Genomic DNA, 81,217 nt, shown 5'->3' with positions numbered 1-81,217 from the left:
ATGATTAGGACTTTCACCTAATAATTCGAGTAAATAGTTAGATATATTCTACAAATATATCCCCACATTTCATGAGACTACTCAGTTATAGTGGAACGTTTCGCACCTTTCTTCAGTCCTTCGGGGCCTAATGCATAATTGCCTACTTTTTGTTCTTGAGCGGTCGTTTCTTGTGCAAATGCATGAATAGTGTTACCGGTAGTAGCAGTTATAACAGTTGCTAATGTAGCTAAAGTTAGTACTTTGAATGGAATTTTTTTCATGACTATTCTCCTTCTTTCGCTAAATGCTTATAATCTTTATGAATTCCCCAAAAACGCAATATTAAAATTTATATACTTGTTCTTCAAGGTAACTAATTACATTTTTTAATTGTCTTAATGTATCTTTTTGAGACTGCTCGTTAGTTGTATCAACATTAGTAGATAATTTTGTAATGCTATTTTTTATTAGATTTAAATCTTCTTTATAGCGCTTTAGTAGATCAAGTTCTACATCTACTTGATTTGCAAACGTATGCAAATCATTTTGTGTAAGAAGAAGCATTGATTTTTGTAAATCAGCTATTGATAATTTCGTTGTTAAATCATATATTTTTTGATTTTGTTTCTCTAAATCATCTAAATATGCTCGCTGTTCTGCTGTTAATTTATTTACTTCAGCAAAAACGCCAAATGTTTTCTTAATCTTTTCGGTATCAATGACCTTCATCAGGTCATACTCTTGTGTTTTTGCTGCGGCTGCGGCTGCTATTTCACCTTGTTTGCTTTTCTCAATTGCTTCACGAGCTGCTTTTTTTGCTGCTTCAATCTCTAGAGCAGTTTTACCTTGTTCTGTCGCTTCTTGCGCCGCTTTTTTCTCCGCTTCTAAAATAGAGTTGTTAATTTCTTTTCCTTTGTTATACGCTGCCACCCCTGCTTGAGCAGCCGGTTCAATAATTTCTTTTGAAAGACTATAAACTTCTTTGAATATAGCAAATCCCTGTTCATTTAAAGCCCCTGGTATTAATGCAATTTGCTGTAAATCATTTTGAATTGCTTTTTTGGTATTTAATATTTCATTTTTTAACTGATCTATTTTTCCTGTTCCATCTGTACTTAGTATGCCTTGCGCAGTTGCCACATTAGTATCAAAATCTTTTAATTTTTTATCAAGCTGTAATTTAAGATCTGTTAATTCATTGATTTGTCGTTGCGCATTTTCTTGATTCGTCATAGCCATTTCTTGAAGTACTTCAAGTCTATCCGAAAACCCTTCTCTATCTTCTTTATTGTCTACAAACGATTTTAATGTCGGGTAATAACTATTAAATTTTGTTACAAATCCTTTACTTTTTGAATTTAATAGAATTAACTGTGGATAGAGTTCCGATGACCATTCCTTCATATCTTGTTTGATTAGGAATTGATTGGTATTTAAAGCTGGGACTTCCTCTAGCTGTACATTAGGACTCATTAAAGATTGATCAATATACGTTTGGACTAATTTAGAATGCGCACCTAATTTTCGTAATGATGAAGAAATATCCATGTTTTCTTGTTGAGTTTCTGCTTGAACGATTGGTGTTGCGAGAGTATTGATAGGAATAGTTGCTCCAGTTACAATGGATGTTATTAAAAATCCTGTCATTATTTTAGTTTTCATTCCGTACACTCCTTTACCATTGTTTTTATAACTTAATTCATATAACTTGTACGACCGCTCTCTTTGTAAACTGGATAAGAAGGAGAAATCTTTCAGATACGTTAATATCGTTGTTTTTTACTTCTAATAGGATATAAGGATTTTATTTATCTCTCATTTCGATACTCTATTTTTTAAAATATAAATAACAAAAATTTATTAACTATATTTGAATCAGGCACCTTATGAGTAGTAAATTATTAATTCTTTCCTAAAGTTGCGGTTTAACTTACAGAATCGTGAGGATCAATAAACCAATGCTTACAGTTAATCCTGTCATAACATTGTTTAATTTCAATTTGATAATATCCCTCTTAGTTTTGTCAGCAAACTCCTTACTAGACAACAAAAGATGAAATTATACTGTACATTGCTTATACTTTTATTGCGGAATAACTTCACTTTTGTTATGCAGAAACTTAGAACACGTTTATTACCAATTTGATTCTTGACCTCTTATAAATAAATTGACTATTTAGAAAATTATCAAAGACATAATGTTACTTATAACTTCACTATAATTCCTATTAGCGTAACCTTCTCCTTTCTGTCTGGTCATACCAGTTATGTTGTTCATTAAAACATTAAATTTTTAATGCGTAAATAGAAAAATTTTGTCGATTAAGCTCGATAATTCACTGTTAAATAAAAATATGTCCCGAAAAAAATTATATAAATATAGTTATTCGTAAATTTCATTTCTGTAATTGGAATGATTACAAATTAATGTGTATACGGTTAAAAATAACTATTTTAGCTCAACCAAGAAATTTTATTTTAGAAAAAATACTTATAGAATAATATAATAGGTCTTTTTATACTTTTTTACCTTTATTTAGTTATGCATAATTGCATAACATGTAGATATATTTAGTAATATATGTTATATTATTGATTTTTTTACATAACATTCTAATATCATTATTAACAAATATCTAGTATGAAGATATTAGTCTATAAACTTGTCATCGTTATAAACATAGGTTTTAAATTACAAAAAAGCTGCAAAGCTTCCATGGAACACTTTGCAGCCTTCTGTCTTTTTATTTCCTTTAGCAAAATAACGGTTAATGTATTTTTTCAAATTAACAATATGGTACAAAGATTTCCATTGAGCTTTTGCTCACATATGTGTTTATAAAGTCTTCAAGAGCTATTTGTTTGAGCTGACGTCAGACTAGTTTATCTGATTTAGAACTATACCGATAAAGTGCAACTTTAATCAGTGGGGGTTTTGTTCATCCCCACTGATTATTAGCCCACACCAATCGGGCTTTTACGGGCAGCCCGCCCCCCCCACCTAACTTCTTTGCTTTCGCTGAATTTTTAGATGGAGGTCTTACTGCCCGGCAAATAGCGGGATAAATTCAGCACATGATTGTTATTAAAAAAATAGATATACTTTGTTTCTCCATTATTTTTCTAACTCCTAAAAATTGAAACTGTTCCGCTAACAAGATAATATCTGGTTAATCTCATACGTCTATTTGAATACAAGTTCTTTTTCTAGACAAATCACAAACTCTTTCTAGCGTAATAAGTTCAGTATTTTCATCTTTTGGGATACTTACACCCATGTTTAAGTCTTTACATTGGAGACAGTAGATAACAAACTTATATTATTGTATATTTTTCACGGTACTGCCTAGGAGTCATGCTAGTGATTTTTTTGAAAACTCTTATAAAATAACTTTGGTCATTAAAGTTAAGCCAAGCACAGATATCTGATAACGAATAAGTAGTGAGTGTTAATAATTTCTTTGCTTCTTCCACTCGTTCCCTTTGAATATATTCACTTAAAGTAATTCCCATTTCTTTTTTAAATAGTTTAGACAGATAAGTAGGCGTAATTTCTAAATGATTAGCAAGTTCATTCAGAGATATTCCATCGTAAACATTTTTATTAATATGTTTTATACATGTAGTAACCGCGTAAGAATACTTTTTTGCATTGTATTCTTTCACACGATCTGCAAAGGTACGTAAAGCGTCCCCTGATAATCGCTTTACAGATTCTACATTATCTAATTGTTCTAGGGTTTGTATATATAAAATACTATGGGCAAAAGCAATATCTGGTGGCAGATTTCCTTCTATTGCATATCGAGTGGCTAAGGTAATCGCAATAATTCCAAGGTTTTTTTGATTCCTGAGCGGATCCTCTACTAGCATAAGTTCAACATCTTCTTGCGAAACCGCATACATATACTGTATTAACTTTTTTTTATTTCCTTCTTTGATAGTCGAAAAGAAATCATTTACTAATGCCATATTGTGCGTTTTAGGTTTGTTTTGTCGACGTTTTAAAATATATAAATCAGGTTTCACATTTTTATTAGGAGTTTCCTCTAGTACTTTATTTTTTTCCAAGACAATATCTACATCTAACTTTTCATTGAAAATCATGTAATGTAATAAAATTCCCATATCAATTAATGTAGTTTTTTTAATCTCCGATAAACACTGATAATAGGCAAGTCTTTCTTGAATGTTATCATTTGATTTAAATTCTTTCTGAAATTTTATGATCATATCATCTGAATCTTTTGAATGTATAGTAGGACCGATTATAATAGTCCCTTTAATATCATCATGATTTTCTATATGAATTAGAACAAAATTTTCAAGATAGTTGTTGCTTCGAAAAAGTGGCAAGTTACAGGGATCGTTTTCTTGATAAATATCACTAAGATGTTCTTCTTTTGAAGAATAAAAAGGACTACAAACATTATCAGATGTAGAATGATATAAAATTTTTCTGTCTGCAGATAAAATATGTACAGGGGCATTAAATGCTTTATGTGCAAGATCACACAAGTGTTGTATATCGATAGAAGTATTCATTACATTCTCCTTTATAGATCCATAAAATATATTTTGTTATATATAATTCACGACAAATAATACTATAAAATATCAAATTAGTACAATTCACAACAAAATATTACTATATCTTTTTTATAAAAATCATATATTATTTAATTGTAGTTAGCATCTAAATATCAGAGTAGATACGTAAAGGAAATACACTAAGTTCTTTTCTTAATTCTACAAAATATAATTATTGAACTTGAGAAAACAGTGAAGTACTTCAAAATACAGTGGTAGTCAATGCGAGGACCAAGCTGGAAAAAGATTTAAAATAAAGCGAAAGTAACAGGAGATACTGTACCACCGCAAGAAACAACAGTCAAAGTTCCAATTCAATCATTTATACAAATTGAATTCAAAAAATAAATACTGCTAATTTAAATGTGAAACTGAAAAACTATTTTGCTCCAAATTTTAGAAAAAGATAATAAAGAAGTTGTGAAATTGGAAACAGATGAAAGCGATACGGCTATTTTTGAAGCACTATGCTTTGAAAAGTACAAGGTGGAGGAAATTCAAGTACTCAATTAAATATTTAATTGAGAGAAAGGTCTTTTCATCAACTAAAAATAAAAAACGAATGGAATATTCAAAAACATGACACTATATTACTGGTCGTAACAATAGTTTTACTTTCCACAAAAGAGGAAAAATATATAGACTTTACAAATACTAAGAATAGCAAACTAGATAGTTTTATTACCGCATCACATAAAGTGAAACTTTAATCAGTGGGGGTTTTGTTCATCCCCCACTGATTATTAGCTCTCACCAATCGGGCTTTTACGGGCAGCCCGCCCACCTAACTTCTTTGGCTTCGGCTGAATTTTGAGGTGGAGGTCTTACTGCCCGGCAAATAGCGGGATAAACTTATTATTAATTTCCAAATACAATAGTTGTTAATCAACAAAAAAACTTCAATAATTAAGGTGCACAGTAAATTGACCTCAAAACAGTAATTACTACAATATCAGTTTTTACTTATTCTATAAAAAAGAAATATCACTTAATGATTATTATTTTATATCGATTTAGACATAGAACATTTTATTATATCGGCTTAAGTAATTATGGAATTAAAATTGCGAATAACACCAAAACCCTTTTAAGGGCTCATATATCTTCCACATCTAATTTAACACCTTTCGATACCTATTCCATTAACATGACTAAAAAAGTTTATTACAAAGGAATCTGAGGAGTTTTTTCGATTTCAAATTTTATTTTTTTGTAAATTAAAGGAAAAATAATCCGTATATATACGGATTATTTTCTTAGTGTAATCTGTATTGACCTGTTAACTGTTTTTCAACCATTCGAACTAAGCGTTTTGTAATCTCTCCATCGATCCGAACCATTTGTAGATGATGATGTATCAAGTCACAGTGTTACTCCTAGTTCAAAAGCAATTTCATACTTCATTTGCTCAATAGTACTTGTAGTAGTAGAAATAAGAATTTCATTTGTATTACTTTCGTATCTTTAAATATTGATAATTGCACTTCCAATATATTTATAAATAACATGTGCCTACTTATGCTATTTATGCATAAGTAACCTAATTTCTTCTAGTATTTTTATGGGAACCCTTTCCCTCCCCTTTTTCTTTAGCTTCATCAATTTCTAACAACATAGATTTTTTATTTGTCTGCTTAATGTATTGAGTATACAACTCTGGGAATTCTTTTTGTACTTCTTTGTTTAATACTGGTTTATATTTAATCATGTAAGTAACTTGTAACAATGAGCGTTTTAACAAACTATCTTCAATGAGATACGCTACTTTATTAAATAAATGTACATATAATTGAAAATCTCTTTTTCCTTACAAATTCCTTACATTCGAAATTGTTTCTATATTGATAGGATTGAAGTAGCGTCTGTGCCCGAAAACGCAAAAAAATAGATTACCTGCACACGAAAAAGTATAGTGCACAGGTAATCTATTTGTTTTTAAGATTAACAAAAACCTAATTTATTTTTTGAATTCTTCCATCAATAACAGACTGAATTGGTTCTTTTGATTTTTTTATATAATCTACTAATGCTTCAAAATCAGTTGGTCCTGTTTCAGCATCTTTACCGTTTTTAAAAGATACAAATCCATCTCCACCTGAAGCTAAAAATGCGTTAGCAACGACGCTGTAAGTTTTAGAAGGAATGATTTCTTCTCCATTTGTTAAGCGAATACTTGTTACTTTTTCTCCATTGGGCTTGTTCGCATCCCAAGTGTATTGGATCCCTGAAATTTGAAGCATTCTTGTTATGTCTTTTTGCCATTGTTGATTTAAAATATCACGAATGTCTTGACCTGTTAAATTTACTTTTATTAATTGATTTCCGAATGGTTGAATACCATATATCTCTCCCCATGTAATATCACCAGCATCTAAGTCATTACGAATACCACCAGGATTCATAAGTGCAATTTGGGATTGCATTGTTGTACGCTGGGCATCAGCAACTAAATTTCCAAGAGTAGATTCACCAGCCGTATTGAGTTTGCGATCTAGTGGCGCAATAGACTTACCTACAACTTCATTAACAAGAGGTGCGATTTTTGCTTGATATTTCTCCATCTTCTTCTTTATTTTTTTATCAGGCTCTATGCCTTCATGATAAGTTGTAACAATTTCTGCTTTTTTCTCAACAATATCTTGTGTTTTACGATCAATCTTTACATCAACATCAGCAAAAGCCATACCATATGAATTTGCTTGTACGACAAGTTTATTATTAACAGTTCCATTTACATAAGTGTGGCTATGGCCACCAAAAATAACATCGACTTCTGGATCAGTCTCATTTGCTAATCGGACGATATCACCATTTGTTACGCCGTTCCCATCTGTTATACCTCCGTTATGTGCAAGAACAACGATAGATTTAACGCCTAGTTTTTTTAATTGCTTTACGGATTTGTTAATAGCTTCAACTTCATCTGTAATTTCTACATTCTTTAGCATAGTAGGCATAACAAGGTTAGGAACATCCGTTGTTACGACTCCGATAAATCCAACAGGAACTCCTTGTACCTTTTTTATAGTGAATGGTGGTAAAAATAAACGACCGGTGGATTTATTATAGAAATTTGCAGCAACATATGGGAATTTTGCTCCTTTAAAATTCCCTGTTTTCTCATGGTATCCACCATAAATAAGGCGGTTCATTTCTTCAACACCTTCATCAAATTCATGATTCCCTATCGTTCCAACATCGAATTTCAAATCATTTAGAAATTCAATCGTAGGTTCGTCTTGTAATAATGCTGAAACAGGAGTACTTGCTCCAACAACATCTCCAGCATGTACCTTTAATGTATTCGGATTTTGTTTTTCACGATCACGTAAATAAGCCCCTAAGTACTCAATTCCCCCTGCATCTTTATTGTTAATTTTTTTTACAGTGTCTAGTTGCCCATGAAAATCGTTAATACCGAGCATTTGTACATCTATGTAGCGGTTTGATTCTGTACTTGCTTGGGCTGAAGGCATAGCAAATACACTAGTAAAAGTAACTGTACTTAATGCTAAAGCAACTGGAATGATTTTTTTCAACATAAAATTTCTCTCCCCTAATTAAAATCTGACATAATACGATGTTATTTTAATATATTAAGAGAATTATTTCCACAAAAATTCTACCAATTATAAAAATTAATAAGATTTCATTGTTTTCTGACAAGATATTTCTTCCTCAAAAAATGTATATTTCTTTGTTTTGAGAATTATTCAAAATATTATCTTGATAGTAATATAACAATACTTCTAAGAAATCTAAAAAACTCTAATCAATATATTTTAGCTGTTAAGAAGAGTATTCAATCCAAAATTAATGGAGATTTATCAACCTAACATCTCAATATCACCATTTAAAAAGATGCTCCTGGATTTATCCAAGAGCATCTTTTATAAAGCTTTATTTTTTACTTGTTTATAATTTATCAATTAACAATTATATAGTTGTAATCAGTCATTTAAAAATAATAGGAGTGCTTCATTAAATTCTTTGGCATGCGTTGCATTTAGCCCATGTGGACCACCCTTTATTAACGTTACTTTAGAATTAGGAATTGCTTCATGTGTTAATTTCCCACTATATTCAAATGGTACAGTTGCATCAGAATCACCGTGAATAATAAGAGTAGGTATATTAAACTTCTCCAAGTCTTTTCTAAAATCTGTCTTACTAAAGGCGGTAATACAATCAAGTGTTCCTTTAGGTGATGCACTGGCTGCAATATCCCAATTATATAAACGGAATGGCTCACTAACTAAATCTGTTCGATTACCAGCTGCGAAAAATCCCTTAGTAAATTCATCAAGAAATGCAAGGCGGTCATTAATCACACCACTTTTGAACGCTTCAATTGTTGCATCATCTAATGCCCCTTCAGGATGATCCTCTGATTTGTATAAATATGGAGGTACTGCTCCAGCAAAAACAGCCTTTTCAATACGATCTGTTCCATACGTACTAATATACCGGGCTACTTCGCCTCCACCCATAGAAAAACCAACAAGTGTGACATTTTGAAGCTCTAAATGTTCTAATAATTGATGTAAATCAGAAGTAAAGGTATCATATTCATACCCTTCCCACGGCTGAGATGATTTTCCAAAACCTCGACGATCATATGTTATAACTCTGTATCCAGCCTCAACAAGAGCGGGAACTTGATATTCCCAAGATTGACCACTTAACGGCCAACCATGAATGAGTACAACTGGTTTTCCTATGCCATGATCCTCATAATATATCTCAATTGGTGCTTGATTTTCGGTTCCTACAGTAATTTTTGCCATTTTCCTACCTCCTTTAATATATATCCTTTTCTTCAATAATCCGGATGAATCTCATAACCTATTTATGCACATTTATATTGTGAACGCTAAGTATGAAACTCTATTGTTCCGATGAATTCATTTTCTGTTTATGGAACGCTTCCCCATCTCATACTTTTTTCATCACGAAGTATTTGCTGAACATTTCTCCTATTCAATTGTATTAACAAAAGTAGGTGACTATCAATATCGTTCTATCTATAGAATGTATAGGTAAAACCAATTCATTTTATAGTGAAAATAACTATAGTTACCACCTATACAAACTATAGATAATTTAGAATTGATTAACGAATCAGTTTTCAAATACTATAAATTTGTATAGCGCTTCATGTTCCGTGAATGCTGCTATAACTCATAGTAACTGTCAGTTTAGTTACAAACTAATCGTAACAAACGAAGAAATTCAGGATAATACTCCACTGTTCAAAATTTCTTCGATTACTTAATTTTTAGGAGGAATACATAATGACTGATCTCTATTCTCGTATTAACAAAGATGATGCTGTTGTGCTTTTAGTAGATCATCAAACTGGTCTTATGTCCGGACTAGTACGTGACTATGGTGTTGATGAATTCAAGAACAATGTTTTAGCTCTTGCTCATACTGCTAAGTTTTTTGATTTACCAGTTATTTTAACAACAAGTTTCGAAAACGGGCCTAATGGACCTTTAATGCAAGAATTGGTTGATCTCTTTCCTCATGCACCAAAAATAGCTCGACCTGGACAAATTAACGCATGGGATAATGATGATTTTGTAAAAGCAATCGAAGAAACTGGAAAAAAACAACTTATCATCGCAGGCGTAGTTACGGACGTTTGTGTTGCTTTCCCGGCACTTTCCGCTATAAAAGCTGGATATGAAGTATTTGCTGTTACGGATGCTTCAGGAACTTTCAGTAAACAAGTTGCAGATGCTGCCAATACTCGTATGGCACATAGTGGTGTGCAACTTATGAACTGGTTTAGCGTAGCTTGCGAATTACAACGCGATTGGCGCAACGATGTCGAAGGTTTTGGCAATTTGCTTGCTAGCAATCTTCCAGGCTATCAAAATATAATTGGAAGCTATAGGGGAGCTCAGCGAGATCTTAGTAAACAAAATGCATAAAGTGAAACTTTAATCAGTAGGGGTTTTGTTCATCCCCCACTGATTATTAGTTGAACCAATCGGGCTTTTACAGGCAGTTGATCCCCCACCTAACTTCTTTGCTTCCGCTGAATTTTGAGGTGGGGGTCTTACTGCCCGTTAATGCGGGATAAATGTATCTCAAGGAAATAGCTTTAAATCACCTTTTTTAAAGTAGATAGTATGAATTTAGTGCTGATTAAATCAGCACTAAATTTTAATTAAAAAGTATAGCAGATCTCCAATTGACAGAATATACATCACTTTCAATAAACAATTAAAAAAGGAGCGTTTTATTATGAGTAATTTAGAATTGTTAAATCCGGAGAACAGTGCATTAATTTTGATTGATTTTCAACCTCAAATGACTTTTGGAGTTGCAAGTATTGATAGACAAACATTGATTAATAACGTTATGCTACTTGCTAAATCAGCAAAAACTTTTAACGTACCTACTATTCTTACTACAGTTGAGACACGCAGCTTTTCTGGTTATTTTTGGCCACAAATTCTTGATATATTCCCAAACCATGAAATTATAGAACGCAGTTCAATGAACTCTTGGGAAGATCCAAAATTTGTTGAAGCAGTTAAAGCAACAGGTAGAAAGAAATTAATATTTGCAGCACTTTGGACTGAAGTTTGCCTTGCATTCCCTGTGCTTGAAGCAATGAAAGCTGGCTATGAAGTGTATGCAGTTGATGATGCTTCAGGTGGTACTAGTCTGACAGCACATAACGCTGCTATGCGTCGTGTAGAACAAGCTGGTGCAATTCCAGTGACAGCAATTCAAGTTTTACTTGAATACCAACGTGACTGGGCACACAAAGACACTTATGATGCTGTAATGGAAATTGTAAAGGAGCACACTGGCGCTTATGGTCAAGGAGTAGAATACGCATATACTATGGTGCACGGCGCGCTTCCAAGCAGGAAAATATGAAACAAGAAGGAGTAGCTGTCGAAGAGACTTATACAGGGAACACGATGGATGCTGCTGATCCAGTAACAACGATTGTTACATGGGAAATTCAACAAGGTAAAGAAAAACAGTTTGAAACATGGAGACATGAAATCGAAGCTGCCACTACTAAATTCCCAGGGCATTTAGGTGTAAATCTAATAGTCCCAAATAACGAATCGAGAGAGTATACTGTTATTTTTCGCTTTGATACGTATGAGCATCTACGTGCTTGGCAAGAATCAGACATTCGCCGGGATTTGTTAAAAACGGCAGAACAATTTCAAGTTACTAATCCGAGTTACAAAACTGAAAGTAGTTTGGCTTATTGGTTTGTTACTCCGAAAACGCCAGTTCCACCGCCAAAATGGAAAATGTCTATCGTTATCCTTTTGGGTGTATGGCCTCTTAGCATGTTAGTTCCTAAAGTGATAGGACCTATTATAAAACATATGAATCCTATTATGTCGGCCTTTTTTGTTTCAGTATGTATAGTGTCCTTGCTATCATGGGTAGTCATGCCGATTTTCGGTAAATTATTTCATCCATGGTTACAAAATAATAGAAAGTAGACGAGGTGTGAACATGAATTTACCGGATATGATCTTATATAACGGAAAAATTACTACCCTTGACCCTTCTCAGCCTGAGGTATCTGCTATCGCCATAACTGATGGTTTAGTCACTGCAGTAGGTGGAGATGAGCTTCTTAATAGTGCCACGGAAAAAACAAAAAAAATAGACCTTAAAAGAAAGAGAGCTATTCCAGGCCTGAATGACTCTCATATACACGTTATTCGTGGTGGTCTGCATTATAATATGGAATTACGTTGGGAAGGCGTGCCATCACTTTTTATTGCTCTAGAAATGCTCAAAGAACAGGCAAGGCGTACACCTGCTCCTCAGTGGGTAAGGGTAGTTGGAGGTTGGTCTGAATTTCAATTTAAAGAGAGACGGTTGCCAACTTTGGAAGAAATTAATGCCGTTTCTGAAGACACTCCTGTCTTTGTGCTACATCTTTACGATAGAGCACTTGTAAATCGTGCTGGGCTGCATGCACTGGGATATACAAAAGATACACCAGACCCTCCAGGCTGCTTAATTGAGCGGGACAAACGAGGTAATCCAACGGGCCTTTTAATTGCGAATCCTAACGCTTCTATTCTTTATTCAAGTTTGGGTAAAGCACCAGCACTTAATTTTGACGACCAGATTAATTCAACTCGCCATTTTATGCGCGAATTAAATAGATTAGGTATTACAAGTGCTATTGACGCAGGTGGTGGATTCCAAAATTATCCTGATGATTACAAAGTTGTTGAACATTTAGCCGAGAAGGAACAATTAACTTTGCGTATTGCTTATAATCTATTTACGCAAAATCCAAATCATGAATATGAAGACTTTGCTTCATGGGCAAAAATTGTTTCTCCAGGTCAAGGAACTGATAAGTATAAAATGAATGGTGCCGGAGAGATGTTAGTATTCTCAGCAGCCGATTTTGAAAAATTTCAAATGCCACGGCCTGAACTAGCTACGATGATGGAAGCTGACTTAAAGAAAGTAATTTCTCTATTGGTGGAAAACCGTTGGCCCTTCCGTTTACATGCAACTTATGATGAGTCAATCACACGTTTCTTAAATGTATTCGAGGAAGTTAACAGTGAAATTCCTTTTAATGGTCTACGATGGTGGTTTGATCATGCAGAAACAATCTCAGATCGTAGCATGGAACGTGTTAAGGCTTTAAATGGAGGTATTGCCATCCAAGACCGCATGGCTTTTCAAGGTGAATACTTTGTTGATTTATACGGAAAGGAAGCTGCAAAGCGTACTCCTCCGATTTATCGTATGTTAGACCTTGGTATACCTGTTGGCGCCGGTAGTGATGCAACTAGAGTTTCCAGCTATAACCCTTGGGTCGCTCTTTATTGGATGGTTGCCGGAAAAACCATTGGTGGACTTTCGATATACGATGAAAAAAATAAACTGGATAGAAAAGTAGCCCTGGAATTATATTCAAAAGGAAGTGCGTGGTTCTCTGGTGATGAAGGTAAAAAAGGAACCCTTGCAGTAGGTCAGTTTGCTGATCTTGCTGTATTGTCTGCTGACTACTTTACTGTGCCAGAAGAAGAAATCAAGAACCTTGAATCATTACTCACAATTATGGGCGGACAGGTTGTGTATGGAAATGATGAATTTAAAAATTTATCACCTGAATTGCCGCCAGCATCACCTGACTGGTCACCGACGGGCGTTTATGGTTATGGCGGTGCTAACCTAGCCAACACTATACTTTCTCACGATGCCCATGATAACAAGTTACATAGTTGCAGTAACCCTCTCCATCAACACACTCATACCGTAATAGGAAAAGATGGAACTAAATGGGGTATTGGTTGTACTTGCTTTGCTTTCTAAATCAAAACCACCGGTATAATGCCGGTGGTTTTCTTTATGCAATAAGGATATGTAAAAAGAAATAGCAGTATCTCCCTAATGGAATCTATTACTATGTGATAAAACCGAAGAGTTAATTAATTAACTTGACTTATTTTTAACAGCCTTCTCCCCTTGCAAAGTCTGCCCTTTTTTCCTTAAGTAAAAGTCAATGATATTCCCATTTGAATCGATCACACCACACATATAAAGTCAATGCCCTTTGACTGTAATTTAGCTCTTACCCCAAGGATTATGTATCATTTTTAATTCTCACACTATAATCATTATTATTTCTATTATACTAATACTTTTTCAGGATCATGTAACTTCTGCATAAAGATACGTGCTGCAAAACTTAAAAATTTATCATCAAAGTGAATAAGATTAATATCTTGCCTTGGTGTTGGATCAATAATACGAACTATGCTCAAAGTATCATTATTAACAAAGTCAACTAGTGAAAGAGGTATTATAGCAACCCCATGTCCATTGCATACAAGGCTCAATAGAGAAATGGAAGATTTTGTTTCTATATTTACTTCAGATAAAGATAGCCCTAAACTCTCACAATATATTTTAATAGTTTCACGACAACTACATGAAACCATTATTCTACTGAGCCCTACTAATTCTCTAAAAGAAACAAATGATGTTTCATTCAAAGGATGGTTTTTGGGAATGACAAGGACAAGCTCTTCGCTATACAAAAGGGTACTTGTTAATGTGTCTGGAATTTGAGCACTACGCGTGATGCCTATATCAATATTTTTATCAACGATTTGATTTACAGCAACTTCGGATTCTATAATTTTTACAACGATGTTGGGATAATGTTGTTGAAACTTCATAATATAAGGTGTTAAATAAGTGAGATCCTCTAATAAACCTCCTATAGTAATTACACCTCTTTTTACACCCTTTAATTCAAAAATTTCATTATAAACGTCATCAAATTGTTGCATGATAAATTTTCCTTTATCAAATAGCAGCTTACCCGCTTCTGTCATTTTGATACCTCTTCCAACTCGATGAAACAAAGGTGTATCAAGTTCACCTTCTAACACACGGATTTGTTGACTTAAAGTCGGCTGTGAAATACCTAGAACTTCCGCAGCTTTAGTAAAACTATTATTATTACAAACTTGAATAAAGTACTCTAAATGACGTAATTCCATTCTTGATACCCACTCCCACTCTCCGCTTTATGAAAGATTTATAATGAAAAGGACAATATGTATACGTTATGCATAACAACTATCTTTCCTACTATATCAATTGCAATTACATAATTTCTTTATTTTGTACTACAATACATTTACTACTATTTATTAATTTTCCCTCCTATTTATTTAATTTATATTTAATTAGGATATTACTAAACAGAAATAACATCTAAAAACTTACACTTTCTGTGCGTAATATCCTAACTTTTTCAACTGTTTACTTATCATTTTTTCTCAATATAGTCCAAACTACCAAATATTTGCCGAATCCCCTCTTTATGCTGCGGAAAAATTAGTGTCACCAATTCAATACTTTCTGAAATAATTGATGCATACGTGACACGGCGGTCTTTAGGACATGGTTTCACCTCTTCTTTTCCAACCTATCCACTACATACGTGATACAAAAACTTGCAAGTAATATTTTGTCCCCAATTTTTTTATAGGCTGATCAGCTTTACTGTATAGTAGCTCAAGCACTGCAAATTCAGTTGCATTAAGTCCATAAATTTTTAGATCCTTTTCAATAAGTTTAGTGATTGGCTGTAATTCCCTTGATAATATAACAATTAACTTTAAAGATAAGCTCTCATCGTTAATCACGCTCACAATTACCAATCCTTTACAAATTACCTTGAATTCGAGATTTATTATATTATCGTCAAAATATTATGTCAATCATTCATTTTAGCTTTATCAAGCCACTTATAATTTATTTCTCAACATAAGACATATGGAATCGTTAGAAAATAACTGTTAATATATAGATATCTCAATTACGTTATTTTTTAGAGGGCTTGTTGTCTAGCGCAAGCTCTCTTTTTTCATAGTCTAAATGGAATTCGGACACATTTTATATGGTGAGTTTTGCCCTCTTTTAGCGATAGAGACAAAAAATCTGGTTGTGATGTAAAAACTTCAAAATAACCGCAAATAATCTATAAAAATCAGACATATTAATGAATACGCATTCAAGCGAATCCGGTCTGTTTAAATTTGATTATAGAACTATTTCTCTGTGGCAAAATAAAGCAGCGCTATGGTCAGAAAAGCGATTCCGATCCACAATGCTACACTCCATCCTCCGAAAAAGGATCCAACAGCAACACCCAAAAAGAAAATAGACATGAATAATCCATTTAAGCGACTACGAACTTCTGGTTGCAAAGAGAAAATCAAACGTTGACTTAAAACTGGAAGAGGAATATCGCACTCGATGTTTCCAGCCCCGTCGACTGCAAGCAAAGCAACTTCTAGAGAAGGGAATTCAAAGAGGAGAATTGAAAGAAAACCTTGATATTGAATTATCCATCGATCTCATTTACGGACCAACTTATCACCGGTTGCTAGTAACCGGTGATAAGTTGGATGATTCCTATGTACATCACTTGGTAACAAGCGCATTCGATGGAATACGATTAACATGAATAACATTCGAAAAAAGAATTAAATGCGCCTTCCTCATATACGAATAAAATTTCGCTTAACTTAATAAATAAAATATCTAATTATTTAAGCAGATGTATATGAATCGGTCCCCCACATACATCTGCTTAAGAGTTGAGAATTACCCTAAATGAATGAACATGCAAAAAAATTTATTCTGAGGATTTTACGATATTTTATTTAATCGAAATGTGACATAACTCCTAATATTAGTTTTATTAAGACGCAAGCTCCCTCTCTTCTATTTTTTAATTGAATATTTTAGGTTTATAATGATTTATTTTTAGAGATAATTACCTAATTTATTAACTTATTTTAGAGTAAAAATTAGGAGAAGCCTATCGTGACAGACTCCTCCTAAAAAACAACCGTTATATACATATGGAAAATAAATTTATTTTATTAATAATGAATATTCACCAGTGTTATCATCAAATTTATACACATACAAATAATATTTCCCTGGTTTCGCTACGAATTTTCCCTTTATAGCATTTCCTTCATCTTCACCACAAACTACGTAATTTTGCATGTCTGATTCATGATAAAGTACCCATGTCATCCCAATGTTTTGTTCATTTACCACAGAAATATCTACTTCTTTTGGAACTGTAACATCAAACGTATAAACATCTGTTTGATCAGGAGCAATCAGATTTCCTTTTACAAGCTTATTAAATGGGAGTACCTTTTCCTCTTCAAGGGATCCACCTGTTTGCGGATCTTGTTTTACAGTAACTTTTGTTTGTTCTTTACTTTCTTTTCCTCTACTATCTTTCACAGTTAGTTCCACAGTATATGTTCCTTTTTCCCCATATACATGGGTAGGGTTGGCTTCAGTACTTGTTGTACCATCTCCAAAGTTCCATAGATAAGAAATAATTTTTCCATTTTCACTTTCTGTACCATCACTATGGAATTGAATTCCTTCATTTACTATCCCGCTATATGGTCCATTCATATTTACTATAGTCGTTGTTTTTTCTTTTTCCTCTGTTGCAACACCATGGAAAACAATATCATATTCAAATTGATTGGCTGCATTCACACGATAGTTAACAAAATAGGCTGTAACTGTTTTATAGCCGCTCCATCCTGTTTGAGACAACTGCTCCAAGGTTTGATTGACTTGTTTACTCATTGTTTTCCAGTCTTCAGACTCACCTTTTGATGTACTACCTATGTACTTGCCTTCTACAGTAAATGTGTTAAAAAATTGAGACTCATGTTTTGTGATTTTTGCATCTTTTATATTAGTTACATCGACAATTTCTTTCTTCACTTCAGCTAACGGCTTAGGTGCATGTTGTATTAAGTAATCATTTGTTACTTGTGGTACATTGTATTTATCTTGATTATCAATCAACTGCTGCATATACGTTTGATATTCTGTATTCAGCTGTGCATCTTTACTTAATGCTTCACGATACGCGTCATAATTTTTCACATCGTTTGCACGGATTAAATCCTGAATCTTATCAAAGGTTTCAAAGTGGTGATTATATAGATAAGACTGTAGTGCAAAGGAATAATTATAAAAATCCCATGATCCATATTTTGCGAACAAAGTTTGCTTTGCAGTATAACGGCTTGCCGGATCAGATGATAAGCCACTTATAATACTTTTACGTGGAACAACATTATTTGTACGTGTAGATCCTGCAAAGAATTCTGCATTCCCTTCTTGGAACCAAGTTAAGCGTTCATTTTGATATAGTTCTCCACTCCCAAATAAACCAGGAACCTCGTATCTTCCTTGTAAATAATGAGTGAATTCGTGACGGAATAACTCTTCTAGACTATAAATACTCTGTTTTGGTGTACGCTCATATGTAAAGAAAGTACCCTTCTCTTCAATATAAATACCGCCGTTGTTCGTTTCATATCCATATAATTGTCTATTTAATTGATAATCATCTGGATTATTATAAATTACAATTGTCAGCACATCATCTGCGTTACCTGGTTCTAGTGCTTTATCATTTCCAATTACACGGTGATATTGTGCCTTTACTTCTTTGGCTGCCCAATATAACCTTTTAATTTTCTCTTCTGTTACTTTATCGCCTGTCTTAAAAACAATAGATCCATCATCAAATGTATATGTTTTAGGTAAGTATTGTAACTTCCCTTCTTCACGTATTTTCTGTAAATCTACTGTATTTCCATCATAATCTTTTCCACCGTAGTTTGTTTTGATTTGCTCTACCGCTATAAAATAAGGTCCACTTAGGCGAGGATACATATTCATCGCTTGTGTAATAACTTCCAATCCTTTGTTTGGATTGCTATGAAATTTCCCTAAACGTCCTGCATAATAAATCCCATTATTAATTAGCCAACTATTCTCAGTTGTTAAATTCCGTATGAGAGCAATTCTACTAACCTCATTTATAAAGTTATCTATCTTTCCATACCACATTGTTGCATTAGGCTTTTTATTCGTTTCCTGCAAATAAGATTGTATATCATAATCAATACCTTTTACGATTTCATATACAGCTTGTTCTTTCATATAATCATTAGCATACATAGAAAGGTTATCATTAAACTGTTTTAAAATATTTGCCGCATACTGTACTGTTTCAGCATCACTAGAAGCATTACTAATTAATTTTCCATACGCAACTACTACTCTATCTTGCTCAGCTGTACCTAATGTAAAGTTTGGATTTTTTGCAATAGCTTTTAATGCTGGTAAACATTTGTCATGGAAGCTTCTCTCATTTAAGTAACCTACTTCATTATTAAAATATCCCACATAAAAAGCAGAACGTAATATCTCAACAAAAGTTTCAATTCCCATTGAGTCCTCTTTCGTAAAAGATTTCCCTCGTCGTCCTAATTCATTAATGATAACGTTCATACGTTCTCTATTTTGATAAAAAGCTTTCGTATCTTGATTGAATTGAAATAAGTCTGTAATTTGATTCCATGAAACTCTTGATAGCGTATCAATGAATTGACTATCAGGCATTTTATTCAGTTCTGCCAGAGTATAGCTTTGCTTTAATTGCCTGTCATTATGTTTCATCACCGAAGTTGGCCTTTGTGAAAAATCACCTACTTTTAAACGCTCTTCAAAAGTTAAAGTTCCATCCGCTTTTGTAGCATGTGCAATTTCATCTTTTAAAGTTTCTGTCCCAATCGGTTTCATCTGTAACGTATTATAGGGTGCTTTTTCTTCTGCGGATACCTGTGTTTGAATACTTCCAAATGATAATGCCATCGTACTAATACCGATCATCATTTGAGTAAATTTTAAATTCTTGTTCATAACATTTCCTCCATTTATATATTCCACCCAAAAATATAACATTTTATTTTAATAAATTATCATAAAATGTATTATTACATATTGTTTAATATGTATTTCTGTATAAATTAATATTAAACAAAGCATTATTTAATCTCTTTCTTTTTCCATACATACTCATAAATTGAGTAAACTTTTTGTTTGGAATTTACAGGTTCGTTGCACGAAACCAGACTCTCTGGCAAGATTTCTTAAGATGTTCGGGGATAAATAACATTGAATTTCTTGAGCAAATAGTTGTAGTTCATCAGATACAAAAATAGACATAAAAAACGCTATCCTTTCCTATGATTCTAGAGAAAGAATAGCGTTTTTTTACTCGTTCAGTACTTAGTAGGTATAACTTTTTATATTTCAAATGACTTTTCTCTCTAAAATTATTTTTCATACAAATTTTCAGATTCTAAAAAATCTATAAATTTCTTATAATGTGTCACTGTTCTTTCTAAAGCAATCATTAAAACAAATATAAAATAAATTGCTTGAATTCCATTCATATAATTAAAGAGTGATTCAAATATATATACAATACTTGCAATCATAGAACAAAACCATAAATAAAATTTCATTTTCAGTTTTTTAATTTTTTGCTTAGTTGTCTTACAAGGCTGGCCATGAACTCTTATAAACAAATAAATTGCTGTATGCAAAATAATAATTGAAAATTGGAAACTTCGATTGTCCTCCGAACTAAATTCAGAGAAACCTATTTCTAATGAATGTAATACTATCCAAATAGAAAACAAAGATAGCACGAAGACATATAAAAAACCAAATAATAATTCAAAAATAAATAACCAAGGTTTATTTAATATTGAGTAAAATGGATTTAGATATTTTATGGTTAATAAAAATTTCTTCACTAAATCAGTAATAATAATTGATGTATTAGTTATATTCATATAGAAAAGTAATGTTATTGGAACCAATAACATTATAGCAATGCCCCAAATGGTAATCTTAATACCGGATAAAAAGAAAACAGCTCCAAAAATTACAACTGAAAAAATAAAAGTTGATATTGGAACAAACATTAAAAATATAAGAGTTCTTATTAAGATTAACTCCCCTAAAAAATCTTTTATTATGAAAACATGTATTTTTTCCTCCTTGTAATTCTTCACAGTTTCAACTATTTCTTTCTCGGATAAAAGAAAATACTTCAATCTATTAAACATAAAAAAACTCCTTTATATTAATTTAAAAAAGATTGCCCTCTGTATGCTACAGAGGGCAATCTTTCTTGATGATTAAAATATATACCCAACTGTTAGCAAATATATTAAAAGACATTGTCATTAATTCACTTTAAATTTCACTTCTGGGTATTTGGAGTCCAATTTTTCAAGCGCAGAGCTATCGTCTACCTGTTTCACATATCGATCAAAAAAAGCGAGACTGAATTCGTTTATAATACGGTGAACGTATCTTGGATCTTCATCTAAGCTTCGTAACAAAGGAGAGAACAAATGAAAATCAGTGAAACTCGTATGATTGGTATGGGGAATAACCATTGACATGCCACCACCTGCAAGTGCATGGTCACTACGAACTTTTCCCTCTAAAAAATCTTTCGTGGAATCATCACTAGTCTCTGCATTCATAATCAAAAACGGTTTTCCAACTCTAGATTTCGGAACATTTTCCCCATATAATGTACCATCCATATTGATGGCTGCTTTGACACGGGAGTCTTCCACTAACACTTGCGCAGCTGTAGCTCCACCATAAGAATGTCCAAACATTCCAATTCGGGATGTATCCATTCTTCCTGTAAAGCGATTATCTTTATCGCTTTGGTTAAGCTTCTCTATTTGATTAAGTACAAAAACAACATCTTCCTTCCATAATTTGATATGGCGATCTCGTTCGGCAAAATCAGTTAAATTGATCGACTGTACAAAAGCGGTTCTGCCATCTGGAAAGACGGTAGCTGCAGCATCATAGGTATGATCAATTCCTACGACGATGTAACCTTGGCTGGCCAACTCCTCCACCTCAAACGTGTTTTGATTGCGAAAACCGCTTAAACCATGGGAAAAGAGTAGAACCGGATAACGTTCCTCTGAATCTGACAATTGAGCTTCCATGAATGCATTCGACTTCATCAAGCCTAGATGATGAAACGCGAATGCTGGAATAGACAATGATTTTTCCAACCCCTTGGCAATCTCATCCGAGTTATGGATATAAGGTGCGCGATTCATCTCTCCTTTTTCTTTTGCAGGATACCAAACCTGAACCATCAGCTCGCGCCGGCCGTTCAAATCTTTCATATAAGGTTCTTCTCGATTATAATCAATCCAATGATAAAGTGTAGTACCAACCTTGAAGGGACCGCTCGTTTTTTCAAATAAAACTACCGGCATGAGGGAAGGAAGCATGACCGCAATAGTCAAATAAATGACCAGTAGCGCTGTCTTGACTGTGAATGCCCCACAACTTTTAACGTTCTTTTTTGATTCAGCAAATAGATAGCAGCTTGTTAAAATAAATGGGGACAAATAAGCAGGAATCATCTGCCAGCGATACCCTTCTACGATAAGCTGCACAACAACCACACAAAAGGCAACTGTTAGAATGAAGACAGACCATTGTTTTATTTTCTCACTAAAAAACAATATCCAGCCTAGAATACTAAAATTCACAATGATTATAACAGTCTCAAAAAAATCCATTTACATTCCTCCTATACCCGTATTTTATCTTCAAGGACATCCCAGCCAAATTGAAAAAACAATTTAAAATTACAAACTTTTCGTTTCCATCTCTGATTACCTTAATTCGTACCTTAAGTACCAAAAAATTATTTTCGGTACTCATTTTATATTATACCGAAATCTTCCAGACTGTAAAGTATAATTACCCTTAAGTAAAATCGACATAAAGTGAAACTTTAATCAGTGGGGTTTTCTTCATCCCCCACTGATTATCAGCCCTCACCAATCGGACTTTTATGGGCAGTTGATCTCCCACCTAAATTCTTTGCTTTCACTGAATTTTGAGGTAGGAATCTTACTGCCCATTAAAGCGGGATAAAAATAAAAAATGAGCGGGGCTACGTTAACCTGTATGGTTATTGTGACCCTACTCATTTTTTATGTAGAAGTACTATTTAATCCTTACTTGTGATTCCATGCAATATGATATCGGCCATCATTGCAAGTGACTCTTGTAGAGTAATTTGGTTAGAGGCTATACTCCCCTGTTCAAAAATTGATTTCATTAACGTTTTGAGTGTTTGGATTAGCACTGGAATGTCCATTGAACGTAAAACACCGCTATTGATGCCCTCCTCAACTAGCCCAGTAATTACCTCCCATTCTTCATTTATGCCTTGTTCTATTTTTGCCCACTGCTCTGGATGGTAACGTCGCAGTTCAATCAGTAAACGTACGAAGCTGTGCTGAAAATCCTTAGGCACAATTAAAAGAATCCCTTTTAATTTTTCCGGTATGGTCAAATTCGAATTATCGATAATTTCCCGAAAACGTATTTGGGCTTCTTCATTTATTTGCTCAACTACATAACCAATAAGCTCGTCCTTAGATGGAAAATGCTCGTAAAGCGTACTTTTGCTTACACCTAGATCACGAGCTAAATCACTCATTGTGAATTTTATTCCCCTTACATGAAAAAGCGCAATAGCAGTTTTGGCAATCCGATCTTTCATCATTTATTCACCTCATACCAAAATAGTAAAGTTATTATCTCTCCAGTACTATAATAGTACTTCGAGTACAAGAATAGTTTAACTTTTTATTTCTTGAAGGTCAAACGTGATGAAGATGATGACATTTCACTTCATAGCCTTTAAATGAAAATATTATGTTTTTTATGGAAACCAAGTTTATTTTTATCATTGTGGGGACATCAAAACTTTAACTTGATAGGGATATGGCACTACCCCAATTAATAAATATTATTAACTATATGTCTATCATATTTTTTATAAACAGGATCAATTAGATTTAAAAAAAGACTTCTTTTTCTTTACTCGTAATAAATCACCTGTCCACCCTTTGAATCGCATATACATATACATACCCCCTGTTGTGAAAATAATAAATAAGAGAGCCATTAAATAGCTATATTTCCATTCAAGTTCAGGCATGTATTTAAAATTCATACCCCATAATGCTCCTAAGGCTGTCAAAGGCGTACTTACAGCAGTTAATACAGTAAGAGCTTTCATAATTTCATTCCCACGATGAGAAGAAACAACTTCTTGTAAATGAATCATCGTGTCTAATTCTTCTTGGTACTCTTTAACGAGTTGTAATCCACGCTCTAATTTTACGTGCGTTTGTTTATAACAAAGGGTGTTTGTTAGTTTTTCTAACCAAGCTTCCTCCAAGCCTTGTAACACTTCTTGTATTAAGCGAAACACATGTGTGTTCATAAATAATTCATGACGAATATGATAAATCCTTTCTAAAACTGCTATGTTATTATGATGATAAAAATCCCATAACACATTTCTGAAATTGTTTTCAAAATAGTCAACCTTTCGTAAATAGTGAGATATAAATATCGATAAGATGGCACATAGTCCTTCAGCGGAACTATTACAATTTTTTATACCTATAGGGAAATTATGTATTAATTCTTGAAAATCTTCTTCCTCTTTTTCTTGGACCGTTATCAGTATCCCATGAGCTACGAAATAATGAAGAAATTTTTGAATTTTGGCGTCCTTTTTATCTTGATCATATAAAAACGAACCATATACACAAGTTTGACTTGGTGATAACGTATAAACATATAATCCATTTTCACAAGGAGAACTTATTTTCTTTACAAATTGAGGGAAATAAGATGTTACATCACGGGGGATTATAGAAGAAATTTCTTCAAGCTCACTAGTTTTCACATGATACCAACTCCATTTCGTCATTTTTATGCATTCCATATTATTCTTCCTTTCTAAATAGTTTTATGTTTGATTGAATCATATCCGTAATATGAAATTTGTATGTAGGTATCCATATCTTGGAGGAAAAGTTTTTAAATCATCTAAATTACAAAATAAATGCATAGGAGGTCTTATTCTTTAAAAAGGAAGACCCCCTATATATTAGTTATTTTTATTCTCAATTTTAAACATTTCCTCTATACAAGCACTTTTTATCTTTTCTTATTTATATTTGGAAAAGAAGCCACACAATTTGGCACGTCTATTCAACGAACTCCATTTCGGTCGTCATTATAATTTGGATTTATATGCAGATTGATTGGTGATGTCCTCAAATACTTGACTTCCAATAATATAGTATCCATGAAGCGCGGCCTCTTTTGAAGCGTCTACCATACGGAAAGAAACAATTTCACCTTGCATTTTTTCAATTTGTTTTTTGTGGAGATCTACTACTCCTCCTGTCCAAATAATAGTATCATACTGGTCTAACTTAAATTGTTCTTGTAATACACGCATGATGTCTTGGAAATGTGTATCCAACTCTTTTTGAATTAAAATATCCACCTGACTTGTCTCATAATTTTCTTCTTTATCTCCATATCCTTTTTCTAATATTTTTGGCATGTCATTAATATGCAATTGATTACTTTCACCCGCATGATTCTGCAGGATATTCTTAATATTTTTCAAAGGCTTGCTACATCCTAGTTCCGTCTCATAATGATTTAAAATGACATTCTGTTTCATATCTGTCATTTCTAATGTACGAAATCCACCATCAATAATTAAGATGCGATCTTGTTCCTGAATGATTCCCTCTTTTAAGAAATAGGCATGTAAAGCGATCGGTTGCTGAAGAATCAAAGCATTTTCAACCGTAATATTAATAAATTTCCCATCAATTTGTACGGAAGTTTCTTTTTTTAGTGCACGTTGTAATTGCTCATGCTGACTACCAAAACAAGTGACTGGAAGCCCGGTAACAACTAAAGGTAACACGACATTTTCTTTATAATCCTTTGCAATGCAACCAAATATTTGTTGTTTAAACTCTTCGCTTTCATAATAATTTTCTATTTCTTCGTCAAATGGAGGAAGAAATGAAGCGTCAGATTGATGTGCTTCATTTCCCATGTAGTATGCAAAGTCTAAGTCTATAAAACTTACCTTTGTTAAATCTTCACTTTCAGCATGATTAGGTACAGGAGCTAGTGTGGCAGCTTCACTCTTAATCGTCACCTCAGAATCTACATCCTGTCGATATGCCCGCTTAGTAAAACCAATTCCTACATCAATTGCATACAGAGATTTCATACTTTTTTCCTCACTTTCTCTTTTTAGAATTAAATCTAAGCACTCTCTTCTTTCCCTTCTTTCACATATTTCTTTTCATTTTCCGTTTTTTCTCCGTCTAGGTTCTTACTATTTTGTTTTATTTCATTATCCTTTTCATCTTTTTTCTTTTTGTTATTTTCGTTTTCTGTTAAATCTTTAATAGTAGAAATGACAACCGGTGTGGCTGTAAGCAGTTGTGGTAATGTTTGTTTTGCAACATTAGCTGCAGTTACAGAGAATTGTTTACTTGTCTCGGTTACCTTCTCTAATGTTTCCTTTATGTTTCCTTCTTGTAGTTTGTCTTTTACGCTTTTTCCTTTTGTTTGTATAGCTTTCCGATTTTCTTTTTTTAACAGAGATACCATGACTCCGGTCGTAATCCCAATCACAGCATATTTAAATATTGTATGTTTCATTTTTCTCACCCTTCTCTACTTTTATTTTCTTCCATGCTACAACCTAAAATAATTAACTTATCTATTTATCAGATATTGCAATCTATTAGAGAGAATGATAGTTTTGCGGCTGCCTATCACTCGCCGTTAGTGTTTCATCTGTTACTAGAAGTAAAATTCTCCCTTGATCTAGTTTTTCTTCATATAAGTTAGCTTCCTCCTTCGACAACCCCATTTCCTCCATTTGATTTCGGAGCTCGTCCCCTTTTTTGGAGAAAAAGTTGATAATACTTGTGCCCAATCCTTGTTCTTTTACTCCAATCGTATTTGTGTTTGTATCATCCGCAATCTTTTTTGTTATATGTTTTTCATGTGTTAAGACGTAAATGTCATCTTGGTGAATCCCTTGCAATTCTAGCTCTTTTACTTTCATAACTACTTCCTGTTCATTTTGATATTCATAAACCACCGGTTTTCTTTCATTCTTATGCATCGTATTTTTCCTCCCTTAGATTTTTTATTTTCTTATTTAGTTGTTATGTAATATGTAATACACCTATTTTAAAGATGTTAAACCTAAATTTTCAAAAAACTTCACATAATAGGTTATTAATGTTTTTGAATATCAAGGAAATGTCACGAGCACTTTGCTTTGATAACAGTGTTACAAATAACGCTTTATTTGGAAGGCAAGCCTATTGTTTTATAGAAAATTTCGATTTAAAAAAGTTACAAAAGGAGTACAAGATATTTTTTTCGTTAATTAAACCAAAGGAAAATAAAAAAACACTCTTTTTAAAAGAGTGCTAAAAAACATATACCCTAATAATGTTTCTAGTTTAATTACAGAAAGAAAGTCTTTATTAAAACATATGGTTGCTAATTTAATTGCGATCTGCCTTGCACCCAAGCAGCAATATCATTTATAACATACTCAGGAATATTAGCAGGACTATAATATTCATCCGGTTTACTTATTTCTCCATCCCCTTCTGTAAAGAAATGATTTAACTTTGGATATAGTCGATAATCAATGTTATCTCGTTCTTTTAATTGTTCTTTCCATAGAGAGATTTCGATTTCCGATTGAACTTGATAGTCTCTTTCACCTTGAATAATAAAAAGCGATGTCTTTTGTTCTTTTGACATTTCTGCTGCTTTAATTTTTCGGATGGAATTCTTACTTCACAAAATTTTTTGCTGTTTTCACTATATACTTACTATACAAATGAAAATATACAACGATACTAAATATACAAACTTTGCATAAAAAATGATTTTATAGCCTCTTTTTAATATCCATGCCCACTTTGCCAGCCACCGTGTCCACCTTGCCAACCACCGTGTCCGCCTTGCCAACCACTGTGTCCGCCTTGCCAACCACTGTGTCCGCCTTGCCAACCACCGTGTCCACCTTGCCAACCACTATGTCCGCCTTGCCAACCACCGTGTCCACCCGGCCAACCACCGTGTCCGCCTTGCCAACCACCATGTCCGCCTTGCCAACCACCATGTCCACCTTGCCAACCACCGTGTCCACCCGGCCAACCACCACCGTGCCCGCCTTGCCACCAGCCTACATAGCCTTGTCTCTGTGAGTTCATTCCTTCGCATCCCTTCTTATTAAAAATTCAAATACTGTAACTGGGTATTCTCTAAATATAATTATGTATCCAAAAAATAAATGTATCCGCAAACATCTCGATTATCGGTAAAGTAATTATCTAATGAAAAAACATTTATCATTGCAAATCTAAGCTCTATTGTTTTTTACTTTTTTTAAAAAATTTCCGCTATTTTATTAGCATACTTTTTAGATTCAAATTCATCATAGTTACTTAGTATTGCAACAGACAAATCATTACTTGGGATCATTTTTCAACATTACATCAGAATCCATAGCTGGGCTTTAGTTATACAATGAAAAACGATACTTCACTATTGAAATATCGCAAAAAACTATTTATTTACATTATTATGATTATAATCCTATCCGGTATTAGTTAATCACCTATAATTGCAACAGGGCTAAACGATTCATAATGAATCAATTCCTTTGGTACTTCCCATTTATGCAAAATTTTAATACTAGCTTCCATAAAAGGAAGAGAACCGCATATATAAATTTGCTTCCTTGGTAGCAATATTTCTCTATTTAAACAAACTGCAAGTAACCACTCATCCTTAGAATGAGTGGTTACTTGGTATTTTTATATAAAGAGCCATAAAAGTAATGTCAGCATACGAAACATCTTTGAACCTAATTTGGTTTATTTCCCCATCTTCGGTTTACACCACCGACCGACTCTCTAAAAGAAAAACTACTTTTACTCTTTCCTTTTATCGTTTTCAAACAATATACATTTTAATTATCATCACTTTACAATAACTCTGTATATTTATCAAGGGATGTTTTTTAAAATAAAATATATTCATAATTAATTCACAAAATACATTTTCTAATATATATAAGGAGATCTAATTTCATCTAGAAATGTTGTGTTTTGCATAAAAGCCACGAAGATATAAATAAAAAATAATACGATTTGTACGAAAGAATAACCATACAATGTTATCCCTCCTTTAAACACCTATTTAAGAAAAACTTAAGAATTCACTTCTAAATTCATAAGAATTTTTTCCTATACTTAAAAATAAGTAATTTAACAAAAGGAGAAACGTTCATGAAGAACTTTGTAATTTTTATACTAGGAATAGGCCTCCCTATATACTTACTACCTTTCATATTACGTGGAGATTTAGACAAATTTAATCCGATTGCTGAAGAAAAAAATGTATATGCCGTTGCGAAAGGATATGGTGTTCCAGATTATCATCATAAAGGAAGAGCTATGTACTCACTAAAAGGTGTTGATGAATTAAGCAATGAAAAAGAATATAAAATTGGAACGAACACGCCTAATGATTTTAGAAGAAAAACTTACTTAAAAATTCATGTAAAAGGAAAGTATGTCTATTCTTACGACGTTATTTCTGAAAAGGACATTCCGGAGAAAATAAGGGGACAATTGGAGATAGCAAATAAATAAAAGAGCCAATTCATACGATTTGGCTCTTTATTCTCTCTCCCATCTACCGTTTGGATAATACTTTCGGTAGATTTATTAAATTCGTTATCATTGTTCCAATAACCATTGCTCAATTACTTTTACTGTTTCATCTCGTTGTGCTTTTGGCGTAATTAAACTCGCATTATCACCTTTTTGCTCACCATACATACCAAAATGAGCATGATTGCCCCCTTTTATCATGTGCATAGTTGTATTTTTGGACATGAACTTTTTATTGTTTTCTATTTTTTCTACAGTTGCTAAAGCATCTACTTCCCCATAAATTGATAACATCGGAATCGATTTCGTAGAGAAGTCATCTGCAGGATACGAACCTAAGAAAATGATTCCGTCTACCTTGTCTTCATGTTGAAAGGCATACTTAGAAATCATAGCTCCTCCCATTGAATGCCCTGCAACATACCATTTTTGAACTTCAGGATACTTTTCAATTACACTGTCTACCTCATTTATTCCAAGTATCGCTAAATTTAATGGTAACTGAGGCATTACTACAAAGTGCCCATCTTTTGCAAGAGCTTCTCCTAAGTAACTATAAGCCTCAGCTTCTACTTTAGCTCCTTGATAAAAAATAACCCCTACTTTCGCATCTTTTGCTCCAAAAACGATATTATCTTCATCTTTTTTATCATCTACTAACGACAAAGCCTCTTGCGTCGGTTTATAAGTAAACTGAGACCAAGTCAAAAAAGTAATACTTCCTATAATTAAAATAGCTAGTAAAGAGTACAGCGTAATTTTTATCCATTTCTTCACAAAGATGACCTCCATAAGATGTATATATTCCATATTTCGGATTATCATTAACACACATAAAAACTCAAGCATTTTTATTATGCTCAAGTTTTTAGTTCCGTCTTTAATTTATACTATAAATTGTCCAAGATAAATATGTAGCAAATGCAGTCCATAAAAAATATGGAATTAGCAACCATGTCGATACTTTAGATAAATTGGAAGAAACCGCTATGAGAAGCAACGTAGTAATAGCGACTAGTAAACAATCTATTGTTGCTAAAAACAAATTCTTTTGGCTAAATTGAAAATAGCTGAACGCTTGATTGAATATATAATTTAAAAGGAATAAAAACCAAAATGTTTTTGGCTTAAATCCATAGTTGTTGTAAATAATTGCTACTGATAATGCAATAAGTCCAAATAATACAGCCCATATCATTCCGATTGTCATACCAGGAGGTGTCCAAGACGGCTTTTCTAACGCATCATACCAAGTACGATCAATAGGGAATAAAACACTAGAAACATAAAACAAACCATATGTTAGTAAAAATACTATAATACTAGATTTTTTCATAAACATTCTCCTTTTTAATAGAAGGTTTTAGAAACTCTATATGATTCGTATACTCTTTCAATGAATACAACTTTAATACGCAAATAGACATTATAACTTTTACATATCAAATTCATATTGACTCGTGTATTTTATATAAATTCTTTCATACTTTTATATGCACAAAGGGCTCTCTCTCGTGCTGCCTTATGATCAACAATCGGATAAGGGTATGTATTCCCAAGTTTTATATTGGATTTTTGTAAAATATGCTCAGGTGCTTCCCAAGGTTTATGTATATATTTGTTTGGGATATCTCTTAATTCTGGTACCCATCTTCTTATATACTCTCCATTTTTATCAAACTTTTCTCCTTGTGTGATAGGATTAAAAATACGAAAGTACGGTGATGCATCTGCTCCACTTCCAGCAACCCATTGCCATCCCATTGTATTATTTGCAATATCAGCATCTAGTAGTGTATCCATAAACCATTTTGCACCTTCTTGCCACGGAATTAACAAATGCTTTACAAGAAAAGAGGCTACAGCCATTCTTGCCCGATTATGCATAAAACCGGTTTGCCATAGTTCTCGCATTCCCGCATCAATAAACGGATAACCAGTTTCACCCTTCTGCCATACTCTTAATAACTCCTCTTCCTTATTCCACGGAAAATGTTCAAAGCTCTTATTAAGAGGTTTATATACTGTAAATGGATAATGGTATAGTAAATAATAAGAAAACTCTCGCCAAATTAATTGACGTATAAAGCTATTAACTTGTTTTTCAAAGAGACTAGATTGTCTTTCAGTACTTTTATTTATTAAGTAATGAAACATTAGCTTTACTGATATTTGTCCAAATGAAAGATACGGTGCCAACATCGAATGGACATTTTGATTTGGAAAATCTCTTCCTTCACTATAAGAGGCTAATTTACTAGAGAAAAATTTCTTAAATGTTTTGTATGCCCCTTCCTCTGTAGGCTCCCATATTGCTTCCATATGAGATGTCCACGGTATAGTCGGCAACAAGTGTAATTCTGAGACAGATAAGCTTGCTGGTAAAGAGTTTCCCCACTTTATACTCTGCACTCTGTTAATAGGTTTAGGTATTACCTGCTTTTGAAATGCATTGTAAAAAGGCGTAAACACCTTATATTCAGTGTTATCCTTCTTTTTTATAATCCACGGTTCTAATAATAAATGCGAATTAAATTCCTTACAAATAATACCTTTATCTTCTAATATCATTTTCATTTTTTGATTAGATTTTAACCTGTCTGGATCATAACAACTATTCCAATATACAGCCGTTATATCTAATTGTTTTATGAGAGAAAGTATTTCTTCCTGTGTATTTCCTTTGCGGATTATTAAAGTAGAGCCCAATGCCTTAAGTTGCTTTTGGACATCTATTATAGCATGGTGTAACCACCACTTTGCCGCACTTCCTATTGAAAAAGTTTCATCTTGTACATATACCGGAAGAACCTCCCCGGACTGAACAGCCTCAAATAGAGCTGGGTTATCATATAAACGAAAATCTTTTTGAAACATAACGATAATTTTGTTTTGCATGGCTATCCCCTCTTACTCTTAAAACATAATAGATTCTTTATGTGAATAATCCTCTTTTTTACTTTTGCATTATTATATTAATAATTCTTTGTAATCGTAAACAAACGTTTCCATAGTTATTGGACTTCTATCTAGTAAATTCGATAAATCTGATGTGACTTTTTTAGCTAACCCTAATTTTGCAGTTGTATATATTCCAATCATAACCCAAATAAAGTCACTGTTAAGTCCCTTTTGAATCATTCTTTTTCTAAATTTAAATATACTTGGATTTGTATAAGTAATATCTTTATTTATTATTTTTGAAATAATAGCAGCAACTTCATAATATGTTAATGCCTCATTTCCCGTTAAAGAATAAGCTTTAAATTCATGTCCCTCTTCGGTTAATATTTTAGCTGCAACTTCTCCAATATCCCGTACATCTATAAAACTTGTTTCCCCTTTACCAGCAGGTACTTCAATTATTTTTTCATTTCTTAATTCATCACCATGTTGTGATAATAAATTTTGCATAAAAAAACTCGGTCTTAGGAATGTGTAAGGGATCCCAGAAGCCTTTATCATAGCTTCAATTTTAGCATGAGGTACTATCGGATTTTTTTCTACACCTAATAAAGATAAAAATACAATGTGTTTTATACCTATTTCTTTTGCGGCATCTACAACAGGCTGGAAATACTTTTTTGCATCAGCTAGATGTGGTGGTCTTATTAGAAAGACTTTAGTAACACCTGTTAAAGCCGCCTTTACAGATGAGGGGTTTTCAAAATCAAAATACACTCCTTCAGTTTCTCTACTGCGCGTTGTGACTTTGAAAGTAGCATTTCTTTTTATTAGGCATTTTACAACCTCTTTTCCTACATTCCCTGTAGCACCTGTTACTAAAATCATTTTAATCACCCTTTATTTTTTTGTAAATTTTGAATCATACTTTGCAAAACTCGAACTGTATTTTCTACTTCCTCTTTAGGAATACTAGCTGTAGCATTTTTTATAACTTCATCGCTTACATTTTCTATCTCCTGTATTAATGCCTTAGTTTCATCTGTTAAAAATATTAAATGTGACCGTTTATCTTTAGGATTATGTTTTATAAGAATCCATTCTTTTTGCAATAATCTTTGTATAATTCCGGTTACTGTTGGACGGTCTGCTAAGAGCCTTTCAGCAATCATAGCCGGGGTGGTTCCATTTGGATAAAGAGATATATCCTTTAACACAGACCATTGCTGAGCTGTTATTTTATATTCTTTTAATTGATTTGATAATTCTGTTTTCGTCATTATACTTACCTTGTGTAATAAATAGCCTAAATTATTCATATAACCTCCAATATAGTTAGTACACTAATTATATAGTTAGTATACTAACTATAATGTGTAATTACAAACTTCAATTAATAGTTTATATATAAAAGATGTATCAAATTCTTATTTTGTACTATTTCATATTATATTTAAAATCTTCTTTAATCCTGTTTTGCATGTATTGTACACTCTATATACAAAGGTTATTCCTTGCTGTTACTTTAAATAAGCATTTACAATTGTATCTAGCATAGGTATTTCTTATTGTCCGATTAGTCATATTTATTCTTAATTCTGCAAAATAAAAAGAAACTGGAGAAAAATATAGGAAAACAATTTGATAAACAGTCAAACTTAAATACATTTATTGATTCAACAATCCTATGGACTTTTCAAAACAAAAATGCTATAAATACACTTTTGAATGAAGGTAAGCTTATAGCCAATCCTATTTTTGTTAGTAAAGAAGATTGCACAGCATATAAATACATTGTAAGACACATGAAACAGAAAGGTATTGACTTTACTATAGATTTCCCCATTTGGGCATGGCATTCATACAATGGTTACCAAAAGAAGCCTACTATTGTTTATAAATGCTTTATTTAAGCATTTATATTAGTTACATAATGAAAATTCTTAAATAGTTTTTAAACATTTTTTAAAAGTTGTAATTCTACATGTATCGTAAGACTATTTCCATGACTTTCAGCCCATACTTTGCCCTCATGCAATTCAATTGTGCGCTTTACAATTGCTAAACCAATTCCGGATCCGTGTATTTGACTCGACCGTGATTTATCAACTCGATAAAACTTCTCAAACATCTTGCTTAATTCTTGTGCTTCAAGATGATCTGTTTTATTTGTAATACAAATAAATGCCTTATCTTCTTCTTTTTTTAGTTCCACTATTACTGTTGAATTTGAAAAACTATATTTTTCAGTATTAGATAGTAAATTATCAAATACACGCACCAGTTTTTCTATATCTGCCCATACCCAAATATCCTTATTAATGATATTTAGTTTAACAATTAATTGCTGTTTTTCAAAAATCGGGATATACTCTCCTACTAGCTGACCTAACAAATTGCCCAATTCTACTTTTTCTTTTCTCAACTTAACATCAGGTAAAGATAATTTTGTGTATTCAAACAATTCATTAATGAGAGTTTTTAATTTTAATGTTAAATTATACGTATTTTGAATATACATTTCTAATTCTTCTTTATTTCGATATTGTTTTTCATTTACTAATGCTAAATATCCAATAATAGACGTTAAAGGGGTACGCAAATCATGAGAAATATTGGTAATAAATTCACTTTTACCTTTCTCAATTGCTCTCTCTTTCTCAAAACGCTCCCTTAATTGACTAGCCATCCAATTAATATTATAAGCTAAAGAAGATAATTCATCTTTTCCTTTAACACGTATGGAATGTTTCCAATCTTTTTTTACAATCTTTTGAATACCTCGTTCAATTTCTTTAATGTATCTTGTAATAGGGATCATAAACAGCAAAAATAAAAGGATGAAAATTAATATACTGCTCACCAAAGCAAGTAATAAATTTTGATTATATTGAGTTGGTGAGATTGTTTTATTCGAATTTGGAGATTGTACCATTACATATCCAATTCCATCTTGAAATGAAACTGGTGAAACAAACAATATGAACTTCTCAAACAAAGGATTTCTGACGTTTGGTGTAACATTTAATTTCTCCTGTAATAATTCCTGTGGGAGATTATCCTGCAATTGAAAATTATGTGAACGATAGATAATATGGCCTTTATAATCTAATACTAAAAACCTTAAATTTTCATTCTTCTTTTGGATAGATTGAATCATCGGTATAACTTGTTCTATATGCCCAGATTCCAAATTACGCTTTTGTATATCATTAGTTATCCCTATCGCTATTTCCCTTATTTCGGCTTCTTTTTCAATCTGTTGATTATAAGAAAGTAGATTTGCACTTTTCATTGCTATGAGAAAAAAAGTAACAACCGCAACGATGAAACAGAGCAAAAAAATTAAAATAAGCTTTATATTTAAGCGTGTAGAAAAGAATATATTATCCCTTAATTTCGTACGATCGATCATACTCTATAGCCAACTCCCCATACTGTTTTTAAATAAACAGGCTGACGAGGGTTTTCTTCAATTTTTTCCCGTATTTTAGTAATATGAACCATGACTGTATTATCTGATTTATAAAATGAATCTTCCCAGACCATCTCGTATATTTTTTCTACACTAAAAACCTTTCCTTTATTTCTCACTAATAAAGAAAGTATGTCAAATTCCTTTGGAGTTAACCTTACTTCTTCATTTCTAATGAAAACTTGTCTTGTCTCCTCGTCTACCTTAAGATGGCCTATTTCATGAATAAATTGTTTTACTTCTTCTGTTTGATAAACACGATATCTTCGTAATTGAGATTTAATTCTTGCCATTAATTCAAGTGGATTAAACGGTTTGGTAATGTAGTCTTCTGCCCCACTCATTAATCCCTGGATCTTATCTATATCCTCATCTTTAGCTGACAAAAAAATTATAGGCATTTGATACTGTTCTCTTATTTTTAAACAAGCCTCTATGCCATCCATTTTCGGTAACATAATATCTAAAATGATTAAATCAATTGTTGTATTTCTTAAAGTTTCTAAAGCTTTTATAGCATCCGATGCATCTATAATTTCATACCCTTCATTTTTTAAATAAATGGATACGATTTTTCTTATCTCTATATCATCATCTACAATCAAAATTTTTTCTTTCTGCATCATATTTTCTTCCTCTCTGACATCTCGTTCTATGCTGTAGTATTATACATTTAGTTTTACCTTACACGTATAAAGTGAAACTTTAATCAGCCTTCACCAATCGGTCTTTTACGGGAATCCCGCCCCCCACCTAACTTCTTTGCTTCCACTTAATTTTGAGATGTGGGTCTTACTACCCGTTAATGCGTGATAATACACTTTGCTTTTTTAAACATATTGAAGAAACCATCTGTTTTGCAAGTTGATTTGAACTGGGTAAAATAGCCCCCTACGATCCGAGGCCGCTTCACATACTCTTACATAAAACAAATAACATTCATAAATTCCTCTCCAATGTTAATTTAGAACATACAATCAATCTACTGAAAAAATCTTAATTTTCACCCTACAAAAATATTAAGATTTCTTAACATTGAATGGAGAATTTACATATTAAAAATGGACAGTTCCCTATACTATTAGACCTGTCCAAATTAACGTTTTTAATTTATAAATTAAAATATTATACTTTTCTTTATTTTATAATATCTGTCACTATAAACATTGATTTTCTATCTCTCTAAGTACATCATTTCCAATATTATCTATCTTTTCATTTTTTATAGTGTTATATAAACTCTGTAAAACTTTTAACTCTGTTCTTAAATGTAAAATGACACTAGATAATATATATAACTTAGCTACACTCTCTTTTCCACACTTCTCTTCATATACTTTTTGAAGGGTAGTAAGATATAACGTCAGTTGAGAAATTTTAGTTTTTAGCTGTTCTAGAATTAATTCTTCTTCCCCATATTGTGCAAAAAGTAGCGCTTCATATATAGGACGATGCATATCCTCTTTCTTTATCATTTGCTCTAATAATAAATGTTCAAATTCTTGTTTACCACTTTTAGTAATACCGTAAATAGTTCGTTCAGGACGTTGTTCATTACGAATAATATCAACAACCTCTATAAAACCCTTCTTTTCAAGTTGCTCAAATGTATAATATAAAGAGCCTTTAGTAATTTTTATATAATATTTCATTTCACTATTTTTTAAAAGTTGCTGGACTTCATACGGATGCCTATTTTTCTCCATAAGAAGACCCAGCATAAAAAGCTTTGTATTCATAACTCTCCACTCCTTAATAACCTATACCAATAGTATAAGCTAAAAATAAGTAAAGAATCTTTTTGTTTTATAAAATTTATAACTTCAAATTCACTTTATTATCCTTTGTACCAGCTTTGACATTCCCCATAAATAATATTGCCATAAACGAAACGATAATTGGAATTAAAGCTAATAGAAAAACAGTAGTAATGGAAGATGACATAGCAGCTATAACCTTTTCAAGAATAAAAGTAGGTATACTGGACCTTACATCTGAGCGAAATATTGCACTTGGATCACCTAGATTATTTAACATGCTGGAACCATGTTCTATTCCCTTAAAAGCATCCTTTAAGTTAGCTGTAAAGGTACTATTTTGAATGGAGCCAAAAATCGTTACTCCAATTGTCATACCTAGTGAACGAAAGAATGAATTTGTTGAAGTAGCTGAGCCACGGAATCTCGGTTCCATATTATGAATAGAAACTGTGGGAAGCAAAGAGAACGAAAATCCAACTCCAAACCCCGTTATAATCATGTATATCGTTAAAAGTACACGGCTTGTTTGTGGATCCATCGTTCCTAACAAATACATACCTATCCCAAAGGATATTATAGATAATAACATCAAGTTACGGTAACTAATTTTCGTTTGAAATATTCCACCAATTGCACTACCTACTACAGAACCTAACATCATTGGGGTTAAAATTAATCCAGCATTAGTTGCTGTTCCACCATATACAGCCTGAACAAAAATAGGAATAAATACTGTTAAAATAACAAATGTTGCTCCATAGAAAAACGTAATAATTTGTGATATTGCAAACTCCTTACGCTTAAACATCCAAAATGATATTATCGGATCTTTCACTTTTCTTTCTACCAATAGGAAGCCAACAAAAAATACAATAAACAATGCAAATAACCCAATGATTTGTATCGAATCCCACTTAAATTCTTTTCCTCCCAACTCTAAAGCGAACATTAAGCTAATTACTGCTATGACGAGTGTTATCGCCCCCCACCAATCAATATTTTGCTTAGTAGGTGGATTATTTTCTTTATAAGCTTTTAAAATAAAAATTAATGACATTAGACCAATTGGAATATTGACGTAAAAAATCCAATGCCAACTAATATTTTCTGTTATATACGCACCTAATAAAGGTCCTAATACACTTGAAGAACCAAATACGGCCCCTAATAATCCAGTCATTTTCCCTCTTTTTTCAATAGGAAAAATATCAAATACAATGGTAAAGGCGATTGGCATCAGTGCCCCCCCACCTATACCTTGAATTGCACGATAAATACTTAGCTGAACAATACTTTGCGCAGTACCACATAATGCAGAACCAATTAAGAAGATTAATAAACCAAAAATATAAAACCTCTTTCTACCATACATATCAGATAATTTCCCGAAAATAGGCATACCCGCCATAACTGCAACCATATAAGCAGAAGTAACCCAGATGAATTTATCCAATCCACCCAAATCTGAGACAATTGTACCAATTGAAGTGGCAACAATTGTATTATCCATTGCAGCCATTAAAATGCCTAGCATTAACCCAGCTATCACTAAGCGTAAGTTGCTCTCTTTTGCAACCATACCTCTTTCCTCCTTTTTTCACACTCAATAAAATATATAGTCTAATTAAACTATATACTCATTATAGTCTAATTAGACTATTTTTCAATAAATCATAAGAAAAAAATAAATCCCCCCAAATATATTGGAGAGATTATAATTGTAGAATTGCTTCCTATATAAAGTAATTAAAACCGTAAAAACTATTACTTTTTTATACTACCTTGATTTTGCATACATGTAGCTTACTCATTTAGTTTTGGTCTAGTTTGTAAATATAAATTCAAATCCGGACTTGAACCGCTAATAATTATATCTCGAACAATTTTAGAAAGCACCATACTATATACTAATCCATTATCTCCATACGCATAGATAAAGTGACAATTTGGAAACTCTTCATACATTCCAATTATAGGTAAACCATCATGAGTACCACCATAAAAAGCACTTAAATAAAATTCAGGTTCAACTGTTATATTGGGAAAGAGCTTATTAAATTCATTTACTAATTTCTCTTTTTTATGGATTAATTTTGAATCTCTTTCTTGAGCAATGTTTGTATCTTCATCTAACCCACCTATAATAATCCTGTTATCTGCAGTAGTTCTCATATAAATATATGGTCTCGCAGTTTCCCAAATGAGAGTACGTTTATACCAAGAAGATAAATCTTCTACAGGATTAGTAACAACTGCATATGAGCTAATCAGTGTAGCGTTCTTTTCCTTTTTAAATTCCAACCCTTCATATCCTGCAGCCACAATTACTTTATTGGCAGTAATAGAATTGCCCCCCTTTGTATAAAAGATAGCACATTCTTTCTCTAACTTTTTGCCAACAATCTCTGTATCTTCATAAATTTGAACTCCTTTATTAGCAGCTTGTTCTAATAAACTATGTGTAAATTTATAAGGATTTATTTCACCATCATTATACGTATAAATAGCTGCACGTTTTTTAAATGGATATCTCTGTCCAATTTGTTCCTCTGATAGCCAAGTCGCTTTAAAATCATGCTTATGTAAATAATACAGTTCTTTTTCTAATTTCTTTATATCCTCTTCATAACTTGCATAATATAAACTGTCACGTCGTTTAAAATCAGAGCAATAAGGCAAATTTTGATCAGCATATTCAATATCATTAATAGCTTGTTCACATAATTTCATATGCTTAACTGCATACTCTTCTCCAAATGTATTTACAAGTTCAAAAAACATCTTGTCACCTAAATATTGAATAAGTGCTGTATTTGTAAGGTTACTCCCGTGTCCTACCTTTCTTTTATCAACGACAACAATATTTAAATCTGATTCACTCAAATAGTATGCTGATTGAGCACCTGAACTTCCTGCTCCTATTATTAGTACGTCACATTTTATATCTTCTTCCAAGCGAGGATAAGAAGATGTATTAGAAAAAGTTGTGTTCCAATATAATTTCCCTTTCTGTAAATCCATTTAAAGTGCACCGTCCTAAATAAAATAGTTATATCCCCATCTGTATCTCCAAATCATTCTTACTATATACTTCTTATCAAATTTATTTTTGCTACCATTAGATTATTAATGCAATATTTTGTTCACCCATATATGGTATTAAACTAGGCTTATAAAAAGTTAATAGTATATATATTATTTATTTTCATTTAGAAATTTAAGAACTTGGTTAAAAGCTTCTTCACCTGCTGGAGTGTTCATTTTAAATTGAAATTCATGTGCTAACTCGCCAGAGATATTTTTATCAAAGAAAAGTGTATCTACAGGTATTCCTTTATTTTGTAAAGTAGAAGCTAATGCTTTACCTTGCTCTTCAAATGATGCAGTATTTCCATCTGTGATGAACGTTGGTGGGTAATCTTTTGTAACGTGTTTATAAATAGAGGCGATTTCCATTTCAGGTAATGTTTCAAATTTCTTTTTCCCAAAGTAAGCCCAGCCAGTAGTACGCATAAAGTCTTGCACTTCTTTGGATGTTTCCATTTTAGCTAATGCAGGCATATTATAAGGGCCGCAAAATAGCAATATACCTTTAATTGTAGAAGGAGCAACAACAGCGTCAATCCCGGTTAATTTCGCATAATCTGGAGATGTTTGAATAGTAACAAATTGTCCAGATATTTGCGCTCCCGCAGAATCTCCTGCAAAATATAGGTCATCTAGTTTTACATTATATTTCTTTGCATTTGCTTTTATATATTCATAAGCCTCACCAAGTTGTAGTACTGGTGTAGGATACTTTCTTTTAGGAGCAAGAGCATAATTTATATTTATCACTGTATAACCACGAGCAGCTAATTCTACTGCATAACCAGTAATGTCTGATTTATCTCCACCTACAAATCCACCCCCGTGCACCCAAAAAATAACAGGTGTTTTCCCTATAAAATTTTTGGGATAAATAATATCTAATGTACCATCAGGAAATTTAGAATTATAATTGATATCTTTAACAATTCGTGTCTCTTTTAGAGCGTTTTTATAATTATTAGATTGAACAAACATTCCACCTTCAAATGCTTTTTTTATGAGAAACGCTTTCGGAATAGGTGAAACATTCCAAAAAACAACCCCCGCAATAATCAATCCGAAAACAATAAAAAGAGTTAGCAACATTCTTTTTTTCCATATCACTTTAGGTTTTAACTGTTTTATTCTCATAATTAAAGAATCTCCATTCTTTTTAGTAATAATCTTAAAATAAAGTGAAACTTTAATCAGCCCTCACCAATAGGGCTGCCCGTTAATACGGGATCAATCACAATATACACTTCTATTTTACGATTAACTTTATTATCACCTGCTAATCCGTCCTTAAAATTTTATGCAAAAAGTTATATATTTTTATTATGTACATATTAGGTATCTCCTATAAAACACATTAAAAATTCAAACAAAAAGAGCAAAAGATCCCCATTTATAGAAGATTTCTTTTGCTCTTTGTAAAGGACACAAGTCCAAATAAAAGTTGCTTATCTATCGATAACTTACACATAAGAATGCATTTGTTTCAGTACTTTATTAGCAAAAACTTTAACAACCGTTTCTTTTTCACCCGTTCTATCAATTATGAAACCATGAACTTCAATATCAGAAGGTACTAATGGATGATGACGGATCATATCTATACTCTTTTCAATATTTTCACTAACATTTTTTTGTGCACTCAGCCATTGATTAAGGCTACCACTTGAAAATTCAGGCATGCAATTTTTAAAGAGATAGTCTAATTCTATATTATCTTTTATGAAATCACGTTGAGTTTGTAGATTAACTGAAGAAGTTTCTTTATCCTCTATTCCGACAACAAAAATTTCTTTAACATTTTCTTGATAAATAGCAATAATAATAGATCTCATTATATCTCCATAAGGATGTACAATTACAGAATCATAGCTGTGTATAGTCAACATGTTTTCTTGTTGAATGTTAGTTACTTGTTGGATACTAGGCTCTATTCCGTGTTCAATGTCTGTTAATAATAAAACTTTTTTATTCTTTGAATTCATATGGAGCACTCCTTCTTCATTATTGTATTTATGAAACTTTTAAGCTAGTAACAATAATAATTGTTACCAGTTTTTCCAGCTTCCCTCTGGATCAACACTTGCAAGTCTAACCCATCCATTTTGAACTTTTTCTCGAAATGTGAAATCATTATTTAACAAACGTTCTATATATTCAATAGGTGCTTGAATGACAATTAGTAAACGAAGTGGTGAATGATACGTCTCACTATCTGACTGCATAACCGATTGCCAAGGTAAGCCTGGCAACAGGTCACTAGCATTCCCTTGCATAACACCGAGACCCGCCGTTACGGTTTGGGTTGTTTTATTTCCACTACCATAATAATGAGGAGCTACAGTTGATGCGTAATATTGTAGATTTATCCACTGTGCAACTGTTCCTGGTCCTGCAATAATGTTAGCTAATATATCGCCACTTTCATCCTGTTTCCAATCATAATTATGAAGGAAAGCCCTGCCTTCTAAGTCACAATCTTGAGTTAATTCACGCTGTCCGATAATAAAAGATGCATTACGCGCTAATCCCCATTCTGGACGTATTTCACTCCAATCTTCTGCAAATCGATGTGCCTCTTTACTCGGATTTTTTATTTTCGTTTTAAAATTAGGTAATTGCGTTAAACGTTCTCTATTTGCATGTTGGCTCACATTTGGCATAATCGTCTCGATACAATCAAACGCTTCTTGCGCAGTTTTCGAAAGTTCTGGGACGTAAATCCATTCCAATTCGTCCACTGTTGTTTTATGTTCAGCTGCTGCAAAAATGGTATCCTTAGGAATGTTAATGCCTTCAGCAAACAACGCCTCTCTCACTTCTGGAAGATTACATAAAGTCGCAAAAACTCTTGCATTGAATCCTCCTGCTGCTCCGCCACAAGCACCACACTCAAGTGCTGCAGCATAAGGGTTGTTCGTACTTTGACTACTATGTCCGCACATTACAACTAAAGGAGCAAATTTTTCTGTCAGTCCCACCATTTTTAAAGCTTGACGCACATAGTTCACTTTTTCTTCTTTCGTAAAACCGATAGGTATCTCACCTTTTGTGTCATGAACATGATTAAGCGAGAATGTTGTATCAGGTTTTTGTAACATAGTTTTACGAAGTTTACGAATGAAACCACCAACTCCTCTTGGGACAAAGCTTCTTGTCACCATCTGTAGACCAAGTAAAGGACCACTTAACTCAGGTAGCGCCATACTTGTCAGTACGTTCTGTTTCATCGTTTTAAATGTATAACGCACCGAACTGCCTACCCTCTTACGTTGCTCATAAGATTTAAATTCATTTTCATCTGTAAGCTCTTTTATTTGATGCTTCGGTTTCAGTATAACTGGCAAGGAAGGATGGCTGTCATTACTACCTAGTTCACTAGTCGCAATTGGTAACCCAAAGAAACCAGCTATTCCAAACGTTTCAAACGGACCTAGTTTTTCTAAGTGGCGACGAAACGGTTCTGAACGTACATCAATACAAAATGCTAATTGAGCTAATACACGCTTTTTATCATTGGTTGCACGTTGTTTAGAAGCAATCTTCTCTCTTAATTGCTCTGCATGCGTTTGTTCCCAAGCTTCCAGCCAAAGTTTCCTGCGAATATTTTCATCAAAACGATATGCAAATGCTAACAATTCGCTTTGTTCAGCTGCAGACATTTGTGACCATTCCCGTGTTGAAATATTCCCCCAATAGATCCAAGAAGCTATAAGTGGGACGATCGAAACTTTTTTCTCAACCTTTTGATTTTTTAAAGGTAAATAAGGTTTTGCAATAGCCAGCTCCATAGAAATTCGAACTGCTAAATATTCTATTAAAAGCCCCTGTTCCTGAATTGATTGTTGTGAGCGCCATCGTATCATTCCTGCCCACCCAGGTAAAGAAAGTAAGTGCCCTTCAAGATAAGCTTGTATGTTAGATTCAGAAATTCCTAGTTCAAATAACGCTCTCGCTAAAGCTACTTCGGCATCTTGTGGCCAATCTTTTAAAACTTTACGCTCATTTTTACTGAGCGCTGGATCAAATGTAATAAGGTGTTGCCATGCACGATAAAAACCTTTCTCTCGATTTGGCATCGTCCAACTTGATCCGGAGTCATCAAGATATAATTTACACCATTTAATGATATGATAATTAAGAATATCAGATAGGTTTTCACTATTTTGATTCTCTATAAGCGAACTTATTGGCTGCATAACAGAGGCTTTCATATTTGCTGTATTTATATAACTCATTTCTTCTGCCAATTTATTTAATTCTGGCGATGATAATAGACTAGAAGGTAATTTTTCTAACTTTAAAGCCGCTTGGCAAAATCGCTCTACTTTGTCTCGCGGAATATGAAAAGATTGTGAATCCAGCCAACGAGACAAACTACTTTGTAAAAATGATTCCTCAATCTCACCTTTCGCTTTTGCCGAATGAATCATGGAAGTACTAGGATACATATCCACATTACGAGCTTCTTTTAGCCAATTTGCGACTTGTTCAAATGATTGCTTTTCAAGTCCCATCCAAGGGTGGTGAGCTGCAAACGTAGAGATAGGCCAAAGTGGTGCAATAACTCGGCTAGCAGATGCAACTAAATCATTTATATTATTTTCTTGCATATCAATGTTTGTATCTTTCTTTAATATTGACGATATGCTCATCACGAATTACCTCCCTTTGATACATAATGTTTCAGATAGCTTGGGTGACTTTCTACTGATTTTCTTCTCGCTTCACCTACTCGAACTAACCAAAGATAAAGTACAGCGAATAAAGTAGAAGATTGATGACGAGTAACGAAAGTACTAGTAACACTACTAAATAGTAAAATACATATAACAAAGATAACGGCTGGAGCTGAAGGTTGAACACTTTGATAAATATCAGTATGCAACCATTTATAAAGAGAATTATGAACGGTAAAGTAAATGAGAGAAAATCCAATCAAAACAATTACGCCAGCAATTCGTCCCATTCTTCCCTCTCCAAAAACAACAAGCTGTTTCCATGAAAAGTATAGTGACCAGCCTAAGATTAACGCACTAACTAGTTGATACCCCTCTCCAAAAGTCATAAACCAGAAAGTAATTGCTATAAATAATCCTAAAACACGCCCGACTATAATCCATAAATTGGACATCTTTTCATTAGACTGATTCACTACCCCAAAACGTTGCACTGAAGAACCAGCTTGTAAAAACAGTGTAGCTTTAAACAAACCATGTAAAATTAAATGAATAACAGCCGCTAAATAGGCGCCTAATGCACATTGAATAAGCATAAATCCCATTTGTGCAATAGTTGAACCTACTAGCTGACGTTTATAATCAACTTGGACTAAACTAATTCCTGTACCTATCAAGACAGAAATACTAGAGAAAATTAGTAAAATTATTTGTGCAATATCATCATGAAAAAGAGGTGAAAATCTAGTTAACATGATACCGCCAGCATTTACTAAACCCGCATGCATAATAGCAGAAACAGGAGTTGGAGCAACAGCGGACTCAATTAACCATCTTTGAAAAGGCCATTGTGCTGCTGGAATCATCACCGCTAATATAATTAATAAGTTAATTCCTGTTCTCTCCAATGTTCCATGTAGCGCTACATTTTCATTCGTTAAAACTGATGTTAATTGCCACTGTCCAGTTACTTGAAAAAGCCAAATGATAGCTGATAGCAACGCAATCCAACTTATTGTAAATAAATAGCCAGAGATTTTAGTTGCTTCACTAACTACTTTCCACCCTTTATTTAGCCCTATGAGTAGAACCAATCCTATAAGCGTTGCTCCCCAACAAATAATCATGAAACGAAGATCATCACTTAACCATGCAACCGAAGATACACCTGTAGTAAATGTAAAAAGTACAAAGTATTTTCGATATGAGCGATCTCCCATTAAGTAACGTACAGAAAAACGCTGAATGATTAAACCAATTGTAAGAACAAAGAAAGCCATTAACCAAGCTAAAGTATCTAGATGCCAAGGCCCCACAACTCTATCTCCATTGTTATTAACAAGTGCGAGTAAAGAAATCAATGAAGGCAAAGCAGCGATACCAATATGGATATGAACAAAACGTAAAGGCATCCTTGCATTTAAAAACAATAATCCACTTAGCCAAGAAGCACTAAGCGCTATAAAAAATAATGTTAACAGTGTTGATGAACTCAGCGAAATTAACATGTTAAATACTCCCTTCTAAGCGAAAATAACCTATAAAAATTCCTTTTAATTACGATAGTTTTTTAAATTTCAATTTTCATTCACTCTTTTTAGTGCATCGTTTTTTTCCATAAAAAAAACCGACAACTTCCATAATTCAATGATTTTATATCATCATTGAATTATGGAGATTGTCGGTTTCCCTTCAACTAACTTCAATAAAGTTTTTTGAAGAGCTCCCATTTTATAGAGGATAATAATGTATGTATTACTCCTATTAAAAAGAAATGTATATTTCTGATCTCCTAGATTATGCAATCAATATATCAATTTATGTTATACGCTATCTTTTAATTAAGAAACTTTTTCATTTAGTCAATATTACATATTAAAAAAATGCTAAAGCCTTAATTATAGCAAACTGTTAAAATGAGCATCTATCAATTTTTTAAAACAATTATAAGATAAACCATATTAAGCAGTTTGTCAATTTCTTTATTCGTTTTTTAAGAGTTATTAGAATTAAGATTTATTATACCTAAATAACTTCAAGTTTTTAATTATTAGCCTGTTAATAAAGTGCAAAACTTGTAGGTTTCTTAATCCTTCCACTAACCTTAAGGTATTTTTAAAATTTCTCCTCAAGATTATGAAGCAATTTAAAAATCATTACTCGTTCGCCTGTACGGGAGCTTATATCCGTATGAAAGCTTTTCACTTTCTCTCCAGTTAATTCTAGTATAATCTCTTTCAGATCATCAATTCCAGATTCAACTAGCTCCGAACGATTCTTCTTTATCGTTAGCATCCCGTCTTTTGTTTCGCAAACACTATATTCAGCCGGCGTTAAAACACCTTGTAAATTTACGATAATCATATCCCGTAATATATCTGTCTTAACGGATATAGACCCGCGTCCTAGGTAATCCTTTTCCCAGTGAGTAATTGCTTTGCTTATCTCTGATTCAATAGAGCCTTTTGAGCTTTTCATCTATGTATCCTCCTTCAATAAAATAAATTTACAATAACAATATAATAATCCGGATTGATTTTATTTTCAATTATTGAGAAGAATTTATTGGGATTGCAAAAAAGAACTCTTATAAAATTAAGAGTCCCTTTTATATTAAATGCGCTTTTCCTTAGTAATGTAACGCAAAATAGCACTTAGGCATTTGTAGATTTATACAACATATTTCGAAGCAGAATACAAATAAACCCTAATACTAATGCAAACATGCCTACAAATAAAATATATTTCGTTCCAATTTGTGCAATAATTATCCCTGCGATCCCAGTACCAATTGTAGTCCCTAAATTACAAGAAGTTAAAAATAATCCATTAGCGAAATCTGGTGAATTAGGTGCTGAAGACATCATCCAATATTGATTGACATTACCACCAATCCCGCCAAAAACACCCCAAATTACAATAAAAATTGCAGTTGGTATCGCAAGATCTGATACAAAGAAAAAGGCAAAATATAATATCATTAGAGCAATGGGATAAATGATTACCGTACGGACAGGAGCTATTGTCAGTAATCTCCCTGCAAGAATATTCCCGATAATATTTGCTATCCCATAAACAAATAGCATGATACTTATCATATACGGCGACATTTTCGTAACTACATCTAAATATTCGGCTAGATAACTATAAATTCCAAATACCGCTCCATTTAAAAAAGTTACAGCAAGTATGGATAGCCATGTGATACCTTTCGTTAAAATCTTAAGCTGCGAACCATAAGAAAGCTTTTCCTGAACAGGCATAGAGGGAATAAATACGATTGTCATAATAAACGCAAAAATATTAACAAGTGCAAAAAATGTCAATGATATTTCAAGGGTAAATACATTTGCTAAAAAGTTGACAATCGGTACACCTAAAACCATACCAGCTGAAACCCCAATAAACACTTTGGCAACTGCTTTTGGAGCTTCTTTTGCACTAACTGAAGTTGCTGCTACTGATAAAGCCATCGATACGTACACTGGATGAAAGAAAGCCGGAATTACTCGTGCAACTAAAGCAACTGTAAAATTCGTTGTAAAAATTGAAATAACGTTGCCGATAATAAAGATTGCTAGTACGAACAACATAACCGTTTTTCGATTTACACCCGAAAAAACTAAAGGAAGCGTTGGAGCCGCAATAGCAATGGCGAGCGCGAACAAACTAACCATTAAACTTACCTTCGAAACACTTACATCAAAATGATCTGATAATGCCGGAAGCAGGCCAATATATCCCATTTCAGTATTAAGAATACCGAAAACCCCTACTGCTAATATAAAAATTAATACACTTTTTGAATTCTTCATAAAAAACACTTCAACTCCTCTTTCACTTCTTATCAATGCTTTTGGTAATGTGATTATAAAATGGTATTATTGAGATAACAAATACCTATATTGAATACATTCCCATAACAAATAGGCATACGAAGGAGAAGAGTTTTTTGGACATACGTGTATTACGCTACTTCATTGCGGTAGCAACGCAAGAGAATATATCTGCTGCTGCAAATGCATTGCATTTATCTCAACCTACATTATCAAGACAGTTAAACAACCTGGAAGAAGAGCTTGGAACTACTTTATTTGTGCGAGGAAATCGAAAAATCACTTTAACAGACGAAGGTATGTTTTTATTAGATCGAGCAAAAGAAATTGTGGATTTAGTAAAAAAAACAGAAGCTAATTTTAACCAAAAATCTGAAATTATTAGTGGAGAAATTCATATTGGCGCTGGAGAAACAGAGGCAATGCAGTTCATTGCACAAACTATAAAAAAAGTTGTTGCCCATCACCCTAACATTAAATTTCATTTATATAGCGGCAACGCTGATGACATTACAACAAAATTAGATAGTGGTTTATTAGATTTTGGTATCGTTATTGAGCCAGCAAATAAACAAAAATATGACTACTTAAAGTTGCCAGCTACTGATGTATGGGGCGTACTTATGCGAAAAGACAGTCCCTTAGCGGAAAAAGCTTATATCCATCCAACAGACTTACTAAATAAACCTCTTATCATATCAAGACAAACGGCTGTAAGTAATGAATTATCAGGATGGCTTGGAGAGGAAATTGAAAACTTGAATGTTATAGGTACATATAATTTACTCTATAATGCATCCTTACTCGTAAAAGAAAATATAGGCTACGCATTATGTATTGATAAGCTTATGAATACGTCTGAGGAAAGTACACTTTGCTTCCGCCCCCTATCTCCTAAGCTAGAGGCTGGACTAAATATTCTTTGGAAAAAACATCAAACATTTTCAAGTGCTACAAAGATTTTTCTAACATATTTGCGAGGAGGTATGTAAATATTTTTGATAAACTGTATAGACTTATTTCTAGGACACATATAGCTAAAAAAGAAAAAATCTTAGATTAATTCTTTTTTTAGCAATGTGGTGCTCCCTCATCACCATCGAACTATAAAAAGCAAATACCCCAAAACGAAAAAACAAGCCGTTGTCTGTCAAATACACACTGGATTTTCGTTCTGGGGTGCTATAAATGTTTTAATTTGATAGGTACGGGGGCTACCAGAAAAAGAAGCCTATACATGTACCACAAGCTTTTTATCTGTTGGCAGTTTGTTTGATCAATTCACTTTTACTATCTCTTTGCAGCATAATTCTCCCCACCGCTATAAGAATGGTAATAATTGAAGTGCAAAGAAGAATATTCATATCGTGTGATAGATTTCCCCCTCCAAAAATTATTGTTTGATATCCATCGGCTACATAAGTTCCAGGGAAAAAAGAACCTACAGTTTGATAAAAATTTGATAGCAATGCTTTTGGGACAATTACTCCAAAAGTAACTAATTGTATTGACAGTGATATGATATTAAATACCATACCAGCAGGACCGAATAGAACGATAAACATTTGTGTTACGCTTAAGAAAGAGAAAAAGACAAGAGTTTGGAAGATCCATGTTTCAAATAAGCTTGTATTCAATTTAACGTTAAATACGGTCATCAATAATAACGTGATAATAGCTAAAATAACAGATACGACAATATTAATAACTTGTCTTGAGAAAAATATAGACCATTTTCCGTGCGTGTTTTTTAATATTGTTGCAACAATATTAAGATTTAAACTCATAAGCATAGCTCCAACCCATGAAGCAAGAACAATTAAAAATGGAATCATGGTTGCTGCAAAGCCATCTGTATTGTTTGTTTTTTCGACAGATGATTGCACAGAATCAATGTTTAATGAACTTACAGCTTTCGTAATGTTTTCTGATAACTTTTGGGCCAATTCTTCTGACGGTATCACTGTACTTAGTTCGTTAGATAGGTTAGATGAAATAAACTTTTGTTTATACGCATATACATTTTTATTAACTGTTTGCGTAATATCCTTTGCCGCGCCTTCCATAATCTGTTTTGCCAAAGATGAGTTTGCTTGATTGATGAAATAGTTAATCTCTGTAGTATTATTTTCTTTCAATAGGCTTGAGAAATTTGCAGGAATTTGAATAACCATATCTAAGTTCCTGTTATCCATGTCTTTTTGGGCGTGCGTTACCGAGCTATAGCTTTTAACTTTAAAGGGCAGATTTTCCTTCAAGCTTTTTTCAATATCAGTTCCCATTTGATTATCTTCATTAACTAATCCGATTTTTAATTGGTTTACCCGATCAGTAACACCATCGTATGCAGTCATCCACACACAAAAGAAAATTAACAGAAAAGCAAATGCTGTTGCAATTCCAATGAATGTTGGGGGGAATTTAAAGAAATTTTTTAAAGTTTTCATTGTCGTACTCCTTGTTGTTTTATTATAGCAAGTACTTACTTTCATCCGGTGTAAAAAAAGACCTAGGGAGTTAGCCCCCTAGAAAATAGTTGGACACTATGTTTTAGAAAAATCTCTTTTGAATTTGAAAATAAATTGTCCCCGAAGCGTGAGTTAGAAAGAAAGTAACCGAAATTCATCCAAATAAAGTTCATCGCCTGAGCTTCCATATCAGTTTCAATAAGCTTTCCCTTTTCTCTCATCTCAATAAAATATGAAACCAAATTATCTTTTAATTGTTTAGGAATTAATGCAATTTTTTCTTTAAGCTCTGGGAACATTTCAGCTTCCTGAAAACTAATCAAAATTAAATCCTTTAACTTTTCTATATATGCAAGATATCCTTCTGCAATAGATAACAAGTCATCTTCAAGATTCCAAGTCATCTCTCCAGGCATTAATTTATTCAATTCCATATCACGCGATAAAGATTCGACAGCTTTTTCCATAATATTCTTTTTGCTTCCGAAATTCCGAAAGATCGTTACTTCGTTTACGCCCGCTAATTCCGAAATCGAGCGAGTCGTCGTTCCCTTATAGCCATGAGTACGAAATAGTTCTAAAAAAGCCTCAATAATACGTTCTGATGTATTTGTCATTTCATTCACGTTTCATCCAACTTTCACATAATCTTTATCCAAACCCGAATGTAAGTATTCACTTGCACAAGTAGAATAAACCTTTTTGATCCAAAAGTCAACTTTATAAAAAAAGACGATTTCTTTATCGTATAGGAAATCGACTTTTGGCTTAATTATTGATTTAGTAATAAAAACACCTTTTTAAAATAACTATGTTTATACTATAGACGTTGATCTTTTTGGAAGTTTAGACGAAAATGATCCTCGTCATTATATACACCAAATTCATACCCTTTCTCTTTATAAAATTTAATAATTTCAGGAAGAGCTTGTAATGTTTGCGCCTTTTCATGCATTAAAACAACTTCTACTTCTTCTGTTGTCTGTTTCTTTACATTATCGATAATCTGAGTTGGATTATCTTTTAATTTCCAATCATTTGAGTCTATTGTCCAATCCCAAACTTTTATTGCTGCTTCTACAATTTGGTTACGAATTTCCTCACCCTTTAATCCTGGTGCAGATCCATATGGCGGACGAACTAATTTAGGAGTTGTACCCGTAATATTATGGATAAGAGCTAACGTTTCTTTCATCTCCGGTACAAATTGTCCTTTTTTGTATAGCTTATCACTATTATGTGTCATACTATGAGCACCAATATAATGTCCTTCTTTTACCGCTCGTTTTACGTTTTCCTGAAAACCTGTATTTTGTAAATTGCTACCTTGCATAAAAAATGTCGAGGCGACATGTTGCTCTTTTAGTACATCTAAAAATTTCCCAGTTAGTTCGCTAGGACCATCATCGAATGTTAAATAAACAACCTTTCCCACCGGTTTTCCATCAGGTCTTTTCTGTTTTGCTGGTGGTGTTTCTTTTTTCTTTTCTTGTTGTTGCGTGTTAACTTGATTACTACTTTCGTTAGCTATTCCCTTCGCTGGGATAGAGTTCCATTTTCCTATTAAAAAGAAGGTGAAAAAGGTCGTTGCTAAAACAACTCCTAGAGATATTATTACCTTAGTTAGTCGACTTGTTTTTTTCTTACTTTGTGATTCTTTCATTATTTTCCGATCCTTTCCCTATTAATTTTTATATTCATTATTTATACAGCTGAGCATTAACTCCAGCTGATGTTTACAATAAATAGATTAATAGAGGAAGGTGAAGATAAAATGCAGATAATGTCGAATTTAGTTAAAGAATAGCGTATGGCATCCACTCTTTAAAAAAATATTTGTTTCTCTACTACAGTTAAATTTGAAAACTGGATATACATCCAAAATAAAAGATACTACTCTTTCTAAACAATATTTTCATATCAAGATAACAACATGCTGGTATAAAGATAAAATACAAAGATAGCCGTACTATTGAAATTCTATTATAATTTTGTAATTGGAATTCATTTGAACCAAATGAAGAACTAGAAGAAATATTATTATGTGGAGGTGCCCCGATGAACCTTGTAATTAGAGAGTTAGAAACAAATGATTTAGATAATCTCCCGGAGATTGATGACAGTTTTATAGTGAATGCTCGGTTAATTCTTTCTCTTTCCAAAGGAAATAAACGTATAGAATATACAGTAGAAGACGTTCCGAGTTATGAAAAAAGTTATTTACAAAATCAAGATGATAATGAAGAACTGGCTTACAATGAATATATAAATAAACCTAATCAAGTCATTTACATAGCACTGTTACATAACCAAATCATTGGATTAATGGTATTGAAAAAGAATTGGAACCACTATGCTTACATAGAAGATATAACGGTAGATAAAAAATATCGTACACTCGGAGTTGGTAAAAGATTAGTTGATCAAGCAAAGCAGTGGGCAAAAAAAGGCAATATGCCAGGTATCATGCTTGAAACGCAAAATAATAATGTCGCAGCATGTAAGTTCTATGAAAAATGCGGATTTGTAATTGGTGGGTGTGATTTTCTTGTTTATAAAGGTTTGGATATTGAAAATGATGAAGTTGCAATTTATTGGTATTTGCATTTCAAATGAAACTGTTTTTAACATTAAACAAAGTCAAAATAAAAACCCCAATTTCTCTATATTAAAATTGAGAAACTGGGGTTAAGTTATTTAACCATATTTTTTATTTAAAACAAATAACTAATTAATAACCCTGCTGATAATAAGAAGCCAAAAATCGTATTTGTCATCGCTGTTGATTTCATTGCGATGCGCATATACCCAGGATCCTTTGCCCCTTTTTGGAAACTTTGAATCGCAGAAATCGGCTTTCTCAAACCTAGGAACATAACTAATGCCCAAGGGCTTATATAACCCATTAATACAATTACGGCAATCCATAAATACGCAATGAAAAAGGCTACCGCTAGTGTTACCACAGCTTTCTCTCTCCCAAGGAGGATTACTAATGTCTTTCTTCCACCTTTAATATCTTCTTCGATATCTCTGATGTTATTCGACATATTGATTGCACCGACTAAAATTCCAATTGGAATGGAAATCAATACACTTTCAATCGTTATCGTATTCGTTTGAATAAAGAAAGCAATGAGTACAAAACATGTCCCCATTAACAATCCAGAAACTAATTCTCCAAACGGGGTGTACGCAATTGGTAGTGGACCACCTGTATATAAATAGCCAACTGCCATCCCAATTAAACCAATAACCACTAACCACCAACTACTATTCATACAAATATAAATGCCAATAAAAGCTGCTACGACATACAATAAAAGCGCAACTGTTAAAACATTTTTTGGCTTCAATCCATGACGGACAATTCCGCCACCGATGCCAACGGATTCAGCAGTGTCTAATCCACGTTTAAAATCATAGTACTCATTAAATAAGTTCGTTGCTATTTGCAATGCTAAACATGCAACCATCATCGCAATAAATAACAGCCAATCAATTTTGGCAACATAAAGTGATGCCACTGTTCCTAAAATTACAGGAGAAAACGTCGCCGTTAATGTATGCGGGCGCGTCATCTTCCATATTAATTTAGCGGAACTAATTTCTTTTTCTGTCCCCATAACTCTGTTCAATCTCCCTACATTTTAAGTATAAATTACTAGCAGTATCTTTCTATCTATTTCCTGCCACGCATCCATTCATTATATCAATAAATGATTATCCTTTCTAACAAATCAACTTTTAATAAGGTGAAAAATTATAAAATGAAACTTTAATCAGTAGGAATTTTGTCACCCCCACTGATTATTAGTACATATCCATTGTTTTTTTACGGGCAGCCCTCCCATTCGTTGAATTTTGTGGTGGGAGTCTTACTGCCCGTTAATGCGGGATAAAAAAGAAGTCAAATTACTTCCAAACAACACCTCGCCTCTCATATTCCATTCTGTATTCAACGGCAGCCGCAATTTTAGGGCTTGCGAATCTTTCCGTGATCCAAAGTCCCAAATCAACTCCTGAAGTAACTCCTCTTGCAGTGATAATATCCCCTTGATCCGCAATTCTGTAATGAAGAAGCTCTGCCCCGTATTCACTCATTTCATCCTGTGCCAAATAGTGCATCGTTGCCTTTCGACCGTTCAATATACCAGAGGCAGCTAATAGCATACCTCCTGTACACACACCAGCAACAATTGTTCCTGCATTGTGCATCTCGCTAATCATTTCGGTCAAAGTACCAAGCTCTGCTTGCTTTCGTGCCCCATGCTCTGCTTTATGATTCCAGCCACCACCAGGTACAATTAACAAATCTGGCCTATTATCCATTCGTAAAAAATCATGTAGTTTAACCGTAACTCCAAATGAAGTCGTAACTTCTTGTTTTTGTTCACTCGAAACGAATTCAATTGTAAATGGAGCCCCTTCTTCTATCGCTCTTTTCAGTACCTCAAACGGTGCGAAAGAGACAAGTTCTCCGAAACCATCAAACAATACTATTTGTATTTTCATTTTCGGACACCTCATATGCTTTCTTTTTTTAATTGTAGATATATATAATGATTGGGCAACCTCAAAGTGTAAATTGTAAAGTATACCTAGATTATTCAAATAAAAAATAATATCCCACATAGTTAAATACATTTGTAAACCCTACATTTTCCACAACTGCAACAGAAGGCTTGTTCAATTCCATACAGTCCCAATATGGAATAATATCATTCTCCAAACAATCTTTCACAAAACTATGCGCTATCTTTTGAGCTAATTTTCTCCCTTGGTGACCTTTTATCGTTTCAATATCTATACAATGGATATTTGCAAATACAAAACCTGAAAAACATACACTTACAATTAGATCATCATAAACAACGCAATAACCGATTCCCTCATCGAAAAAACAATCCGGTGAAGACCAAAACTCTAAAATTTTTGATTGTAAAAAATCAATATTCTTAAATGTATTGTTATTATTTTCATAGAGAGCTTTACTCATTTTCAGCACAGTATATCCCTGTTCAAATTTAGGCTCATGATGATTGTCATAATCCTCTTTTCTTAGCGTATACACTCTTTGATTCCAACTCTTTAATTTACGGTGCTGAAATATTCTTTCAATTGTTTTGTTCCATTTTGAATGATTACCGATTCCTTCAAAGCAATCTAGTCCTACCTTCCTCGCCTCAGGTACTATTACATTATTAATAAAATGATTCATTTCTTTATTAAACTCTTCATTTGCAGAATCTCCAATGAAGAAGAATCCATCATTATTACCTAACCAAATAAGTCCCGAATTAGGAGCAGTACTATTATCTACAAATATACGACCAGGGTTCACTCCTGCAATTACAGCACGTACCTCTAATTGACCTTGTTCATTCACTAAACTATTACACCTATAAAAATCATTCTTGCTTAGTTCACAGATCATACGTTACATCCCCTTTTTTAAACTGTTCTATTCTAACTTTACCACTTTCACATAATATTCTGTATTATTTTCAAGAGTGGTTTTAAAGCGATGCGATAAGTAAATGAAATACATAATAAAAAAGAGCCAATCCCCTATAAGATAGAAGATTGACTCTTTCCTTTATTTACTCCCCTGTTTCAGAAAATCGCTTTATACGTTCACCAATTTCATCACGAACACGTTGAAATTCGGACCACTCTTTTCCTGCTGGATCATCAAATCCCCAATGAACACGATTTACATGCGGCGGAGTAGATGGACAAACAGAATCCGCATGACTACACAGCGTAACGACTAAATCAGCACTATTTAAAATGTTTGCATCAATTATATCTGATGTTTGATTTGTTATGTCGATATTTACTTCGTTCATTGCTTTAATTGCATTTGGATTTACTCCATGTGCTTCAATTCCTGCAGAATATACATTCCATTTATCACCTAAATATTGTTTGCCCCATGCTTCTGCCATTTGGCTTCGGCATGAATTTCCTGTGCATAAGAAATAGATTGTCTTTTTGTTTTCCATGTTGTTTTCCGCCTTTGTTTTTAAATTATGCTGGTTGATCATTAAAATATTTACGCTTAAACCAAAAAGCGACGTTTACAAGTGCAATCATTACAGGTACTTCAACTAATGGTCCGATAACTGCTGCAAATGCTGCGCCTGAATGAATACCAAACACCCCAACTGCTACAGCAATTGCTAACTCAAAGTTATTACTACCTGCTGTAAATGCTAACGTTGTCGTCACCGGATAGTTTGCACCAATTTTTCTTCCCATAAAGAAAGATACAAAAAACATTACAATAAAATAGATTAATAACGGAATCGCTATTCTTACCACATCTAGTGGCACGCTAACAATCATCTCTCCTTTTAAAGAAAACATAATGACGATCGTAAATAGCAATGCAAGTAATGTAAGTGGACTAATTTTAGGTATAAACACCTTTTCATACCACTGTCTTCCTTTTAACTTAACTAGTACAAAGCGTGTCAACATACCTGCTATAAAAGGAATTCCCAAATAGATAAATACTGATTTTGCTACTTCTATCATTGTAATATCGACAATAGCCCCTTCAATCCCTAACCATTCTGGAATTACAGTTACAAATACGTATGCATAAACTGAGAAAAAAAGCATTTGGAATACCGAATTAAAAGCAACTAAACCTGCCGCATACTCTTTATCCCCATCAGCAAGATCGTTCCAAACAATAACCATTGCAATACAACGTGCTAATCCAATCATAATGAGACCAACCATGTATTCTGGTTTATCAGGAAGAAAAATAATTGCTAACACAAACATAAGTACCGGACCGATAATCCAGTTTTGTACTAAAGATAGAACTAACACTTTTACATCTTTAAATACTCGGCCCATTTCCTCATAGCGAACTTTCGCTAATGGTGGATACATCATTACAATTAAACCAACAGCAAGTGGAATAGACGTCGTTCCAACTTGTAATGTATGTAGTCCGTCTACTACACTAGGAAACACAAACCCTAAACCAATCCCAACAGCCATCGCTAGAAAGATCCATAGTGTTAAATAGCGGTCTAGAAAAGATAAACGTTTCATTTTATTTTCCAGCTCCTATTAACAACAAGAATTTTTTTCTACTACTTTAGAAGTCGTACAACAAGATGGATCTTCTATTTTGTGAACATCACTATCTGCTTTTGTATAAAAGAACTCCCACTCATTACCATCGGGATCCGTTACCCAAAACTTATCTTGTACTGCATAGCAACAAGTCGTATCCATCTCATCACGCGCAAAGAAACCTTCTTTTTCTAATCGTTCTTTATGTAATGTAATTTCTTCAGCTGTATCCACTTGAAAACCAAAGTGATTTACTTGATTTCCATTCACTTCATCTCGTACGTTTAGCGTGAAATTAAGTCCTGGCGTCTCTAATAAAAATTTTGCATAATCTACTTTCACCTTAACTGGTGACACACCAAATACCTTTTCGTAAAATTCAATAGACTTCTCTAAATTCGTAACGTTTATACCAACGTGAACATATATCATAGCTTATTCCTCCTCTTTATATGTTATTAATCAATTTTTTTTGATTAATAGTGCAAAATTTTAACAACAGCTACCCTTTCCTGTTTTTCTAAAGATACAACATAATTCTTCTGATAATAAATTATTTACTTCCGCATCATTTAGATCATAATAACTCCACGTACCTTTTGTTTCTTTTACAATTAAACCTGCATCTAATAAAATCTTTAAATGATATGACAACTTAGATTGCGTCATTTCAAAAATCTCTGTTAAATCACATACGCAAGTCTGGCCTCGCTGGCAAAGTTCATACATAATCTCTAAACGCTTCTGATCAGCCAACGCTTTAAACTTTTTCTCATATAACTTAAAATCTTGTGTCACTGTAGTTCACTTCCCTTCATCAACTTTTTTTGATGCTTATAGTATATACGCTATTGAGTTTATTATACAACTTATTAATCAATTTTTTGTGATTTAGAAAAACTTCCTCCCATTATATCTTTGCTACAACTAAAAAGGACCCCAGCCTTTTCAAAAATGAAAAACTACGGCTTTTTTTACAACTTAATAGTTACAATATTTCCGAGAAATGGAGTCTCTATAACTATTTTAAATTTTAATTTGATCATTATAGAGTAGTGCCCCATCACCATCAATCTAAGAAAAACAAATACCCCAAAATGAGAAAAATTGATATAACTCTTGTTTTTGGTGCATATTCATAAAAAGCACGTTACTATTCTCTTATGTTAATGAGAATAGTAACATGCTTTTAATTACAAAAATAGTTTTAATCCTTAAGTTGATGGTTGTGGGGCGGTACCCTATGCCCATCAACTTAAGAAAAAGAAATGCCCCCAAAACGAAAAAATGAGCGGCTTCTCAGAATAGCTATCTGTAGAGAAAGAAAAATTTAATTTAGGGGGATATGAAAGTATTAGCTTGATGGTAATGTGGCAGTACCTCATATAAAGAAATTTTAAACATCTTAATCTGCCTTTCCTTTATGTAAATATGGGAATAACGAAATTACCCCAAGGATAGCTAAACAAGCTCCAATCCATAGCGGAGATACAAAACCATATCCTTTACTGATCCCAAGACCACCTAGTGACGAACCAATAACAATACCTAGCGTAATAAAAGAACTATGAACGGTATTTATCATTATTCCATTACTAGCTGTCTTCATCACCCTCGCAACCATAGCTGGATTCAATGCTACACCAGTTAAACCAATAAAAATCGTAGAAATAACTGCAATGTATTTATTCTCTGCACTTAAAGCAAATAAAGACAACGCTATGATTAATATAATTAATCCACCCATAAGTATTTTCATTGTAAATTTATCAGCGAACTTGCCAATTATTATATTCCCAATTACTGTCGCGCTACCATAGAGAGCAAGTAAATATGGAATACTTGCTCTTGAAAACCCTGTAACATTTGTAAAGATAGGAGTGAAATAACTAAATGCGGCAAACGTACCACCAATAATGAACATACTTGTTACGTACGCTGCCCAAAGATGAATATTCTTAAATCGCAGAAGTTCATCTTTCCAATTTAATTGCTCTTTATTTGAAGAGGATGGTAACAACCGTTGAATCATAATTGCTGATACTAGCACAAGAACAGAAACAGCCCCAAAACTAATACGCCAGCCAAAATATTGCGAAATAACGGTTGTTATAGGTAAACCTAATACAGTTGCGAACATTAAACCTGCAAGTACAATTGATGCAGCTTTTCCCCTTGAATCAGAGTGAACCAATGTCGCAGAAAAGGAAATCGCAACTCCAAAAGCTGAAGCTGAAGCAATACCAGTTATAATACGTGAAATCATCATAATATCATAGTTCCAAGCAATAGCTCCGAGCGATTGACCAATTAAAAATATGAACATTAAAAACAATAATGCTTGTTTGCTGCGCATTCGTAAGAGGATTGCAGTTAAAATGGGGCCTCCTATTACCATTGCTCCTGCATAAGCTGAAATTAAATACCCAATGGATGATACAGAAACCTGGAATGCAAGAGCAAGTTCATTCATCATACCTGCAACCATAAATTCTGATGTAGTCATACAAAAGATTGCTAAAGCTAATAAATAAATAATCGATGGCATAAAAACACTCCTTATCCATTACTGTAATGATCGGTACAAAAATAGTGCGAAAAAAGGGCGCACTAAGCGCCACAAATAGACTCTACTGTTCCTTTGATAACTTGTTCAGACAACATCCGATTTTGCATCGATACATTAAGAACACGGAATCCGTAATAACTGCTTAAAAGCAGACTAGCTAATTCTTCAGCTGATTGCTTCTTTGAAATTTCACCTGTTTGCAATCCTTCCTCCATCACTGTTTCAATAGCTTGTTTAAGAAGTTCAACATGCTTCGAGAAAATTTCTTGTACCATTAAATCGTTTTTAGCACGTTCTATACTGGCATTAATCAATAAACATCCTTTTTGATCCATATTCTCAAAGTCTTCTTTCAATGCCCATTCAAAAAAATTACTTAATCGTTCTTTAACTGGAATTGGAGTATGTAACAATTTCTTTTGTTCCCTAATCCCAATTTCATGGTAGCGTTCTAATACTTGTTTATACAGTTCATGTTTACTACCGAAAGTATTGTATAAACTTCCTTTTCCAAGTCCTGTATCACTGCATAAATCTTGTGTAGAACATCCTTCATATCCTCTTAACCAAAATGTTTTCATTGCAACATCTACAATTGAGGAATAATCAAACTCTCGAGGTCTGCCGCGTTTATTCAATCGTATCCTCCTCTCATTTTAAAGATAATATGAATAGAATACCCTTTTTGTACCATGCGGTCAATAATTTTGTTTTAATGTTACTGTAAAATAAAATTGGATTATTTTAGATTATGAATAATTAAAAATAGCCCCCTTATTCAAATTGCCTAGCGAAAAAATCACGTTTTAATAGATTTCTTTATCATCTCTACCTTTCTATAGATTACTAGTTATGAAACGAGGATCGTTTCATAACTAGTAATTTACTTAATTAGCTTGCTGGTTATGGAGTAGTGCCCCTATAAACAAAACCCTCCAGAGACATCTATAATCTGCCCTGTTACCCAGCGGCTATCAGAAGAAGCAAGGAATGCTACTACATCTGCAATATCTTCAACTTGCCCTATTCGTCCGAACACAGATGAATCCGTAGCAAAATTCCGTATTTCTGAATCATCTAGCAATTTCGCATTGATATCTGTCTTCGTATATCCAGGCATAATTGTATTCACTGTTATACCTCGTTCTCCAAGATGTTTAGCTAGAGGAAGTGTCATCGTATTTAGTGCACCTTTACTTAAACCGTATGCAATGGACCCTGTAAAACCAAGTCTTACTTCCGCTGATGAAATGTTAATAACGCGCCCTTCTACTCGTAGTAACGGTAATGTTTGCTGAATTAAAAAGAATGGCGCCTTAATATTTACGGCCATAATTTCATCAAAAACTTCTTCTGTCGTATTTTCAATCGTCCCTTGTGTACCTATCCCTGCATTGTTTACTAAAATATCAATCTCTGATGTACCAACTCTTATTTGTAATTCATTCTTCAATTGTTCTACTATTTTTTTGACACCATCCATTAAATTGAGATCAGCTTCAATTAAGAATGCCTTTCCTCCATTAGATTCAATCTCACTAATTGTTTCATCTGCAGCTATTTTATTTCGGCCGTAGTGAATCGCAACTAATGCACCGTCGTTTGCCAATCTCATCGCAATCGCACGACCAATGCCGCGACTTGCCCCTGTTACTAATGCTACTTTCCCATCAAGATTCTTCATTTTTTCCATCCTTCCTAAATTCCCTTTTGATAAACCCTATACTTATATTTTCATGCAAATACTAATCATTTTAAATATAGATTTATAGGTAATTTAGTTCGTTCACTTATGATATTATAGTTATAATTTACAATTCACTTTAGAAAACATAACAAGGAGGCTACACAATGCAAAACGCTGTAAAATTGGATGAAATCGATCATAAAATTATGAACCTGTTATATGAAAATGCGAGAATTTCTGTTTCAGAAATAGGACGAATTATATCCATGACGCAACCTGCTGTAAAAGAACGTATTAACAAGCTTGAAGATCAAGGAGTTATAGCGGCTTATCGAACGAAATTTGAGCCTGCAAAAATTAATAAAAACATTCAAGCATTCATCATGTTTAAAACGAGCCAATGCTCTGATTTTATTCAATTTTGTAATGCCGCTCCTGAAGTAACAGATTTATACCGAATTAGCGGGGAATTTAATTATATGATGAAGGTCATGAGCGATTCGATGGATTCTCTCGCTACATTTTTAGACTCTTTAATGCAATTTGGATTATCGTCTCCTTTAATTGTTTTAAAGAGTGAGTTTGAGGAGAAATTGTCGTTCTAATAAAGGGATACGTATTATCCCCGGCTAACAGTAAAAGTTTTTCCTTTATGAGAAAAGCCAATGAAATCAATGATTAGTAAACAAAAAAAGAACATTGATATTTCAATGTTCTTTTTTATATCTCTACTTATGAATTAGATCTCTATTCGAAAAAAGCACCTTAATCCCCTTACCCCTGATTCCTCTGCGCCTCTCTAAACTCCTCCTTCACCTTCTCTAACAACCCTTCTTCCGTAATTAATCGATACGCCGTATTTGCTAATGCTTTTGCCGATGTAATTAATGCTTTATCTCCAAGTTCTGAACGTGCTGCTTCTCTAAATTCATTCGTATGTGCAATTAAATCATCTGGTCCGATTTTAATGTACGGATGAATTGTCGGTACGACTTGACTTACGTTTCCTGCGTCGGTTGAACCAATCCCTACTCTTTCTTTACGATTTACATCTTCACCTAATAGTTCTAGTTCTTCCGCTACGATATCGTTATATGTTTTTGTTACGAGTAATTCATCGATTTCATTTTGAAATTGATGGATTTTTACTTTTGCACCTGTTGCTAATGCTGCTCCCTGTGCGATATTTTTTACTTTTTCTGTTACTTCTGCACATCTTTTTCGCGTTGCTGCACGGATGAAGAATCTTGTTGCGGCATAGTCAGGAATAATATTAGGTGCTTTTCCGCCCTCAGTAATAATGCCATGAATTTTCACATCTGACGGAAGTTGTTGGCGAAGTGCGTTAATACCGTTATAGAGCTGAATAACCGCATCTAATGCGTTAATCCCTTCTTCTGGCGAAGCTGCAGCGTGAGCTGTTTTTCCGTAAAAATGAAAATCAAGTGGATCGACTGCTAGTGAAGGACTCGTTGTCGCTGTCTTTCCGCTCGGATGAATCATAAGCGCCGCATCAATGTCTTTAAATAAACCTGCCTTTACATAACTTGATTTCGCGCTACCATTTGGCCCGCCTTCTTCTGCTGGCGTACCAAACACGACAACTTCCCCGCCAATTTCTTCAAGCGTTTCTGATAATGCGATTGCTGCTGCAACGCTAATTGTGCCGATTAAATTGTGACCACACGCATGGCCTAGTCCTGGTAAAGCGTCGTACTCCGCTAAAAATGCGATTGCTGGTCCTTGTTTTCCAGAGCTTTTTCGCGCGATAAATCCCGTTTCATGTCCAGCTATATTGTGCTGCAACTGAAATCCTGCACTGCCTAGCAATAAACTTAACGTTCTAGATGCATAAAACTCTTGGTTACCAATTTCCGGATTCGCATGAATATCATGACTTGTTTCTATGTACTTTTCCTTATTTCTTTCGATACTCTCTTCAATTGTTTTTCTTTGTGACGTTACTCCTGTCGCTCCCATTTTTCTTCCTCCTTTTATTTTCACATAAAAAAGCCTCTTTCTAAAGATAGAAAGAGGCTTCTGTATATACAGTCAAAATGAGCTTCTTTCTTATCTTTCAAGTTACCTTGCTGGAATTGGCACAGTATTCATAACGAATCCGCTGCCGAGGTATCATAGGGCCAGTCCCTCCACCTCTCGTGATAAGAATTTTCATAAAATTATATTAAATTATTTTTTATTCTAAGTTCATTCCAAGTAAAAGTCAAGGAATTCCTATCCGAATTTACCGAATATCTAAAAATCCTTTTAATACACCAATTGTCTCAGGTGCTTGCAGTCTTGCACATACGTACGGAAATTCCGTACTACCTTCAAACATCATTTGAGATGTAAGCGGTGCGCCTGCCCAGAAGATTTCATCATCAATTACGATAAACGGGAATGCTTTATTTTGTCTTTGTAACTTTACATTTTTCAGTGGAACTGGTCCATCACTATAAACTGTTATTTGCGCATTTGTACGCATTAACGCTTGCCATACTCGCTTATCCACTTGTTTTGTACTTGGAAGTGAAATAATAATTTTTCGTTTTGAGGCTAAAATATCTTTTAATACCCCTTTCGTTTCCTCAAGATTCATTTCCATAAACCAGCGTAAACGTTTCGTAATTTTCCGTTCCCACAATTGTCTTGATGTCGTACGATCATACACATCTCCGTGACGTTCTATATGAGCTGTTAATTGTGATAACGCTTGTTTTCTCGAAAGGTTTTTACGCATATAATGGCAATCAGATAATTGAATGAACTTCCCTCTCGCCCTTGTCACTGCTACATTGACGAGGCGATGGTTTTTGTGATCAAAGAATAATATGCCAGGTCGTTCTTGCGGATAACTGTCAACCGTATCAAAGATCATCATATCTCTTTCAGAGCCTTGGAACTTATGAACTGTCGCCGCTAAAACTGGTATGTTTTGATATTTCGTTCTCTGCAACATTTCTCTAATACACGTTGATAAAAAGCGTGACTGCGCCCTGTAAGGTGTCACAATACCAATTGATTGCACACCATCTAACAATCCGATTAACATCATTTGCATTGCTACTAAACCAGACATAATGTTAAAACGTGAACCAGAAGCAGCATCTTTTAACGAAAAAGCTCCCATTTGGCTCGTATCAAATAAAACACTCGCTTCATTTGCGAACGGCTGCAATTGCGCAAGTTCTTTACGCTCTGAAACAGACGGATGATCGTGTACTCTATTTTTATAAATAAACGAATTCGTAAACTTCGATATATCCGCATGCATACGTCTTTGTTCCTGCAACATAAATAGGTTTGGGTGTGCTTCTGATTTATTAACAGACTCAACAATCCCAGCATGGTAAAACATATCTTCCCCAAGCCATTTACGAACGAGTTCATGATTTGCCATCGCAATTGGAGGTAACTGTAAAAAGTCACCGCAAACGACGATACGTTTTCCAAGTGAAGCAGCTAATGCAATTTGCGGAACATATGCCATACTTACTTCATCTACAACAACTAAATCAAATGTACGCTCATAAATAAGTGAATCAATGGCACATTTTGATAAAGTTGCGCCGATTACTTTTGCATTTTCAATATATTCTTTTTCTACTTCTTTAATTTTAGCCTTTTGCTTTCGAAGATCACTTTCAATCTCTTGTATACGCTTCTTATCAGCAGATGTTGCTTTATACGATAAGATTTTTTCACGAAGATCTTGTCGTGTCTCTTCTAAATAGAGTCTTTCCTCACCCCAAGATCCGTTCGTCGTTTCAACTAACTTCGACGCAAGTAACGTTTCATGATTTCGTATATGTTCATGTTGACTATAACCGTAACGAACAATTTCACCAGGCGTCCATTTCTTTTTCTTCTCAATTTGCTTGGTTACTTCACTCATTAATACGTCTACTGCCGCATTACTATGAGCCAACACAAGTACCGATTTTCCTTTTTGATAATGAGCCGAAATAATACGTGATAAATTGTAAGACTTCCCTGTTCCCGGCGGTCCCCATACGTACGTTGTCGGATTATAAAACGAACGATATGCCAGTTCATTTTTTGGATTTTTCATCTTCTCAATATGTTTCGGACTGCTCGTCCCATCAACAAGACGCTTTATACGATTACGTTTCAGCTTATCTTTACGTGCTTCTTTCAATCGCTCTTGTAGTTGCTCTAACAATTGCCACGGTTCACTATATAAAACCGCTTCTCTTATTTCACCTTGTATATAATCATTTAATTTCAGCTCTATTTCTAATCCATGTATAGATAATACTTCCCCTGTCGCTTCCTCACCATCGAACTTAATTCGAATGGGTGAACCTTCAGGTAAGCTTACTTCCGAAATAAGCTGAAATACGTATACTGTACTTTCATAATCTGTATATAAAAAACGACCGTTCATGATAGAAATTTTACTACCACCTATCGTTTTCCAATGTTTAATTTCATACGCTAATGCATAATGCCACTCTTTCATCGTTTCCGATAATGAAGGAGTTTGAGTAGTTGTATTCATCGTATAATCTCCTTCCTTCTCCCCAAACATACTTTCTCACTATACCATATAACACGCTAAAATTTGTAAGGTTTTTATCTTGCTTATTTTCTTAATTTTCAATAATATATTGTATATAATTTTCAGAAAGAAGGAATCTACATGCCAGTTAGAAGAATTGAACACGTTGGACTTATGGTTGCAAACTTAGAAACATCTATTTCATTTTATGAAGAAGTAGTCGGCTTACAGCTCATGAAACGTATGGGTCATCCGAATCCAGACTTAAAACTCGCTTTTTTAGGTGTAGAAGAATCAAAAGAAACGATACTAGAACTCATTGAAGGCTACAACTCTTCTCTTCCGGCAGAAGGAAAAGTACATCACATTTGCTTTAAAGTGGATTCATTAGAGGATGAGATCGAAAGACTAAAGAAACAAAAAGTAACCTTTTTACTAGGAGAAGAAATTGAAACATTACCAGATGGAACACGTTACATATTCTTCGCTGGTCCTGATGGAGAGTGGATTGAGTTTTTTGAGACGGAGAGATAAAGTGAAACTTTAATCAATAGGGTCTTGTTGCCCACAAATAGCGGGATAAATAACTTTATTATCAACATGAGGAGTAGAAACTGATGAATACAGTTTTTATTATCGTTTTTTGGATACTTATACTATTTCCCCCGCTTTATATAATCCTAATAAAGAAGTGGAATATAAAAGTAGCTGCCTTATTTGTTGGAAGAATTCTATTAAGTATTGTCTTTTTCATAAATGGAATGGTGTTAGGACTGCAACGAAATTGGATAGAGCCTCCCTATGAAAAAGAGTGTGATTTACGGACACTTAATGCAGGATAAAAAATCACATCCATTCTTCAGCTATTATTTAGATTTCTATCAAATCACAATCCCTCCCATTCAACTTACACACTTTTACATCGCTTCAAGTGTTTTTACTATCACACAGCTTCAAATTCATAATATACTGTGAAAGAATGTAAATACGAAAGGAAGAGTTGCAATGGGAAAACAAGTATACATAATCCACGGATATACGGCTTCACCAACTAGTCATTGGTTCCCTTGGCTAAAGGAACAATTCTCAGACGATGAAACGCAAGTATCCATTCTACAATTACCTAATTCGTCAAATCCTAAAAAAGAAGAATGGTTAGAAACGCTTGCTACGGAGATAAAATCTATAGATAGCGAAACGTATTTTGTAGCGCATAGTTTAGGATGTATTACTCTGTTAAGCTACTTAAATCAACTAAACACATTACCAAATTTCGGTGGATTTATTCTAGTATCTGGCTTTTCTGAGTTTATACCAACCATACCTTCTTTGGCCTCTTTTACAGAAGAGATTATAAATTATAAAAAAATAAACGCTGCAACGAAATCACGTGTTGTAGTTGCAGCAAAAGATGACTCTATTATTCCGTTTCAATTCAGTCAGTCTTTATCGCATCAATTGGATGCGTCGTTTTCCTCTCTGGAAAAGGGTGGTCATTTTCTAGAGGATGATGGCTTCACTACTTTCCCATTGGTGTATAATACTTTACATACAATGATGAAGAAATAATAAATGACCTATACGAAATTCATGCTACTTAACTAGGAGAAATCCTAGTTTTTTTATAAAAACTATTTTACCTATTATGTCGTTTTATTCGTTTCCCCTACCCTTATTTCAGCATCTTTCATAACCATTTATCAAAAATAACCGATAGATGATTACTTTATTTCTAGATACAAAATTAATCAACCTTATTCTCATCTAACATAAAAATTAATAATGAAATTTAACAGAGTTGAAAAGAAAACGAACCACTTTCTGTTAGAGAGTGGTTTTTATAAATACGAATATTACATGTTATAGAGCTTGTATGTAAGTAATTACTTCCCTGTATATTCCCTTATTTATTGGGAGAAGAATCCCCGTTATATTACTTTCTAATCAGTCTCGTTAAAGCCATCCCAAGAAATCCAGCACCCATTCCTATTAGCCATCCAGTTTGGGCATTTCCTAACATAGATCCCACTCCTCCACCAAGAAACATGCAGCCAACAAATACTAATCCTCCAATTCCCCAATTCGGTCGATCCATAATTCAATCACACCCTTTCAATAAAACATATGCTATTAGCTACCTAAACTTTCTTGCATAGGATAGTTAATTAGTTTGCTTAGGTTTAGCACTTTCAGGGAATTCATCAGATGTGGAGATTAAAACCATTTGAATGGATTGCAGAAGGATGATTTTTTTATATTACAATACCTTAAGAGTTGTGGAACAAATACTTCTTCGACTAACCAGCTAATAGAAGTTTGAAGATTTTCCACCATCGGGAGCTCGTTGCTATTAAGCTAAAATGTCATTTAGGGGAAGAATGTATTTCTTAGGGTACTCCATCGAGTTCTTATTGTTGCAAAATAAGCAACATATAATCAATTAAAATAACGTAACCACCCACATTAGCAACAAAATCATCAAGAAAAGGCATTCCAAATACGGAACACCTTCTTTCATTTTATAAATCCATCCACTTAAATCTATTTTCCAAATATAACATTCAACACATTTAAATCTTCTATTTAACGTAATCAATTAACTAAAAAAATTTGTTAATTGCACAATGCTCTTCTCACTTTTCTTGCGAAATTTAGTGGATCATCAACGTCTTCAATATTAACGTAAATTAAATTTGGATCATCACATAACCACTCATTGTGTATAGACGAAACGATTATTCCTTGTTTAATAATTGTCGCCACAAATTCAGTGACTTCTTTTTGTAAGAGTGCTACTCGGCCTAGGCATAATGCCCGTCCAGTTTTATTGTCTCGTGATTCGAATGAAAAGGAAGTTGTTACTCTAAAACGTTTTCCCAAGATTGTTGCTCGTATTTCATCTCGGTTTATTGTTGCCACGCATTTCCCACCAGCGAATCCTTCTTGACCGCCAATGATTCTTGCAAACTGTTGACAAATTGATTCCTCATTAACCGCCATACCTTTAATCATTCCTCCTTTTACTATTAGATTATGAATTCATACATAGGTTTGCAACGGTAATGAATCTATTTAGTTACAAAAAATCTAACGAAATCTGTTTGCTCAATTATGTTACTAGAGTTTAGATGTTGCAGTGTTTTTTATTTTTAGCTTAATAGATATAGGAGCTACTTCACTGATATTAAGTTAAGCAACGCAGTCTTCCCACAATGTTCATTTAACAAATAACTTAAACTGCCTTTAGGTGGTATAACTAGATTCCTTTATTCTTATTTTTCAAATGGAGCACCGAAAAGATTTAAACTTATCATAAATAAAACCCCAGAAATCCAAAGGTCTCTGGGGCTCCATTATATATTTAGCTCTTTTTGCTTTTTGTTTATGTCTATACAGCAAATTTCGGCTTATTAGAGAAATCACTAATAAGGTCAGAATTAATAAGATAAGTTGCATAAATGATAAATCAAAATATTTAGCACCTGTAACGATTAAAAGTGTAGAAATCGTGCCTTTTACAACGAAAAAAATAATAACCCATAATCCGCCTTTTTTCCAGTTCATTTTATATTACCCTTTCCTACGTTTAAATTCTTAAAATATTTAATGATAGTTCTTAAATGTGACAACTTAATAGAAATCTATTATATTAACAAAAAATTCATGTCTAATTACATGCAACGATTCTATATTAAATGAAAATGATATTCATCGTCAATTTTATTGACTATTTGAATACTTATTATTTCTTTCTACTTTGTTTCTTATAAGCAATACACTTTTATATTCAAACAAAAACACCTCCATTACATTTGCACACTTAGTATGCGAATGCAAGAGGTGTTTTTTTATATACCATCAGGTAAGATTTCCTGCTTTGTTTATTTCTTGATACGTAGCTATTTTTTAATACACAATAACTGGATCATACGTGTTCAAACTATCATATACAGTTTTTGCAACATTAGGAAGAAGGTTCACACACCCACCTGATCCTCCTGTTAAATAAGCATTATTTCCCCAGTCTTTGCGCCAGCCGGCATCGTGGAATCCTTGACCACTATTTGTGAATGGAACCCAGTAATCTACTTTAACCGCATAATCAGCTTTTCCTACTGCGTTACCTCTTAGCGTATATGGTGTTCGTTTATATAGGACGTACCACACACCTGGTGATGTATCTTCACCAGTACTATGTTTACCAGTTACTACATTTGTTGTAACAACTAATTTTCCATCTTTGTAAATCCAAATTTGTTGCTCTGCAATTGAAACTTCTGCATACGTGTCTCCGATGCCATTATTCGATGTTGTTTTATAACCGATACCTTCCTTCTCCCAACCATTTCCGTGAATATTAGAAGCAGAAAGCGATTTTTCGCCTTTCTCAAAGGCTTGTTGAACTTGTTTAGTTTCTTTTTCAACATCTAGTGCCCAGCCGTATCCTTCTCCTTTTACTGATATGACTGAACCGGAATGAGTTTTAAATGAGAAATCTTTATTTAATGTTGATTTGGCATTATTAATTTCAGTAATTTTCTTCTTAATGTCACTCGCATCAATTGTAACTTTCATATCCTTTGACATAGAGGCATTTTGAATTAAATCTTTCGCTTTTAAAGGATAAACTTCATCCTGCACTTTATACTCAACAGACTGCCCAAGAAGATTCTGTAGTGCTTTCTCCTCTTTTTTGACAATCGGATCGTCTTCTTTAATAGGTTTTATGTATGCAGACTTCAGATGAATTTCGCTTTTATATTTTTGCTTATCATAATCTTTCAGTAGACTAGTAACATCATACTGTTTTCCTTCAACACTTTTCGAAATAACAATTTTCCCTTGTTCTAGCTTCGCCATAGCATCTTGAGGCGCTTTTAATTTCTCATTCATAGAGATGAGCTTTTCTTCTACAAGTTTTTTCAACGTTTCACTACGATACTGATCTGCCTTCTCTGGTAGCAATGAATAATTTTCTACCTTTGAGGAAGGGAAAAATGTCCACTGGTTTTTTAATAGTTTCTTAACTTGAGGCAAATCTTTTTCCGTAAGTTCCGTTTTTGTATCTTTTTCATCTAAAATTTGTTGTTGATCAACATAGACTTTGTTTGCTAGTCCAGATGTCTTTAATTTCTGTATTGCCTGATCAGCGCTCAGACCACCAACTTTTGTGTCATTAATTGTAACATTCGAATTGAAGTGAGTTGCCTGATAATAACTCATTCCCCCAATAAGAAGTGCAATTACACCAATACCCGCTGCAATAAACTTCCAATTTGTATAACGTTTTTTTGATCTTACTCGTTTTTGATCAATTTCTTCAACTGATTCATTTGTTGTATTGTTGTTCATCAATCTTTCCCCCGTATGCATTAACGTCAAACGATTTTCAACTAAAATCATAAACTAGTGTACCTTATTTTTCCTAAAATTTCATTATTTCCGACCACATTTTATCGCAATTTAATGATTAAATTTAGATTTTTCAATAGTACGATGCATTGCACAGCCCTTTACAAGTTATAAAATGAAATTTCAATCAACCGTTATACCAAGGAAATTAACTACATCTTCTTTGGAAAACTTTTTCTCTTTACGCAAATACGAATTATATTATCCATTTTATGAACATCACCTCCTAATTTTGTCAAAAAAATAAACGATAGTCCTTCTATCTAAAATGTAGAAGGACTATCGTTTTTTCAGTTAGAGTATTTGTATAATCGTTTAAGTTTTTATTTCCTGAAGGTCAAACTTGATGAAGATGATGAAATTTCATCTCATAGCCTTTAAATGAAAACATTATGTTTTTTATGGCAACCAAGTTTATTTTCTTAGCTTGATGTACCCACATATCCAGCAGCCTAAGATGAAGTAAGAGTCTGTTCAACTAGATTTTTTCTAATATTTTTAGGAGCATCTTATTTCCCCTCGTCATATTTCACTAATTGAATTTAAAACACATCCGTATGCTATTTAGTAAAATTTACGATTCGAGACGTAATTATTGCAGTAATCAAGATAATACTAGCGGTTATCAAGCCAGATTCTCCAATCCAAATCTCAGTTTGATACCCTGTACTTGCACGTGTGAAAGGTCCTTGAATAATGGCATTCCAAGTAGCATGGATGATAACCGAAGGCCAAATGCTACCTGTGATAAGTCGTAAATAAGCTATAATATAACCGAATGGTACAATACAAAGATAGATACCAAGTACTGAAAGAACGACAGATGGTCCCGCTACATATAGACCAGCAATAACTATTGGAACATGCCACGTTGCCCAAATCAATCCACTAATAAGGATGGGCCGTGAAAACTCTGCATCGACTAGCCTTGTGAGCATATAACCTCGCCAACCCATTTCTTCTCCCAAAGCTGGGATTAAGCCAAGCAAACTTCCGAAAATGCCGCTCAATACTACTAGATAAATGAAGCTGAATGGTGCCGTTACATACTGAAGCCCAAGCATATTGTAGATCGGTTCTAAAATAAACATACCAACTTCGGGATACTGAAACCCCGCAATTCCGCTCGACCAGGCGATAGAATAAGTAATTCCACAAATAATCATAGGGATTAGCAGAGCAAAACCAATCCCTTTCCATATCTTTAAGTTACCGAGACTAAAAGATACATCTTTAAACCCTTCTTTCAGTATTATGCGAGTCAAAATAGAAGATAATGCTGGGGTAAACATATATACCACAATAAGTGGCATACTTTTCGTAATTATTACTACTACATTTAGGATAATTGAAGTAATGATTAAGATACTCAGAAAAAGTTGAAGTCCTATTTTAGCACGTTGGATTTTATCTTTATTGTGGAACGATTTTGCGTGTAATATCATTTTAATCCGCCCTTCCCCTATAATTCACTTGTTTATCGAATATACTTCTTGTCATTTCCACAGACACAACTTAGAATAAAAATATTTTTGTATACAAATTCATTCATCTTTAAAATCCCTCCCCAATTTATAATCTAGTCTTACTTACGACTCATCAATGTAATTATTATTTATAAGTTGTCATAGCGGATAGTACAAAAGTGTAATGATTAGTCTATGACCTGTGTCAATTAACCTTATGACAATATGTAACTAGAAAATATGATATGGGATAGATAACAATTGAATTAAGGCAATTGATTCGTGCAAGTACAATGAATCAATCTTGCTTTTACAAATAATTCAATTGAGGTGGAAAAAATGAATAAGAAAAGAATAATTGCAATGGTTAGTACAGCTTTATTAGTCACAGGATGTGTAGAAGTAGGAAAGGCTCAAACAGTAGCAGTCGAAAATTCAAATCAATCAATACAAAAAAATATAGTTAAATCAATACAATCACAGGCTTATCCATTAAAAACGATAGAGCCGTCAAAATCATTTGAGGATTTAAAACCACTTAAGAAAATGATTGGGAGCGCACAATATGTAGGATTAGGAGAGAATACTCATGGAAGCTCTGAAATTTTCACTATGAAGTTTCGCCTTGTGAAATATTTGGTTACTGAGATGGGTTTTACAAACTTCACAATGGAAGAAGATTGGGGAAACGGCTTAAAACTAAATGAATATATCCAAACAGGAAAAGGAAACCCTAGAGAATTTTTAAACTTGTTATATCCTACTGATGAAATTATAGCCATGGTTGAGTGGATGAAAGATTATAATGCTGATCCATCCAATAAAAAAAAGATCCAATTTATTGGGCTCGACTTAAAGGAGTTGGACCAAGGTTGCTTTAATAAAGTAATTGATTATGTAAGGGTGCATCGACCAGATTTGCTGGCAGAAGTAGAAGAAAATTATAAAGAATTGCCGTCTTTTACTGGCAGTTTACAGGAATATATGAAACTTGCTCCTGAAATAAGAGAAAAGTTCAAGGCAAACGCTGAGAGAGTAGCCCAATTACTAAAAGATGAGAATGGGCAAGCCAACACAGAAATAGCTTCACCCGAGTACATCTGGGCGAAAGCAACGGCAAGTGCAATAGAGAAATTTACCACAATGCTACTTCCTAACGACTTTCCAAGTCTGTTAAAGCTACATGAGCAATACATGGCCGATCATGCAATGTGGGCACAAGAGAGATTGGGTGGTAAAACGATAGTGTGGACACACAATATTCATATGGCTAAAGGAATTATCGATGAGGAATCATACCCTTATGCCTCGGGGCAGTTTTTGAAGGAACGTTTAGACAATAATTATGTCACAATTGGCAGTACAACTACGGAGGGGAATGTCACCTTATACAACGACACCCAAGATAAGATTATAACGGATCTGATTCCACAAGATGTAAATAGTTTCAATTATACCCTCGGAAAAGTACCATATGAAATGTTTTTATTAGATAATCGTCACCTTAAAGGACCAGCAAAGAAATGGGTTAAAGCAAAAAGACCATTACTCAGTATAGGGGCACGACTCTTACCGAACAAATCTGTATACTTTGATAAATCATTGCTTGAGCAATTTGATATTATTTTTCATATTCGAAAAACAAGTCACTCTCATATTAAATAAAAATACAAAACAATCCCGTTCTTGCAGATGCAAAAACGGGATTGTTTTATGGAGATTAATATACGCATCTTTTTTAACCAGAAGTAGGTTGTTCTCCCCTTTTTAACATCATTTAGAAATGTCATATGACACTTTTACACTAGTGAGAATGACAAAAAAAGCAGTATGATTCGGTTATTATATAGATAGGAGCGATGAACTTTATGAAATCAAGATTCATACAGAATGGTTATTTTTTATTGCTAACTTTCGTTACAGGATTGTTTTATTTTTGTTTTTATTTAATAGCTCTGCTATTCAGCTTCACCCTTTCATTTACGGTAATTGGGATTCCACTAGTTATACGCGTACTACAGACTACTACAGCTTTTATCCAATTCGAGCGCATACAGACGAAAATTTATACAGATATTTCAACAGACTCTTATGACAGAAGTATAACAATAGATACATCGAACTGGACTCAGGTGAAATTAGTGCTTACAGATCGTCGCACTTGGTCTGCTGCCTTTTGGTTAATGCAGAAATTAGTGATTGGCATTTTCAGTCTCATTAGTGCAATTATTTTTTATGTAATGCCACTTATGTTCCTGTTAGCACCACTACTGTATCAATACATCGAAATGAATATTATATTCATACAGATAGATACGTTTGCCAAGTCACTCTTTGTAATGTTTATGGGTATAGTATTTACCGCCATAAGTATTAGAATAGTAGAACGTTTGACAAAGAAAATTGGTGGCTATACCCGTAGCATGATTCGGCAACTAAATCGATAGAAGTTTCCCTTTTGTGAGAAAATTGTAGTGTAAAATTAAAAAGTATAACAATGTATGAAGGATTAATTTATAATATAGGAAGTAAAATGGTAGGCTACTTAGGGGGGAATAACTTGTTAGATATGGTTAAGTATTGGGTTTGGTACGATTGGATTATGTTAGGAGTCCGTATACTTGTTAGTGTCTCTATCGTCGTAATCACATTAGATTTTCAGAATAGTTTGACACTACCACTTTGGATTATTATTTTTTGGGAGGTTGTTGCCTTCTCGATTCCATGGGTAGCCTTACTGTTCAATTACAAATATTACTTGTTCACAGAAATACTGCTATATGGTGGACTATGTATATATTTAACCTCCTTATTTCCGGAAGCTAACAAGACATTTCTTATATCGGTGTTTCTAATTGCTGCGAATAGTAAGCATTTGTCCTATTATTGGACAGCTCCAACAACAGTTTTTATAACAACTGGAATTCTCTATGCGGTTGCACCAAGTAATAGCTATTGGATTTTAGTTACCTACTATGGACTTGCTTATGTAATGGGATTCGCTTTCCATTTACTAATCGTCAATCATAAGCAAAATGAAGCGATTCGTAAACAAAACGCGGTACTTGAGCAATATATGTCTCAAATTGAACGCATTACATTGGCAGAAGAACGGAACAGACTGTCGAGTGAGCTTCATGATACAGTTGGTCACGCTTATACTTCTATTATTATGGGGATGGAAACGTTGCGCACCGAACTTGCTACTGAAATGGGTATACAGAGGCTAGATTCTCTGCTTGAAATGGGACGGAAAAGCATCGAGGACGTGAGAGGTTACCTACATCAAATGGATTCTCCATGTCAATCTCCTTCCTTGATTCAATCTCTACAAAATCTTGGAGCCGAATTTCAGGAGCACGCTCAGGTAAATGTAAGTTTTAGGACATTCGGAGAGGAATATCAACTATCTCGGCAAGCGAAGATCACATTCGTTCGTTGCTTACAGGAGTCCCTTACGAATGCAGTACGTCATGGTCAGGGAACTGAAATTATAGTTTCATTGCAGTTTGAACAACAATATACGAGATTAGAAGTTCAAGATAATGGAAAAGGAAATGTAGAATGGCAGGAAGGCTTCGGTATGAATGCGATGAAAGAACGAGCAATGAACTTGCAAGGTCAATTGTCTGTATATACAAAGCCAGAGGAAGGAATGCTTGTTACTTGTACCATACCGCGACAAACTGAAATAAAAGATGGACTTATTCGTTTGTTAATTGTAGACGATCAGCCATTTGTCCGGGAAAGTTTGAGGACACTACTCGATAGATATGAAGATTTAAATGTAGTCGGTTTAGCTGAGGATGGCAATGAAGCCATCGATTTGTGTGGGCGCCTTCAACCCCATGTTATACTTATGGATTTAGATATGCAGCACATGGATGGAATCGAAGCAACCAAAAAGATTAAGCAACAATGGCCACATATCCGCGTATTGATTTTTACAACGTTTCAAGATACCGAACAGGCAGTGGAATCACTTCGCAACGGTGCGGATGGTTTTTTACTTAAATCTATTGAAACGTTGGAGCTAGCCAATACGATCCGACTTATTCACAAAGGTGGAACACTGATTGATCAGGGAATGTCTCACAAAATATTTGAGAAGTTCGATGAACAAAAAGAGACACCACAATCAAAAGCAGCCGCTTATGAGCTAACAGCTAGGGAGATAGAAATATTACAGCTAGTAGCAAAAGGACTTCGATACACTACCATAGCATCAAGGTTATATTTGTCAAATGGTACGGTCAGAAATTATGCTTCTACAGCTTATACAAAGCTAGGAGTCTGTAACAAAGAAGAAGCTGTTCAAAAGGCTCTAGAAATTGGAATTATTGAATAAAAAAGTATTTTTTGTTTCTTTACAGCAAGATGAAATGTAGTTACAAAATACATAGAGGATAAACTTATGAATTTAATTGGATATCATTTTTTATAGGTAAATTTCTTGAAAAATTTAACCCTGTTTAAAAAATTTAAATAGCGTTGCTACATATTGAATGTAGCAACGCTATTATTTTCTATATTAGAAATTAGACATCTTTATTATTGCTATAGGGAAGGCTGTTTCAGGTCTTTTCACCTGAAGATTCCTCTAAGCCAAATGCCCCCTCCCTAATACACTTGTTGCCTCTGAAAATAACTATTTAAAAATATGGTTGCTAATTTCATTTCAATCTTCCTTGCACCCAAGTGGCAATATTATTTATAACATACTCTGGGATATTAGCAGGCTATAATATTCATTCGATTGACTTAATTCTCCATCTCCTTCTGTAAAGAAGTGATTTCACTTTCGATACAGTCGATAATTAATGTTATCTCTCTCTTAATTGTTCTTTCCAAAAAGGATTATCTATCATTCTTTATGAATAACATCATTACATTGATCTTTTTTTCGAGAGTACAATTCCTTTATATAATTGAACTGTAATCAAGTAATAAATCGAATAAATTACTACAAAAATAACAAGTGGTAACCAAATACGAGAGTACGGATTGATTAAAATAGGACTAAACATGTTCATACCAAATAATATATGAGTAATCCCGACAATTGCTGGGAATAAAAATATGAAGTATAACTCTTTATAGATTGAGTTTGTTAATAATTCTCGGCGGACAACAATTTTACGAAACGTTTGATAACGTGCCACATCTTTTGATGCTCCCGACAGAACTTTAAACATTAAGCAACTTGCCATCGTTGCTAAAAATGCAACTCCAACGAAGAACCCCATAAACATTAGTCCGCTAGCAAAATCATGACTCACAATATTGTGACGAAAAACCGGGAAAATAATAATAACTAGTTACTATTATTATTTATTTGTCACTTTTAAAGCATCTAACACTATCTTGGTTGCTTCTGCAATAAGCTTATCATCGTATTTAGCATCCTCTTTATCATGATTAGAAAGTATCGCAAGAACAATTGGTTTTTTATTTGGTGGCCAAATAATTGCGATATCATTTCTGGTTCCATAAGATCCCGAGCCAGTCTTATCAGCTACTTCCCATCCTCCTGGAACTCCGGCACGAATTAAGTTGTCTCCGGTAGTATTCCTTTTCATCCAATCTATTAATAAATCCCGTTTCTCAGTTGAAAGTACATCTCCTAGCGTAAAAGCCTGAAGACTAGTAGCTAATGCCTTTGGGGTACTAGTATCACGTACGTCTCCTGGAGGCACTTCGTTTAATTCTGGTTCAAAACGTTCAGGATTTGTAACGGTGTCTCCTACTTCTCTTAGTGATTTTTTGAATTCACTAGGTCCACCTAATTGTTTAAGAATAAGATTTTGTGCAGTATTATCACTATATCGAAGAGAAGCATCTGCAAGCTCTTTCAGGGTCATACCACTATCAACATACTTTTCTGTAATTGGATTGTAATTAACAAGATCTTTACGGGTATACAAAACTCTTTGATTTAGATCTTCTATTGATTTCTTTTGTAAAAGTACTCCCACAGCTAAAGCTTTGTGGGTAGATGCGTATGCAAACCGTTCATCTGATTGATAAGTAACGGTTTGATTCGTATCAGTGTCCAATGCATAAATACCGAGTTTAGCATCAAATTCTTTTTCAAGTTTAACAAAAGAATCATTACCAGTAATTTCTTGTTTGATTTGATTTGTTTGTTTCGTTTGTTTAGGTAATTCAGATTGAGTATTACCATCAGAACAGCCTATAAGCGTTGCACATGAAAGAAATACTACAGGTACCATCTTTTTGTAATGTAAAATGTTAAAAAACTTGTTTAAGACTATCATACATTTTCAACCTCTTTCAAGAATATATGTTTTTTAGATGTTATACATATCGATACAATTAAAGAGTGTATCGGATATCACTCTCTTGCATCTCACTTTTCATAAAATGAGTGAACTATCATGAACCCCTGTTTTATACGTATACTTAATAGACAACCTAAATAACAAGTTTGTTCCATTTTTATCAGTAGTCGTATCTAGAAATCTAAAAAAGTCCATTTAGAAAATCTGAACTGAACCCAAAAAATTAGACAAATATATTAAGCAGCTACTAAGGATTGAACTCTGTATTGCACAGGGGACAATCCTTTTAGTTTTGTTTTAATTCTTTTGTGATTGT

General features: G+C 33.6%; 66 protein-coding genes, 13 pseudogenes and 1 riboswitch. Of the genes and pseudogenes, 18 read left to right on the top strand and 61 right to left on the bottom strand.

Annotation, left to right across the window (positions count from 1 at the left end; all coding sequences use genetic code 11):
- Positions 1 to 107: 107 nt before the first annotated feature.
- The 3 genes and pseudogenes from ACS2CR_RS17270 to ACS2CR_RS17260 form a co-directional block, all read right to left on the bottom strand.
- Positions 108 to 263, bottom strand: a pseudogene (locus ACS2CR_RS17270) (hemolysin BL lytic component L1); the annotation flags it as partial.
- Between the two features lie 61 nt (positions 264 to 324).
- Positions 325 to 1,644, bottom strand: a complete 1,320-nt coding sequence (gene hblC / locus ACS2CR_RS17265; RefSeq protein WP_000850227.1) for a hemolytic enterotoxin HBL lytic component L2 — start codon at positions 1,642 to 1,644, stop codon at positions 325 to 327.
- A 1,653-nt stretch (positions 1,645 to 3,297) separates the two neighbouring features.
- Entirely contained in the window at positions 3,298 to 4,527 is a 1,230-nt protein-coding gene (locus ACS2CR_RS17260) for a helix-turn-helix domain-containing protein (protein WP_001097905.1), read from the bottom strand.
- Between the two features lie 429 nt (positions 4,528 to 4,956).
- On the opposite strand from ACS2CR_RS17260, the gene ACS2CR_RS17255 reads away from it, so the two are divergent.
- On the top strand, positions 4,957 to 5,085 hold the full coding sequence (locus ACS2CR_RS17255) for a hypothetical protein (RefSeq protein ID WP_000939299.1): 129 nt from the start codon (positions 4,957 to 4,959) through the stop codon (positions 5,083 to 5,085).
- A 743-nt stretch (positions 5,086 to 5,828) separates the two neighbouring features.
- Here ACS2CR_RS17255 and ACS2CR_RS17250 read toward each other — a convergent pair.
- From ACS2CR_RS17250 to ACS2CR_RS17235, 4 genes and pseudogenes are all read right to left on the bottom strand, one after another.
- Positions 5,829 to 6,012, bottom strand: a pseudogene (locus tag ACS2CR_RS17250) (small, acid-soluble spore protein, alpha/beta type).
- Between the two features lie 142 nt (positions 6,013 to 6,154).
- Positions 6,155 to 6,358: pseudogene (locus tag ACS2CR_RS17245) on the bottom strand (nucleotide excision repair endonuclease); the annotation flags it as partial.
- A gap of 166 nt (positions 6,359 to 6,524) precedes the next feature.
- A complete protein-coding gene (locus tag ACS2CR_RS17240; protein ID WP_000913792.1) occupies positions 6,525 to 8,114 on the bottom strand; it encodes a bifunctional metallophosphatase/5'-nucleotidase in 1,590 nt (529 codons plus the stop codon).
- Positions 8,115 to 8,522: 408 nt separating this feature from the next.
- Positions 8,523 to 9,359 (bottom strand): bromoperoxidase, encoded by an 837-nt coding sequence (locus ACS2CR_RS17235; protein WP_001074302.1) that lies wholly within the window; start codon positions 9,357 to 9,359, stop codon positions 8,523 to 8,525.
- A gap of 507 nt (positions 9,360 to 9,866) precedes the next feature.
- On the opposite strand from ACS2CR_RS17235, the gene ycaC reads away from it, so the two are divergent.
- From ycaC to ACS2CR_RS17215, 4 genes are all read left to right on the top strand, one after another.
- A complete protein-coding gene (gene ycaC / locus ACS2CR_RS17230) occupies positions 9,867 to 10,511 on the top strand; it encodes an isochorismate family cysteine hydrolase YcaC (protein WP_000131214.1) in 645 nt (214 codons plus the stop codon).
- Between the two features lie 316 nt (positions 10,512 to 10,827).
- A complete protein-coding gene (locus ACS2CR_RS17225; RefSeq protein ID WP_000067163.1) occupies positions 10,828 to 11,472 on the top strand; it encodes a hydrolase in 645 nt (214 codons plus the stop codon).
- The gene (locus ACS2CR_RS17220; RefSeq protein ID WP_153602494.1) at positions 11,469 to 12,062 is read left to right on the top strand and encodes an antibiotic biosynthesis monooxygenase; all 594 of its coding nucleotides are present in this window, start codon (positions 11,469 to 11,471) and stop codon (positions 12,060 to 12,062) included. The genes ACS2CR_RS17225 and ACS2CR_RS17220 overlap by 4 nt, the downstream gene beginning before the upstream one ends.
- Positions 12,063 to 12,075: 13 nt before the next feature.
- Positions 12,076 to 13,911 (top strand): amidohydrolase, encoded by a 1,836-nt coding sequence (locus tag ACS2CR_RS17215; protein WP_001052852.1) that lies wholly within the window; start codon positions 12,076 to 12,078, stop codon positions 13,909 to 13,911.
- A gap of 317 nt (positions 13,912 to 14,228) precedes the next feature.
- On the opposite strand, the gene ACS2CR_RS17210 is transcribed toward ACS2CR_RS17215, so the two are convergent.
- The 3 genes and pseudogenes from ACS2CR_RS17210 to ACS2CR_RS17200 form a co-directional block, all read right to left on the bottom strand.
- Complete coding sequence (locus tag ACS2CR_RS17210; RefSeq protein ID WP_000423200.1) at positions 14,229 to 15,107, bottom strand: LysR family transcriptional regulator; 879 nt, start codon at positions 15,105 to 15,107, stop codon at positions 14,229 to 14,231.
- Between the two features lie 225 nt (positions 15,108 to 15,332).
- Positions 15,333 to 15,764, bottom strand: a pseudogene (locus ACS2CR_RS17205) (MarR family winged helix-turn-helix transcriptional regulator).
- A 399-nt stretch (positions 15,765 to 16,163) separates the two neighbouring features.
- Positions 16,164 to 16,349: pseudogene (locus ACS2CR_RS17200) on the bottom strand (MFS transporter); the annotation flags it as partial.
- Between ACS2CR_RS17200 and ACS2CR_RS17195 the strand changes: the two are divergent.
- A pseudogene (locus tag ACS2CR_RS17195) lies at positions 16,340 to 16,582 on the top strand (TetR-like C-terminal domain-containing protein); the annotation flags it as partial. The pseudogenes ACS2CR_RS17200 and ACS2CR_RS17195 overlap by 10 nt on opposite strands.
- A gap of 413 nt (positions 16,583 to 16,995) precedes the next feature.
- On the opposite strand, the gene colA reads toward ACS2CR_RS17195, so the two are convergent.
- From colA to ACS2CR_RS17150, 9 genes and pseudogenes are all read right to left on the bottom strand, one after another.
- Positions 16,996 to 19,878 (bottom strand): collagenase ColA, encoded by a 2,883-nt coding sequence (gene colA, locus ACS2CR_RS17190; protein ID WP_016110276.1) that lies wholly within the window; start codon positions 19,876 to 19,878, stop codon positions 16,996 to 16,998.
- Positions 19,879 to 20,037: 159 nt separating this feature from the next.
- A pseudogene (locus ACS2CR_RS17185) lies at positions 20,038 to 20,184 on the bottom strand (IS4 family transposase); the annotation flags it as partial.
- A gap of 110 nt (positions 20,185 to 20,294) precedes the next feature.
- On the bottom strand, positions 20,295 to 21,095 hold the full coding sequence (locus ACS2CR_RS17180; protein WP_000483298.1) for a hypothetical protein: 801 nt from the start codon (positions 21,093 to 21,095) through the stop codon (positions 20,295 to 20,297).
- A gap of 120 nt (positions 21,096 to 21,215) precedes the next feature.
- Positions 21,216 to 22,595, bottom strand: coding sequence for an alpha/beta hydrolase family protein (locus ACS2CR_RS17175; protein ID WP_000345279.1), 1,380 nt, complete (start codon positions 22,593 to 22,595; stop codon positions 21,216 to 21,218).
- Positions 22,596 to 23,032: 437 nt separating this feature from the next.
- Positions 23,033 to 23,590, bottom strand: coding sequence for a TetR/AcrR family transcriptional regulator (locus ACS2CR_RS17170; RefSeq protein WP_000654864.1), 558 nt, complete (start codon positions 23,588 to 23,590; stop codon positions 23,033 to 23,035).
- 288 nt (positions 23,591 to 23,878) lie between these two features.
- Positions 23,879 to 24,829 carry a magnesium transporter CorA family protein gene (locus tag ACS2CR_RS17165; protein WP_016110277.1) on the bottom strand — a complete coding sequence of 317 codons (951 nt, stop codon included), beginning with the start codon at positions 24,827 to 24,829 and terminating at the stop codon, positions 23,879 to 23,881.
- 294 nt (positions 24,830 to 25,123) lie between these two features.
- Complete coding sequence (locus ACS2CR_RS17160) at positions 25,124 to 26,149, bottom strand: ParM/StbA family protein (protein WP_016110278.1); 1,026 nt, start codon at positions 26,147 to 26,149, stop codon at positions 25,124 to 25,126.
- 35 nt (positions 26,150 to 26,184) lie between these two features.
- Positions 26,185 to 26,586, bottom strand: coding sequence for a hypothetical protein (locus ACS2CR_RS17155; RefSeq protein WP_000683226.1), 402 nt, complete (start codon positions 26,584 to 26,586; stop codon positions 26,185 to 26,187).
- Positions 26,587 to 26,671: 85 nt separating this feature from the next.
- Positions 26,672 to 27,058, bottom strand: coding sequence for a general stress protein (locus ACS2CR_RS17150; protein WP_000549440.1), 387 nt, complete (start codon positions 27,056 to 27,058; stop codon positions 26,672 to 26,674).
- Positions 27,059 to 27,177: 119 nt separating this feature from the next.
- Between ACS2CR_RS17150 and ACS2CR_RS17145 the strand changes: the two are divergent.
- Positions 27,178 to 27,332, top strand: a pseudogene (locus ACS2CR_RS17145) (acyl dehydratase).
- Between the two features lie 112 nt (positions 27,333 to 27,444).
- Here ACS2CR_RS17145 and ACS2CR_RS17140 read toward each other — a convergent pair.
- Positions 27,445 to 27,744 (bottom strand): annotated as a pseudogene (locus tag ACS2CR_RS17140) (alpha/beta hydrolase); the annotation flags it as partial.
- Between the two features lie 113 nt (positions 27,745 to 27,857).
- Positions 27,858 to 28,169 carry a hypothetical protein gene (locus ACS2CR_RS17135; RefSeq protein WP_153602493.1) on the bottom strand — a complete coding sequence of 104 codons (312 nt, stop codon included), beginning with the start codon at positions 28,167 to 28,169 and terminating at the stop codon, positions 27,858 to 27,860.
- 1,080 nt (positions 28,170 to 29,249) lie between these two features.
- Here ACS2CR_RS17135 and ACS2CR_RS17130 point away from each other — a divergent pair.
- A complete protein-coding gene (locus ACS2CR_RS17130; protein WP_016110281.1) occupies positions 29,250 to 29,615 on the top strand; it encodes a YxeA family protein in 366 nt (121 codons plus the stop codon).
- A gap of 87 nt (positions 29,616 to 29,702) precedes the next feature.
- Here ACS2CR_RS17130 and ACS2CR_RS17125 read toward each other — a convergent pair whose 3' ends face one another.
- The 5 genes from ACS2CR_RS17125 to ACS2CR_RS17105 all read right to left on the bottom strand — a co-directional run bounded on the left by ACS2CR_RS17125 (position 29,703) and on the right by ACS2CR_RS17105 (position 33,859).
- Positions 29,703 to 30,413 (bottom strand): alpha/beta hydrolase, encoded by a 711-nt coding sequence (locus ACS2CR_RS17125; RefSeq protein WP_000758827.1) that lies wholly within the window; start codon positions 30,411 to 30,413, stop codon positions 29,703 to 29,705.
- Positions 30,414 to 30,516: 103 nt separating this feature from the next.
- Positions 30,517 to 30,972: a TspO/MBR family protein gene (locus ACS2CR_RS17120; RefSeq protein ID WP_000749742.1), complete on the bottom strand. Its 456-nt coding sequence runs from the start codon at positions 30,970 to 30,972 to the stop codon at positions 30,517 to 30,519.
- A 131-nt stretch (positions 30,973 to 31,103) separates the two neighbouring features.
- Positions 31,104 to 32,534, bottom strand: a complete 1,431-nt coding sequence (locus ACS2CR_RS17115) for a cryptochrome/photolyase family protein (RefSeq protein WP_001179979.1) — start codon at positions 32,532 to 32,534, stop codon at positions 31,104 to 31,106.
- Positions 32,535 to 32,606: 72 nt separating this feature from the next.
- On the bottom strand, positions 32,607 to 33,428 hold the full coding sequence (locus ACS2CR_RS17110) for an SDR family oxidoreductase (RefSeq protein WP_000604773.1): 822 nt from the start codon (positions 33,426 to 33,428) through the stop codon (positions 32,607 to 32,609).
- 5 nt (positions 33,429 to 33,433) lie between these two features.
- Positions 33,434 to 33,859, bottom strand: coding sequence for a MarR family winged helix-turn-helix transcriptional regulator (locus ACS2CR_RS17105; protein WP_001061039.1), 426 nt, complete (start codon positions 33,857 to 33,859; stop codon positions 33,434 to 33,436).
- Between the two features lie 309 nt (positions 33,860 to 34,168).
- Here ACS2CR_RS17105 and ACS2CR_RS17100 point away from each other — a divergent pair.
- Positions 34,169 to 34,429, top strand: a pseudogene (locus ACS2CR_RS17100) (DUF3841 domain-containing protein); the annotation flags it as partial.
- Between the two features lie 65 nt (positions 34,430 to 34,494).
- Here the strand turns inward: ACS2CR_RS17100 and ACS2CR_RS17095 are convergent.
- From ACS2CR_RS17095 to ACS2CR_RS17045, 11 genes are all read right to left on the bottom strand, one after another.
- Complete coding sequence (locus ACS2CR_RS17095; RefSeq protein WP_000567229.1) at positions 34,495 to 35,955, bottom strand: sensor histidine kinase; 1,461 nt, start codon at positions 35,953 to 35,955, stop codon at positions 34,495 to 34,497.
- Complete coding sequence (locus tag ACS2CR_RS17090; RefSeq protein ID WP_074644074.1) at positions 35,952 to 36,638, bottom strand: response regulator transcription factor; 687 nt, start codon at positions 36,636 to 36,638, stop codon at positions 35,952 to 35,954. The genes ACS2CR_RS17095 and ACS2CR_RS17090 overlap by 4 nt, the downstream gene beginning before the upstream one ends.
- 534 nt (positions 36,639 to 37,172) lie before the next feature.
- Positions 37,173 to 37,754 carry a PadR family transcriptional regulator gene (locus ACS2CR_RS17085; RefSeq protein ID WP_001093176.1) on the bottom strand — a complete coding sequence of 194 codons (582 nt, stop codon included), beginning with the start codon at positions 37,752 to 37,754 and terminating at the stop codon, positions 37,173 to 37,175.
- A gap of 76 nt (positions 37,755 to 37,830) precedes the next feature.
- Complete coding sequence (locus tag ACS2CR_RS17080) at positions 37,831 to 39,354, bottom strand: MDR family MFS transporter (RefSeq protein WP_053514249.1); 1,524 nt, start codon at positions 39,352 to 39,354, stop codon at positions 37,831 to 37,833.
- Between the two features lie 224 nt (positions 39,355 to 39,578).
- Entirely contained in the window at positions 39,579 to 40,796 is a 1,218-nt protein-coding gene (locus ACS2CR_RS17075) for an NAD(P)/FAD-dependent oxidoreductase (RefSeq protein WP_000365648.1), read from the bottom strand.
- Between the two features lie 174 nt (positions 40,797 to 40,970).
- Positions 40,971 to 41,996 carry an alpha/beta hydrolase gene (locus ACS2CR_RS17070; RefSeq protein ID WP_053514248.1) on the bottom strand — a complete coding sequence of 342 codons (1,026 nt, stop codon included), beginning with the start codon at positions 41,994 to 41,996 and terminating at the stop codon, positions 40,971 to 40,973.
- Positions 41,997 to 42,322: 326 nt separating this feature from the next.
- Entirely contained in the window at positions 42,323 to 42,844 is a 522-nt protein-coding gene (locus ACS2CR_RS17065; protein ID WP_001086248.1) for a hypothetical protein, read from the bottom strand.
- Between the two features lie 63 nt (positions 42,845 to 42,907).
- The gene (locus ACS2CR_RS17060) at positions 42,908 to 45,514 is read right to left on the bottom strand and encodes a DUF2309 domain-containing protein (protein ID WP_053514247.1); all 2,607 of its coding nucleotides are present in this window, start codon (positions 45,512 to 45,514) and stop codon (positions 42,908 to 42,910) included.
- The gene (locus tag ACS2CR_RS17055) at positions 45,514 to 47,046 is read right to left on the bottom strand and encodes an NADH dehydrogenase subunit 5 (protein WP_053514246.1); all 1,533 of its coding nucleotides are present in this window, start codon (positions 47,044 to 47,046) and stop codon (positions 45,514 to 45,516) included. The genes ACS2CR_RS17060 and ACS2CR_RS17055 overlap by 1 nt, the downstream gene beginning before the upstream one ends.
- Before the next feature lie 607 nt (positions 47,047 to 47,653).
- Positions 47,654 to 48,016 (bottom strand): DUF2294 domain-containing protein, encoded by a 363-nt coding sequence (locus ACS2CR_RS17050; RefSeq protein ID WP_000842548.1) that lies wholly within the window; start codon positions 48,014 to 48,016, stop codon positions 47,654 to 47,656.
- Positions 48,017 to 48,192: 176 nt separating this feature from the next.
- Positions 48,193 to 49,353, bottom strand: coding sequence for an MFS transporter (locus ACS2CR_RS17045; protein WP_053514253.1), 1,161 nt, complete (start codon positions 49,351 to 49,353; stop codon positions 48,193 to 48,195).
- Between the two features lie 137 nt (positions 49,354 to 49,490).
- Here ACS2CR_RS17045 and ACS2CR_RS17040 point away from each other — a divergent pair, with 137 nt between their 5' ends.
- Complete coding sequence (locus ACS2CR_RS17040; protein WP_053514245.1) at positions 49,491 to 50,366, top strand: LysR family transcriptional regulator; 876 nt, start codon at positions 49,491 to 49,493, stop codon at positions 50,364 to 50,366.
- 261 nt (positions 50,367 to 50,627) lie between these two features.
- Here ACS2CR_RS17040 and ACS2CR_RS17035 read toward each other — a convergent pair whose 3' ends face one another.
- The 3 genes from ACS2CR_RS17035 to ACS2CR_RS17025 form a co-directional block, all read right to left on the bottom strand.
- Positions 50,628 to 51,821, bottom strand: coding sequence for a YhgE/Pip domain-containing protein (locus tag ACS2CR_RS17035; RefSeq protein WP_074644063.1), 1,194 nt, complete (start codon positions 51,819 to 51,821; stop codon positions 50,628 to 50,630).
- A gap of 62 nt (positions 51,822 to 51,883) precedes the next feature.
- A complete protein-coding gene (locus ACS2CR_RS17030; protein WP_001004645.1) occupies positions 51,884 to 52,468 on the bottom strand; it encodes a TetR/AcrR family transcriptional regulator in 585 nt (194 codons plus the stop codon).
- A 194-nt stretch (positions 52,469 to 52,662) separates the two neighbouring features.
- Entirely contained in the window at positions 52,663 to 53,505 is an 843-nt protein-coding gene (locus ACS2CR_RS17025) for a polysaccharide deacetylase family protein (protein WP_048568429.1), read from the bottom strand.
- Between the two features lie 395 nt (positions 53,506 to 53,900).
- Here ACS2CR_RS17025 and satA point away from each other — a divergent pair, with 395 nt between their 5' ends.
- Positions 53,901 to 54,458 carry a streptothricin N-acetyltransferase SatA gene (gene satA, locus ACS2CR_RS17020; protein WP_001054991.1) on the top strand — a complete coding sequence of 186 codons (558 nt, stop codon included), beginning with the start codon at positions 53,901 to 53,903 and terminating at the stop codon, positions 54,456 to 54,458.
- 98 nt (positions 54,459 to 54,556) lie between these two features.
- Here the strand turns inward: satA and menA are convergent, their stop codons facing one another.
- The 10 genes from menA to ACS2CR_RS16970 form a co-directional block, all read right to left on the bottom strand.
- The gene (gene menA, locus ACS2CR_RS17015; RefSeq protein WP_000536384.1) at positions 54,557 to 55,468 is read right to left on the bottom strand and encodes a 1,4-dihydroxy-2-naphthoate polyprenyltransferase; all 912 of its coding nucleotides are present in this window, start codon (positions 55,466 to 55,468) and stop codon (positions 54,557 to 54,559) included.
- 289 nt (positions 55,469 to 55,757) lie between these two features.
- On the bottom strand, positions 55,758 to 56,357 hold the full coding sequence (locus ACS2CR_RS17010; protein ID WP_000701557.1) for a DJ-1/PfpI family protein: 600 nt from the start codon (positions 56,355 to 56,357) through the stop codon (positions 55,758 to 55,760).
- Between the two features lie 91 nt (positions 56,358 to 56,448).
- Positions 56,449 to 57,279 (bottom strand): GNAT family N-acetyltransferase, encoded by an 831-nt coding sequence (locus ACS2CR_RS17005; RefSeq protein WP_000562836.1) that lies wholly within the window; start codon positions 57,277 to 57,279, stop codon positions 56,449 to 56,451.
- Between the two features lie 166 nt (positions 57,280 to 57,445).
- Positions 57,446 to 57,850, bottom strand: a complete 405-nt coding sequence (gene arsC / locus ACS2CR_RS17000) for an arsenate reductase (thioredoxin) (RefSeq protein ID WP_000428354.1) — start codon at positions 57,848 to 57,850, stop codon at positions 57,446 to 57,448.
- A gap of 25 nt (positions 57,851 to 57,875) precedes the next feature.
- On the bottom strand, positions 57,876 to 58,916 hold the full coding sequence (arsB, locus tag ACS2CR_RS16995) for an ACR3 family arsenite efflux transporter (RefSeq protein ID WP_000826532.1): 1,041 nt from the start codon (positions 58,914 to 58,916) through the stop codon (positions 57,876 to 57,878).
- Positions 58,917 to 58,934: 18 nt separating this feature from the next.
- Positions 58,935 to 59,372: an ArsI/CadI family heavy metal resistance metalloenzyme gene (locus ACS2CR_RS16990; protein ID WP_000640876.1), complete on the bottom strand. Its 438-nt coding sequence runs from the start codon at positions 59,370 to 59,372 to the stop codon at positions 58,935 to 58,937.
- Positions 59,373 to 59,432: 60 nt separating this feature from the next.
- On the bottom strand, positions 59,433 to 59,738 hold the full coding sequence (gene arsR / locus ACS2CR_RS16985; RefSeq protein WP_002101104.1) for an arsenical resistance operon transcriptional regulator ArsR: 306 nt from the start codon (positions 59,736 to 59,738) through the stop codon (positions 59,433 to 59,435).
- A gap of 607 nt (positions 59,739 to 60,345) precedes the next feature.
- Complete coding sequence (locus ACS2CR_RS16980) at positions 60,346 to 61,488, bottom strand: MFS transporter (RefSeq protein WP_001139232.1); 1,143 nt, start codon at positions 61,486 to 61,488, stop codon at positions 60,346 to 60,348.
- 62 nt (positions 61,489 to 61,550) lie between these two features.
- Positions 61,551 to 62,147: a TetR/AcrR family transcriptional regulator gene (locus ACS2CR_RS16975; RefSeq protein WP_001042191.1), complete on the bottom strand. Its 597-nt coding sequence runs from the start codon at positions 62,145 to 62,147 to the stop codon at positions 61,551 to 61,553.
- Between the two features lie 281 nt (positions 62,148 to 62,428).
- Positions 62,429 to 63,193: an SDR family oxidoreductase gene (locus ACS2CR_RS16970; protein WP_016111604.1), complete on the bottom strand. Its 765-nt coding sequence runs from the start codon at positions 63,191 to 63,193 to the stop codon at positions 62,429 to 62,431.
- Positions 63,194 to 63,360: 167 nt separating this feature from the next.
- Between ACS2CR_RS16970 and ACS2CR_RS16965 the strand changes: the two genes are divergently transcribed.
- The gene (locus tag ACS2CR_RS16965) at positions 63,361 to 63,801 is read left to right on the top strand and encodes an Lrp/AsnC family transcriptional regulator (RefSeq protein ID WP_001178562.1); all 441 of its coding nucleotides are present in this window, start codon (positions 63,361 to 63,363) and stop codon (positions 63,799 to 63,801) included.
- Between the two features lie 169 nt (positions 63,802 to 63,970).
- Here ACS2CR_RS16965 and ACS2CR_RS16960 read toward each other — a convergent pair whose 3' ends face one another.
- Positions 63,971 to 65,176 carry a M20 family metallopeptidase gene (locus ACS2CR_RS16960; RefSeq protein ID WP_053514243.1) on the bottom strand — a complete coding sequence of 402 codons (1,206 nt, stop codon included), beginning with the start codon at positions 65,174 to 65,176 and terminating at the stop codon, positions 63,971 to 63,973.
- An 87-nt stretch (positions 65,177 to 65,263) separates the two neighbouring features.
- A riboswitch (SAM riboswitch) is annotated at positions 65,264 to 65,365 on the bottom strand.
- A gap of 76 nt (positions 65,366 to 65,441) precedes the next feature.
- Positions 65,442 to 67,751, bottom strand: a complete 2,310-nt coding sequence (locus ACS2CR_RS16955) for an AAA domain-containing protein (RefSeq protein ID WP_053514242.1) — start codon at positions 67,749 to 67,751, stop codon at positions 65,442 to 65,444.
- A gap of 111 nt (positions 67,752 to 67,862) precedes the next feature.
- On the opposite strand from ACS2CR_RS16955, the gene ACS2CR_RS16950 reads away from it, so the two are divergent.
- The 3 genes from ACS2CR_RS16950 (at position 67,863) to ACS2CR_RS16940 (ending at position 69,290) form a co-directional block, all read left to right on the top strand.
- Positions 67,863 to 68,255: a VOC family protein gene (locus ACS2CR_RS16950; RefSeq protein ID WP_001145286.1), complete on the top strand. Its 393-nt coding sequence runs from the start codon at positions 67,863 to 67,865 to the stop codon at positions 68,253 to 68,255.
- An 83-nt stretch (positions 68,256 to 68,338) separates the two neighbouring features.
- On the top strand, positions 68,339 to 68,563 hold the full coding sequence (locus tag ACS2CR_RS16945) for a hypothetical protein (protein WP_053514241.1): 225 nt from the start codon (positions 68,339 to 68,341) through the stop codon (positions 68,561 to 68,563).
- Between the two features lie 163 nt (positions 68,564 to 68,726).
- A complete protein-coding gene (locus ACS2CR_RS16940) occupies positions 68,727 to 69,290 on the top strand; it encodes an RBBP9/YdeN family alpha/beta hydrolase (RefSeq protein WP_053514240.1) in 564 nt (187 codons plus the stop codon).
- A 364-nt stretch (positions 69,291 to 69,654) separates the two neighbouring features.
- Here the strand turns inward: ACS2CR_RS16940 and ACS2CR_RS16935 are convergent, their stop codons facing one another.
- The 5 genes and pseudogenes from ACS2CR_RS16935 to ACS2CR_RS16915 all read right to left on the bottom strand — a co-directional run bounded on the left by ACS2CR_RS16935 (position 69,655) and on the right by ACS2CR_RS16915 (position 74,578).
- Positions 69,655 to 69,816 (bottom strand): hypothetical protein, encoded by a 162-nt coding sequence (locus tag ACS2CR_RS16935; RefSeq protein WP_170924139.1) that lies wholly within the window; start codon positions 69,814 to 69,816, stop codon positions 69,655 to 69,657.
- A gap of 518 nt (positions 69,817 to 70,334) precedes the next feature.
- Entirely contained in the window at positions 70,335 to 70,721 is a 387-nt protein-coding gene (locus tag ACS2CR_RS16930; protein ID WP_002204749.1) for a DUF1259 domain-containing protein, read from the bottom strand.
- Positions 70,722 to 71,087: 366 nt separating this feature from the next.
- Positions 71,088 to 71,285 (bottom strand): annotated as a pseudogene (locus tag ACS2CR_RS16925) (hypothetical protein); the annotation flags it as partial.
- 342 nt (positions 71,286 to 71,627) lie between these two features.
- Positions 71,628 to 73,073, bottom strand: a complete 1,446-nt coding sequence (locus ACS2CR_RS16920; RefSeq protein ID WP_001064059.1) for a L,D-transpeptidase family protein — start codon at positions 73,071 to 73,073, stop codon at positions 71,628 to 71,630.
- A 620-nt stretch (positions 73,074 to 73,693) separates the two neighbouring features.
- Entirely contained in the window at positions 73,694 to 74,578 is an 885-nt protein-coding gene (locus ACS2CR_RS16915; protein WP_000600470.1) for a CPBP family intramembrane glutamic endopeptidase, read from the bottom strand.
- Between the two features lie 360 nt (positions 74,579 to 74,938).
- Here ACS2CR_RS16915 and ACS2CR_RS16910 point away from each other — a divergent pair, with 360 nt between their 5' ends.
- From ACS2CR_RS16910 to ACS2CR_RS16900, 3 genes are all read left to right on the top strand, one after another.
- Positions 74,939 to 76,264, top strand: a complete 1,326-nt coding sequence (locus ACS2CR_RS16910; protein ID WP_001036181.1) for an erythromycin esterase family protein — start codon at positions 74,939 to 74,941, stop codon at positions 76,262 to 76,264.
- A 203-nt stretch (positions 76,265 to 76,467) separates the two neighbouring features.
- The gene (locus ACS2CR_RS16905; protein WP_053514238.1) at positions 76,468 to 77,046 is read left to right on the top strand and encodes a sensor domain-containing protein; all 579 of its coding nucleotides are present in this window, start codon (positions 76,468 to 76,470) and stop codon (positions 77,044 to 77,046) included.
- A gap of 113 nt (positions 77,047 to 77,159) precedes the next feature.
- A complete protein-coding gene (locus ACS2CR_RS16900; RefSeq protein WP_053514237.1) occupies positions 77,160 to 78,947 on the top strand; it encodes a helix-turn-helix transcriptional regulator in 1,788 nt (595 codons plus the stop codon).
- Between the two features lie 325 nt (positions 78,948 to 79,272).
- Here ACS2CR_RS16900 and ACS2CR_RS16895 read toward each other — a convergent pair.
- The 4 genes and pseudogenes from ACS2CR_RS16895 to ACS2CR_RS16880 form a co-directional block, all read right to left on the bottom strand.
- Positions 79,273 to 79,464: pseudogene (locus ACS2CR_RS16895) on the bottom strand (alpha/beta hydrolase); the annotation flags it as partial.
- A 21-nt stretch (positions 79,465 to 79,485) separates the two neighbouring features.
- A pseudogene (locus ACS2CR_RS16890) lies at positions 79,486 to 79,881 on the bottom strand (ABC transporter permease); the annotation flags it as partial.
- 45 nt (positions 79,882 to 79,926) lie between these two features.
- Positions 79,927 to 80,877, bottom strand: a complete 951-nt coding sequence (gene bla / locus ACS2CR_RS16885) for a class A beta-lactamase (RefSeq protein WP_053514236.1) — start codon at positions 80,875 to 80,877, stop codon at positions 79,927 to 79,929.
- A 260-nt stretch (positions 80,878 to 81,137) separates the two neighbouring features.
- A partial coding sequence (locus ACS2CR_RS16880) for an IS3 family transposase (protein WP_131229404.1) occupies positions 81,138 to 81,217 on the bottom strand: 80 nt, incomplete at its 5' end.

The organism is Bacillus cereus group sp. BceL291 (assembly GCF_051776705.1).
In the GTDB taxonomy this organism is placed as follows: domain Bacteria; phylum Bacillota; class Bacilli; order Bacillales; family Bacillaceae_G; genus Bacillus_A; species Bacillus_A cereus.
This window is presented reverse-complemented; position numbering and strand designations above follow the sequence as displayed.

Excerpts from the sequence above, each read along its gene's own strand:
- hblC (WP_000850227.1), bottom strand. The coding sequence starts at position 1,644 with ATGAAAACTAAAATAATGACAGGATTTTTAATAACATCCATTGTAACT.
- ACS2CR_RS17260 (WP_001097905.1), bottom strand. The coding sequence starts at position 4,527 with ATGAATACTTCTATCGATATACAACACTTGTGTGATCTTGCACATAAA.
- ACS2CR_RS17240 (WP_000913792.1), bottom strand. The coding sequence starts at position 8,114 with ATGTTGAAAAAAATCATTCCAGTTGCTTTAGCATTAAGTACAGTTACT.
- ACS2CR_RS17235 (WP_001074302.1), bottom strand. The coding sequence starts at position 9,359 with ATGGCAAAAATTACTGTAGGAACCGAAAATCAAGCACCAATTGAGATA.
- ycaC (WP_000131214.1), top strand. The coding sequence starts at position 9,867 with ATGACTGATCTCTATTCTCGTATTAACAAAGATGATGCTGTTGTGCTT.
- ACS2CR_RS17225 (WP_000067163.1), top strand. The coding sequence starts at position 10,828 with ATGAGTAATTTAGAATTGTTAAATCCGGAGAACAGTGCATTAATTTTG.
- ACS2CR_RS17220 (WP_153602494.1), top strand. The coding sequence starts at position 11,469 with ATGAAACAAGAAGGAGTAGCTGTCGAAGAGACTTATACAGGGAACACG.
- ACS2CR_RS17215 (WP_001052852.1), top strand. The coding sequence starts at position 12,076 with ATGAATTTACCGGATATGATCTTATATAACGGAAAAATTACTACCCTT.
- ACS2CR_RS17210 (WP_000423200.1), bottom strand. The coding sequence starts at position 15,107 with ATGGAATTACGTCATTTAGAGTACTTTATTCAAGTTTGTAATAATAAT.
- colA (WP_016110276.1), bottom strand. The coding sequence starts at position 19,878 with ATGAACAAGAATTTAAAATTTACTCAAATGATGATCGGTATTAGTACG.
- ACS2CR_RS17180 (WP_000483298.1), bottom strand. The coding sequence starts at position 21,095 with ATGTTTAATAGATTGAAGTATTTTCTTTTATCCGAGAAAGAAATAGTT.
- ACS2CR_RS17175 (WP_000345279.1), bottom strand. The coding sequence starts at position 22,595 with ATGGATTTTTTTGAGACTGTTATAATCATTGTGAATTTTAGTATTCTA.
- ACS2CR_RS17170 (WP_000654864.1), bottom strand. The coding sequence starts at position 23,590 with ATGAAAGATCGGATTGCCAAAACTGCTATTGCGCTTTTTCATGTAAGG.
- ACS2CR_RS17165 (WP_016110277.1), bottom strand. The coding sequence starts at position 24,829 with ATGGAATGCATAAAAATGACGAAATGGAGTTGGTATCATGTGAAAACT.
- ACS2CR_RS17160 (WP_016110278.1), bottom strand. The coding sequence starts at position 26,149 with ATGAAATCTCTGTATGCAATTGATGTAGGAATTGGTTTTACTAAGCGG.
- ACS2CR_RS17155 (WP_000683226.1), bottom strand. The coding sequence starts at position 26,586 with ATGAAACATACAATATTTAAATATGCTGTGATTGGGATTACGACCGGA.
- ACS2CR_RS17150 (WP_000549440.1), bottom strand. The coding sequence starts at position 27,058 with ATGCATAAGAATGAAAGAAAACCGGTGGTTTATGAATATCAAAATGAA.
- ACS2CR_RS17135 (WP_153602493.1), bottom strand. The coding sequence starts at position 28,169 with ATGAACTCACAGAGACAAGGCTATGTAGGCTGGTGGCAAGGCGGGCAC.
- ACS2CR_RS17130 (WP_016110281.1), top strand. The coding sequence starts at position 29,250 with ATGAAGAACTTTGTAATTTTTATACTAGGAATAGGCCTCCCTATATAC.
- ACS2CR_RS17120 (WP_000749742.1), bottom strand. The coding sequence starts at position 30,972 with ATGAAAAAATCTAGTATTATAGTATTTTTACTAACATATGGTTTGTTT.
- ACS2CR_RS17115 (WP_001179979.1), bottom strand. The coding sequence starts at position 32,534 with ATGCAAAACAAAATTATCGTTATGTTTCAAAAAGATTTTCGTTTATAT.
- ACS2CR_RS17110 (WP_000604773.1), bottom strand. The coding sequence starts at position 33,428 with ATGATTTTAGTAACAGGTGCTACAGGGAATGTAGGAAAAGAGGTTGTA.
- ACS2CR_RS17105 (WP_001061039.1), bottom strand. The coding sequence starts at position 33,859 with ATGAATAATTTAGGCTATTTATTACACAAGGTAAGTATAATGACGAAA.
- ACS2CR_RS17095 (WP_000567229.1), bottom strand. The coding sequence starts at position 35,955 with ATGATCGATCGTACGAAATTAAGGGATAATATATTCTTTTCTACACGC.
- ACS2CR_RS17090 (WP_074644074.1), bottom strand. The coding sequence starts at position 36,638 with ATGCAGAAAGAAAAAATTTTGATTGTAGATGATGATATAGAGATAAGA.
- ACS2CR_RS17085 (WP_001093176.1), bottom strand. The coding sequence starts at position 37,754 with ATGAATACAAAGCTTTTTATGCTGGGTCTTCTTATGGAGAAAAATAGG.
- ACS2CR_RS17080 (WP_053514249.1), bottom strand. The coding sequence starts at position 39,354 with ATGGTTGCAAAAGAGAGCAACTTACGCTTAGTGATAGCTGGGTTAATG.
- ACS2CR_RS17075 (WP_000365648.1), bottom strand. The coding sequence starts at position 40,796 with ATGGATTTACAGAAAGGGAAATTATATTGGAACACAACTTTTTCTAAT.
- ACS2CR_RS17070 (WP_053514248.1), bottom strand. The coding sequence starts at position 41,996 with ATGAGAATAAAACAGTTAAAACCTAAAGTGATATGGAAAAAAAGAATG.
- ACS2CR_RS17065 (WP_001086248.1), bottom strand. The coding sequence starts at position 42,844 with ATGAATTCAAAGAATAAAAAAGTTTTATTATTAACAGACATTGAACAC.
- ACS2CR_RS17060 (WP_053514247.1), bottom strand. The coding sequence starts at position 45,514 with ATGAGCATATCGTCAATATTAAAGAAAGATACAAACATTGATATGCAA.
- ACS2CR_RS17055 (WP_053514246.1), bottom strand. The coding sequence starts at position 47,046 with ATGTTAATTTCGCTGAGTTCATCAACACTGTTAACATTATTTTTTATA.
- ACS2CR_RS17050 (WP_000842548.1), bottom strand. The coding sequence starts at position 48,016 with ATGAAAAGCTCAAAAGGCTCTATTGAATCAGAGATAAGCAAAGCAATT.
- ACS2CR_RS17045 (WP_053514253.1), bottom strand. The coding sequence starts at position 49,353 with ATGAAGAATTCAAAAAGTGTATTAATTTTTATATTAGCAGTAGGGGTT.
- ACS2CR_RS17035 (WP_074644063.1), bottom strand. The coding sequence starts at position 51,821 with ATGAAAACTTTAAAAAATTTCTTTAAATTCCCCCCAACATTCATTGGA.
- ACS2CR_RS17025 (WP_048568429.1), bottom strand. The coding sequence starts at position 53,505 with ATGAAAGAATCACAAAGTAAGAAAAAAACAAGTCGACTAACTAAGGTA.
- satA (WP_001054991.1), top strand. The coding sequence starts at position 53,901 with ATGAACCTTGTAATTAGAGAGTTAGAAACAAATGATTTAGATAATCTC.
- menA (WP_000536384.1), bottom strand. The coding sequence starts at position 55,468 with ATGGGGACAGAAAAAGAAATTAGTTCCGCTAAATTAATATGGAAGATG.
- ACS2CR_RS17010 (WP_000701557.1), bottom strand. The coding sequence starts at position 56,357 with ATGAAAATACAAATAGTATTGTTTGATGGTTTCGGAGAACTTGTCTCT.
- ACS2CR_RS17005 (WP_000562836.1), bottom strand. The coding sequence starts at position 57,279 with ATGATCTGTGAACTAAGCAAGAATGATTTTTATAGGTGTAATAGTTTA.
- arsC (WP_000428354.1), bottom strand. The coding sequence starts at position 57,850 with ATGGAAAACAAAAAGACAATCTATTTCTTATGCACAGGAAATTCATGC.
- arsB (WP_000826532.1), bottom strand. The coding sequence starts at position 58,916 with ATGAAACGTTTATCTTTTCTAGACCGCTATTTAACACTATGGATCTTT.
- ACS2CR_RS16990 (WP_000640876.1), bottom strand. The coding sequence starts at position 59,372 with ATGATATATGTTCACGTTGGTATAAACGTTACGAATTTAGAGAAGTCT.
- ACS2CR_RS16980 (WP_001139232.1), bottom strand. The coding sequence starts at position 61,488 with ATGCCATCGATTATTTATTTATTAGCTTTAGCAATCTTTTGTATGACT.
- ACS2CR_RS16970 (WP_016111604.1), bottom strand. The coding sequence starts at position 63,193 with ATGAAGAATCTTGATGGGAAAGTAGCATTAGTAACAGGGGCAAGTCGC.
- ACS2CR_RS16965 (WP_001178562.1), top strand. The coding sequence starts at position 63,361 with ATGCAAAACGCTGTAAAATTGGATGAAATCGATCATAAAATTATGAAC.
- ACS2CR_RS16960 (WP_053514243.1), bottom strand. The coding sequence starts at position 65,176 with ATGGGAGCGACAGGAGTAACGTCACAAAGAAAAACAATTGAAGAGAGT.
- ACS2CR_RS16955 (WP_053514242.1), bottom strand. The coding sequence starts at position 67,751 with ATGTTTGGGGAGAAGGAAGGAGATTATACGATGAATACAACTACTCAA.
- ACS2CR_RS16950 (WP_001145286.1), top strand. The coding sequence starts at position 67,863 with ATGCCAGTTAGAAGAATTGAACACGTTGGACTTATGGTTGCAAACTTA.
- ACS2CR_RS16945 (WP_053514241.1), top strand. The coding sequence starts at position 68,339 with ATGAATACAGTTTTTATTATCGTTTTTTGGATACTTATACTATTTCCC.
- ACS2CR_RS16940 (WP_053514240.1), top strand. The coding sequence starts at position 68,727 with ATGGGAAAACAAGTATACATAATCCACGGATATACGGCTTCACCAACT.
- ACS2CR_RS16935 (WP_170924139.1), bottom strand. The coding sequence starts at position 69,816 with ATGGATCGACCGAATTGGGGAATTGGAGGATTAGTATTTGTTGGCTGC.
- ACS2CR_RS16930 (WP_002204749.1), bottom strand. The coding sequence starts at position 70,721 with ATGGCGGTTAATGAGGAATCAATTTGTCAACAGTTTGCAAGAATCATT.
- ACS2CR_RS16920 (WP_001064059.1), bottom strand. The coding sequence starts at position 73,073 with ATGAACAACAATACAACAAATGAATCAGTTGAAGAAATTGATCAAAAA.
- ACS2CR_RS16915 (WP_000600470.1), bottom strand. The coding sequence starts at position 74,578 with ATGATATTACACGCAAAATCGTTCCACAATAAAGATAAAATCCAACGT.
- ACS2CR_RS16910 (WP_001036181.1), top strand. The coding sequence starts at position 74,939 with ATGAATAAGAAAAGAATAATTGCAATGGTTAGTACAGCTTTATTAGTC.
- ACS2CR_RS16905 (WP_053514238.1), top strand. The coding sequence starts at position 76,468 with ATGAAATCAAGATTCATACAGAATGGTTATTTTTTATTGCTAACTTTC.
- bla (WP_053514236.1), bottom strand. The coding sequence starts at position 80,877 with ATGATAGTCTTAAACAAGTTTTTTAACATTTTACATTACAAAAAGATG.